Source organism: Streptococcus dysgalactiae subsp. dysgalactiae (genome assembly GCF_900459225.1).
GTDB lineage: Bacteria > Bacillota > Bacilli > Lactobacillales > Streptococcaceae > Streptococcus > Streptococcus dysgalactiae.
Map to the genome: position 1 here is coordinate 2005832 of NZ_UHFH01000003.1, position 115343 is coordinate 2121174.

Annotated in this window: 103 protein-coding genes, 1 tRNA gene and 2 pseudogenes (2 of these 106 running past the window's edge); 42 read left to right on the top strand and 64 right to left on the bottom strand. The window is 39.8% G+C overall.

The features are described from left to right. The 4 genes in view from secE to DYD17_RS10235 are tightly spaced (at most 48 nt apart) and all read right to left on the bottom strand, a layout consistent with a single transcriptional unit that may run on beyond the window. Positions 1-94, bottom strand: partial view of a preprotein translocase subunit SecE gene (gene secE, locus DYD17_RS10220; protein WP_003052994.1) — the 5' portion only. The gene continues 83 nt to the left of window position 1, outside the view; only the first 94 of its 177 coding nucleotides appear in the window; it begins with the start codon at positions 92-94; its stop codon lies off the left edge, out of view. 12 nt (positions 95-106) lie between these two features. Beyond that, positions 107-259: a 50S ribosomal protein L33 gene (rpmG, locus tag DYD17_RS10225; protein ID WP_003052996.1), complete on the bottom strand. Its 153-nt coding sequence runs from the start codon at positions 257-259 to the stop codon at positions 107-109. A 48-nt stretch (positions 260-307) separates the two neighbouring features. Then, on the bottom strand, positions 308-2656 hold the full coding sequence (pbp2a, locus tag DYD17_RS10230) for a penicillin-binding protein PBP2A (protein ID WP_115253162.1): 2349 nt from the start codon (positions 2654-2656) through the stop codon (positions 308-310). A 38-nt stretch (positions 2657-2694) separates the two neighbouring features. Continuing rightward, complete coding sequence (locus tag DYD17_RS10235) at positions 2695-3075, bottom strand: RidA family protein (protein WP_003053000.1); 381 nt, start codon at positions 3073-3075, stop codon at positions 2695-2697. Positions 3076-3416: 341 nt separating this feature from the next. Between DYD17_RS10235 and DYD17_RS10240 the strand changes: the two genes are divergently transcribed. Beyond that, the gene (locus tag DYD17_RS10240; protein WP_003053001.1) at positions 3417-3608 is read left to right on the top strand and encodes a hypothetical protein; all 192 of its coding nucleotides are present in this window, start codon (positions 3417-3419) and stop codon (positions 3606-3608) included. After that, on the top strand, positions 3592-4503 hold the full coding sequence (locus DYD17_RS10245) for an RluA family pseudouridine synthase (RefSeq protein ID WP_115253163.1): 912 nt from the start codon (positions 3592-3594) through the stop codon (positions 4501-4503). The genes DYD17_RS10240 and DYD17_RS10245 overlap by 17 nt, the downstream gene beginning before the upstream one ends. A gap of 101 nt (positions 4504-4604) precedes the next feature. Here the strand turns inward: DYD17_RS10245 and DYD17_RS10250 are convergent, their stop codons facing one another. After that, positions 4605-6245 (bottom strand): zinc ribbon domain-containing protein, encoded by a 1641-nt coding sequence (locus DYD17_RS10250; protein WP_115253164.1) that lies wholly within the window; start codon positions 6243-6245, stop codon positions 4605-4607. Positions 6246-6524: 279 nt separating this feature from the next. Here DYD17_RS10250 and DYD17_RS10255 point away from each other — a divergent pair, with 279 nt between their 5' ends. After that, a complete protein-coding gene (locus DYD17_RS10255) occupies positions 6525-8021 on the top strand; it encodes a C69 family dipeptidase (protein WP_003053008.1) in 1497 nt (498 codons plus the stop codon). 333 nt (positions 8022-8354) lie between these two features. Then, entirely contained in the window at positions 8355-8822 is a 468-nt protein-coding gene (locus DYD17_RS10260) for an 8-oxo-dGTP diphosphatase (protein ID WP_003053009.1), read from the top strand. 218 nt (positions 8823-9040) lie between these two features. Here the strand turns inward: DYD17_RS10260 and groL are convergent, their stop codons facing one another. The 5 genes from groL to DYD17_RS10285 form a co-directional block, all read right to left on the bottom strand. Continuing rightward, entirely contained in the window at positions 9041-10666 is a 1626-nt protein-coding gene (gene groL / locus DYD17_RS10265; protein WP_003053011.1) for a chaperonin GroEL, read from the bottom strand. A 35-nt stretch (positions 10667-10701) separates the two neighbouring features. Then, on the bottom strand, positions 10702-10992 hold the full coding sequence (gene groES, locus DYD17_RS10270; protein WP_115253165.1) for a co-chaperone GroES: 291 nt from the start codon (positions 10990-10992) through the stop codon (positions 10702-10704). A gap of 177 nt (positions 10993-11169) precedes the next feature. Continuing rightward, positions 11170-13614 (bottom strand): ATP-dependent Clp protease ATP-binding subunit, encoded by a 2445-nt coding sequence (locus DYD17_RS10275; protein WP_115253166.1) that lies wholly within the window; start codon positions 13612-13614, stop codon positions 11170-11172. After that, entirely contained in the window at positions 13614-14075 is a 462-nt protein-coding gene (locus DYD17_RS10280) for a CtsR family transcriptional regulator (protein WP_115245552.1), read from the bottom strand. Before DYD17_RS10280 ends, DYD17_RS10275 begins: the two co-directional genes overlap by 1 nt. A gap of 196 nt (positions 14076-14271) precedes the next feature. Beyond that, on the bottom strand, positions 14272-14475 hold the full coding sequence (locus DYD17_RS10285) for a cold-shock protein (RefSeq protein WP_115253271.1): 204 nt from the start codon (positions 14473-14475) through the stop codon (positions 14272-14274). A gap of 406 nt (positions 14476-14881) precedes the next feature. Between DYD17_RS10285 and DYD17_RS11305 the strand changes: the two genes are divergently transcribed. The 11 genes and pseudogenes from DYD17_RS11305 (at position 14882) to DYD17_RS10335 (ending at position 24773) form a co-directional block, all read left to right on the top strand. Continuing rightward, positions 14882-15058, top strand: coding sequence for a hypothetical protein (locus tag DYD17_RS11305; RefSeq protein WP_003053022.1), 177 nt, complete (start codon positions 14882-14884; stop codon positions 15056-15058). A 389-nt stretch (positions 15059-15447) separates the two neighbouring features. Then, positions 15448-15759 (top strand): amidohydrolase family protein, encoded by a 312-nt coding sequence (locus DYD17_RS11310; protein WP_003053026.1) that lies wholly within the window; start codon positions 15448-15450, stop codon positions 15757-15759. A gap of 130 nt (positions 15760-15889) precedes the next feature. Beyond that, a complete protein-coding gene (locus DYD17_RS10295; RefSeq protein WP_003053027.1) occupies positions 15890-16345 on the top strand; it encodes a MarR family winged helix-turn-helix transcriptional regulator in 456 nt (151 codons plus the stop codon). After that, positions 16332-17723, top strand: a complete 1392-nt coding sequence (locus DYD17_RS10300) for a GNAT family N-acetyltransferase (RefSeq protein WP_115253167.1) — start codon at positions 16332-16334, stop codon at positions 17721-17723. Before DYD17_RS10295 ends, DYD17_RS10300 begins: the two co-directional genes overlap by 14 nt. A 115-nt stretch (positions 17724-17838) precedes the next feature. Further along, entirely contained in the window at positions 17839-18117 is a 279-nt protein-coding gene (locus DYD17_RS10305) for a GNAT family N-acetyltransferase (RefSeq protein WP_003053031.1), read from the top strand. Positions 18118-18417: 300 nt separating this feature from the next. After that, a complete protein-coding gene (locus DYD17_RS10310; RefSeq protein ID WP_003053034.1) occupies positions 18418-19002 on the top strand; it encodes a GNAT family N-acetyltransferase in 585 nt (194 codons plus the stop codon). Then, positions 18990-19250: a hypothetical protein gene (locus DYD17_RS10315; RefSeq protein WP_003053036.1), complete on the top strand. Its 261-nt coding sequence runs from the start codon at positions 18990-18992 to the stop codon at positions 19248-19250. Before DYD17_RS10310 ends, DYD17_RS10315 begins: the two co-directional genes overlap by 13 nt. Positions 19251-19261: 11 nt before the next feature. After that, the gene (locus DYD17_RS10320; RefSeq protein ID WP_003053038.1) at positions 19262-21319 is read left to right on the top strand and encodes a cation:proton antiporter; all 2058 of its coding nucleotides are present in this window, start codon (positions 19262-19264) and stop codon (positions 21317-21319) included. A gap of 387 nt (positions 21320-21706) precedes the next feature. After that, a pseudogene (locus DYD17_RS10325) lies at positions 21707-23161 on the top strand (IS1182 family transposase). 239 nt (positions 23162-23400) lie between these two features. Beyond that, positions 23401-23709, top strand: coding sequence for a hypothetical protein (locus tag DYD17_RS10330; protein WP_003053040.1), 309 nt, complete (start codon positions 23401-23403; stop codon positions 23707-23709). A gap of 200 nt (positions 23710-23909) precedes the next feature. Then, positions 23910-24773, top strand: a complete 864-nt coding sequence (locus DYD17_RS10335) for an IS982 family transposase (RefSeq protein ID WP_115253168.1) — start codon at positions 23910-23912, stop codon at positions 24771-24773. Positions 24774-24798: 25 nt separating this feature from the next. Here the strand turns inward: DYD17_RS10335 and DYD17_RS10340 are convergent. The 4 genes and pseudogenes from DYD17_RS10340 to DYD17_RS10360 all read right to left on the bottom strand — a co-directional run bounded on the left by DYD17_RS10340 (position 24799) and on the right by DYD17_RS10360 (position 26796). Continuing rightward, positions 24799-24973 (bottom strand): annotated as a pseudogene (locus tag DYD17_RS10340) (competence regulator inhibitor paratox). A gap of 216 nt (positions 24974-25189) precedes the next feature. Continuing rightward, positions 25190-25624, bottom strand: a complete 435-nt coding sequence (locus DYD17_RS10345) for a hypothetical protein (protein WP_115253169.1) — start codon at positions 25622-25624, stop codon at positions 25190-25192. A 566-nt stretch (positions 25625-26190) separates the two neighbouring features. Further along, positions 26191-26391: a CsbD family protein gene (locus DYD17_RS10350; RefSeq protein WP_003053046.1), complete on the bottom strand. Its 201-nt coding sequence runs from the start codon at positions 26389-26391 to the stop codon at positions 26191-26193. 334 nt (positions 26392-26725) lie between these two features. Beyond that, positions 26726-26796 (bottom strand) — tRNA-Cys (locus DYD17_RS10360). Positions 26797-27196: 400 nt separating this feature from the next. Between DYD17_RS10360 and ahpC the strand changes: the two genes are divergently transcribed. Both ahpC and ahpF read left to right on the top strand, forming a co-directional pair. After that, a complete protein-coding gene (ahpC, locus tag DYD17_RS10365) occupies positions 27197-27757 on the top strand; it encodes an alkyl hydroperoxide reductase subunit C (protein WP_003053048.1) in 561 nt (186 codons plus the stop codon). 20 nt (positions 27758-27777) lie between these two features. Continuing rightward, entirely contained in the window at positions 27778-29310 is a 1533-nt protein-coding gene (ahpF, locus tag DYD17_RS10370) for an alkyl hydroperoxide reductase subunit F (RefSeq protein ID WP_003053051.1), read from the top strand. A gap of 57 nt (positions 29311-29367) precedes the next feature. Here the strand turns inward: ahpF and hutI are convergent, their stop codons facing one another. After that, positions 29368-30633: an imidazolonepropionase gene (gene hutI, locus DYD17_RS10375; RefSeq protein WP_115253170.1), complete on the bottom strand. Its 1266-nt coding sequence runs from the start codon at positions 30631-30633 to the stop codon at positions 29368-29370. A 304-nt stretch (positions 30634-30937) separates the two neighbouring features. Here hutI and DYD17_RS10380 point away from each other — a divergent pair, with 304 nt between their 5' ends. The 8 genes from DYD17_RS10380 (at position 30938) to DYD17_RS10415 (ending at position 41205) form a co-directional block, all read left to right on the top strand. Beyond that, a complete protein-coding gene (locus tag DYD17_RS10380) occupies positions 30938-32968 on the top strand; it encodes a urocanate hydratase (protein WP_115253171.1) in 2031 nt (676 codons plus the stop codon). A gap of 95 nt (positions 32969-33063) precedes the next feature. Then, the gene (gene ftcD / locus DYD17_RS10385; protein ID WP_003053057.1) at positions 33064-33963 is read left to right on the top strand and encodes a glutamate formimidoyltransferase; all 900 of its coding nucleotides are present in this window, start codon (positions 33064-33066) and stop codon (positions 33961-33963) included. A gap of 10 nt (positions 33964-33973) precedes the next feature. Beyond that, positions 33974-34600: a cyclodeaminase/cyclohydrolase family protein gene (locus DYD17_RS10390; RefSeq protein ID WP_115253172.1), complete on the top strand. Its 627-nt coding sequence runs from the start codon at positions 33974-33976 to the stop codon at positions 34598-34600. A gap of 17 nt (positions 34601-34617) precedes the next feature. Next, entirely contained in the window at positions 34618-36291 is a 1674-nt protein-coding gene (locus tag DYD17_RS10395; RefSeq protein ID WP_115253173.1) for a formate--tetrahydrofolate ligase, read from the top strand. 21 nt (positions 36292-36312) lie between these two features. Next, positions 36313-36909: a HutD/Ves family protein gene (locus DYD17_RS10400; RefSeq protein WP_115253174.1), complete on the top strand. Its 597-nt coding sequence runs from the start codon at positions 36313-36315 to the stop codon at positions 36907-36909. Between the two features lie 226 nt (positions 36910-37135). Beyond that, positions 37136-38479, top strand: a complete 1344-nt coding sequence (locus tag DYD17_RS10405; protein ID WP_115253175.1) for an APC family permease — start codon at positions 37136-37138, stop codon at positions 38477-38479. Between the two features lie 11 nt (positions 38480-38490). Further along, positions 38491-40032, top strand: coding sequence for a histidine ammonia-lyase (hutH, locus tag DYD17_RS10410; RefSeq protein WP_115253176.1), 1542 nt, complete (start codon positions 38491-38493; stop codon positions 40030-40032). Between the two features lie 186 nt (positions 40033-40218). Beyond that, positions 40219-41205 (top strand): arginase family protein, encoded by a 987-nt coding sequence (locus DYD17_RS10415; RefSeq protein ID WP_003053069.1) that lies wholly within the window; start codon positions 40219-40221, stop codon positions 41203-41205. Between the two features lie 30 nt (positions 41206-41235). On the opposite strand, the gene DYD17_RS10420 is transcribed toward DYD17_RS10415, so the two are convergent. Next, positions 41236-44310 carry an AAA family ATPase gene (locus DYD17_RS10420; RefSeq protein WP_115276472.1) on the bottom strand — a complete coding sequence of 1025 codons (3075 nt, stop codon included), beginning with the start codon at positions 44308-44310 and terminating at the stop codon, positions 41236-41238. A 258-nt stretch (positions 44311-44568) separates the two neighbouring features. Between DYD17_RS10420 and rpsB the strand changes: the two genes are divergently transcribed. Together rpsB and tsf are read left to right on the top strand one after the other, a co-directional pair. Continuing rightward, the gene (rpsB, locus tag DYD17_RS10425) at positions 44569-45336 is read left to right on the top strand and encodes a 30S ribosomal protein S2 (protein WP_115253178.1); all 768 of its coding nucleotides are present in this window, start codon (positions 44569-44571) and stop codon (positions 45334-45336) included. A 133-nt stretch (positions 45337-45469) separates the two neighbouring features. After that, entirely contained in the window at positions 45470-46510 is a 1041-nt protein-coding gene (gene tsf, locus DYD17_RS10430) for a translation elongation factor Ts (protein ID WP_003053075.1), read from the top strand. A gap of 173 nt (positions 46511-46683) precedes the next feature. On the opposite strand, the gene DYD17_RS10435 is transcribed toward tsf, so the two are convergent. From DYD17_RS10435 to treP, 3 genes are all read right to left on the bottom strand, one after another. Beyond that, positions 46684-48579, bottom strand: coding sequence for a M13 family metallopeptidase (locus tag DYD17_RS10435; RefSeq protein WP_115253179.1), 1896 nt, complete (start codon positions 48577-48579; stop codon positions 46684-46686). A gap of 208 nt (positions 48580-48787) precedes the next feature. Beyond that, on the bottom strand, positions 48788-50416 hold the full coding sequence (treC, locus tag DYD17_RS10440) for an alpha,alpha-phosphotrehalase (RefSeq protein WP_115253180.1): 1629 nt from the start codon (positions 50414-50416) through the stop codon (positions 48788-48790). Positions 50417-50482: 66 nt separating this feature from the next. Then, positions 50483-52507, bottom strand: a complete 2025-nt coding sequence (gene treP, locus DYD17_RS10445) for a PTS system trehalose-specific EIIBC component (RefSeq protein WP_115253181.1) — start codon at positions 52505-52507, stop codon at positions 50483-50485. 210 nt (positions 52508-52717) lie between these two features. On the opposite strand from treP, the gene treR reads away from it, so the two are divergent. Beyond that, complete coding sequence (treR, locus tag DYD17_RS10450) at positions 52718-53431, top strand: trehalose operon repressor (protein ID WP_115253182.1); 714 nt, start codon at positions 52718-52720, stop codon at positions 53429-53431. A gap of 281 nt (positions 53432-53712) precedes the next feature. Here the strand turns inward: treR and DYD17_RS10460 are convergent, their stop codons facing one another. Next, positions 53713-54051 carry a winged helix-turn-helix transcriptional regulator gene (locus DYD17_RS10460; RefSeq protein ID WP_115253183.1) on the bottom strand — a complete coding sequence of 113 codons (339 nt, stop codon included), beginning with the start codon at positions 54049-54051 and terminating at the stop codon, positions 53713-53715. A gap of 185 nt (positions 54052-54236) precedes the next feature. Between DYD17_RS10460 and DYD17_RS10465 the strand changes: the two genes are divergently transcribed. Beyond that, positions 54237-55094, top strand: a complete 858-nt coding sequence (locus DYD17_RS10465) for a VOC family protein (protein WP_115253184.1) — start codon at positions 54237-54239, stop codon at positions 55092-55094. Between the two features lie 41 nt (positions 55095-55135). Further along, positions 55136-55867: a peroxide stress protein YaaA gene (gene yaaA, locus DYD17_RS10470; RefSeq protein ID WP_115253185.1), complete on the top strand. Its 732-nt coding sequence runs from the start codon at positions 55136-55138 to the stop codon at positions 55865-55867. A gap of 170 nt (positions 55868-56037) precedes the next feature. Here the strand turns inward: yaaA and nrdG are convergent, their stop codons facing one another. The 17 genes from nrdG to mutL all read right to left on the bottom strand — a co-directional run bounded on the left by nrdG (position 56038) and on the right by mutL (position 71810). Next, on the bottom strand, positions 56038-56652 hold the full coding sequence (gene nrdG / locus DYD17_RS10475; RefSeq protein ID WP_115253186.1) for an anaerobic ribonucleoside-triphosphate reductase activating protein: 615 nt from the start codon (positions 56650-56652) through the stop codon (positions 56038-56040). 3 nt (positions 56653-56655) lie between these two features. Next, a complete protein-coding gene (locus DYD17_RS10480) occupies positions 56656-57159 on the bottom strand; it encodes a GNAT family N-acetyltransferase (protein WP_115276473.1) in 504 nt (167 codons plus the stop codon). Positions 57160-57167: 8 nt separating this feature from the next. Then, positions 57168-58103 (bottom strand): Gfo/Idh/MocA family protein, encoded by a 936-nt coding sequence (locus DYD17_RS10485; RefSeq protein ID WP_115253188.1) that lies wholly within the window; start codon positions 58101-58103, stop codon positions 57168-57170. A gap of 28 nt (positions 58104-58131) precedes the next feature. After that, positions 58132-58278, bottom strand: a complete 147-nt coding sequence (locus DYD17_RS10955; protein ID WP_174221702.1) for a hypothetical protein — start codon at positions 58276-58278, stop codon at positions 58132-58134. Positions 58279-58462: 184 nt separating this feature from the next. Continuing rightward, complete coding sequence (gene nrdD / locus DYD17_RS10490) at positions 58463-60661, bottom strand: anaerobic ribonucleoside-triphosphate reductase (RefSeq protein WP_003053096.1); 2199 nt, start codon at positions 60659-60661, stop codon at positions 58463-58465. Positions 60662-60757: 96 nt separating this feature from the next. Continuing rightward, a complete protein-coding gene (locus DYD17_RS10495; RefSeq protein ID WP_115253189.1) occupies positions 60758-62320 on the bottom strand; it encodes a glycosyltransferase family protein in 1563 nt (520 codons plus the stop codon). Between the two features lie 345 nt (positions 62321-62665). Next, positions 62666-62971, bottom strand: coding sequence for a DUF1292 domain-containing protein (locus tag DYD17_RS10500; protein WP_003053101.1), 306 nt, complete (start codon positions 62969-62971; stop codon positions 62666-62668). A gap of 10 nt (positions 62972-62981) precedes the next feature. Next, positions 62982-63401 carry a Holliday junction resolvase RuvX gene (ruvX, locus tag DYD17_RS10505; protein ID WP_003053103.1) on the bottom strand — a complete coding sequence of 140 codons (420 nt, stop codon included), beginning with the start codon at positions 63399-63401 and terminating at the stop codon, positions 62982-62984. Beyond that, a complete protein-coding gene (locus DYD17_RS10510; RefSeq protein WP_003045720.1) occupies positions 63398-63667 on the bottom strand; it encodes an IreB family regulatory phosphoprotein in 270 nt (89 codons plus the stop codon). Before DYD17_RS10510 ends, ruvX begins: the two co-directional genes overlap by 4 nt. 111 nt (positions 63668-63778) lie before the next feature. Next, the gene (gene spx, locus DYD17_RS10515) at positions 63779-64177 is read right to left on the bottom strand and encodes a transcriptional regulator Spx (RefSeq protein WP_003053105.1); all 399 of its coding nucleotides are present in this window, start codon (positions 64175-64177) and stop codon (positions 63779-63781) included. Between the two features lie 297 nt (positions 64178-64474). Beyond that, positions 64475-65611, bottom strand: coding sequence for a recombinase RecA (recA, locus tag DYD17_RS10520; protein ID WP_115245519.1), 1137 nt, complete (start codon positions 65609-65611; stop codon positions 64475-64477). A 57-nt stretch (positions 65612-65668) separates the two neighbouring features. Next, positions 65669-66940, bottom strand: coding sequence for a competence/damage-inducible protein A (locus tag DYD17_RS10525; protein WP_115253190.1), 1272 nt, complete (start codon positions 66938-66940; stop codon positions 65669-65671). Positions 66941-67063: 123 nt separating this feature from the next. Continuing rightward, positions 67064-67417 (bottom strand): VOC family protein, encoded by a 354-nt coding sequence (locus tag DYD17_RS10530; protein WP_115253191.1) that lies wholly within the window; start codon positions 67415-67417, stop codon positions 67064-67066. A gap of 2 nt (positions 67418-67419) precedes the next feature. Next, positions 67420-67992, bottom strand: a complete 573-nt coding sequence (locus DYD17_RS10535; RefSeq protein WP_115253192.1) for a DNA-3-methyladenine glycosylase I — start codon at positions 67990-67992, stop codon at positions 67420-67422. 9 nt (positions 67993-68001) lie between these two features. Continuing rightward, on the bottom strand, positions 68002-68595 hold the full coding sequence (ruvA, locus tag DYD17_RS10540) for a Holliday junction branch migration protein RuvA (RefSeq protein ID WP_115253193.1): 594 nt from the start codon (positions 68593-68595) through the stop codon (positions 68002-68004). Between the two features lies 1 nt (position 68596). Beyond that, on the bottom strand, positions 68597-69817 hold the full coding sequence (locus tag DYD17_RS10545) for an MDR family MFS transporter (protein ID WP_115253194.1): 1221 nt from the start codon (positions 69815-69817) through the stop codon (positions 68597-68599). A gap of 10 nt (positions 69818-69827) precedes the next feature. After that, positions 69828-71810 carry a DNA mismatch repair endonuclease MutL gene (mutL, locus tag DYD17_RS10550; RefSeq protein WP_115253272.1) on the bottom strand — a complete coding sequence of 661 codons (1983 nt, stop codon included), beginning with the start codon at positions 71808-71810 and terminating at the stop codon, positions 69828-69830. A gap of 1283 nt (positions 71811-73093) precedes the next feature. On the opposite strand from mutL, the gene DYD17_RS10560 reads away from it, so the two are divergent. Beyond that, complete coding sequence (locus tag DYD17_RS10560; RefSeq protein ID WP_115276474.1) at positions 73094-76321, top strand: serum opacification factor; 3228 nt, start codon at positions 73094-73096, stop codon at positions 76319-76321. 691 nt (positions 76322-77012) lie between these two features. Here the strand turns inward: DYD17_RS10560 and mutS are convergent. Genes mutS through argR form a run of 3 tightly spaced genes read right to left on the bottom strand, consistent with a single transcriptional unit; the run spans position 77013 to position 80342 of the window. Continuing rightward, positions 77013-79568: a DNA mismatch repair protein MutS gene (mutS, locus tag DYD17_RS10565; RefSeq protein ID WP_115253197.1), complete on the bottom strand. Its 2556-nt coding sequence runs from the start codon at positions 79566-79568 to the stop codon at positions 77013-77015. After that, positions 79555-79908 (bottom strand): YlbF family regulator, encoded by a 354-nt coding sequence (locus DYD17_RS10570; RefSeq protein WP_003053122.1) that lies wholly within the window; start codon positions 79906-79908, stop codon positions 79555-79557. Before DYD17_RS10570 ends, mutS begins: the two co-directional genes overlap by 14 nt. Then, positions 79905-80342 (bottom strand): arginine repressor, encoded by a 438-nt coding sequence (gene argR, locus DYD17_RS10575; RefSeq protein ID WP_115253198.1) that lies wholly within the window; start codon positions 80340-80342, stop codon positions 79905-79907. The genes DYD17_RS10570 and argR overlap by 4 nt, the downstream gene beginning before the upstream one ends. A 287-nt stretch (positions 80343-80629) precedes the next feature. On the opposite strand from argR, the gene argS reads away from it, so the two are divergent. Continuing rightward, entirely contained in the window at positions 80630-82321 is a 1692-nt protein-coding gene (gene argS / locus DYD17_RS10580; RefSeq protein ID WP_115253199.1) for an arginine--tRNA ligase, read from the top strand. A gap of 69 nt (positions 82322-82390) precedes the next feature. Here argS and DYD17_RS10585 read toward each other — a convergent pair whose 3' ends face one another. The 6 genes from DYD17_RS10585 to hisS all read right to left on the bottom strand — a co-directional run bounded on the left by DYD17_RS10585 (position 82391) and on the right by hisS (position 90129). After that, positions 82391-83788, bottom strand: a complete 1398-nt coding sequence (locus DYD17_RS10585; protein WP_115253200.1) for an ATP-binding cassette domain-containing protein — start codon at positions 83786-83788, stop codon at positions 82391-82393. 176 nt (positions 83789-83964) lie between these two features. After that, entirely contained in the window at positions 83965-84879 is a 915-nt protein-coding gene (locus DYD17_RS10590; protein ID WP_115253201.1) for a YitT family protein, read from the bottom strand. Between the two features lie 29 nt (positions 84880-84908). Continuing rightward, positions 84909-85808, bottom strand: coding sequence for a YitT family protein (locus DYD17_RS10595; RefSeq protein ID WP_115276475.1), 900 nt, complete (start codon positions 85806-85808; stop codon positions 84909-84911). 20 nt (positions 85809-85828) lie between these two features. Next, complete coding sequence (locus DYD17_RS10600) at positions 85829-86770, bottom strand: YitT family protein (protein WP_003053129.1); 942 nt, start codon at positions 86768-86770, stop codon at positions 85829-85831. Next, entirely contained in the window at positions 86763-88511 is a 1749-nt protein-coding gene (gene aspS, locus DYD17_RS10605; protein ID WP_115253203.1) for an aspartate--tRNA ligase, read from the bottom strand. The genes DYD17_RS10600 and aspS overlap by 8 nt, the downstream gene beginning before the upstream one ends. A 337-nt stretch (positions 88512-88848) precedes the next feature. Next, positions 88849-90129 carry a histidine--tRNA ligase gene (gene hisS, locus DYD17_RS10610; protein WP_115276485.1) on the bottom strand — a complete coding sequence of 427 codons (1281 nt, stop codon included), beginning with the start codon at positions 90127-90129 and terminating at the stop codon, positions 88849-88851. Positions 90130-90518: 389 nt separating this feature from the next. On the opposite strand from hisS, the gene rpmF reads away from it, so the two are divergent. From rpmF to DYD17_RS10625, 3 genes are all read left to right on the top strand, one after another. Then, entirely contained in the window at positions 90519-90701 is a 183-nt protein-coding gene (rpmF, locus tag DYD17_RS10615) for a 50S ribosomal protein L32 (RefSeq protein WP_000290414.1), read from the top strand. Positions 90702-90716: 15 nt separating this feature from the next. Further along, the gene (rpmG, locus tag DYD17_RS10620; protein ID WP_002982147.1) at positions 90717-90866 is read left to right on the top strand and encodes a 50S ribosomal protein L33; all 150 of its coding nucleotides are present in this window, start codon (positions 90717-90719) and stop codon (positions 90864-90866) included. 186 nt (positions 90867-91052) lie between these two features. Continuing rightward, complete coding sequence (locus tag DYD17_RS10625) at positions 91053-91895, top strand: DUF368 domain-containing protein (RefSeq protein WP_115253204.1); 843 nt, start codon at positions 91053-91055, stop codon at positions 91893-91895. Between the two features lie 81 nt (positions 91896-91976). Here the strand turns inward: DYD17_RS10625 and DYD17_RS10630 are convergent, their stop codons facing one another. Continuing rightward, positions 91977-92228: a thioredoxin family protein gene (locus DYD17_RS10630; RefSeq protein WP_309543650.1), complete on the bottom strand. Its 252-nt coding sequence runs from the start codon at positions 92226-92228 to the stop codon at positions 91977-91979. 168 nt (positions 92229-92396) lie between these two features. Continuing rightward, positions 92397-92993: an NUDIX hydrolase gene (locus DYD17_RS10635; RefSeq protein WP_115253274.1), complete on the bottom strand. Its 597-nt coding sequence runs from the start codon at positions 92991-92993 to the stop codon at positions 92397-92399. A 204-nt stretch (positions 92994-93197) separates the two neighbouring features. Here DYD17_RS10635 and DYD17_RS10640 point away from each other — a divergent pair, with 204 nt between their 5' ends. The 3 genes from DYD17_RS10640 to DYD17_RS10650 are packed head-to-tail and all read left to right on the top strand — an operon-like array spanning position 93198 to position 95168. Beyond that, positions 93198-93524 carry a PadR family transcriptional regulator gene (locus DYD17_RS10640; protein WP_003053142.1) on the top strand — a complete coding sequence of 109 codons (327 nt, stop codon included), beginning with the start codon at positions 93198-93200 and terminating at the stop codon, positions 93522-93524. Beyond that, positions 93511-94098, top strand: coding sequence for a DUF1700 domain-containing protein (locus tag DYD17_RS10645; protein WP_115253205.1), 588 nt, complete (start codon positions 93511-93513; stop codon positions 94096-94098). The genes DYD17_RS10640 and DYD17_RS10645 overlap by 14 nt, the downstream gene beginning before the upstream one ends. Then, the gene (locus DYD17_RS10650) at positions 94095-95168 is read left to right on the top strand and encodes a DUF4097 family beta strand repeat-containing protein (protein ID WP_115253206.1); all 1074 of its coding nucleotides are present in this window, start codon (positions 94095-94097) and stop codon (positions 95166-95168) included. Before DYD17_RS10645 ends, DYD17_RS10650 begins: the two co-directional genes overlap by 4 nt. Positions 95169-95291: 123 nt before the next feature. On the opposite strand, the gene DYD17_RS10655 is transcribed toward DYD17_RS10650, so the two are convergent. Beyond that, the gene (locus DYD17_RS10655) at positions 95292-97565 is read right to left on the bottom strand and encodes a YhgE/Pip domain-containing protein (protein ID WP_115253207.1); all 2274 of its coding nucleotides are present in this window, start codon (positions 97563-97565) and stop codon (positions 95292-95294) included. A 134-nt stretch (positions 97566-97699) separates the two neighbouring features. On the opposite strand from DYD17_RS10655, the gene DYD17_RS10660 reads away from it, so the two are divergent. Next, positions 97700-98233 carry a TetR/AcrR family transcriptional regulator gene (locus tag DYD17_RS10660; protein ID WP_115253208.1) on the top strand — a complete coding sequence of 178 codons (534 nt, stop codon included), beginning with the start codon at positions 97700-97702 and terminating at the stop codon, positions 98231-98233. A 143-nt stretch (positions 98234-98376) separates the two neighbouring features. On the opposite strand, the gene rpsD is transcribed toward DYD17_RS10660, so the two are convergent. From rpsD to mnmA, 9 genes are all read right to left on the bottom strand, one after another. Beyond that, positions 98377-98988: a 30S ribosomal protein S4 gene (rpsD, locus tag DYD17_RS10665; RefSeq protein ID WP_003053152.1), complete on the bottom strand. Its 612-nt coding sequence runs from the start codon at positions 98986-98988 to the stop codon at positions 98377-98379. Positions 98989-99681: 693 nt separating this feature from the next. Continuing rightward, positions 99682-99954: a Veg family protein gene (locus DYD17_RS10670; RefSeq protein WP_003053156.1), complete on the bottom strand. Its 273-nt coding sequence runs from the start codon at positions 99952-99954 to the stop codon at positions 99682-99684. A 15-nt stretch (positions 99955-99969) separates the two neighbouring features. Continuing rightward, entirely contained in the window at positions 99970-101331 is a 1362-nt protein-coding gene (gene dnaB, locus DYD17_RS10675; RefSeq protein WP_003053157.1) for a replicative DNA helicase, read from the bottom strand. Between the two features lie 35 nt (positions 101332-101366). Further along, entirely contained in the window at positions 101367-101819 is a 453-nt protein-coding gene (rplI, locus tag DYD17_RS10680) for a 50S ribosomal protein L9 (protein ID WP_003053159.1), read from the bottom strand. Next, positions 101816-103792 carry a DHH family phosphoesterase gene (locus tag DYD17_RS10685; protein ID WP_003053161.1) on the bottom strand — a complete coding sequence of 659 codons (1977 nt, stop codon included), beginning with the start codon at positions 103790-103792 and terminating at the stop codon, positions 101816-101818. Before DYD17_RS10685 ends, rplI begins: the two co-directional genes overlap by 4 nt. Before the next feature lie 90 nt (positions 103793-103882). Next, positions 103883-105781: a tRNA uridine-5-carboxymethylaminomethyl(34) synthesis enzyme MnmG gene (gene mnmG, locus DYD17_RS10690; protein WP_115276476.1), complete on the bottom strand. Its 1899-nt coding sequence runs from the start codon at positions 105779-105781 to the stop codon at positions 103883-103885. 51 nt (positions 105782-105832) lie between these two features. Then, positions 105833-106282 (bottom strand): NUDIX hydrolase, encoded by a 450-nt coding sequence (locus DYD17_RS10695; protein ID WP_037585046.1) that lies wholly within the window; start codon positions 106280-106282, stop codon positions 105833-105835. A gap of 213 nt (positions 106283-106495) precedes the next feature. Continuing rightward, a complete protein-coding gene (locus DYD17_RS10700; RefSeq protein ID WP_003053167.1) occupies positions 106496-107104 on the bottom strand; it encodes a MarC family protein in 609 nt (202 codons plus the stop codon). A 31-nt stretch (positions 107105-107135) separates the two neighbouring features. Then, complete coding sequence (gene mnmA / locus DYD17_RS10705; protein WP_115276477.1) at positions 107136-108257, bottom strand: tRNA 2-thiouridine(34) synthase MnmA; 1122 nt, start codon at positions 108255-108257, stop codon at positions 107136-107138. 272 nt (positions 108258-108529) lie between these two features. Between mnmA and sdaAB the strand changes: the two genes are divergently transcribed. From sdaAB to DYD17_RS11315, 3 genes are read left to right on the top strand one after another with little or no spacing between them, the layout of a single operon-like run. Further along, positions 108530-109201 carry an L-serine ammonia-lyase, iron-sulfur-dependent subunit beta gene (sdaAB, locus tag DYD17_RS10710; protein WP_003053171.1) on the top strand — a complete coding sequence of 224 codons (672 nt, stop codon included), beginning with the start codon at positions 108530-108532 and terminating at the stop codon, positions 109199-109201. 11 nt (positions 109202-109212) lie between these two features. Next, entirely contained in the window at positions 109213-110085 is an 873-nt protein-coding gene (gene sdaAA, locus DYD17_RS10715) for an L-serine ammonia-lyase, iron-sulfur-dependent, subunit alpha (protein WP_115253221.1), read from the top strand. Positions 110086-110110: 25 nt separating this feature from the next. Next, on the top strand, positions 110111-110404 hold the full coding sequence (locus DYD17_RS11315) for an HAD hydrolase-like protein (RefSeq protein ID WP_003053175.1): 294 nt from the start codon (positions 110111-110113) through the stop codon (positions 110402-110404). A gap of 268 nt (positions 110405-110672) precedes the next feature. Here the strand turns inward: DYD17_RS11315 and DYD17_RS10725 are convergent, their stop codons facing one another. The 6 genes from DYD17_RS10725 to DYD17_RS10750 form a co-directional block, all read right to left on the bottom strand. After that, a complete protein-coding gene (locus tag DYD17_RS10725) occupies positions 110673-111200 on the bottom strand; it encodes a transglycosylase SLT domain-containing protein (RefSeq protein ID WP_115276478.1) in 528 nt (175 codons plus the stop codon). Positions 111201-111385: 185 nt separating this feature from the next. Then, a complete protein-coding gene (locus DYD17_RS10730) occupies positions 111386-112186 on the bottom strand; it encodes an energy-coupling factor transporter transmembrane component T family protein (protein WP_003053178.1) in 801 nt (266 codons plus the stop codon). Beyond that, positions 112179-113021, bottom strand: coding sequence for an energy-coupling factor ABC transporter ATP-binding protein (locus DYD17_RS10735; RefSeq protein WP_003053181.1), 843 nt, complete (start codon positions 113019-113021; stop codon positions 112179-112181). The genes DYD17_RS10730 and DYD17_RS10735 overlap by 8 nt, the downstream gene beginning before the upstream one ends. Then, a complete protein-coding gene (locus DYD17_RS10740) occupies positions 112997-113836 on the bottom strand; it encodes an energy-coupling factor ABC transporter ATP-binding protein (protein ID WP_003053185.1) in 840 nt (279 codons plus the stop codon). Before DYD17_RS10740 ends, DYD17_RS10735 begins: the two co-directional genes overlap by 25 nt. Before the next feature lie 2 nt (positions 113837-113838). Then, positions 113839-114381, bottom strand: coding sequence for a CDP-diacylglycerol--glycerol-3-phosphate 3-phosphatidyltransferase (gene pgsA / locus DYD17_RS10745; RefSeq protein ID WP_003053186.1), 543 nt, complete (start codon positions 114379-114381; stop codon positions 113839-113841). Positions 114382-114394: 13 nt separating this feature from the next. Then, positions 114395-115343, bottom strand: partial view of a helix-turn-helix domain-containing protein gene (locus DYD17_RS10750; RefSeq protein WP_115253222.1) — the 3' portion only. It continues 86 nt past the right edge of the window; only the last 949 of its 1035 coding nucleotides appear in the window; its start codon lies beyond the right edge, outside the window; the stop codon is at positions 114395-114397.

Sequence of the window (115343 nt, forward strand, 5' to 3'; positions counted from 1 at the left end):
ACTCAAGAACTGAGATAAAATCTTTCCAACGTTGTTTACGGTCTGGCCATGTTGTGTCTTTTAAGACTTTAAAAATCCCACTAATGAATCCCATCAGGCTCTCCTCTTAACGTGTTTCCTTATGTAAGGTATATTTTTTACAATACTTGCAAAATTTGTTGACTTCTAGACGTGTTGGTTTTGGGGTGCTGCTTACTCCGATAGAGTAGTTGCGGCTGCCGCATTCGACACACGCTAGGCTTGCTTTTTTCTGTGCCATAACGCCTCCGTAGTCCATATTCTACCATGATTTTTAGAATTCCGCAAGCTATCTGAAATAGTCCACAATACCGTTCCAGATGGATTGGACTTTATCACGCAAGCCGGATTGATCAACGGCATCAGATAAGGATTTTGAGGCTTCCTCAGCTGATTTTCTCAAGCCATCAATGATGGACTGGGAATCAATCCCTCTCTGGTTACCCGTTTCATTGATCCCATAGACAGCTGCAATGCCATTTTGAGCGTAAGCATTATCCACATGGAATTGGCTACCTTTTGTGTAAGGGAGGATATAAGAGGCTTGGGTACTAAAAATCGTTGAGGCTGTTCCTGCACTGGAGTCGGTCAGGTAATGGTTTTCATCGGTCTGATTAAAGCCTACCCACTGGCTGATGACCACATCTGGGGTATAACCAATGACCCACTGGTCTCCTGCAACATCTGGGTTAAAGCTCGTTTCGGTGGTTCCTGTTTTTCCAGCTAAGGTATAACCATAGACGTTAGCGTTAACGGCTGTTCCGTTTGAGAAAGTCCCTAACATCATGCTTGTCATCTTGTCGGCAACAGATTGGCTAATCACGCGCTTAGCCTTATCGGTAAAGGCTTTGACCACCTCACCTCTAGCATTTTCAATGCGGGTGATGAGATGGGCAGGGTGAATGACCCCATTATTAGCAAAGGCAGCGTATGCCTGAGCCATTTCCAATGGATTGGTGGTCACACTACCGCCGAGAGCTACGCCCAACTCTTTTTGGGCAGAGGTCATGTCTAGACCAAACTTCTTCCCATATGCAAAGGCCTTATCAATACCAATGTCATTTAAAGTCGAAACAGCTGGAATATTGTATGAATTGGCTAGCGCTTGATACATGGGCACGTCTTCTGATTCGTAGTTGCCATAATTGTGAGGCTGATAGCCATCAAAATCTTGAATCGTGTTCGGCAGTTCTTTTTCGATTGACCAGCCAGAAGCAACAGCTGGTGCATAGACCACAAGAGGTTTTATGGCCGACGCTGGGCTTCGCTGCGCTTGGGTCGCGTAGTTGAAACTTCTAAAGGTTGGGTTCTCACTACTGTTTACTCGACCAATCAGTCCACGAACCGCTCCTGTTTTAGGATCTAGGGCAACACTGGCAGCCTGCGCAGAACTGCCATCATAGGCTGAGACAGGGAATAGATTATCATTATTAAAGGTCGTCTGCATACCTGTCTGGTAGTTTTGATCCAATTCTGTATAGACCTTGTAACCATTATTAACAATATCTTTTTCGGAAATACCGTAGGTTGAAATGGCCTCATTGATCACCGCATCAAAGTAAGATGGGTATTGGTAGTCATCTGACTTGCCAACGTAAGTATCGGCCAAGCGATTACCCATGCCAACTGTTTTAGCCTCAGCAGCTTGATTTTGGTTGATTTTCCCTGCATCAACCATAGCTCCTAAGACTGTATCTCTTCGGTTGGTTGCATTTTCGAGGGAATAATAAGGGTTGTAAATTTCAGGTCCCTTGAGCATTCCAGCTAAGGTAGCAGCTTCATCTAAGGTCAGGTTGGCAGCTGTTGTTCCAAAATACTTTTGACTAGCATCTTCGACACCCCAGACCCCATTTCCAAAATAAGAATTATTGAGATACATGGTCAGGATGTCTTTTTTACTGTATTTTTTGGTTAATTCTAGGGCTAAGAAAAATTCACGCGCCTTTCGCTTAATGGTCTGATCTTGCGACAGGTAGGCATTTTTAGCCAACTGTTGGGTAATGGTAGAGCCACCTCCAAATCGGCCAGCTGTTACCACTGCCAGCAAAAAACGTTTGAGGTTAATCCCATTATTGCTATAGAAAGTCCTGTCTTCTGTGGCAATCACTGCATTTTCGAGGTCATCTGAAATGGCATCCAATTCCACATATGTCCCTTTTTGTCCAGACAAACTCCCCGCGTATTCACCCGTATGATCGTAAATGACAGTTGTCGCTTTCAAGGCATCTTGTAAGTCAGAAACCTTGGCTGTTTTTGAGAGGTAAAACAGATAGGAACCTAGGAGCAAAACAAGAGTTCCTATTAAAATGATGAGAATCTTGCCAATATGGTAGCGACGCCAGAATCGGCGAATAGGATTCTGCGGCGACGGCAAAATAGCCTCTAGTTTTTGTAACCAGACGGGCTGTTTTTTAGGGGCCGTTTCTCGAAATTTGCTGCGCTGAAAGGAAGCTGAAGCGCTTTGGTTTGCTGCTGAATCTGCTACTCCCACCTCTTGATAGGGCTCTTGCCCTTGTGATGAGAAGTCGTTACCGTCATCAAATCGTTGCGCTTTCAAGGCTTCTTCTTTTTTTAAGGCTTGTTTTTCCTGATAGTGTTTCGGAAAAAATTTTTTTTGTAAAAGTTCTAGAAATGTCATAGAGTCATTATACCACTAAGACCTTAAACAAGTCTTGACTAGCTAACAGGGATGTGTTTAGAATAAGCCACACCATCCACCTGGAACAGCAAGCCTTCTGGTCCACCATGGTATACAAATTCTGTCTGGATGGATTTACGGGCTGGGTAGCGACCGTTAAATCGTTCTTTAATAATCTTTTCCATCACAGGCACATTCCAAATATCTCTGAAGAGGCAGTCCATTTGAACCACTGCTTCCAAGGTCAAGCCAACAAGCCCCAAGCGGCGTTCCATTTCATCAAAGGCGCCATTAATCTGGCTTTCAATATCTTGACCAATATTACCCACGCAATAATTCAAATAGTAAAAGTCTCCTGCCTCTACAAGGCCTGTATGAGCCCACTCTTCGTTAACGTCATAGCGTCTAATTGTTTTCATTATTCTTCCTCTAATTATCGTTAAGCTTTTTATCATATTATAACAATTTCTGTTCAAATCTTATATTAAAAACCGTTACAAAAGCATTTTTGACCATTAAAAAGACAGGTTCAAAATAGTCATTACTGAAATTCCTATTTAAATTAAAAACCTTGTTAACAGCTGCTTTACCACCCTGGAAATAGTTCTAGTGGTTAGGCAACAAGTCAATCACTCTGGAAAATTTTCCTTTCCTTGTGGTTCATCAGCTAATTTTGACCTAAAACATGCTATAATAGCACTAGATTCTTTCCCTATGAACAGGAAACCTAAAGACTAAAATAGAAAGATAGGACCCATGAATGAATAAATTCCAAGCCTTTAAAGAAACCTTATCTGCTGACAGTTTAAAAGCCATCTACGATGAAACCCGCCTTGAAGTGGCTAACGACGAACGTGAAGGAACGGAAGCATTCTCTGCTGCGCTTGCCACACAAATGGCTGTCAACCTCGTTGAAAAATACCACGAGTGGCTCAATGAAGACCGTCACTAAGTCATCTCAGGGCTTTACCGTTAGGTTTCAAAATCCTTATCAGACATTGACCGTTAAGGAGCTTTTGGAGGACAAACTCTTGATTCCTCGCAAAATTAGGCATTTTCTACGAACCAAAAAGAACGTCTTGGTTAATGGCAGTGCCATTACTTGGCAAAGTGCTGTCAATAGCGGAGATCAGGTTGAACTTTTCTTTGATGAAGAAGATTACCCTGATAAACCTATTATGATGGGGCAAGCCAATAAGGTAGACTGTCTTTATGAAGATGACCATCTTATCATCGTCAATAAGCCTGAAGGGATGAAGACCCATGGCAATGAGCCCAACGAGTTAGCCCTTCTCAATCATGTGTCTGCTTACACCGGACGAACCTGTTATGTGGTTCATCGGTTGGACATGGAAACAAGTGGTGTCATAGTCTTTGCCAAAACCCCATTTATCCTCCCTATTCTCAACCGTCTTTTGGAAAAACGAGAGATTAGCCGAGATTATTGGGCATTGGTATACGGAACTCTCTCTAGCAAAGAAGTGAGCTACCGTGAGCCTATTGGTCGCCACCGTCACGACCGACGAAAACGCGTGGTTGATGTGAAACAAGGTCAAAAGGCTGTGACAGACGTCAAGCTTCTCAAATCTTTCAAGCAAAACGTCAGCCTAATCAATTGTCGGTTACAGACGGGTCGGACCCATCAAATTCGAGTTCATTTGTCTTACCACGGTCATGCTCTATTGGGTGATCCCTTGTATTCAAAAGGAAAAGCTGAATGCCCTCGTCTTATGCTGCATGCCCATCAACTCTGGCTAAGACACCCCTTAACCCAAGAGATGATTTGCGTGCAGGCCAAATCCACAACTTTCGAGACAGTCTTACAACAAGTAAAGGCCAAGGGATAACCCCTTAGCCTTTTTTAGTTATTCCACCAACTTAGCATAGGTGTGCCAAGTCCTTTGGTGAGATTTGTTTTTTCTCAGGATCTTTAAGGTGATCAGGTGACTTACTGTTTGGTCAAACTTAATCCCGGTAGTGGTTTGCTATAATCAAAATCACTGGTAGTTCCTGCTTGCCAAACGATAGGATTGGCTGTGTTACCAGATACTTTAAAACCGTAAGCGTATTTGACGTTAACGCCACCTAAGCCTCCGCCTGGCGCTAGAGCACCGACATCACTACCCACTTCTGGGGTGTAAAGATAAATGCCATTTCCTTTATCCTCAACTTTGATAATTTTAGCGGTTTTGGTTTGGCTAGGGCGATTTCCTGCTTTATAGTCAACCTTAGTGGTAATGGTACCGTCCTCAGCTATGGTCACGCTGACAGAAGCATCCTCTCGTTGCCCTGTCCAAGTCCCTAACATATTTTCAGGGAAGATTGATGGAGCCTTGACTTGATTGTTTTCATTGGCAACGGTGATGTTTTTAGGCCCTGACTGACTAACAAGGTAAACCTCTCCCACTTTTTTCAAAGTCATTTTACCCGTCAGCTCTTGACTTATCCGTCCTGAAGTTTGTTTGGCAGGGTCGGTTGCTTTGTCATAAATGAACTCATAGGTAGCTGTAAAATCAAGCAGATAGGATTCCTTACCGACCTGAGTCATTTTGGTAAGGAGGATTGAGGGGATGCTAAGGCTACTTGCTCTGCGGCTATCTGTCTGGAATTTGGCCTTAATGGATTCTTTCAATCCTCGATAAAAGTCATTGCTGGCACCTGCTTCAAAGACACTTCCTAAGGTTGTAGCATCTTGACCAGTGCTGAGGTACTGAATCAGCTGATCAAAGGCTGACACCAAAATCTGCCCTGCTTTTTCTTCATCTAAGAGGTTATCCACAAGAATCTCCAGATGCCCGCCGTCTTCGATACCTGCTAGAGGGTGTTTGCTAGAAGTGAGGTCTCCATCTGGGAAAGTCTTTGTGATATAGACTTGGGCCCCTTCTGTTACCGGGTAATCTTGTACCTGAAATTCTCCTTCTTTTAAGGTCCCTACGTGGTTATCATCAAAATAAAGTTCCCCTTCTTTGACATTGCTTGTCACCGTAAAGGTTTTGAACGTCACACTCAAATCAATGACAGGATTCCGTCCATCATAGGTCTTTCTGACCTTGATCTTACGACCATTATGCTGACCGTTGATACTAGCCGTGTAGTCAGCCATTGGGAGACGGTCTAGCTTGACTGAGAAGGCTTCTGAATCCGACATAGCCACTTTCTTCTGGTTTAAGAGGATATCCACTTGAGGCACATTAGTCTGTATGGTCAAATCCATGGGTTTTAGGGCTATCCGATAATCTGGGAAAATCAGAAAACGACGCCCCACAGACACAACCTGAATAGGACTATCTGGTCCAGCTTCTTTCAGCTCTTTAGCTTTTTGAGCTAATTCTTTTTGGTTATAGCGTCTAAAATGAGTAAACCTAGCTTCGTCGTTAGTAATTTGTTCTTTAGTATCTTCCCATACCAAATACTCTTTGATGTTTTCAAACACAGGCCCAGAGGTTGCCGAGCGAGCTTTTAGATAGGTATTAATACGGTTACCTTTAGAATAATGAAAAGCCCCAAAAAGCAGCAACAAGAGGAAGAAACTTCCTACAATGATAGCTAAGGTTTTAAAGCGTTGTTTATTACGAAATAACTTGGTCATATCAATAAGGTCAACTTTCTGTGAGTTTTCTCTATTATATCATAAAATAGCTAGTGCTTTTTAAAGAGTCCTTGACGGAAGAAGACCTGAATATAACGATTTCCCAAAGTCGAAAGGCATTGCCGGGATAGAGAAAATAAGGCATCCTTCTTATTTCTATAATTCTCGCAATATTTAGATAACTAACAATTTCAAAACGCTTGCGAAAAAACTTGAATTTTAAAAAGGGCAGTCTTATAATAATTTTCGAAAGCGTTATCATTTTCGAGGAGGTTTCGCATGACAAACAAAAAAATAGCTCTTGGGCTTCTATCTGTACTAACAACATTATCGTTCCAAAATGTTAGTTACGCTTGTACTGGTTTTATTATTGGTAAGGACTTAACAACAGATGGGTCCATTATTTATGGCCGAACAGAAGACCTAGAACCAAACCACAACAAGAATTTCGTGGTTCGTCCTGCCAAGGACAACAAGGCTAGAGACTTATGGAAAGATCAAGCCAACGGCTTTGAGTACCCTTTACCCGAGCATTCTTACCGTTATACCGCTGTTCCTGATGTGACACCAAAAGACGGGGTCTATGATGAAGCTGGTTTTAATGAATTTGGGGTATCAATGTCTGCAACGGTATCAGCTTCAGCCAATGATGCCATTCAAAAAATCGATCCTTACGTTAAAGACGGCTTAGCCGAATCATCAATGACCAGTGTTATTTTGCCGAGTGTCAAAACAGCCCGTGAAGGCATTGAACGTATTGCTAAGATAGTTACCGAAAAAGGGTCTGCCGAAGGAAACATAGTTACCCTCGCTGACAAAGACGGCATTTGGTACATGGAGATACTTTCTGGCCACCAATACGTCGCCATTAAATTCCCAGATGACAAATTTGCTGTTTTCCCAAATACCTTCTATCTCGGCCACGTTGATTTTAATGATAAGACCAATACCATTGCCTCAGCTGATGTGGAAAAGGTAGCTAAAAAAGCCAAATCTTACAAGGAAGTGGACGGTAAATTTCACATTGCTCAATCTTACAATCCGCCGCTAAACGATGCCAACCGATCCCGCTCTTTCTCAGGCATCAAATCCCTTGACCCTGACTCAAAAGTCACCTACAAAGACAAAAACTACGAATTACTTCAAAGCACAGATAAAACCTTCAGTCTAGAAGATGCAATGAAGCTCCAACGTAACCGTTTTGAGGGACTGGACCTTAAACCACTTGACCAAATGGCATTAGATGGTAAAGGCAAACCAAAATCCAAAGATGCTGTTAAGGGCTATGCGTATCCTATTTCCAATCCAAATGTTATGGAAGCCCACATTTTCCAATTGAAAAAGGATATTCCTGCTGAATTGGGTGGTGGTGTGATGTGGCTATCTATTGGCAGTCCTCGTAACGCCCCTTACTTGCCATACCTCGGCAATATTAGTAAGACCTATGAAGCCTATCAAGAAAAGAGTACCAAGTATAATGATAAGTCATGGTACTGGACGGTGTCACATATTAATGACCTCGTGGCTGCCCATCCAAAACAATTTGGAACTAAGGTTATTGACGAGATAAAAGAGCTCGAAAAAACGTGGATAACTGAACAAGACCAAACCAACAAAGAACTTAGCCAACTCTTGCAAACAGATCCTACAGCTGCCCAAGAAAAAGCTGACGCGGTCTCCATGGCTCGAGCAGAAAAAACCTTCAAGCGCTTAAAAGCTATTGAAGCCAAACTAGTGAAAGAAAGCCCTAAAAATCAAAAAACAACTCAGAAATAAGAAGCATAGGGTTATATTTCTATCGTTAAGCCTACAAAAACCTCCAAAAGCAAGGGAAACCTTGAGTTTTTGGAGGTTTTTTGATTGGGAGATTCTTTTTGGGCCAGATACAACAATAAGGCCTCGCTCATGCGAGACCTTATCAAGTAGGAGGGGATGAATAAGATGAGTTTTGGTATGAGAGAAAGGAGTTAATAATTCCCCTCTCTGTCGTCCAAACACTTATTCGATTAAGGATTGTCCTTAGTATAAGGGAAGAGGCTTAAAAAAACCTTAATTCGCTCTCAAAAAAATAAACCCCTTATGCTATACTAGTGACAAGAGGTATAAACTATGGAAGTCATCAAAAACTGGGTTAATATTTGTGTCAAACAAGGAGAGCACGTTCTTTTGCTCAACCGACAGCACGATAACTTTCCAGGCTGGATTCAGCCAGGTGGTAAGGTCAAGGAATCCGAATCATTCTTTGAAGCGGCGCTTAGGGAGCTAAAAGAGGAGACTGGTCTAACTGCTCTTAATCTGCAATTAAAGGGAATTTCTGGTTTTATCAACCCTGATAAGCCAGAACGCTATGTCTATTACGATTTTCTCTGCGAGACTTTTGAGGGAGAATTGCTGACTGAGTCCCGCGAAGGACTGCCAAAATGGCACGCCATTAGTGAGTTGAACACTCTTGATATGCAAGAGGATATTCGGCAACGCCTACCACTTTATTGGCGACAAGGGTCGTTTGAGCGCATTCACTACTGGTCGGAAAGCCAAAAAAAGGTTGTTAAAACGATTACTCATTTGTCTGATTAAGGTTTATTTAAGGCAGGCACCCTATACTATTCTTATCCTAAACTTTTTCTTTTTCAGAAATCTCATATTCTCTAAAGACAATTTCTTATTCCATTGCTTTAGGAGAGTATTAAAAAAAAAGTAGCCTTGACCAGTGTCAGAGCTACTTTTTTTAATGCAGTGAGTAAATCTAGGTCACATCAAGCAGCCTAGATTTATTCATTATTAGTTGTTTTTATTTAGAAGCCACCCATCATGCCTGGATCCATTCCTGCTGGCATTGCTGGCGCAGCTGGTTCTGGTTTGTTGGCAACAACTGCTTCAGTTGTTAAGATGAGGCTAGCCACAGAAGCAGCATTTTGAAGGGCTGAACGCGTTACTTTAACAGGATCGATAATACCTGCCGCAATCATGTCTACCCACTCACCTGTTGCCGCATTAAAGCCTGTTCCAACAGGGCTATTTTTCAATTTGTCGATGACAACGGAACCTTCGTAACCAGCGTTGAATGCAATTTGACGAACAGGTTCTTCCAACGCACGAAGAACGATATTGCGGCCAGTAGCATCATCGCCATCAAGCTCAAGAGCAGCTACTTTTTCGATTGCCGTAATAAGTGCTGTTCCACCACCAGCAACGATCCCTTCTTCAACGGCTGCACGTGTGGCATTCAAAGCGTCTTCTATACGAAGTTTCATTTCTTTAAGGGCTGTTTCTGTTGCAGCACCTACCTTGATGACAGCCACACCACCAGCTAATTTCGCCAAGCGTTCTTGTAATTTTTCACGGTCAAAGTCAGACGTTGTGGTTTCCAGTTGTGACTTAATCAAGCCAACACGGTTGGCTATGGCTTCGGAACTTCCTGCACCTTCCACAATAACTGTGCTGTCTTTATCCACAGTCACTTTAGCGGCTTGACCAAGAGCTGGCATCGTAGCGTCTTTCAACTCAAGACCTAAGTCTTCTGTAATGACTGTACCACCTGTCAAGATAGCGATGTCCTCAAGCATGGCTTTACGGCGATCACCAAATCCTGGAGCTTTGACAGCAACCACATTGAAAGTACCACGAATTTTATTCAAAACAAGGGTTGGAAGAGCTTCGCCATCAACGTCATCGGCGATAATCAACAATGGACGGTTGGTTTTGAGAACTTCCTCAAGCAATGGAAGAATGTCTTGGATGTTTGACACTTTTTTGTCAGTAATCAAGATAAATGGGTTCTCAAGGTCGGCAACCATTTTTTCATTGTCTGTGACCATGTATTGAGACAGGTAACCACGGTCAAACTGCATGCCTTCTACCACTTCAAGCTCTGTCTCCATACCACGTGATTCTTCGATAGTAATGACACCGTCATTACCCACACGTTCCATGGCTTCTGAAATGTATTCTCCAACTTTTTCAGAACGAGATGACACAGCAGCAACTTGAGCAATGGCTTCTTTACCAGAAACAGGCTGAGCAATCGCTTTCAAGGCTTCAACGGCTGTTGCTGTTGCTGTTTCAATCCCACGACGAATGCCAATTGGGTTGGCACCAGCAGTTACATTTTTAAGCCCTTCACGGACGATAGCTTGTGTCAATACTGTTGCAGTTGTGGTTCCGTCACCTGCGATATCGTTAGTTTTAGAAGCAACTTCAGAAACCAATTTAGCTCCCATATTCTCAAAATGGTCTTCTAATTCAATCTCTTTAGCAATGGTAACCCCGTCATTGGTAATCAAAGGAGACCCAAAAGCTTTTTCAAGAACCACATTACGACCTTTAGGACCAAGCGTTACTTTTACCGTGTCCGCTAACATATCAACCCCACGCACCATAGCAGCACGCGCATCTGCTGAAAATTTAATATCTTTTGACATATTCAATCCTTCTTTCTATACAGAGATTTCTCGTCTTATTCTGCGACAATCGCGATGATATCAGATTCACGAATGATAGACACCTTTTCACCATCAACAGTTACTTCCAAGTCATGTCCGTTTTCAACCAACACTTCCTGCCCAACGGCTACTGACGGAAGAACAGCATCACCAGTAATGCTACGGATGCCATTTTCGCTGACAGCAACAACTGTCGCTCTACGTGTTGACTCTTTATGAGTTCCTGCCAGAACAAAACCACCGACGGTCTGTTCTTTGTCTTCGTCAAATCTTACGACCACACGGTCACCTAATGGTTTTAACATGTATATTTCCTCCAATAAAAGAATTTTTAGTCATTTAGCACTCTTATTGCATGAGTGCTAAATCTCTCCTCTATTTTATCACTTGGTCAAAAATAGTCAAGAAAAAAGAGTCTGTTTTCATAAGAACAGACTCTCTATTGTTCAGTGGCTCTTAGCAACTCCGTTAGTGATAGGGAATCACTCAATGTTAAAGCTGAGTTTTCCATGAGAAAGACCAATTTTCAGGGTATGACCACTTGCCAATTCACCAGCAAGAATCAATTCAGACAATTTATCTTCCACCTGAGTTTGCAAAGTACGGCGCAATGGACGAGCACCCATTTCTACATCGTACCCTTCTTCTGATAAATACTTGAGGGCCATTGGCTGGAATTTAAGGGTAATGCCTTTTTCTGCCAAAGTAGTCATCAACGGCTGCACCATAATCTTGACCACTTCTCTCATATTATCCTGAGTGAGGCTGTGGAAGACAACCTTTTCATCAATTCGGTTGATAAATTCTGGTCGGTAAGTTTTCTTCAACTCTTCCAAAATCCGTTTTTCCATGGCTTGGTGGTCATGGCTAATGCCTTTTGCCCCAAAGCCAACTGTTTTATCATCACGCAGAGCTGTTGCCCCTAGATTACTTGTCATGATAATAATGGTGTTTGAGAAGTCCACTTTACGCCCACGACTATCTGTCAACATGCCGTCATCAAGCACTTGTAAGAGTATGTTGAAAATATCAGGGTGAGCTTTTTCCACCTCGTCAAAGAGGAGCACGGAGTAAGGCTTGTTTCTGACCTTCTCTGTTAATTCACCACCTTCATCGTAACCGACATAGCCTGGAGGTGCGCCATTAAGACGAGAAGCCGCAAATTTTTCCATATACTCTGACATATCAAAGCGGATAAGGGCAGACGCGTCGTCAAAGAGAACTTCTGCCAAGGCTTTAGCCAACTCAGTCTTACCAACCCCTGTTGGACCAAGGAACATGAAGGAACCAATCGGACGTTTACCTGTACGGATGCCTGACTGATTACGACGAATCGCTCGAGAAATAGCTGAGACAGCATCTTTTTGCCCAATCACGCGCTTATGCAGTTCTTTTTCCAAATTAAGGTATTTTTTGCTATCAGCTTGGCTGAGTTTTTCCAGTGGAATACCTGATAGCTTGCTCAAGGTTGTCAGGATATCCTCTTCTGTCACAGCTGTTGGCTTACGATGTTGTCCTTTAACGTCTTTTGCCAACAAACGAGAGGCCTTCTTCATATCGCCATCAATCAAAGCTTGATCTAATGGCGTGATGATTTCTGGACTGGTTTTTTTAACCATACCTTGGACAGTAGCACTAGCTTCATCTAGCAAATCAATGGCAGAATCTGGAAGGTTTTTGCTGGTCAGATAGCGATGTGCCATTTTCACAGCAGTTCTAACAGCCTGATCAGCAATGGTCACATTATGGTAAGTCTCGTAAGAGCCTTTTAACCCGATCAGAATCTGATAAGCATCTTCTACATTAGGCTCTTCAATTAAAATCTTAGCAAAGCGACGCGAAAGAGCGGCATCTTTTTCAATGTGTTTTTGGTATTCTTCCTGCGTTGTTGCACCCACCATATGGAGGGTTCCGCGAGATAAGGCTGGTTTTAAAATATTGGCAGCATCAAGTGTGCTATCAATACCACTTCCTGATCCCATAATGGTGTGCAATTCATCTACGAAGAGAATAATCTTGCCATCTGACTCAATATCGTCAATGATTTGATTCATGCGCTCTTCAAAATCCCCACGAAAACGGGTCCCCGCAACAACACTCATCATATCTAATTCTAGAACACGCATGTCTTGCAGTTCATAAGGAATAGCACCATTAGCAATACGTTGGGCAAGACCATAGGCAAGGGCCGTTTTACCCACACCTGCATCACCCACAAGAACAGGGTTATTCTTGGTTTTACGACTCAGTACTTGGATCATCCGTGATACTTCAGCATCACGGCCAATAACTGGCTCTAAGAGACCTTGGCTTGCCATCTCGGTCAAATCACGTGTAAAGTCCGCCAAATCCCCAGCCGTGCTTGGTGGCTTCATCATGTCTGAAAAAGAACCTTGATTCTTGGTTTTCTTTGGTTTACGCAACTCGTGGATAGCCTTAATCATTTCCTTACTATAGCCTGCATGAATCTCGATAGCTTTTCGTAAATCAGCTAAGCGAGGTTCTCCGTTTCCTTTATCCTTGATAGCATAACCAGCCATCTCTAATAAGCGAGTCGCCATAATATCTGGATTAAGCAAAACGGCAAAGAGAACATGCTCTGAACCTACCTCTTGGTCTTTGGTGACTTGACTGATAGCTTGGGCAAATTGCAAAAGGTTCGTTAAGGTTTTTGACTGAGGCCTAAAGTCAATGTGAGACACTTGGTCTTTAGGGCTTTTGCCCATAGCTAAAATAGCTGCAGCCTCATATTCTTCCACTGCAACCTTAGCATCAAATTCGCTTAGCACCAAACCCGCTAGGGAGTGATCAACCCTCGCCATAGCTAGCAATATATGCCAAGTTTCTAGGTATTGGCTATCAAAGCGGGCTGCTTGAAATTGCGCCTGCCTGAAAATTTCTTGCATCTTCAATGAATACATGATCATTAATTGCTTCCCTTTCTATCTATACGCTGTAATAAACGGTAGAGCATTCGAGCACGGATTGCTGCCCCCTCCACACCTAGAACCTCATCAGAAGCCATGGCTAAAATGAGATTTCCCTCACGTTCTGTGATGAGGTGTTCGTCAAAGAGGAGTTGAATCGAGTCGGTAAAAACCTGTTCACTAAGGTGATCCTCAATAGAAGCCATTAGATTGCCAATCAGATGGTGTTTGTCTGAAAAATGAACCTTAGCAATACGAATATAGCCCCCGCCACCGCGCTTGCTTTCAACTTCGTACCCACGACTTTCTGTAAAGCGGGTTTTAATAACATAGTTAATCTGGCTTGGAACAACTTGAAAGGAATCCGCTAGCATGGAACGTTTGATTTCTGCAATTCCCGATTGGGCTAATAACTCTTTGATATATTCTTCAATACTGTCTGAAGTATTTTTTGTCGGCATGCTGTCACTCCTTTACTCATGAACCATCTCAGTCGCTTAAAGGCACGACAGACGTGCGATTTGACTAAAACTGACTATTATTATAACAAATAGAAGACCTGAAAGGCAACTCTTTGCCATTGACAAGAGAGGTAAGAGAGACAAAAAGCAGGCGCTAGCAATAGCACCTGCTTTTTTCTCTTGTTTGTTAACCTGACTAAGCTAATTTAGTGATATTAACTGCTTGAGGGCCACGTTGACCTTCTTCAACGTCAAATTCCACTTTTTGTCCTTCTTCTAATGTTTTGAAACCATTAGTTTGGATTGCTGAAAAATGCGCGAAGACATCTTGAGCGTTCTCAGTTGAAATAAAACCGAAACCTTTTTCAGCGTTAAACCATTTAACTGTACCTTGTGCCATATACATCCACTTCCTTTCTATAAAGCATTTGTAAAAATAGAGAGAAATAAAGATGTTGAAACACAAATACTAACTCAAAACCTAATTTACTTGCCAAGTGTAACACGTTTTGAAACCCCTGTCAATCTAAAACCTTAAAAAAGATGATTATTTTTTTACTTTTTCTAAATTTTTTAAGATTATACTTCTATTCGATTGGTCTCCAAGGCATCATAAGCTCATTTTATCTCAAGTTAGTGATTTTTTGTTACAATAAAGGAGAAGCCTTGATGCTAACACCCCCCATCCAAAGTGATATGAGAAGGGAATTTTCCTTATTAAACGAAGGATAGAAGGCAAGGCACCACAGGACAAGAAAGGTCACAATAACCTTTCCTATCATTGATAATAAAAAGAAGGTCAACTGATGACACAAACAGCTATTGACAAACATGCCCATCTCTGGTCAGATGAGTGCCTGGATTTATTAGAAAGCTTAGATGGTAAAGGAATTGCCATCGCTAAAAAATTCAATGTCAGCGAGGAGCCACAAGATTTAGCCAAACGCCTTGACATGATAGACAAGGCTGGTGTTGATTATTAAGTGTTCTCGGCAACGCCACAAGTTCTTCAATTTGGCAAACCACAAGAAGCTCTTGCAGCCACTGAAATAATTAATAATTTTTACCATACTATATATTATCAACCAGCAGTCCGACCGCTTTCAGCGCCTATTGCGTCGTTCCTTTGTTACATATTAAAGAGGCTATCCAAGAAGAGAAACGCAACATTGAAAAAATTAGGTTTTTTAGGAGTCGCAGTCAATACCGTTCTTGAGACAGACTAATCCATTGCCGATGACGCTTTTTTACCTTTCTTTGAAGCGATGGATGCTTTGGGAGCAATTATCTACATTCATCCCACAGGTTGTGGAGCTTTAAGCCCTATGGTCAATGATTATGATCAAGAGTAGGTGGTGGTATTTCCTCTCAAATGCAACGCATTCTCGCTAATGATGAGGACTGTCATAGCTTTTCATACCATCCGCTTGAAACCTTGCAGAGGCACTTCTGGTTTGATACAGCAAACTTCCTTGAAGCCTCCCTTCTCCATAATAATGAGATTTTAGGAAATCAACGCTTATTGGCAGGAAGTGATTTTCCTTATTTCCAAAATCAAAAATATACTCGGGCATTTTCTTACATCCGAGAAGCAAACTTGACTGACAATCAGAAAACAGCTATTTTAGAGACTAATGCTAAAGCCCTTTACGGTAAGCGTTGGCCACTTTCTAAACCTCATTAACGAAAGCAATTGAGACAATAGCCTTAGCAGGTTTTGTCTCTTTTTTAATCACTTGACTTGAAAAAATATAGCAAGCTCTGTTATTATGTTACTATTGTTTTATATAGCAAGCTATATACAAGGAGGCAACATGCGCGAGAAAAACACTGTTTACCTGATTAAACGTGCTAATTTAAGTTTTGATAAAATTGCCAATCATACGCTGGCATCCTATGGCATTACCCATAGCCAATTTAAGTGCCTCAAATACCTTTATCTCTTTGAGAATGGTAGCCTTAACCAGAGGGATTTGGAGCATTATTTTAACATGAGCAATCCAACTGTCACGAGGATTCTGCAAAATTTGGAGAAAGAAGGGTGGATTAGACGGCTAGCTAATGGCAAGGATAAGCGTCAAAAGCAGTTGTACCTCACTGACAAAGCCTTGAGTATGCAAGAAACCTTTAAGGAGATTGCCACCCAACTGGAAAATCAGTTGACCCAACGCCTTACTGATGACGAATTGAATGACCTCCAAACCTTATTACGTAAAATGTTAGCCATTTCGCTAACTGCCGAGAAAGGAGCAGACCGTGATCACATTTAGAAAATTAACCACATTTAAAGGAAGTAACTTCCTTATTCCTATGTTTTTGACCTCTATCATCTACACTTTTTACCCTCATCTCCTAAAACTAGGGACTCCTTTTAGTGGTCTCTTCAGTCAAGACGCCACCTTTTTTATAATTGCGGTTTTACTAATGGTTTCTGGTATTCAGACTGATCTTGGTAAATATCCCAAAGTCATCAAGGCTATTGGACCTGTTTTGCTCTTCAAGATAGGAATCGCTCTACTGCTGACCTTAGCTTGGAAAGCATTCTTCCCCACAACAGGTTTTCTAGGCATCACTGCCGTCACCATTACTGCCGTTTTAATGTCTCTTAACCCTGGCATGTATCTGGTACTCCTGGGAAAAGACATCAGCGAAATGGAAGAAAGTGCCTTTTCCGTCATTAACTTACTGATGTTACCGGCCATTCCTTTGCTTATTTTGAGTGTTGGTGAATCCAACATTAACCTCATGACACCCTTATTAGCCAACATTCTTCCTTTTGCCATTGGAATCTTGATTGGTTACTTATACCCTTCTAGTCGAAGTATGTTTAGGCCGCTCTCTCTGCTTTTGATTCCCTTTTTGGCAGTGACCTTTGGGGCTCGTATCAATATTATCATGGCTCTACAATCCAGCTTAACTGGACTGTTGTTGATCATCTTGTATTACGCTTTAGGCGTCTTACCAGTGGCCCTCTTTGACAAAGCCTGGAACAAAAAAGAAGGCCGTATGACTTTATCCATGAGTTCAATTGCTGCCTTTTCCATGTCTATCCCTCCCTTTGTTAGCCAATATCTCCCTCTCTCCCAAGAGGTCATGGCTCAAAGTATTAGTCAGATTGCCTTTGCCGTTATTATTTCTAGCTTTGCAACTCCTTACCTTTACAAAAGAATCGTTAAAATCACTCCTAAAGAGGAAAAGATGGAAAAAATTTACCCATTATCACGGGATAGCCACAAGCCAGAATTCTTGTTAGAAGCTATGGCAGCTGTCGAGTGGAAAGCGGGTGCTTACTTGGCTAAACGATTAGAAACCGGCCAACTCGATGCCTTGGATCAAGTGATTATCATTACAGACAGCCAAGACAACCTGATGGGATTTGCAGCATTGGTACAAGAAGATATTGTTGAAAAACCAAGTTATGGTCCTTTCCTCTCAACAGTCTATGTAGCGCCTGATTATCGTGGACAAGGCCTAAGCTTGGAGCTGGTTGATCGCATCACCGAACTCGCCAGAGAAAAAGGCATTAAGAACCTTTACACCATTACCGCTCATAGGGGGCTCTATGAGAGGAAACAGTTTATTTTTGAAGGCCCTGTCCAAGATAAATTTGGTCGTGACATGCGTCTTTTGGTCAAACATCTCAATTAGCGTCTACACGACGTCCTAAATGATTAAAATGTCTTTCTATTTGTCATAACTAACATCTTTTGTTACAATGTAACCATCATTATCATCAGGGTTATAGTTAAAAGGAGGTTCTCTCATGGTCACTATTACGTTTGAAGCAAACAAAAATCGCTCAATAGCCCTCGATGAGGCCACAGAAATCGGAGAATGCACTTTCCAAAGCACGGATGACCTTTGGACGATTAACCACACGTTCGTTGACGAAGCTTATCAAGGTCAAGGAATCGCTAGACAACTAGTGGAGAAAATTGCTGATGAAGCCCGCAAAGCGGGCGTAAGGTTGGCTGCGACTTGCCCCTATGCTGTAAGGTTATTTGAGCAGACTCACGATTTTGATGATTTGCTTGCTAAATAAGGTTACGTCAAACCATTTTGCCTATTAGTCACTGTTGGGGCTTATTTTCCGATCAGCGTAACGGACAAATTCCTCTAATTTGTTAGCGTTATGAGCATGAACCCTTTTAAAGGGTATAACGGACAATCGTTTTATCATTACCGAGACAATCCTCGTTATCCTGAAAAGGGTAGGAAAATTCCTCAAATATCTTGTGATTTTGAGCTTTTCCTGCCCTTATTTTGCAAGTTAACGGAGAAAAAGTGCTTAGGCGGATGGTTCCTTATCGATTGAATCAAAGGCTGGAAAGGAGACGACAACATGCTACCACCCACGTCTAAAAAAAGTTATCCTTGTCATTTAAAGGCTCTCATGCCACCCACTTTTAGTTACCGTTCGTGGTACCAAGATGGAGACCAGCTCTATCACCTCAAAGCGGTCGATGCTAAACCACAGATGATTCTCAATCTGATGGAAAACAGTGATTGGGAAGCGTGTAGCGTCTTGGCTGATAAGATTAAAGATGACGCCCTTAACATTAAAGATATTATTATCGTACTCGTAGACAAGTACGGACACATGAAAGGAATAGCTGCTCTTCTATCAGAAGATATCACGACTTATTCCAACGATGGTCCCTTTCTTAGTGCTCTCTATGTCAGCCCAGCGTTTCGGGGACAAGGCTTGTGCCTTGATTTAGTGACAATGATTGAAAAGGAAGCCATGAAGCGCAATTACCATCATTTATATGCTTTGGCCTACCATAGCCAGCTCTATGAGCGGTTAGATTATCACTATGTTGGCCATACCAGTGATGACTCGGGACATTCCCTAAAGGTATTTGAAAAAGAATTAGGAACGGCCTCATCTCATGTAATAACCAAGGAGAAAAAATGTCTCATTTAACAGTAACCGAACGCCTGGACGAAATGCGTCAAAAGTATATTGATGAAAGAACAGGTAATCATCCCGAGTCTTTAGGGTCTTGTAATGACCTCCGACAACTAAAGAAAGTCAAGAAAAAATTGTTAGCCCTTGAAAAGGAGCGCTGTCAATTACTGATTGAGAAGAAAGACATTACAGCTATTACTCAAAAAATCGCTCATTTAAAAACGTTATATATGGCTAAAAATAACTCAAAAGGACCGTCATAGGAGGATTTGCTATGCCCTTGTCAATGCTGCTCATCCTCTTTCTCATGTCACTTATTCTCTCCAACGTGCTTAACCGAATATTTCCTCAGCTGCCTCTTCCTGCCATTCAGCTTCTTTTTGGATTAGGCTATGGCATTTGGCATAAAGGAACAAGCATCCCGCTGGATCCTGAATTATTTTTAGCATTTGTGATAGCCCCCCTAAATTTCCGCGAGGGGCAAGAAAGTGATATTAAAAATATCTTGACTTTTCGCTCAATCACTCTCTACCTCATTCTGCCTACTGTCTTACTTACCACAGTATTTCTGGGCTTAACCACTTACCATTTGTTACCAATACAAGTTCCCTTAGCTGTTGCTTTTGCTATGGGAGCTGCGCTTGCTCCAACTGATGCCGTTGCTTTGCTGTCTATTGCCAAGCGCTTTAACTTTCCCCAACACATCAAACATATCCTAACTTCTGAAGGTCTGCTCAATGATGCCAGTGGTTTAGTTGCCTTTCAATTTGCTTTAACGGCCTTAACCACCGGTTATTTTTCTCTGACAAAGGCTGGGTTACATTTGTTTTTAGCCATTGTGGGAGGCTTTCTAACAGGATTAGGATTCGCTTTAATACACAGACTCTTGCTATCTATTCTCGAAAAGTTTGATGCTAAGGATGTTACTGGAGCTTTGCTTTTGGAGCTAACCCTTCCGATTGTCTCTTATTTTATTGCTCACCTACTAGGGTTTTCAGCCATTATATCAGTTGTTACTGCTGGTTTGATGCAAACCAATCGTCTCAAAAAAGTGACCTTATTTGATGCTCAAGCAGACCGTGTCACCCATATTATTTGGGGCACCATTAAGGTGATGCTAAACGGTTTTGTCTTTTTAGTTTTTGGAATTGAACTGGCTGAGATTTTAGGGCCTGTTTTAAGCAATCCTCATTATAGTAACTCTTATCTATTTGGACTAGTGATTGCCTTGACAGTCGCTCTCTTTCTCATTCGTTTTGGTCTAATTAGTCTTTTCTATCTGTACCATAGTATTCGACATCAAAAATCTTTCAAAGACTTTTTAGTTGATATTGTGTTGCTAACCTTTTCTGGAGCTAAGGGAAGTGTCTCAATCGCTACGATTTTATTGTTGCCTCGTATGGAGTCTTTCCAACACAGCCTTGTCCTTTTTATCGTGGGAGCGGTCACCCTGGTAAGTTTCTCAACAGGACTTATTGTTCTTCCGAGATTACTCCCGCCCTTAGCTGAACCGCCGAATCATTTTGATGAGATTAAGATTTTAACCACTGTATTACAACGACTGGAAATTGAAAGTAAACAAGCACCTGATAATCAAGCTGCCTTATATCAGGTGATGGATATTTACAATCAACGCATCGAACACCTTATTTTGGAACAAGAACCCAATTCGGTCAAAGAAGATCTGGCGGAATTACAACTGTTGATTATCGGTATTGAAACTAAAGGTTTAGAACATGCTTTTTCCACAAAAGCTATTACTATCAAAGATTATCGTCTCTATCAAGCCTATCTTAAATCCCTTGAGAGACAAATTAATAGAAGCTTTATTTCAAGCTTTAGGTATGGTTTGGTCATCTTTCTTCGAATTATCCGTCGTTGGATGCGCGAGCTACTGTCTTTTCGCCATTTCTCTCCTAAGTTATTGACTGAGAACTCCTCTCAAGATCAACTCTTAGATGACCAAACACGAAATCGTTTAACAGATCTTTATCTTGGGAACTCTGAACTGATTTTGGAAGCACTTGAGGATTTAGAAGGGTATTATAATGCCTCCCTGGTTGATTTTTTACAAGGAAAACGTATCCAGGATGCCGAATTAATCAAATCTGGACTTTTTGTTGAACGGGTTATCACTCATTTCATTCCCGATAATAGTGGCGAATTATTACACGCCTTTTATTTAGAAAGGCGGGCTATCTATGAAGCTGAACAAGCACAAGAAATAACACCGACTCAAGCTCATGACCTCCGCCATGCTGTTAATGAGCTCGAGACTTACTCACTTCGCCAACATGCTAATCCATTAATGATTGATGTCGTGGATGGCTAACCTTTTTAGCAGATAATCATGTAAGCAAAGAAATATCTTTGCTCAGGTTGTAGATAAAGCCCCTCTATGAGAATTTGTTTACAATGTCATCAAAAAATAGTATCACTTTTTGCCTTGTATTAGTAATAGGCGAGAAAAGCGAGCCCAAACTCGATACTTTACGCCGTCTCAAAAACGCCAGAAACATGATATTTCTGGCGTTCGGAGATTTTGAAATCTAGGCTCAACTTCTAGGTATAAAATCCCGTAAGAAGTTGCTACCATCCGTGCTACCTAAGTAAGGTATCATAAAAATATTAACTTTGAAGACAAAGTCTCTAGAAATTTAATTTTCTAAGGGCTTTTTAAGTATTTTGAAGTTATAATAAAGTTAGAAGGCGGTCCTCTATGTTCCACAAAGAAAATCCTGACTATAATCGAAATCAAGTTGGTTTCTATAGTTTAGATGAGTTGGTTCCCAAAGACCATCTCTTGCGTCAAATTGATGAAGCGATAGATTTTTCATTTATTTATGACTTAGTGAAAGACAGTTATTGTACAGATAACGGTCGTCCTAGTTTGGATCCGGTCATGTTAGTAAAAATCCCCATGATTCAATGTCTCTTTGGCATTCGTTCCATGCGTCAAACCATCAAGGACATTGAGGTTAATGTGGCTTACCGCTGGTTTCTTGGGTTGACTTTAGAAGATAAGGTGCCTCATTTCACAACTTATGGTAAGAACTATAATCGTCGTTTCCAGGATAAACAAGTCATTGAAGCAATTTTTGCTTATATCTTGGGGCTCTGCCTCAATGCTGGTTTGATTGACCCAACTGACATCTTTGTGGATGGGACTCATATCAAGGCAGCCGCTAACAATCACAAATACATCAATCAAGAAGTCGATGCACAAGCTAAATTTATGAGTGATCAGTTGGAGAAGGAAATTGCTAAAGATAGGGAAAAACATGGAAAAAAGTCGCTAGGAATCGCCAAAGAAAAAGAGCCCATAAGTAAGAAAATCTCTACAACCGACCCTGATAGTGGTTGGTTTCATAAGGGAGAACACAAGCAAGTTTTTGCTTATAATGCCCAGGTAGCTTGTGATAAGTATGGTTAGGCACTAGGCTATAGTATCCACGCAGGGAATGTCCATGATAGTCAGGCATTTCCTGCACTCTTTGACAAAATCAAAGCATTGACTCCTCACTATCTCATCGCTGATTCTGGTTATAAAACTCCAAGCATCGCGCATTACCTATTAACTATAGGTATCATACCAGTTTTTTCTTATACTAGACCTCGTAATAAAAAGGATATGCTTCGGCTAAAAGAATTTATTTATGATGAGTATTATGATGTTTACCTCTATCCAGAAAATCACCCTTTATCCTATTCAACGACTACTCGAGATGGCTATCGTGAGTACAAAAGTAATCCAGCTGTATGCCAGTCTTGTCCCTTATTATCAGTTTGTACCCAATCAAAAAACCATCAAAAAGTAATCACTCGTCATCTCTGGAAAGATGATTTAGAGGTCTGTGAAGACATCCGACACCAAAGAGGGATGAAGGAACGCTATCAAAAGCGCAAAGAAACCATTGAGCGTTTGTTTGGAACAGCTAAAGAATATCACAACTTACGTTACACGAGATTAAGAGGAAAGTCCAAATTGGAGGCAACCCTTGGGCTGACTTTAGCGTGATTAAATATGAAAAAATATAGTAAGATAATGGCTGGAATAGTCTTTTTAGTTTGCCTAAAAGTGATCATATCAAGACCAATTGTGATAACAATAGTAAAAGAAAAGACAAGCTGGATTAACATTCCAGTTTGTCTTCAATCTGAAAGTTCGTTATAACGAGCTTTTTCTTTCTTGTGAGATTCTCCTGATAAATCAGGTTATCTGAAGGCTGTAGACGGATTTTAGATGCATTGATATCAGTGCTTTAGAGTAACTTTGACCGATTTTTGACCGATTTTATTTTTTATCACTCCAATTCTATCGGCACTTTTCCTATTCTCACGCTCCTAAACCTTGACAAATAAAAATTAGCGTTGTATAATGAATTTGTTATAAAAATGACAGGAGTATTAGATATGAGATTATCGTTGAAAAAACTTTGTGTGACAGGTTTGTTAGCTTGCTCTATGGCTGTAGCGACATCGACAACTACATTTGCCTCAGAAAAACCAACTCCCAATGAAATAGAAATTGCTCAATTTGGTGGTTTTTATAGTGGCTTTACTGGCCAAGAGCATAATAATCCGTACCATATAGAAGTTGAGCCGGACTTATACTATTTTTATGAAGAAGCTTATCGTGTAGGAACACACGTCAAGGATAGCCCTAAGCACAACAAAGAAAGTATTATATCTTTATTTGAAAAAGTAAAAAAACGCAGTTAATCACTCAACAATAAAGAAGTCTGAGAAGACAAAGTCTTTAGAATTTAGATTCTAAGGACTTTTTTGATTCTTACAAAAAGCCCTGTAAGATATTATAAGGTTTTATTAGTCATACTCGTGGTGCTAGTTGATTTTCAACGGCAATAAAAAGCCCAAAAGGACTATACTGTAAGTGACAAAACCAACAGGAGGTAGTCCCAATGAGCCACTTACATTATACCGCTAAATCCCATCATTTACAATGGAATATCAAACAATTATCCCAAATCTGTTCCCAATTTTATCGTACCTACTGCCCCGATTCGTTGAAGCATCGTCGCAACATCGGTTTAGCCAAAGTTTCAGATGAGTCACTTCTTGTTTTATTGCTACTTCAAGCTGAGTTAGGGATAACATCTCAACGCCGTTTTTACAGGATTTGTCACCTTTTCTTTGGTCATAACTTACTAGAAAGAAGCCGCTTTAATAGACGAACAAAACAATTGATTTGGTTGGTTCAACTCATTCGACAAGCCTTGAGTGGGGCAATCTCGCCAGATACTATTGTGATTATGGACAGTTTTCCATTGCCACTTTGCCAGCCTATTCGCAATCATAGCGCCAAGATTTTCAATGATTACGCTGATATTGGGTATAATGCCGCTAAAAACTTTTGGTTCTATGGTTTTAAAGTCCATATGTTGGTCACTTTGTCGGGGTTTATTCTCAACTATGTTGTGACACCAGCCTCTGTTCACGACATTAAAGTCGTTGATGAACTCCTAGAAGACTGTAGGCAATCTGTTGTTCTTGCCGATTTAGGCTACCTCAGTCAAGAACTAAAAGAGACCTTACAACAGGAAGGCTATCACTTATGGACACCATTACGTCAAAATATGGTTGGTGCAAAACAGCATAATCACTGGCAGTTACTTGTCATGAGAAGAACGATCGAAACTCGCTTTTCTGAACTTTATTCGCTATTTAATATTGAGCATACCTTGACTAGAAGTATTAGGGGACTACAATTGAGAATCGAACAAATCATACTGACTCATAATTTGAGATATTTTGAAATTAACTAGCACCACGGGTTAGTCATATAAACGACTAAATCAAGAACTCCCTCAACACTTCTTCCACTTTTTCCTCTGTTACAATTTCTCCATTCCTCACTAGACAACACATAATCAAAAATCTGTCCGTTCTTGCGCACGATTGCGACTGTGTCTCCTGTGATATAGCCGTCATTAATAGCTTGCTTAAATTCGTCGTATGTTAGCATCTTTACCCTCCTGTCGACTTTATATTACAACAAAAACAAGAATTGGCCTATAAAACTCTGAATGTTAAAATAAGATGTTTAAAGATATAAGACAGCTATCTAAATCTTATGAAACAAAGTTTACCAGCATTTATATATCCATATAAAAAAAGAGAAAGCTAACCTAGCTCTCTCTTTTTTTATAGTATATTTTAAAAGTTTATAAAAATATATTATTTAATAAAGACCTTTAAACTTTTCTTTATGTTCCTCATAATACTTCATAGCAGCATGCTCAACTTTATTGCTTATATGATCATAATATTGTGGAATAAATACTTTGACAGGTTCTACCCATTTTGATCCACGATTTCCTTTAGGATATAAAGTAACAAATTTTCCTATTCCATTAACACTTTCATATTTCGGAATTAAAACCGGCCAATGAGATCCAGATTCATATCCACGTCCTCCTAACGGCGGTAACCATATTAATTCCATTTCGATATCAAGAGTTAAAGGGTCAGAAGTTTTATATCCTGTACCATCATATTTCTCTATTTTAATAATACCGTTTCCATCAGTATTTATTTCATTAGCATTTGCTGTACTTGTATTAGCAAATGTTAGAAGTAATAAAGTAGAAAATAAAATTTTCTTTGCAGTTAACATTACATCCTCCTAATATTTTATACTCATAATTTTATCACTTTTTTAAAAAAAGTCAAAAATCGATGGAGTAAACTTTTGGATGTATAGATGTATATTATAGAAGTAGACAGAACTTTGTGTGTTATAATCTTTTTTATCAATAATTAAGCTAGTTTTCCCTAAATTTGATTTATCGCAAGTAACCGCTCACTGCTGCAAAAATACTTCTAAATCCTTTTCTCGCTCACACTTAAAAGCATTAAAAGAAGGTAGCAAACTTTCCTCAATTATGCCACCTTCAAGCAGTTCGCCTAGTGAGAATACGATATAGTCTCTCGCTTTTTAAATACCTTTCTTAGTTTTTCTAAATATGCATTAGGGGGTTTATACTTTGACTCAAATTATTTTGACAGTATTATTGGTGCATTCTAGTTTAACAAAGCTATCGGATTGAGCTCTAGAAAGATTAAAATTCTTTGTAAAACTAGTAGTTGCCATTATAACATGCCTTGAACTTTTTACCAATAAAAAGTGCGAAATTTTTTTGCGAAAAAACCGCCCTCAATTAAGAGAGAGCGGTTGGTTTTTTATTTCAGTTTTTCTTTGACAGCATCTACTGTCCCTTCGACTGCTTCTTTAGCATCATCTACTAGTTCTTTACCTTTGGCAATTGTTTTTTCGACAAAACCTTTTGCTTCTAACTCTTTATCACCAGTTAGCTTCCCAGCACCTTCTTTAAGGCTGCCTGATGCTTGTTCAACTTTTGCTTTTAGTTTTTCTTCTGACATAATGTGCCTCCTTTGATTTTTACTTTATAATAACATTTTGATTATTTCTAGGCAAATAAAAAAGTAAGAACCGCTAGTGTTAGGCGATTCTTGCTAAAAATTTCTACTTATTTGACATTAGTCCAGTGCACTTTATTCCATTAATCATTGCCTTAACAGAATCATAATCTTTAAAACCTAAAAGCTTTGCCCTACTGTCATCTTCTTTACAAAGAACCTTCAAACTAGACTGTATTTTTCTCCATTTTTCTCTTTTTTATCCTGTCAAAAAAAATAAAAGCCTTGATTTAAAAACGTTTTTACGAGGTTAATCAAGGCTTCATTTGTATTATTAAGGCGGTAGACGGATTTGAACCGACGATCAAGCTTTTGCAGAGCCGTGCCTTACCACTTGGCTATACCGCCACAACACAAATTATTTTACCTTAATTCCCTATATCCGTCAAGTATTATTTCTAGTTCACAGGTGACACTATTTCTCCCTCTCCTAACAAACTAGCGCTTAATATTTTGGAAAAAGTCCTTTTTTAGATTAAGTTAGCTTAATTCATTGAAAAAAATTTAAATGAAAGCGCTTTAATTTGGTTAAATTTTCTGTTTAAACTAATTTTATTAACCCTTTGATTTCACAGGCTTAGTGGCTTATTTAGAATGATTTTAATGTATGTGATGCTATTCACATCTAAATTGTCAGAAAACAATAGGCACTAATCTAGGAAAATCAAGGGTTTTTGATTGGACATACGCTTGTCGTTCTTTTATAATACAAGTATAAAAATTTAATAAATAAGAGGAGGACAGCTATATGTCTCTAATTGGAAAAGAAATTACTGAATTTTCAGCCGATGCTTACCATAATGGTAAATTTATCAAGGTAACAAGCGATGATGTTAAGGGCAAATGGTCTATCTTCTGCTTCTATCCAGCAGATTTCTCATTTGTTTGTCCAACAGAGCTAGGTGACCTTCAAGAACAATATGAAGCACTAAAAGCATTAGATGTTGAAGTTTACTCTGTTTCAACAGATACTCACTTTGTCCACAAAGCTTGGCATGATGATTCAGATGTTGTTGGTACAATCACTTATCCAATGATTGGTGACCCATCTCATCTTATTTCTCAAGCCTTTGAGGTTTTAGGCGAAGATGGTCTCGCTCAACGTGGAACATTTATCGTGGACCCAGATGGCATTATCCAAATGATGGAAATCAATGCTGATGGTATCGGACGTGATGCTAGCACATTGCTGGACAAAATCCGTGCTGCTCAGTACGTTCGTAAACATCCAGGTGAAGTTTGTCCAGCTAAATGGAAAGAAGGCGCAGAAACATTGACACCAAGTCTTGACCTAGTTGGTAAGATTTAACACCCCTAAGGAGGAAGATTATGGCATTAAGTCCTGATATTAAAGAACAACTTGCCCAATACCTCACCTTGTTAGAATCTGATTTGGTTTTGCAAGCTTATCTTGGTGATGATGAACAGTCTCAAAAGGTTAAAGACTTCGTGGAAGAAATTGCTGCGATGTCTGATCGTATTTCGGTTGAAGAAACTGTCTTAGATCGTAAACCAAGCTTTAAAGTTGCGAAAAAAGGACAAGATAGTGGGGTTGCCTTTGCTGGTCTACCTTTAGGCCACGAATTTACGTCTTTCATCCTTGCCCTCTTGCAAGTATCTGGACGTGCCCCAAAAGTAGATCAAGATGTTATTGACCGCATCAAGGCTATTGATCGCCCACTCCATTTTGAAACTTACGTCAGCTTAACCTGCCATAACTGTCCAGACGTTGTTCAAGCTCTCAACATTATGTCTGTTTTGAATGACAAGATTTCACATACTATGGTGGAAGGTGGCATGTTCCAAGATGAAGTGAAAGCCAAAGGCATTATGTCTGTGCCAACTGTCTTCTTAGATGGTGAAGAATTCACTTCAGGCCGTGCTACTATCGAACAACTCTTAGAACAAGTCGCTGGTCCCCTTTCAGAAGAAGCCTTTGCGGATAAAGGGGTCTATGATGTCCTTGTTGTTGGTGGTGGACCTGCGGGCAATAGCGCTGCTATCTATGCAGCTCGTAAAGGGTTGAAAACAGGCTTATTGGCTGAAACCTTTGGTGGTCAGGTCATGGAAACTGTTGGTATTGAAAATATGATTGGTACCCTCTACACAGAAGGGCCAAAATTAATGGCCGAAGTAGAGGCTCATACCAAGTCTTATGATGTTGACATTATCAAAGCACAACTAGCTACCTCAATTGAGAAAAAAGAAAACATCGAGGTTACTCTGGCTAACGGTGCTATTTTACAAGCCAAAACAGCTATTTTAGCCCTTGGTGCTAAATGGCGTAACATCAATGTTCCTGGGGAAGACGAATTCCGCAACAAAGGGGTCACTTACTGTCCTCATTGTGATGGTCCTCTCTTTGAAGGCAAGGACGTTGCTGTTATCGGTGGTGGAAACTCTGGATTAGAAGCTGCCCTTGATTTGGCTGGTCTTGCTAAACACGTGTATGTGTTAGAATTCTTGCCTGAGCTCAAAGCTGACAAAGTGCTTCAAGACCGCGCAGCTGATACTGCTAACATGACTATTATCAAAAATGTTGCAACCAAAGACATTGTTGGTGACGATCATGTTACTGGTCTCAACTACACTGTACGTGATAGCGGTGAGGAGAAACACATTGACCTTGAAGGGGTCTTTGTCCAAATTGGTCTTGTTCCAAATACAGCTTGGCTCAAGGATAGCGGTGTGAACCTAACCGACCGCGGTGAAGTTATCGTGGATAAACATGGGTCAACCAATATTCCTGGTATCTTTGCTGCTGGGGACTGTACTGATTCAGCTTATAAGCAAATCATTATTTCAATGGGATCTGGGGCTACTGCTGCCATCGGTGCCTTTGACTACTTGATTCGTCAATAATGACACCCTATTAAAAGAAGCTTTGAGCTAATGCTCAAAGCTTCTTTTTGGGACTTTTTAAAGGATGCGACCTTGGTCAACGACAAGTTGACCTTTTTTGTAAACTTGATGGATCAAGTTAGTGGCAAAGAAATAAAGAGGGTAATCAATATTTGGAGCGTCAAAAATGGCAATATCTGCTTCTTTACCAACTGTCAAACTGCCAACTCTCTCCTGACGATTGACAGAGTATGCCGCATTAATAGTAACAGCATTTAACACTTCAATGGGTGTTAAGCGTAACATGAAACATCCTAACTGCATAACAAATTGCATATTAGCTGTTGGACAACTACCAGGATTACTATCTGTTGAGAGAGTAATCGCCATGCCAGCATCAATCATCTTGCGCGCTGGTGCATAGGTATCTTCCATTAAACTAAAGGTAGTCGCTGGGAGAAGATTTCCAATCACGCCTGCTTGACTCATTTTGGCAATGCCCTCATCAGTTGCCATCATTAAGTGTTCTGCACTTATGGCGCCCAGTTCTGCTGCTACATCAACCCCACCGATAGACGCAATCTCGTCAGCGTGAATACGAAGCTTGAACCCTAATTCTTTAGCCTTACTTAAAAGATAACGTGATTCCTCCGCAGTAAAGACATTCTTCTCACAAAAAATATCACAAAATTCTGCCAGATTCTCTTTCTTCACCTCTGGTAACATCTGCTCAACAATCTCATCGAGGTAAGCCTTAGCATTCCCTTGGTATTCTTCAGGAATCGCATGAGCTGCCATAAAAGTGGAGACTAAATCAATAGGATGATCTTTTTCCAAGGCAGCAACAACATCCAATTGACGTTTTTCTGTTTCCCAATCAAGGCCGTAACCACTTTTAGCTTCGACGGTAGTTACCCCGTGAAGCAACATATAGTCCAGTAATCTCTTGGACTTTTGGTAAAGATTGTCAAAGCTAGCTGTCCGAGTGGCCCTTACCGTGCTTAAAATGCCTCCACCTTGAGCAAGAATGTCTAAATAAGGAACGCCTGCTAGTTTCTGTGCAAATTCATGTTCCCGACTACCGCCATAAACCAAATGGGTATGACAGTCAATAATACCAGGTGTCGCAATTTTACCTTCATATGAACGCACAACAGTTTCTGGCCCAATTAAACTAGCATCTGGCTGTCCGGAACCAAGGGCCATGATGAGACCATTTTTGAGAGCCAAGTAACCATCTTCGATAATGGTAGCTTCTTTCATTTCTTGCCCGGTCAAAGGATGACCAGGATCATTGGGGCAAACGATTTGATTGAAATGTGTTAATAAGACATCAGCAACCATAAAAACCTCCTTTGTTAATATGACTTGTTACCTAATGACGACTCACTGTTAATAGTCAAAAACAAACCTCCTAAACTCATAAAGCGTGAGTTTACTAAAGCACCGCTTAACAAAAGTCGTCTTTTCCTACTTCTATAGTGTCATAAACTCATCTTACTGTCAAAGCGTCAAATTTTAGTCAAAAAATAGGTTATAGCGATATTTTTAGACTTTTTTAGCATTTCTATCTCTGATTGACTTTTTATAGACTAGGCTAAGTTAAACTAATCTCGACAATAAAAAATGATTTAAGGAGGAATTTTCTATGTCATTTTACAGTGAAACTGAAATAGCTGCTGCTATGACCGTTAAGTTAGACGATGTTTTACCTGAAAAGACTGTGTTCGAAGAAGGTATCCGCAGAGCACCAGACAGAGGTTTTCGCTTGAGCCAATCTCAAACCGAAATTGCCTTAAAAAATGCCCTACGTTATGTGCCTACGAAGTTCCACGAAGAAGTCATTCCAGAATTTTTGGAAGAACTCAAAACCCGTGGCCGCATTTATGGCTACCGCTGGAGACCAAAAGATCGCATTTATGGAAAACCAATTAACGAGTACAAAGGCACTTGTACAGCCACCAAGGCTATGCAAGTCATGATTGACAATAACTTGAGTTTTGAGATTGCCTTGTACCCTTACGAATTAGTCACTTATGGAGAAACTGGTTCTGTTTGTGCTAACTGGATGCAATACCAATTAATCAAAAAATACCTAGAGGTCATGACTGATGAACAAACCTTAGTGGTTGAGTCTGGTCATCCAGTTGGTCTCTTCAAGTCCAAATCTGAGGCGCCTCGTGTAATCATTACCAACGGCCTTTTGGTGGGTGAATACGACAACATGAGAGACTGGGAAATCGCTGAAGAAATGGGTGTCACCAACTATGGTCAAATGACCGCAGGTGGTTGGATGTATATTGGCCCACAAGGGATTGTCCATGGAACATTTAATACTCTCTTAAATGCTGGTCGTCTCAAACTTGGAGTGGCTGATGACGGTGATTTGACCGGTAAGCTGTTCATCTCATCTGGTTTAGGAGGCATGAGTGGGGCACAAGGTAAGGCTGCAGAAATTGCTAAAGCCGTTGCCATTGTTGCTGAAGTTGACCAATCTCGGATTGAAACCCGTCATTCTCAAGGCTGGATCAGTCAAATTGCCGAAAGCCCTGAAGAAGCTCTGCAATTAGCCCAAAAAGCCATAGATGCTAAAGAATCCACTTCCATTGCTTACCATGGTAATATCGTTGACCTTTTAGAGTACGTCAATGACAACCATATTCATGTTGACCTTTTGTCTGACCAAACCTCTTGTCACAATGTTTACGATGGTGGTTACTGCCCAGTAGGTATTAGCTTTGACGAAAGAACTCGTCTCTTAGCAGAAGACAAGGATACCTTCCACCAAATGGTTGATGATACCTTGGCACGGCATTTTGAAGCTATTAAGACGTTAACTGAAAACGGCACTTATTTCTTTGACTATGGCAATGCCTTTATGAAGTCTGTTTACGATTCTGGTATTAAAGAAATTTCTAAGAATGGTCTTGACGACAAAGACGGCTTTATCTGGCCATCCTATGTGGAAGACATCATGGGTCCTATGCTTTTTGACTACGGCTATGGACCATTCCGTTGGGTCTGCTTGAGTGGTAACCACGATGACTTGGTTGCAACTGACCATGCAGCTATGGAAGCCATCAATCCTGACCGCCGTTACCAAGACCGTGATAATTATAACTGGATTCGTGATGCTGAGAAAAATCAATTAGTCGTCGGCACACAAGCTCGAATCCTTTACCAAGACTGTATTGGCCGTGTGAATATCGCCCTCAAATTTAACAAATTGGTCCGCGAAGGTAAGATTGGACCTGTCATGATTGGACGTGACCACCATGACGTGTCTGGTACTGACTCACCATTCCGTGAAACCTCAAACATTAAAGACGGTTCCAATGTGACCTGTGATATGGCAGTTCAATGTTACGCTGGTAACGCTGCGCGTGGTATGAGTTTGGTAGCTCTTCATAACGGTGGCGGAACTGGTATCGGTAAAGCCATCAACGGCGGCTTTGGACTTGTTCTAGATGGTAGCGAACGCATTGATGAGATTATTAAATCTGCCATTGCTTGGGATACTATGGGCGGTGTAGCTCGCCGTAACTGGGCGCGCAATGAACACGCTATTGAGACCGCTATTGAGTATAATCGTCTCCATGCAGGTACTGATCACATCACTATCCCATACTTGGCTGATGATGACCTTGTGACTTCAGCGGTGAATCAATTATTTCAGTAAAAGCAGCTAGATAACTAGATAAAAATGTAAGCGTTATCTATAATAGATAACCCATTCCCTTAATGAATAACTCAATGACATAAAAGGAGATTAACATGGCGAAAATTGTTGAATGTATTCCCAACTTCTCAGAAGGCCAAAATCAGGCTGTTATCGACGGCTTGGTAGCGACGGCCAAAAGTATTCCTGGAGTGACCCTCCTCGACTACTCTTCTGATGCGAGCCACAACCGGAGCGTGTTTACCTTGGTTGGAGACGATCAGTCTATCCAGGAAGCAGCTTTCCAACTGATTAAATACGCTTCTGAAAACATTGACATGACCAAACATCATGGCGAACACCCTCGTATGGGTGCCACCGATGTCTGCCCGTTCGTCCCAATCAAAGACATCACCACAGCAGAATGTGTTGAGATTTCCAAACAAGTCGCAGAACGGATTAACCGTGAACTTGGAATCCCAATCTTCCTTTATGAAGATTCTGCCACACGCCCAGAACGTCAAAACCTTGCTAAAATCCGTAAAGGTCAGTTTGAAGGCATGCCAGAAAAACTGTTGGAAGAGGACTGGGCACCTGATTACGGAGATCGTAAGATTCACCCAACTGCTGGAGTAACTGCCGTCGGTGCTCGCATGCCATTGGTTGCCTTCAATGTTAATTTGGATACGGACAATATCGACATTGCTAATAAAATTGCTAAAATTATCCGCGGTTCAGGTGGTGGCTACAAATATTGTAAAGCCATCGGTGTTATGTTAGAAGACCGCCATATTGCCCAAGTCTCCATGAACATGGTTAACTTTGAAAAATGTTCTCTTTACCGTACTTTTGAAACCATTCGCTTTGAAGCTAAACGCTATGGGGTTAACATTATCGGTTCGGAAGTCATCGGACTTGCGCCAGCCAAAGCCTTAATCGATGTGGCTGAATACTACTTGCAAGTTGAGGACTTTGACTACAATAAACAGATTCTTGAAAACCATTTGCTAGGTTAGGAGGTTCTCTATGGGTTTAGTTGATTTAAGCTTAACAGATTTCGCTAAAGTCCTTGGCTCAGATGCCCCTGCTCCAGGTGGTGGTTCTGCTGCTGCTCTCTCTGGCGCTAATGGCATTTCCTTGACCAAGATGGTCTGTGAATTGACCCTCGGTAAGAAACAATATGCTGACTACCAAGCTATTATTACAGAGGTCCATGCTAAAAGCACCGCTCTACAAGTTAGCTTGCTTGCAGCCATTGACAAAGACACCGAAGCTTTTAACCGAGTTTCTGCCGTTTTCGACATGCCAAAAGAGACTGACGAAGACAAGGCTGCCAGACGAACTGCCATGCAAAAGGCTTTAAAAACAGCAGCACAATCACCATTTGAGATGATGACCCTCATGGTCGAAGCACTCGAAACCACTGAAACAGCTGTCGGCAAGTCTAATACAAATGCTGCTAGTGATCTCGGAGTAGCTGCCTTAAACTTAAAAGCAGGTTTACAAGGCGCTTGGTTGAATGTCTTGATTAATCTGTCTGGCATCAAAGATGAAGACTTTGTTACCGACTATCGCCAAAAAGGGCAAGCCTTATTAGACAAGGGCTGTCACTTGGCCGATGACATCTACACGAAAATTCTCGATATTGTTTAACAAGTAAAGGAGCAACTATGGTTTTATCAGATATTGAAATAGCCAACTCTGTCACTATGGAACCTATCAGTAAGGTTGCCGATCAATTAGGGATTATCGAGGAAGCCCTCTGTCTCTATGGCAAGTACAAGGCAAAAATTGATGCCCATCAACTGGTTGCCCTAAAAGATAAGCCTGATGGTAAATTGATTCTTGTCACTGCTATATCACCAACACCAGCTGGTGAAGGCAAAACCACCACTTCCGTTGGGTTGGTAGATGCTCTCGCTGCCATTGGAAAAAAAGCAGTTATTGCCCTTCGTGAACCTTCTCTTGGTCCTGTTTTTGGGGTTAAAGGAGGAGCTGCTGGCGGTGGCCACGCGCAAGTTGTCCCAATGGAAGACATCAACCTCCACTTTACAGGGGACTTTCATGCCATCGGTGTCGCCAACAACTTATTAGCTGCCTTGATTGATAACCACATTCACCATGGCAATAGCCTAGGCATTGATTCTAGACGTATCACTTGGAAACGTGTGGTGGACATGAATGACCGCCAGCTTCGTCATATTGTTGACGGCTTGCAAGGCAAGGTAAACGGGGTACCTCGTGAAGATGGTTATGACATTACCGTCGCCTCTGAAATCATGGCAATCCTGTGCCTATCCGAAAACATTTCTGACCTCAAAGCCCGCCTTGAAAAAATCATTATTGGTTACAATTACCAAGGTGAACCTGTAACAGCTAAAGACTTGAAAGCTGGTGGTGCCCTAGCAGCACTGCTCAAGGATGCGATTCATCCTAATCTCGTGCAAACCCTAGAACACACACCAGCCCTCATTCACGGCGGACCATTTGCTAATATCGCCCATGGCTGTAACAGTGTCCTCGCAACCAAACTAGCCTTGAAATATGGTGATTATGCCGTTACCGAAGCTGGATTTGGTGCTGACCTTGGAGCTGAAAAATTCATTGACATCAAATGCCGTATGTCCGGCCTTCGTCCAGCAGCCGTTGTCCTAGTAGCTACTATTCGTGCCCTTAAAATGCACGGTGGCGTTCAAAAAACTAACTTGGCTACTGAAAATGTTCAGGCCGTTGTGGATGGTTTGCCTAACCTTGACAAACATTTGGCTAATATCCAAGACGTCTATGGCCTTCCAGTTGTCGTAGCGATCAATAAATTCCCACTCGATACCGATGCCGAATTACAAGCTGTCTATGATGCCTGCGACAAACGTGGCGTTGACGTTGTGATTTCTGATGTTTGGGCAAATGGTGGAGCTGGTGGCCGTGAATTAGCTGAAAAAGTCGTGGCATTGGCAGAACAAGATAATCAATTCCGCTTTGTTTACGATGAAGACGATAGCATTGAAACCAAACTCACTAAAATCGTTACCAAGGTTTACGGTGGTAAAGGCATCAACTTGAGCCCGGCAGCCAAACGTGAACTGGCAGAATTAGAACGCCTCGGCTTTGGCAACTACCCAATTTGCATGGCCAAAACCCAATATTCCTTCTCAGACGATGCTAAGAAACTTGGCGCACCAACAGACTTTACAGTAACTATTAGCAACCTTAAAGTGTCCGCGGGAGCAGGATTTATCGTTGCCCTGACGGGTGCTATCATGACCATGCCTGGCCTTCCAAAAGTACCTGCCAGCGAAAAAATTGATATTGACGAGGAGGGCAACATCACAGGATTATTCTAATCGGAAATAAGGAGAGAACAAATGACAAAGGTAACAATCAAAACGCCCTCTGATTACCTCCAGACAGACTGGTCTGGTGGCAAAACGAAACAATTGTTCCTTTATCCTGAAAAGGGAGACTACGGAGAGAGAAAATTCTCCTGCCGTCTCTCAATTGCAACCGTGGCCCTACGACAGACAACTTTTACCTTACTTGATGGCTATCATAGGATCCTAATGAGCCTAGACAAGCCCATCACATTAAGTGATTTGAGTCATGCTAAAGAGATTTCCCTAACTCCTTTTGAACCCTATGCGTTTGAAGGCGATACCAGAATCGTCAGTCGTGGAACCTGCCAAGACATGAATTTAATGTATGATGATCATTACCGAGGGCAACTATTACCCGTCTGGTCTGACACACCATTTGCGGCACCCAAAGCGGACTGCCAACTGCTTTATGCCCTAAGCAAGCTGACTTATTCTGTGACCAATCAGGTGAATCAAGAACTTGAAGCCAATCACTTGTTGGTGATTGACCAGGAGGCCAGCCTATCAGACCTAAAAGTTTGCTCCAATCAAACAAGCCATGCCCAAACCCCAGTAGCTGTTTGGGCAGGCTTATGGCACAACTCCTAATGAAACAAGACCGACGATGTCAGTAGTAAATTATTGACTCAAGTCTCATCTTTTTAGGCTGTCATTCATCATCACAACAGCTACTTATTTTCTCATCGCTAATCAATGTCTCATCACCGTCGTTAGACCTAAGAGGCAACCTCCTAACGCGAGGTGTTCTTCATTTCCTAGCGACCCTTCCCATTACATTTGAACGCAACTTGCATACAAAAAGGAGAGCATTATTATGGCGTCAAATCACATGAACGAACAAGAAAGAGAACAGGCTAAGTTTAGCTTGAGCGGTGCCACTCTTTACGGTATCAATGCCGTTATCGGCTCTGGTATCTTCCTTTTACCTAGGGCCATTTATAAGGGCCTTGGCCCTGCATCAATCGCTGTTATGTTTGGGACAGCTATTTTGACCATCATGCTGGCAGTTTGTTTTGCGGAAGTCTCTGGCTATTTTGGCAAAAATGGCGGAGCTTTCCAATATTCTAAACGAGCTTTTGGTGATTTTATCGGCTTTAACGTTGGTTTCCTTGGTTGGGCCGTTACCATCTTCGCTTGGGCAGCCATGGCAGCTGGATTTGCCAGAATGTTTATTATTACCTTCCCAGCCTTCGAAGGTTGGCACATTCCTATTAGTGTTGGACTGATTATCTTACTATCCTTGATGAATATTGCTGGCTTGAAAACCTCTAAAATTTTCACCATCACAGCCACCATTGCTAAGTTAATCCCAATCGTTGCCTTCTCTGCTTGTACCCTTTTCTTCATCAAAAATGGGCTTCCTAACTTTACCCCTTTTGTTCAATTGGAACCAGGTACTGACCTCTTAGGGGCTATTTCCAATACTGCTGTTTATATCTTCTATGGCTTTATCGGTTTTGAAACCCTCTCTATTGTCGCTGGGGAGATGCGTGACCCTGAAAAAAATGTGCCACGTGCTATTTTAGGATCAATCAGTATCGTCTCTGTCTTATACATGCTGATTATCGGTGGAACTATTGCCATGCTTGGCTCTCAAATCATGATGACCAATGCACCTGTTCAAGATGCCTTTGTTAAAATGATAGGCCCTGCTGGCGCTTGGATGGTGTCAATCGGTGCTTTAATTTCTATTACAGGTCTTAACATGGGAGAATCCATCATGGTGCCACGTTACGGTGCTGCCATTGCTGATGAAGGACTTTTACCAGCAGCTATTGCCAAGCAAAATAAAAATGGCGCACCACTCGTTGCTATCTTGGTTTCAGGAGCAATTGCCATTGTACTCCTACTTACTGGCTCATTTGAAAACTTAGCAAAACTCAGTGTTGTTTTCCGCTTCTTCCAATACATTCCAACTGCACTAGCCGTTATGAAATTACGGAAAGATGCTCCTGATGCTAACGTGATTTTCCGAGTACCATTTGGTCCTGTTATCCCAACTCTTTCCGTCATTATCAGTTTGATTATGATTTGGGGTGACAACCCAATGAACTTTATCTATGGTGCTGTCGGAGTCATCATTGCAAGTAGTGTTTATTACCTTATGCACGGACGCAAGCGCCAAATGGATCAAATGCCCCCTGAAGAACAAATCTAGGAGAAAAAACTATGACAAGAGTGATTAATTTAGATGGCAAAAGCCTTACCCTCGAAGATGTGATTGCGATTGCTCGCCAAGGTGTAGCCTGTCGCATTGATGACAGTGCTGTTAAAGCTGTGAATGCCTCTCGTAAAATTGTTGATGACATTGTCAACGAAAAACGGGTCGTTTACGGGGTGACCACTGGTTTTGGATCCCTTTGTAACGTGAGCATTTCACCAGAAGATACGATTCAACTCCAAGAAAATCTGATTCGTACCCATGCCAGTGGTTTTGGTGACCCATTGCCAGAAGATGCCGTGAGAGCCATTATGCTTATCCGTATCAATTCACTAGTCAAAGGCTATTCTGGTATTCGCTTGTCCACCATCAAAAAATTAGTGGAGTTACTCAACAAAGGGGTTCACCCTTACATTCCTGAAAAAGGTTCCCTAGGAGCTTCAGGAGATTTGGCACCGCTTGCTCACATGGTGCTTCCTATGCTTGGTCTAGGGAAAGCTTACTACAAGGGAGAACTTCTTTCTGGTCAAGAGGCCCTTGATAAAGCTGGTATCGACAAGATTTCTTTAGCCGCCAAAGAAGGACTCGCCCTTATCAACGGAACAACCGTTCTAACTGGTATCGGTGCCCTTGCAACCTATGATGCCATTCAATTATTGAAACTGTCAGACCTAGCGGGTGCCCTATCCCTTGAAGTGCATAACGGGATTACTAGCCCATTTGAAGAAAACCTTCACACCATTCGCCCACAAAGTGGGCAGTTGGCAACAGCTCGCAATATCCGAAACCTCCTAGAAGGCAGCCAAAACACAACCGTAGCTACTCAATCTCGTGTGCAAGACCCTTACACCTTGCGCTGCATCCCTCAAATTCATGGGGCTAGCAAAGACAGTATTGCCTATGTCAAATCCAAAGTTGACATTGAAATCAATTCTGTCACAGATAATCCAATTATCTGTAAAGATAGCCACGTTATTTCAGGAGGTAACTTCCACGGAGAACCAATGGCACAGCCATTTGACTTCTTAGGCATTGCCATTTCTGAAATCGGAAATGTTTCTGAACGCCGTGTGGAACGTTTGGTCAATAGCCAACTCAGCAAATTACCATCCTTCCTTGTCAAATACCCAGGTCTCAATTCAGGCTTTATGATTACTCAGTACGCCTGTGCCTCTCTTGCTTCTGAAAACAAGGTTTTGGCACATCCAGCCAGCGTGGATTCTATCCCATCTTGTGAAAACCAAGAAGATTTTGTCAGCATGGGCACCACCGCTGCTCGCAAGGCCGGTGAAATCCTTAAAAATTCTCGCCGCATCGTGGCTACTGAAATCATGGCAGCCTGCCAAGCTCTTGATCTCAAATCTGAAAATCATGAACTAGGTAAAGGGACTAAGGTTGCCTACGATCTCTTCCGCAAAGAAGTTAACTTTATCGAACACGATAAAGACATCGAAATCTACGATGAATTAAACAAGGCATCAGCAGTCATTGAAGACCCAAGCTTCCTCGAAGCAGTCGAACAGGCAGTTGAGTTGAGTATCCAATTTTAGTGAATAAGGGACTTCTTTAACCAAAAGGGGCTGTGGCAAAAGTCATGGCCTCTTTGGGCTAACTGACTGGGACCAAAAGCAGACGATTTTATTGCTCTGCTATTCCTAAAAAGCAGTCACAACGGCCACGAAAGTGTTGACTCTAAGCTTTATTTTGCTATCATAATCCTAAAGGAGATGACGCGCATGCTAGAAGATTACTACCCATCCACAACCAGTTACTACCACGGTGCGATTGATGACGACTTATACGCTGCCAAATGGGGCATGGTTATGACCTTCCTTGACCTTAACGACAGCTCACTAACCCCATTTGAAGGGACACATTTTGCCTTGATTGGCTTTAAAAGTGATAAGGGAGTTTATATCAATAATGGTCGTGTCGGAGCAGTCGAAAGTCCAGCCGCCATACGAACCCAGCTCGCCAAACTCCCTTGGCATTTAGGAAACCAGGTCATGGTCTACGATGTAGGGAATATTGACGGCCCCAACCGCTCTTTGGAACAACTGCAAAACAGTTTAAGCAAGGCCATCAAACGGATGCGTGACCTTAATCTCAGACCCATCGTCTTAGGAGGTGGCCACGAGACAGCCTACGGGCATTACTTAGGCCTTCGTCAAAGCCTAGCCCCAAGTGACGACCTAGCCGTCATTAACATGGATGCTCACTTTGATTTAAGACCCTACGACCAAACAGGTCCCAATTCTGGCACCGGATTCCGCCAGATGTTTAATGATGCCGTTGCGGAAAATCGTCTTTTTAACTATCTTGTTTTAGGCATTCAAGAACATAACAATAACCTATTCTTATTTGACTTTGTAGCAAAATCCAAGGGCATTCAATTTTTGACTGGGCAAGACATTTATCGCATGGGCTATCAAAAGGTCTGCCAAACCATCGACCGTTTCTTAGCGGGGCAAGAAAGGGTCTATCTGACCATTGACATGGACTGCTTCTCAGTTGGTGCTGCCCCTGGGGTTAGTGCTATCCAGTCCCTCGGTGTTGACCCAAATCTTGCCGTCTTGGTTTTGCAACACATTGCAGCTAGCGGAAAATTAGTTGGCTTTGATGTGGTTGAGGTTTCACCACCACACGATATTGATAACCACACCGCCAATTTAGCAGCCACCTTTATCTTTTACCTCGTACAGATTATGGCACAACATAGCTAAAACCCTCTGATTCGCATCAGAGGGTTTTCCTTAGCTTTTAGCAGATAATTGCTGACGCAAATCATTCATCTCACTCACCAAATGACAATCTCGGTAAGGGTTTAGGTTAGTACTAGCAATTTCATAATAATACTCAAAGGATTCTGTCAACAGGAGGGCTACCTTTTCTTTTTCCTGCTGACTTAAGGTATCTCCTTGACGTATCAATTGGTACTTGACTGCAGCCATCAAATAGAAAATCAATCCCTTGTCACGCGGATTGCGATACCTAGACATCAAAGTTTCCCTGTGACCAAGTAGGGACAAGGCTGGCTGATAATTGCCTTTTTTCCACTGAATCATGGCTAAGTATATCTCGAGCTGGGTTTCTTTCCACGGGTAAATATGATTGGCCAAGGCTTCTTTAGCCAAACTCAAGATTTGCTCAGCCTGATCAAAATGACCCAAATAGAAATAAGAAATCCCTAATCCAATGTAAAAAATACTCACCGATAACTCAGCTGGCTTGTTGTCTGTTAAGGAAATAGCTTCTTTTTGGTAAGCAACAGCCTTTTCAAACTGATAACGAATCTGGGCAATCTCTCCCAAATAATCCAAGGCAGCAGCAATCTGAATCGCATAGTTAGCCTGCAATCCTGGTGTCACCTTAAAGAAATCAATTGACTGTTGAAGCAAATGTTCTGCCTCATCCAACTCCCCAACAATCAAATGATAGAGACCTTTTAACCGCAAACTAATCGCTATAGCCTCAAAATGATTAGCAGCGACCGCTGCCTCTAGTGAAAGGCTAGTGTAATAACGCATTTCTGGCTTGTTTTCAACTTGGATACAGTAATGAATTAGCTGACGATAACCTTCTAACAAGAAGGAGGTCTGCTTTAGCTCAGTTGCCAAATCGATAACCTTTTGAATGTTTTTAATCCCTTCTTGATACCTCCCTGTTCGGATATCGTAACGGCCTTCAAGGTAAGCAAAACGAATCAATAACTGTTGAAAATCGCGATTATTATCATAGGTCAGTTCCAAATCCGCAATGTTTTGCCGAATCTTATCAAACTGCCTTTCCATCAAACGATGATTATCACGATCAGATTTTTCCACTAACCCAACACTCTTGGAGTAAATAGGAAAAAGTTCATGCTGAAATTGCAAGGTAGCATCAAGGTAATTGAGGTTATATTCTAAAGCCTTAATCACCTGTCGTGATTCTTTATAATGGTAAGCAATAGCCTCAAGCAAAGTTGGACTTGGAGGTAAAAGAGGTAGTAATTCCTCCAACCGTTTGGCAATTTGCCCGTGCAATAAACGCCTCTTCGATAAAGACAGACGGTCATAACAATAGAGTTGAATAATCCGCTGACGAAAAGAAATCAGCACCTCTTCTCCCTTATTCTCTTCCACTAAAATATAATAGTGGCATAGACTATCCACCATCTCAATGACTTCCTCAAGCGGCAGAAGCATCAGCTGAGCCAAGGTGTTTAAAGGCACGGCTCCTCGGCAACAAGATAGGTAGTGCAACAGTTCATCATCACGGCTATTGAGATTAGCTAATTTTAGTCCCAATTTAGCCTTAATAGCAGGGGTTAGAGGCACAAACTTTTCTTTTCGCAACAAGGTTTGGGTGTATTCTGATAAGAAAAAGGGGATTCCTTGACTAGCTTGATAGAGGTGATCGATTTCTTGCTCCGTCACACTCTGGTTCCCCAATTGACTGCGGATATAAGCTGAACTTTCTTGTCGGGTGAACGGTTCCAGTCGAATACTTTCTAAGCGTCCCTGACTGATTAAAGCATTTAGACAAGTTCCCAGTTGAGGGGTGGTTCCTAAATGTTTGGTCAAAACAAAAGCTATGGGATAATGGGACAGCTGATTCATGACCCGTTGCAGTAAGGTCAAACTGTCCTCATCCATCCAGTGACAATCTTCAATCAATACTACTAAAGCCTTGATGTCTGCTAGATTTTGTAAAATATCAACCACAAAGGAAACCAACAAACTAGTATGATCTTTAACAAAAGGATGCGCCACATGCTCTTGAAAAACGGTCGCCGTTGGAAAACATTGCTTGAGCGCTGCCCGCCACGCTTTGGTCGACAACAAGCGATGCTGAATCACCAAGTCCCCTAAGCCATCTAAAATATTACGCCAAGGCAACAAAGAGTCCATAGCCTCTTCTCGAAAACAATTAGCCGTCACAATTTGGTAATCCTGCGTTTGATTAGCCAGCACTTGTCTCGCCAGCGTCCGCTTACCAATCCCAGTATCTCCAATTAAAAGTAAAGCACCTACTTCTCGATAGGTTAAACAATTAGCAAAATAAGCTTCTAGTTGCTTAATTTCATCAATCCGACCCAAAAAATGATTACTATTACGTAAAAAATGTTTGATTTTACGTTCATTACGATCTTTAGCGACTACTTCCTGATAAATCTGTTGGCTTTGCGGACTAGGTTGAATCCCTAATTCTTTATCCAAAACATTCACTAATTGATAATAGGTCTCGATGACCTTACTAGGACGATTATCTTGCTGATAAAGTCGCATCAAGAGCTGGTAATTTTTCTCTTCAAATTCATCACGTTCAATAAGTTGTTTTAAATGCTCTTCAGTATCTTCAATGGCATCCAGAGATAGTCCCTCTTCGATTTTTTGATAACAAGTTTTAAGGTAGACCTGCTCACACTGCATTCGAATTTTTGAGACCCACAAGTCAAATTCCTCACCGCTTTTAAGGTAAAACCCTTGTAAAAATTCTCCCTGATACAGTGCCAAATGTGCAAGGGGTGCCTCCAAAAAGGGGGCAATATCGGTTTGAATATCAAGAGCTGGATTTAGGCGAAGCATATTACGATTAGGACAGATAATGACATCACTCTGCAAGACCTTATTAGCCTGATAGATGGTGTTGCGCAAATTCTTCTTGGCGGTCTGCGTGTTTTTGTTTTCCCATAACAAACTGGCAGCCATCTCACGACTCACAGATCCATTAACAGCTAAATAATAGAGGAGTGCATTCACTTTGGCAAAAGCAAAAAATTGTTCTTCGTTATTGAGCAAAATACGTGGAATGCCAAGCAACTGGAAAGTGATAACGTTATTCATGTAAGCGCCTCCAATAGTAATACAAGTTCACTATAACTTAATTCCAAGTATTTCGCAAGTTTTCTCCTGTACCCTTTCAGAGGTTCATTGTTTTTATAGGGTTTGGACTTGCTTTTAAGCTTTTTTTTTGATAATATAGTAGGGTCGTGTAGACGGCAAATACTCATTCTAGACCAATTGTGGGCTTGTTGCCGCTAGGTTAGCCTGCAAGTCGAAGTTTAGAAGAGGGAAAAACATTTTATAAAGGAGAAACTACTCATGGCAGTAATTTCAATGAAACAACTTCTTGAGGCTGGTGTTCACTTTGGTCACCAAACTCGTCGCTGGAACCCTAAGATGGCTAAATACATCTTCACAGAGCGTAACGGTATCCACGTTATCGACTTGCAACAAACTGTAAAATTAGCTGACCAAGCTTACGAATTCGTTCGTGACGCAGCAGCTAACGACGCTGTTATCTTGTTCGTTGGTACTAAAAAACAAGCTGCTGAAGCAGTTGCTGACGAAGCAACTCGTGCAGGTCAATACTTCATCAACCACCGTTGGTTGGGTGGAACACTTACTAACTGGGGAACAATCCAAAAACGTATCGCTCGTTTGAAAGAAATCAAACGCATGGAAGAAGAAGGAACTTTCGACGTTCTTCCTAAGAAAGAAGTTGCACTTCTTAACAAACAACGCGCTCGTCTTGAAAAATTCTTGGGCGGTATCGAAGATATGCCTCGTATCCCAGACGTAATGTACGTTGTTGACCCACATAAAGAACAAATCGCTGTTAAAGAAGCTAAAAAACTTGGTATCCCAGTTGTAGCTATGGTTGATACAAACGCTGATCCAGATGATATCGATGTTATCATCCCAGCTAACGATGACGCTATCCGCGCCGTTAAATTGATCACTGCTAAATTGGCTGACGCTGTTATCGAAGGCCGTCAAGGTGAAGATGCAGACGTTGCTTTTGAAGCTGACACTCAAGCTGAGTCAATCGAAAAAATCGTTGAAGTTGTAGAAGGCGACAACGCTTAATTAGCACAGAGTTTCTAACTCTCGTGACAAACTTCGTTTGTCTTTAACAATCGAAAACCAAACGGGGCAGAAAGCAAACCGCTCTGTCTCGTTTTTTTAAACGAAAACAAACATAATTTGGAGGATACTACACATGGCAGAAATTACAGCTAAGCTTGTAAAAGAATTACGTGAAAAATCTGGTGCCGGCGTTATGGACGCTAAAAAAGCACTTGTTGAAACAGATGGTGACATGGACAAGGCCGTTGAACTTCTTCGTGAAAAAGGAATGGCTAAAGCAGCTAAAAAAGCTGACCGTGTTGCTGCTGAAGGTTTAACTGGCGTTTACGTTCATGGCAACGTTGCTGCTGTTGTTGAAGTTAACGCTGAAACTGACTTCGTTGCTAAAAACGCACAATTCGTTGAATTGGTAAACGCAACTGCTAAAGTAATCGCAGAAGGCAAACCAGCTAACAACGAAGAAGCTCTTGCACTTGTAATGCCTTCTGGTGAAACACTTGCTGACGCTTACGTTAACGCAACTGCTACTATCGGTGAAAAAATCTCATTCCGTCGTTTTGCTTTGATTGAAAAAACTGACGAGCAACACTTCGGTGCTTACCAACACAACGGTGGCCGTATCGGGGTTATCTCAGTTGTCGAAGGTGGCGATGATGCTCTTGCTAAACAAGTATCAATGCATATCGCTGCAATGAAACCAACTGTTCTTTCATACACTGAACTTGATGCACAATTCATCAAAGACGAACTTGCTCAATTGAATCACGCTATCGAACTTGACAACGAATCTCGTGCAATGGTTGACAAACCAGCTCTTCCATTCTTGAAATACGGTTCAAAAGCTCAATTATCAGACGACGTGATTACTGCTGCTGAAGCAGACATCAAAGCTGAACTTGCTGCTGAAGGAAAACCAGAAAAAATCTGGGACAAAATCATCCCAGGTAAAATGGACCGCTTCATGCTTGACAACACTAAAGTTGACCAAGCTTACACTCTTCTTGCACAAGTTTACATCATGGACGACAGCAAAACTGTTGAAGCTTACCTTGACTCAGTAAACGCTAAAGCGATTGCTTTTGCACGTTTTGAAGTTGGTGAAGGTATCGAGAAAAAAGCTAACGACTTCGAATCAGAAGTTGCTGCTACAATGGCTGCTGCCCTTAACAACTAATCACTTTTTTCTAATAAGTATCAGAAAAAGACAACCTTCCGGTAGGAAAGTTGTCTTTTTTTACCTCATCTTTTCTAAAACAAGCATCTCACTAAGTAAAAAACTGATCCTGTGTTTCACAGAATCAGTCATTTTTACAATCACAGGCATTTGAAGGTTTATCAACTACCTACTTACCAAATAATCACACGGTCTTTCGGAGCTCTCCACATAGCGTCGCCTTCTTTAATATCAAAGGTCTCATGGAAAGCATCAAAGTTGGTTAAGGTGACATTTGTTCGCAGTTCACCCGGAGCATGAACATCAATGCTAGCTAACATTTGCATGTATTCCTCACGGGCTTTCATACGCCAAATCGTCGCAAAGTTAATAAAGAAGTCACGCGCTGAGAAGTCCTCTTCCGATTGTGCCGCTTCTAAAGCACAGGCAACTCCACCTAAATCAGCGACGTTTTCTGAAACTGTCAATTTACCGTTGACCTTAGCACCATGTGACTCTAAGCCGTCAAACTGCGCTACAATCTTATCTGTACGCTCTTTAAAGGCAGTATAGTCCTCTTGTGTCCACCAATCATTTAGGCTACCGTGTTCATCAAAGGAAGCACCATTGGTGTCAAAGGCATGTGAAATCTCATGGGCAATGACTGCACCAATACCACCATAATTAGCTGAGGAACTCTGTTCTAAAGAATAAAACGGTTCTTGTAAAATTGCCGCCGGGAAGACAATCTGATTTTGCTGAGGATCATAATAAGCATTGACCAAGTGAGCTGGCATATGCCATTCACTACGATCAACTGGCTTGTTCCATTTACTCCAAGTGTGAGCAATCGTGATTTTTGCCAAGTTTTGAGCATTTTCAACCAAGGACAAAGTCTCATCAATCACTTTTTTGGCATAGGTTTCTGGTAATTTTTCTGGATAACCAATATGTGGCGTGATGACATTTAATTTAGTAATGGCTTTTTCACGTGTAGCTGGTGCTAACCAATCAGCCATTTCTAGACGAGACTTATAAACCTCAATCATGCGTGCCACCTTGCTTTCCACATCAGCCTTAGCTTCTGGGGAGAATTTTTGACCAGCATACCACAAGCCAAGCGCTTGGTTAAACGGTCCTTGCGCCAAATAAAAGGCTGCTTTTTGTTTATCCATGGCTTGAGGCGTTCCAGACAAAGCACGCGCATAGGTACCAGACTGTACACGAATCTCATCGGTCAAGTAAGCATTATAAGCATTCGCCGCATCCACAATCAAATTAGCTTTTAGCAAATCCCAGTTAGCTTCAGAGTAGTAAGTGGCTGCAAATTCTGTCCAAAAACGTTCTTCAGGGACAATAACCTTGTCAGGTACTTGGCCTAAAATCTTTTCAAAAATGCTATCCAAAGGAAGCTCTGGAGCTAGTTTGGTAAAGTCAGCCCAAGCATAAGGATGGTATAGTTTGACATATTCAGAGCCTTCCTCACGAGACAAGACATAGTTAGCCAATTGCTTATCTAACTCAATCACCTTATCTAAAAGGTCCTTGATTTCTGCTGTTGAAAAACCAAATTGAGGAAGCAACGTTTCCTGAGATCGACGCCAAATGCCACGCAATTCCTCTGCCTTTTCGTTACCTTCTTCATAATAAGTCGTGTCAGGCAAAAGAATGCTTGGCGCTTCTGCCCAAAGCACATTCAGCTGAGCATTCATAAAATCTGGTGCCACACCAAACGGAAATTCATTAGGCTGACCTGATAATTCGTACTCCGCTACCTTTGCAGCAAACTCTGCAAAAGAGGTCAAAGCCTTGTAGTCTTCAATCATGGGAAGAACAGGCGCCACACCAATCTCATCACGTTTGTCATAATCCGCTACCAAACGGTGAAATTTAACAAAGTTTGCTAAAATTGCATCATCAGGGACATGATCCCCTGCTAACCAAGCATCTGTAGTGGCCAGCATTAATACTTCAATCTCATCTGCTAAATCTGAAAAACCACCTGTACGAGGTTTGTCGTCTGGGATAACCGCTGTCTCTGCCCACTTCCCATTGACCGCTTGGTAAAAATCATCTTGATAAGTTGTCATTTCTATCTCCTTTTGTCATTTTAGAATCGCAGAGCTGATAGCTCATCGCTCTGACTATAATCTTTTCCATTGTACCAAAATTTAGCTGAAATAACCCACCTTAATTGTTTTTAAATTGAAAAAATAAGAGTTTAAAAATAAATATATGAGAAAACTGCTTTTTTCGTGACAATCACCAAAAGCCTGAGGCCTAACCCCAGGCTTTTAGTTAGTTATCAGCTAAAATAGCAAGTGTCTGATAAGGTTTCAGTATCACTTTTTCGCCAATAGAGACTTTCTCATAGTTGCTGATTAAGACCTGTCCATGTTGATAACGTGGAGGTAATTCCAGTTCGACCTCATCAGCATAAAAATGATTGAGAACAAGTAAGCACTGGTCACCTAAATGGCGTTCAAAGGCGTAGACAGCCTGACTATCTTTAAAAGCAGCCCGATAATCCCCTTCAGCAATAATAGGGAGTTCCTTCCGCAAAGCAATCAAGCGTTGGTAGAAAGGAAAAATACGTCCCTCTTTTTCTGTTTCGACATTGATGTCTCGATAAGATTTGCCAACCCCTAACCAAGGCTTACCAGTCGTAAAGCCAGCATGTTCACTAGCATCCCATTGCATTGGGGTTCTGGCATTGTCCCTTGACTTAGCCTTGATAATGGCAAAGGCTTCTTCTGCACTTTTACCTGAGACTAGTAAGCTTGAGTAAGCATTGAGACTTTCCACATCCACATAATCATCCATACTATCAAAATCTGGATCAAGCATGCCAATCTCCTCACCCATATAAATGTAAGGCGTTCCTCGTGACAAATGGATGGAAGCCGCTAACATCGTAGCCCCTTCGTTTCGGAAATGTGTTACATCAACAAAACGATTCAGGGCACGTGGTTGATCATGGTTATTGTAGAACAAGGCACTCCACCCATTGCCTTGACTCATGCCTTCACCCCAGGCATGGAATAAGTCTCGCAGCGCTGCAAAATCAAAAGCCATAATAGTCCATTTCTGACCATTCTCATAATCAACTTTTAGATGGTGGAAATTAAAAGCCATGGACAACTCTTCCCGTTCGGGAGCCGTGTATAAAAGACAGTTGTCAATAGTCGTGGCAGACATTTCCCCTACTGTCATAAACGAATCATCCTGACCAAAACTGGCTTGATTGAGATCATGAAGATAAGTGTGAGTAATAGGACGATCCGTATAAGCTGGCTTACCATCATTGACCGGACAATCCACCAGCTCTTCATCTTTCCCAATCAGGTTAATCACATCAAACCGGAACCCCTTCACTCCTTTATCTCGCCAAAAATTAACCACTTTAGCCAGTTCCTCACGAACGTGTGAGTTCCGCCAATTCAAGTCAGCCTGTGTCACATCAAACAAGTGTAAGTAGTACTTGCCTGTATCTCCAAAAGGCGCCCAAGCATTCCCACCAAATTTGGAAACCCAATCAGTCGGCTGATCTCTCAAGATAAAGAAATCCTGATAATAAGGGTCTCCTGCTAAAGCTTTTTGGAACCACTCGTGGTCTGTGGAACAGTGATTCAAAACCATATCCAACATTAACTCAATCTGATGCTCCTTAGCAGCTTTCACCAAATCTTCAAAATCAGCCATAGTCCCAAAATCAGGATTGACCGCCGTATAATCTGAAACATCATAGCCATTATCTCGTTGTGGACTAGGGTAGAAAGGGTTCAACCAAATCATATCTATCCCTAGTTCTTGTAAGTAAGGCAATTTGTCAATGATTCCTCGCAAGTCTCCCACACCATTTCCAGTAGTGTCCTTATAAGATTTTGGGTAAATTTGATAGACGACTTTCTTTTTATCAATTGTCATGAGTTTTCCTCCCTAAAATAGTTTCAGGAACTGATCTCAGTTCCTGAACGCTTTCTCTTAGTAAAACTAATTTTTCACCGCTACTGCTAACTTATCATTAACCTTAATCTGACGCGGTAAGCTAACTTCAACAGTTACCGTAAAGTCATCTTGATTAGTCACCACAAGAGGTGTTTCAGTGGCGTATCCAGCTTCAGAAATAGCTGCTATGTCAAATCGAATCAAGGTTTGTCCAGTCTTAACCTGATCACCTTGCCTCACCAAAGCTTCAAATCCTTGACCATCTAAGTTAACCGTATCCATGCCAATATGCATCAATAATTCCAAACCTTCAGCCGTCACCAAACCAATAGCGTGTTTGGTTGGGAACAAGACCGATACTTCAGCATCACAAGGCGCTACTAAAACCCCTTCTGTCGGTTGAAGAAGAACACCTTGGCCCATAGCTCCCTGTGCAAAGACAGGATCAACAGCTTCAGACAACGCTTTAACTTCACCAGTTAAAGGGCTGGTTAAAGTGATAACTGTCCCTTGCATAGTCTTATGTGGAGCAGTTGCTACAGGAGCCTCCGAAACGGGTCTCTCAAGTAGTTTAGCTTCATCTTCTGTCTTAGTCATGATATGTGATTTACGGAAAAAGAAGGTTAAAAACATCGGTACCACAATGGCTACTGCCATACAGATGAAGAATGGAATCATATACTTCACATTGATAGCCATGAAACCTGGTAAGCCACCAACACCAATAGAATTTGCCTGAACATTAAAGGTTGTTGATAAGAGCCCCGCAATACCTGAGCCAATCATTCCGGCTACAAAGGGATAAACATATTTAACATTAACCCCAAATAAGGCAGGCTCAGTTACCCCAAGGTAAGCAGAAATTGCTGCAGGAAGCGATATTTCAGTCTCACGTTCTTCATGACGATTCATTAAATAGTAAGCAAAAACGGCTGACCCTTGAGCGATATTTGAAAGAGCAATCATTGGCCACAAACCAGTTGTACGAGTTGCAGTATCAGCAATTAATTGGGTATCAATGGCATTTGTCATGTGATGTAAACCAGTAATAACTAGCGGAGCATACAAGGCACCAAAGATGGCACCGAATAGCCATTTAACAGGACCAGTCAATCCAGCTAACACAACAAAGGAAATCCCTTTACCAATAGTCCAACCGATTGGCCCCAATACCGTATGTGCTAAAATCAAAGCTGGAATCAAAGAAAGGAATGGCACAAAAATCATTGAAACCACTTCTGGAATCCGTTTACGCCAGAAAATTTCAAGATAAGCAAGGGACAGACCAGCTAAAAGGGCTGGAATAACCTGTGCCTGATACCCAATACGATTAATGGTAAAGAAACCAAAATCCCAAACCCAGTTTTTGGCAATCTCAGCAGCAGGCGTTCCTGCCACCGCATAGGCATTCAATAATTGTGGTGACACCAAACAGATACCAAGGACAATCCCTAAAATTTGAGTGGTTCCCATCTTACGCGTCACAGACCAAGTAATCCCAACTGGTAAGAAGTGGAAAATAGCTTCCCCTGGTAACCACAAGAAATGGTTAACCCCTGACCAGAAAGGAGATACCCTCACAATCGTATTCCAAACAGGATCCCCAGCTGCATCAAAAACTAATTTCCCTTTTTCGACCTGCTGCCCAAGAAATTCAAAAGGCACACTCTCCAAAATATTACGGAAACCTAAAATAAGCCCCCCAACGATAATCGCCGGAATAATAGGTGTGAAAATCTCAGCCAACATGGTCATCACCCGTTGTAAGGCATTTTGATTACTTTTAGCTGCTGATTTGGCAGCTTCTTTAGACACCCCTTCAATACCAGAAACAGCTGTAAAGTCATTATAAAAGACTGGAACCTCATTACCAATGATTACCTGAAACTGTCCAGCATTGGTAAATGTCCCTTTCACTGCAGAAATTTTTTCAATCTCTTTGACATTTGCCTTATTATTATCATTCAAAACAAAACGCATACGCGTTGCACAGTGTGTGACAGCCTTGATGTTTTCTTTACCGCCAATAGCAGTTAGAAGACTCTTAGCATCCTGTTCAAATTTTCCCATGTGACATCCCCTAGTCCTTTGTTCTAGTTGCTTTTAACAAGCAACGTCAAAATGAAATATTCAAATTCTTAGATAGAATCTGATTGACACCTTTATTGTAATCGATTGCAAATTTGTCTGCAAGTTGTTTGTGCCAAAAAAGCCATTATTTTGGTAAAATAAAAGGTGTTGTCTGTAAAAAAATAGACAAGTGGAAAGGTAATTTACCCTATGACAAAGTATGAACGTATTTATAAAGACCTCGAAACAAAAATCAACAAAGACTTTTACAAAGAAGGGGATTTTTTACCTACTGAAATAGAATTGAGTCAACAGTACCAAGCTAGCCGAGATACCGTCCGCAAGGCTCTCTCGCTTCTCACCAAGGCAGGCCTTATCCTCAAAAAACAAGGACGTGGCACCCAAGTGATTAAGCATCATCAGATCATGTTCCCCATCTCAGAACTAACTAGTTATCAGGAACTCGTCTCTTACTCAAATCTAGATTCTAAGACCAACGTCATTGCCATTGATAAACTGATTGTGGATGAGACACTTTCAAAATTGACCGGTTTTAGCAAAAACAGTTTGGTCTGGCGTGTTACGCGCCAACGCGTTGTTGAGGGTGTGGCTTCCGTCTTAGACATTGATTACCTTAGTAAAACTTTGGTGCCAATAATGACAAGGGAAATCGCAGAGCATTCTATTTATCAATACCTGGAAAAGGAACTCCATCTCACCATTGACTTTGCCCTCAAAGAGGTTACCATTGACCAAATAACCGATCATGATAAAATTTTACTTGACCTTGGATCAGACCAACATGTTGTTTCCGTCAAATCCAAAGTCTACCTTTCCAATAATAACCAATTCCAATTCACCGAGAGTCGCCATAAACTGGAAAAATTTAAATTTTTAGATTTTGCTCGGCGCAGACCAAAATAAAGACAGAAAAAAGCCTTGCAAAATGCAAGGCTTGCTTTTCTTTTTCTTGACTCTGAGTTTCCCCATCATCAACTGTGTTATTGTAAGTGTGTACTTACTTGACCTGAGCTTCTGTTTTCTCAAACAGACTTGAGACTATATTATCATATTTGAGAGGAGGCGGCAAGCTTTTTCAGGTAAAAAAATAGTTTTTTATCAAATTGTAAAGAATGTGATAATAGATATTTTTCTCATCAAATGAGAACATCGGAGATATAGCTGCTCCTTACACCCTAAAATAGCTATGCTTCCTCAAATAAAGCCACGTGCTTTTCTTGATAGCTTTGTCCCCAATCTGACATCACTTCAATAACAGGCGATAAACTCAACCCAGTTTCAGTTAAGGAATACTCGACACGAGGTGGCACTTCTGCATACACTTCCCGATGAACCAAACCGTCTGCTTCCATAGCCCTCAATTGGGCAGTGAGTACCTTTTTGCTAACAGTCCCAATAGAAGCCTTTAATTGCCCAAACCTCAAAGTCCCCTTCAACAAATCCCTTAATATTAATAATTTCCATTTATTCCCGATTACCGATAAGGTTGTTTCTACGGGACAAGCTGGTCTTTTTTTCAGCATAGACAGCAGCTCCTTTTAGTATCTTTTTGTAACTTATAAGTTATTATAAACTATTACGAGAACAGAAACACGATAGGGCTGACAAATGAGTTACTTTTTAGTGCCTATACCACTTATTTGTGCTTACTTTTCCTTTTGAAACTAATTGGTTATGATAGGTTTAATTAGTTTTTGGAGGTAATAGGATGACATACCCTTACAACTCAACTATCTCTCTAGGAACGGTTTCTCTAAATGTTACCGATCTAGCAAAGATGACAACCTTTTACACAAGTATTATCGGTTTACAGATTCTCTCACAAGACACGACATCTCGTCAATTCACTACAGACGGTAAAACCGTTATCTTAGAGTTACGACAAACACCTTTATCAGGCGATAAAGCTTATGGCCTTTATCATACAGCCTTTCTAGTTCCTGATCGTCATAGCTTAGGAATTGTTCTCAATCATTTCTTAGTCAGAGGTGTCTCTTTAGAAGGCGCAGCAGATCACGGTTATAGCGAAGCTATCTACCTCAGCGATCCTGAGAGTAATGGGATTGAAATCTATCATGATAAACCCGTTGAGCAGTGGGATACCCGTGACAATGGGCAAATTATTGGTGTAACTGAGCCAATGGATGCTCAAAGTATGTTGGATCAACTGACAGATATTTCAGAACACTTTTTACTAGCTACAGGCACACGCATTGGTCATGTCCATCTGAGTGTCAAAAATGCTCTGGCTTCTTCACTTCTCTATCAAAAGGTTTTTGATTTAGGCGATAAAATGACCATTCCTAGCGCTAGCTGGATTGCTTCAGGCAACTACCATCATCACCTTGCCTTCAATCAATGGTCTGGCCCTTACCTCAAAAAACACCAAGAAGGCACTCCAGGTCTAGGTTTCCTAACCATTCACATTGAGACGCCCCTGCTTTTTTTAGCCACTCTGAAAAAAGCTAGATTACACGGCCTAGCTATTTTACAAGAAGAGGCTTCTTCTTTCACGACAGAAGACGAGGACGGCATCCGTGTAAAAGTTATCCTTGGACAAAACTAGTTCTCTTGACAGGAAGCAACTAACTTTACTACAATAACACTATGCTAACCTTTTTAATTCCAACTGCAAAAGAAATGGTGATTCCTAAAGAATCTTATCCACACCTACTGCCTCAACCAAGCCAGGCCATTTTAAAGGCAATGGCAGCTATGACCACAGAGGACTTGGCCAAAGCCTATCGTATCAAAGAAGAGGCAGCTAAACAAGAGTATCAGCGCTGGCAAAACATAGACTCTCAACAAAGCCTCGCTTACCCTGCCTACCAGCTATTCAACGGTCTAATGTACCGCAACATCAAGCGTGATAACCTTACTGCTAGAGAACAGGCTTACCTAAATCAACAAGTCTATATCACCTCATCCTTTTACGGTATCATTCCTACTCATCATTCTATCTCAGAGCACCGCCATGATTTTCACACCAGAATAAAGATTGAAGGACAAAGCCTCAAGACTTACTGGCGTCCTTTCTATAACCAGTTTGCCCAAGAGCATTCACAAGTGATTTCACTGTTATCCAGCGAATTTGACGATGTTTTTTCAAAAAATTATAAACAATTGTGGTTAAGTCCTAAATTTATGGAAGAGAAAGAGGGGCAACTCAAGACCCATTCGACCATTTCAAAAAAAGCTCGCGGAGCCTTCCTTACAGCTTGTATGGAAAACAACTGCCAAACCATCGATAGCCTGAAAACCCTTGTCTTTTCTGGCTTTCGTTACCATTCAGAACTATCAACAGATCACGAATTTGTCTATATTAAAAAAGAGGCCTAGCCTCTTTTTTTCTTCTTATTCACAAAATGTCAACTTGTCAACAACCTGTTGATAACTATGAGGATAATGTGGGGAAAACCATCTCTAAAAGCTACTTTTCCACTAAATTAAGGTCAAAAGACCTGTTTTCATTCTTTCTTTTCAAAAATTAGTGTGGATAAGTCTTTCTATTAAAGTAAATCTTCCCGGCTAACTTGCTCAAAGGATTGCTTACCATCATTTAACTTATCCCAAATAACCACTTTTTTGACGGCTAAAGACTTTTGAACATCTATAATTCGCTGGTTAGAAGAGCCTCTAAATTGCAACATGAAGTTCTTTTTTGTGATATCAAAACGTCCATCCACCAGAATATCAATCAGTGACAGCATTTCTAGTTTATCTGGTGTCTCAAGCATTAATTCTTCCCAAGTATAACCTGTCCAAGACCAAATGTCTTTTTCTGGCAATTCACACCGAATACGCTGAATCAAAGGGATCAGAAAACTCGTATTCAAGAAAGGCTCCCCCCCTAAAAGTGTCAACCCCTGGACATAGGGCTGAGCCAAATCTGCCATGATTTGTTCTTCTAGCTCTTGGGTATACGGTACTCCAGCTTTAAACGACCAAGTTGCCGCATTGTAGCAGCCCTTACAGTGAAAGAGACAGCCAGAAACATACAGAGAGTTGCGAACCCCTTCCCCATCAACAAAATTAAACGCCTTGTAATCAATGATTCGCCCTTGACTTAATTCTTCAGCTTTCCATTCGGTAGGTTTGGGATTATTCCAACATTTTTCTTTCATGACCTATCCTTCTTGTCTTTCAATCCAATAGCGTTCTGTTCCCTCACAACTGTCTTCCAAAACCCCACCGTTAGCCATAATAACTGCTCGACTAGCAGTATTGGTTTGATGACATGTTACCAAGATTCTTTCGATATTTTTAGAAATCGCAAAGCTGATAGCTTGTTTAAGCATTTCTTTAGCATAACCTTTCCCACGTTGACTAGGACGAACAGAATAACCGATATGACCGCCTTTTTCAAGTAATATCTCATTTAAACGTAAGCGAAGATTTAAGAACCCTATAGCCTGACTTCTCTCATCAAATGCGACGTATTGAATAGCAGGCACTCCTTGACTGGCCAAACCCATTTCCTGTCGTAAGGAATCTTCCAACCATGTTTCATAGTTAAAGTCGGCGACGTTAAAATGCCATAACCCATCTGTAGCACTTTTCTGCTCTAAAAATTCGTTAATCATTGACAATACAGCATCTTTATCTTCCAAAGTCGGTCGTCTTATTTCCATATTAATTCCTACTCTTTAGGCAAATCTACCGTTAACTCTCCATAAGGAAGCTGAGAGTCAGCAATCTGTTGGCAAATCCAGTGGCTTAAAAGACTAGACTCAGGGCTGACAGGATTGACACCTGTGCTAATAGCTTCTAAAAAGGCATCGATCATTGTTTCAAAACCTCTTTTGTGCAGAGTGGTGTCCCAAGAATCAAAGCCAAGCACCCTTTTTTCAGTACCTTTATAAATAGATAACTCGTCTAAGTTCTCTAAGTGATAAGTTTCTTCAGCCCGTTGAACTTCAATTACCTCACGGCGACTCCCTGATTGTAAATTCATAGAAGCTGTAGTCGTCATGCTTTCGGTCATCAAGGTTACCATAACTTGACTCAGTAACCCTGCTTCCAGATGGTATTGAAAATGCCCTTTTAGTAAGGTGCCTTCTGTCAAGAATAATGCTGTATCTAAAGGATGGATAAAGAAATCAAAGAGTTTAAAAGTCATGTCTCCTGGGCGGTTCAAGTCATTTTTTTCAACAGTAAATTTACACTTACTTGACAATATTGACAACTCCTTGACACGAGGTGTAAAGCGCCTATTAAATCCTGCCATCAGAAAAGTCTGGTTTTCTTTGGCTAAGTTATAGAGGTTCTTTGTCAGCAGGTAATTGTCAGCTATAGGTTTATCCATAAAGACTGGAATCCCTTGATTTAAAAATAAACTAGCCAATTCCGCGTGGGCCAATGTAGCCGCATGTATAAAGACGCCATCTAAACTTGCCTTTGATAACTCCTTGACATCACTGTAAAGAATAGACTGTCCAAATAATTGGCCAACTTGCTCCCTAACGTTTCTATTTCGAGTGGACAGGTGCCAAATCACACCATCCAGTTGTCGCATATAAGGTAAATAGGCTTTCTGAGAAATAGCACCTAATCCCACAATACCAATATTAAGCATGGTTGACCTTCTTTCTTCACCATATTTCTTATTTAGTTTGTTTTTTGACTTTCTCTAAGAATTGAGCCTTGAGTTCTTGAACTCGGGATTTTTTATCTGCCTTTTTTGTAGAGTTCTTCTCATGGAAACGTTCCACTTGTTGCATTCCTTTATAATCTAATTGATATTTTCCCATTATCTCTTCCTTTCTCTTTCTTCCTCATAAGCTGTTTCTCACCTGAACTCTGGACTTATCAATCTTCGTCCAAAGGTCAGGCTCACCAGCACAGCTTATTCAACAATAAAAGATTGCTTGCATGAAGCAACCTTTTAAGCATATCATATTTCTATCAAAAGAGCTCTTACCCAGCTTAAACCTACTACAATCCTGGGTATTTGATGGTTGACCCATTCATGTGCTTCACACGCGCAGAAATTTCCTTATGACGACCATTAACCATTGGACGCGCTTGAGGATTTCCCAAATAGCCACAGGTTCGTTTGACCACGTCAACTGTTTTAGGATCATTATTACCGCAGTTTGGACAAGTAAACCCACGTTCTGTTGGTGTAAAATCACCTTCGAATTGGCACTTGTAACATTTATCAATAGGGGTATTAGTCCCCAAATAGCCCACACGATCATAAGCATAATCCCATACCGCTTCCAAGGCCTTTGGATTTTGTTGTAAAACAGGGTACTCACAGTAATGAATGAAACCACCTGAAGCGCCTGCTTCTGGGTAAGCTTTCTCAAAGTCAAGCTTTTCAAAAGGTGTAGGATTCTTACGCACGTCGTAGTGGAATGAATTGGTGTAATACTCTTTGTCTGTAATATCTGTTACAAGTCCAAATTTTTCAGTATCCAGACGGCAGAAACGATCTGTCAAACTTTCAGATGGTGTTGAATAAACCGAAAAATGATAGCCGTATTCATCTGACCACTCTTCACAAGCCTGTTTCATAGCTTTCACAATAGACAAGGTAAAGTCCTTAGCTTCTGAATCACCTTCCCACTTGCCACCATAAAAAACAGAGGCAACTTCATACAAACCAATATAACCGAGCGAAACAGTCGCACGACGGTTTTTAAAGAGGTCATCTACATTCCCTGTCTTCTCTAACCGTTTCCCAAAAGCACCATACTGATAAAGAATAGGAGCGTTGGCTGGTGTTGCTTCTTTGACACGTTCCACACGATAGACTAAAGCGTCTTTACTAATGTGCATTCTCTCATTAAAAAGCTCCCAGAACTTGTCCATATCCCCATTTGATTCCATAGCAATACGTGGTAAATTAAGGGTTACCACCCCAAGATTCATACGACCAGAAGTCACATCTTGGCCATGCTCATCCTTCCAACCTTGGAGAAAAGAACGGCACCCCATTGGTGACTTAAAAGATCCCGTCAAATCAATGATTTTATCATAGGATAGCATATCTGGATACATTCGCTTAGTGGCACATTCCAAGGCTAAGGTTTTAATATCATAGTTTGGTGAGTCAGGCTCTAAATTCAAGCCACGTTTCACCGTAAAAATTAATTTGGGGAAGATGGCTGTGCGATGCTCACTCCCAAGGCCATTAATTCGAATGGTCAAAATAGCTTTCTGAATTTCACGTTCAAACCATGATTTTCCTAGACCAAATCCTAATGATGTAAAAGGGGTCTGACCGTTAGAAGTAAAGAGCGTATTAATCTCATACTCCAAGGACTGCATAGCATCGTAAATATCTTTTTGCGTCTTCTCGAAGGCATAATTTTCACGTTTATCTTCGATAACCCATTTTTCTGCATCTGCTAAATGTTTTTTGAAATTAAGCTCCGCATATGGCGCTAAAAACTCATCAATTCGGTCTGCCGTACAGCCACCATACTGGCTAGATGCTACATTAGCGATAATCTGTGAGATTTGAGCTGTCGCCGTCTGAATGGATTTAGGACTTTCAACCTCAGCATTCCCGATTTTAAAACCATTGGCTAACATGCCCTTAAAGTCGATCAAACAACAGTTTGTCATTGGAGTGTAAGGACTATAATCCAAGTCATGGTAGTGAATATCACCTTTTTGATGGGCATTTGCAACATGAGGAGGCAACATTTTTAACCCGATGGATTTACCAACAATTCCAGCAGTCAAATCCCGTTGCGTATTAAAGACATCACTGTCTTTGTTAGCGTTTTCGTTAACAACCGTTTGATCTTTATTGATTAGTTTATCAATCGAAAAATTAATATCCGTTGCTTGAGAACGCGCAAAATCACGCTGTGTCCGGTAATTAATATACTCCTTGGCAATGGCATACTCATTAGCAGCTAGGAGTTCATGCTCTACAATATTTTGAATTTCATAAATCTTAATATTGGTCGGAAAGCGCTCATTGATTTCAGCAATTACCCGTTCAGAGATAGCTTCCAACTTAGCTTCAATAAGTGGTGACATTCGAGTGACCTTCATACTAGCCTTTAGCAAGGCACTATATATTTTAGTCGTATCAAAATTAACAAGGCGGCCATCTCGTTTAATCACTTTAATCTCAGGTTGGATAAGAACCTTATCTTCTTCTAGTGTTATCATGTCGAATCTCCTTATGGATTATTATATCATGACCAACAAAAAAATCAATATATTGTGTCAAGTTTTTTGCTTAAACACAAGATATTGATTTTAATCTTATTTTTTACGATAGAGGGTAAAGCCTTTCACATCAATCTTTTGATCGATTTTATAATTAGAAGATAACATGTTACGAATGATTGTTGGCAATTTCATTTTTTGATTAACCACAATATAAACTGCTTTATTTTCCAGCAATTCATCTTCTAGAATTTTTTGATGACTGATCTTCTTCGTGTTGACGTTTGGTGAACTAAATTGTGACACTGATTTAGCCTTACTCTCTAGATAGATTTTAGAGGTATTATCCCAGACATAGATAGGTTGATGACCATCTAATTGTTTTTGCAAGTAGCTAGCGATATGAGAACGTTCCTGGTTAGTAGCCATACTAGTAATGGTATGGTAAGAAGGATAAGCTATCGCCGCTAGCATCAACACAAACGGCAAATAGAAGTGTTTCTTAAGGTATAGTGAAAGAACACGTCCCATCCCAGTTCTATTACCACGACGTCGACGATGACTGCGTTGACCTAAATCTAACTCATACCATTGCCCAATTGGTATAGCTGTTAGTATCAAACCAAATGGTAAAACCGCTAAAAGATGGTAAGGCTGGTAATCCTGAGACAAGGCTGCCACAATAAGATTTCCCAAAATAACGAAAGTAAATAGCCATTTAATCACCACGTCCGAAGATGTTTTAAGTTGTTTGATAAAACTAAAGACGCCAGTTAATAAACCTAGCCCTAGAGCAAGAAGAATCTGAATGCCTACACCAAGTGGCAGAGAGAGATCGCCTACTCTAAAAAAAGTAAATTGATAAGCCACAGCTTGAGCTAAGTAGGGATTTAATATTTGCAAGTTCAAAATAAAATAACCTGCCGTGTAAAAAACCAAAATCATTCCCCAGATAGAAGCTAATAATTGGTAAAATCCTCTTGCAAGATGTTTTTGATGGATATTGTAAACAAGCACTGTGACACAAGCGAGAACCCAAAAAATCAATGTTCTAGGTTCAATTAGCATGGAAAGAGCTCCCATAAACCCAAACAGAATAAAGGCCTCATCCTTTATCAAGTCCGCAAAGTACTTGGTTAAAAACCAGGCAGAAACCAAAACAAAGGGCATCGCTAACTGAATAGGGTAGAGTCCCCCAAAGCCAAGACCTAACGATAAGAAGTAATAACCGATTGAAAAAGCCAAGGCAACCTTTTGAAAACTAGTAAAATAATTAATAAGCTTGTAAAGATAGAGTCCCGACAAATAGAAACAAAAAGCCTGAACAAAAACCAACCAAAGGGTTGTCCCTAGATAATAGCTGAGCGCAATAACTACAAAGTATAACAAACCACCAGTTGTAAAGACGTCACTATATGGGATTTGCCCTTTTGTCAACATCATCCCAATGTATAAATTTTGAGACTGAAGACTGTCAGCAGCATCAGTGAAAAACGGAACTGCAATTGTCAGTGCACTAAGGATAAGACTAAAAAATAGCAAATAAGATTTATGAAGCGTTGGAACCTTAGTCTCATATTTTGTTGTATGAATAGTTGGACCATCATTGGCCAATTGTATCGTTTCTTTTCGAATTAATTCGTCGTTTAACTGAGTCACTGTTTTTCTCCTTGAACTGTCATATTCTCCAACGGTTAACTAGAAGTCTGTCCGGGTAAAACAAGTCTATCCATTTCTCTCACTATTCTTCATCATCGTTAAAAAATATCATAAATATCATAAAACAAGTATAACAGAATCTCTTATTTAGTCAATTTCTGACAAAGCATGGCATAGTGCTGTAACTCCCTAAACCTGTGTAATGATTTGGCTTGATAAGCTTTCAAAAACGCAGCATCTCTCTGGTTAAGTTTCTTACCCATGCTCACCTCCTCATCTACCTATTCGAAAAAAAGCAAAAAAAAATAGCCCTATGGCTACTTTTTCGTTATTGTTTAATAAGTTTTAGTCTTCATCTAAAAAACTATTGAACACTTCTTCAATCATGTCCCATTCAGCATCTGAATCTTCAGGAATTGGTTGTAAATCACCTTCTGTCCCGTCTTCATTTTCTGTGAATGAGTAGGCTTGAATTTCAACTTCACCAGATTCATCTTCTTCAGAACCAGCTGGCACCAAAAGAACATAGTTTTTACCAAATTCTTCGCGGCCATCAATGGTTAACAAAATTTCAAATAACGTTTCATTCCCTTGTTCATCCACAAGTGTGATGAGTTCGTGCTCGTTATCATGTTCATGATTATGTGCCATTTTTATCTCCTTAATAATTGCGATCTAGATAATTTTGTAGGATTAGCTGAGCTGCTAATTTATCAATAACTTTCTTACGTTTTCCACGGCTAACATCAGCCTGTTCAATCAGCATACGTTCAGCTTCAACAGTTGTCAATCGCTCATCTTGATAATGAACGGGAAGGCTAAAGAGACTTTCTATTTTTTCTCCGTAAGCTTTACTGGCTTCCACACGTGGGCCGCTAGTATTGTTCATATTTTTTGGCAAACCCACAACAAACTGATCAACTTGGTATTGCTTGACAAGCTCACCTAGACGTTCAAAGCCAAATTCTTCTTTTTCTTCATCAATTTTGATAATTTCAAGGCCTTGAGCCGTAAAACCAAGAGGGTCACTAATGGCTACACCAACAGTCTTCGAGCCGACATCGAGTCCCATTATTCTCATTTAACGTCAATCCCATTTCCTTGCAAATAATAGCGGACAAGCTCTTCTACAATCTCATCACGCTCATATTTACGAATTTGATTTCGAGCATCATTGTAACGAGGAACATAAGCTGGGTCCCCACTTAAGACATAACCTACAATTTGATTAATTGGATTATAGCCTTTTTCATCCAGTGAATGATAGACGGCAGTCAATGTTTCACTAATCTCCTTTTTGTCGCCATCATCCAATTTAAAGCGGACGGTTTCATCTGTAAATCCCATACTTACACCTTCTTTCTAAAATTAAGTGCTATGCTTTATTATAACTCATTTTTTAATAATAAACAAGAATTTCAAGTCAAGAAGGTACGAAAAAAAGCTCCAGAAGAGCTTTTAAAGTGCTGCACGTAAACGTGCTTCAGTATTTTCAATATTACGAATAGAGCGTGGAAGGAAAGCGCGAATATCATCTTCCTTATAACCCACTTGAAGGCGTTTGTCATCAATTAGAATCGGACTTTTAAGAATACGAGGGTTATCCTGAATCAAATCAATCACTTCACTAACACTTAGCTCTTCAATATCACAATTAAGTGCCTTGGCATATCGATTCTTAGATGAAACGATACTTTCCACACCATTCTCAGTTTTTGATAAGATGGCTAAAATTTCTTCTTTTGTTAGTGGTTCTTTTCCCAAATTCTGTTCTTTATAAGGGAGCTTGTGGGCATTTAACCAAGTTTTTGCCTTTTTACAGCTCGTACAACTTGAAATCGTATAAATTTTAATCATGTTGTTAACTCACTTTCTATTTCGTGATAACCATATTGTAGCACAGTTTTTAGTTCATCAATATAGGTCTTCGGACCTATTTTTTAATTTTAAAGATATTATTTGGGTAAAATAAGGTTTTTGACCTGCCTTTCTTGAATTGTCAGTTATTTTAATCTTTTGTTTGTTATCGTTATCCTAAGTCCTGCTCTTTCCACATTGTTTTGAAATGATGATTTCCATTCACTCATACACCTATCAACAATAGTTCTACTATTCGTTAACAATGCATTTTAAAAAGCCCCAAGGGGCTCTTGTTTAATCTTCAATTTCAATCCCGTTATCTAAATCTAAAACAAGATCATCGGTTTCTTCTGTCGCCATTACCATAGCAGATTCTTCTTCGCTTTCTTCAAGCAAACCAAATTTAACACGTACTTTACGATCAATCTCATCAAATAATTCTGGATGATCCGCCAAATAACGCTTAGCATTTTCAGAACCTTGACCAATTTTCTCACCATTATAAGAGAACCAAGCACCTGCTTTTTGGATAATGTCCAAATCAGAAGCAATTTTCACAAGCTCTCCAGTACGGGAAATGCCTTCTCCATACATGATTTCAACCTCTGCCACTTTAAACGGAGGAGCTACCTTGTTTTTAACAACTTTGATTTTTGTTTCTTTACCAATACTACTGTCTTTTTGGTCACCAGTTCCTTTAATTTGAGTGGTTCCACGCACATCTAAACGAACAGAAGCATAGAATTTCAAGGCACGACCACCCGGTGTTGTTTCAGGATTTCCAAACATCACACCAACTTTTTCACGCAATTGGTTAATAAAGATAGCGATAGTTTTTGTTTTGTTAATAGAAGCCGATAGCTTACGCATCGCCTGACTCATCATACGTGCTTGCAATCCGACATGGCTATCGCCAATATCACCATCAATTTCAGCACGTGGCACTAAAGCTGCTACTGAATCGACAACAACCAAGTCAACCGCACCAGAATCAATCAACTTACCTGCAATTTCAAGTCCTTGTTCTCCAGAATCTGGTTGAGACAAAAGGAGTTCATCAATATTAACCCCAAGCGCAGCAGCGTAAGCTGGATCAAGCGCATGCTCGGCATCGATAAAGGCTGCGATTCCACCTTCTTTTTGAGCTTGTGCCACAGCATGTAAAGCCACAGTTGTTTTACCGGAAGATTCTGGACCATAGATCTCAATGATACGTCCTTTAGGATAACCACCCGCTCCAAGCGCAATATCAAGAGCTAGGCTTCCTGAACTCATAACCTGAACTTTTTGCTCTGCACGTTCTCCCAAGCGCATCACTGCACCCTTACCAAAATCTTTTTCAATATTTTTTAGGGCATCATCAAGTGCCTTACGACGCTCGTCACCAAATTTTTTAGTGATTTCTTCGTTTTTTTTCAATTTTTTTGCCAATATCTTCTCCTCTATGATTAGGGTTAACTGCTCAATCCCTAAAATAAACTGCTATTATTATAGCAAATTTTCAGGTTTTAATAAAGTTTTACGGACCATATTAAAAGCATGTAAAGTCGCAATATGACGCACATCTGAACGGCTCCGTCTCCCGATTAAAACCTTCATTGATTCTACCTTATTTTGAGTGGCAAGACCAATGAAAACTGTACCTGCAGGCTGGTCCTCCAACATATCTGGTCCGGCAACACCTGTTAAACTTACCCCAATATCAGCACCAGTCAATAATCTTGCTTGCTCCGCCATCTTCTCAGCCGTATAAGCACTAACAACTCCATACGATGTCAAATCCTCTAGAGGAATGCCTAGCATTTTCGCTTTTTCTTCCATGCTATAAGTCACAAAGCCTCCATTGAATACTTGAGAAGCTCCTGGAAAACTCGCCAAAGTTGACTGAAATAATCCCGCGGTTAGACTTTCTGCTGCTGTAATTGTCTTATCATATTTTACTAAGAGCTCAAATACCTCACGCGCTAAGGAATTATCCTCTCTATAGCCATAAAGAAAATCTGATAACGACTGGTTGTCAGGAGTTTTTCGCGACAATAGCTGCGCTTCTAGTTGATCTAATTTCGTATCTGCTAATGTTTGATTTTCAGCTTTCGTTGATAAACGAAGGGTCACTTCACCAGTTTTGGCATAAGGTGCAATGGTAGGGTCAGTTTGATTCTCAATAAGGTCTGATAAGACCGTCACCAGCTGACTCTCACCAATCCCAAAAAATCGTAAGACTCTCGAGTAAAGTTTGCGAGATTGTGTGGACAAAAGAGGAAGCAGTTCCTCATTAACCATAGGTTTTAATTCACTTGGCGGCCCTGGTAAAACAACATAAGTCACCTTATTAACAGTGATTAAGCCCCCCACTGCGAGTCCTGTTCTATTTTGCAGAGGGCTTGAACCAGCAATGATTTGAGCCTGCTTAGCATTATTTGCCGTTCGAGACGACTCTTTACGACTGGCATAAAAATCGTCTAATTTTTGACTAGCTTGTTCTTCAAAGACCAAATCTCTATTAAGGTATTTTGCTAAAGTCTGCTTGGTTAAATCATCTTCCGTGGGGCCAAGACCACCACATAAAATGACCAAATCACTCCGCTGACTAGCAGTTGCAATCACTGAAAGTAAACGCTCCTCGTTGTCCCCAACAGCCGTTTGAAAATAGACATCAATACCTAGCTCTGCCATTTTTTCCGACAGAAATTGAGCATTAGTATTCACAATTTGACCAGTCAAAATTTCGGTACCTACTGCAATCAGTTCAGCTTTCATTTCCCCACCTACTTATCTATTCGTAATCTAATTTCATTTTATCAAAAAATCTCCCAATTCACGACGAATTAGGAGATGGTATCGTTACTTGTTTTCTATTCTGTTGAGAGTGATGTAGAAAATCTAGTCTTCACTAAATTGGTAGAAATCAAGCATCACACCCTCTGGTCCTTCCACCCAGACCGAGTAGGTTCCCCATGCCGTCTTGACTGGACCATTATTAATAGTAAAACCTGAGGATTTTAAGCGTTCAACTTCCTTGTCAACACAGTCAACTTCAATATGAAGAATGATACCTCCGTGAAGTGACGTAATGGGTTTGAGGGGGTTATCTGATACCATTAAACAATGACTACCTAAAGTGAACTGTGCAAAATGCTCATCTGCACAATCCACAGCTAAGTTAAGCAGTGATGCCAAAGCTTGGGTAGCCTTTGGAACATCTGAAACAATAAGATCCGTTTGGTTAAGATTCATCACTATCTCCTTTTAGTTGTTATTAACTTAAAAGCACACGTTTCTTCATGGTCATTTACCAGACCCGATGCTTGCATAAAAGAATAAACCGTTGTAGGTCCTAAAAATCTAAATCCTCTTTTCTTTAAATCCTTAGCTAAGCGAACAGATAAATCTGTCTGAGCAGGAACAGGGTGCTCTTGATTGACAAGGTTGTCAATTGGCTTTCCCCCAACAAAATCCCAGAGATAAGTGGTAAAACTACCAAATTCTTCTTGAATTTTCTGTACTGCGATAGCATTGTTGACAGTTGCTGCTAACTTTAGCTTGTGGCGGATAATGGATGGATTCTGTAATGCATCAGCCATCTCCTCATCGGTAAAGGCTGCCACAGCCGAAATGTCATAATCATGAAAAACAGTTCTGAAAGTTTGGCGTTTTTTCAAAACCGTCAGCCAGGATAACCCGGACTGGTAACTTTCAAGGCACAGCAATTCAAAAAAATCTCTATCATCATCCAGGGGTTGACCCCATTCTAAATCGTGGTAATCACAGTAAAGCTGGTTATCCTTAGGAACCCATGAGCAACGTTTCATGTGAAACACCTACCCTTTCATTAACAGTTTCAATGCTGATTTGATGTATTGCTCTGCCGTCTCAGAGGTCCCCTCAAAGAAGGCACGAATTTTTTTCAGTTCTGTTGCTTTATAACCTAGGGCAAGAAGGGCTTCAATAGCCTCATCCAACTCGTCATTGTTTGAGGAGGTAGGTGGTTGTGCTTTACTAGTCTCTTGTGGAACCTCCACAAATTTTCCGGCTAAGTCAAGAACCATCTGTTGTGCCGTTTTTTTTCCGATTTTAGGAAATTTAGTCAGGTATTTGATGTCACTGGTATCAATGGCGTTAACAAGACCCCGATTATCATCAACTGCCACAATAGCGAGAGCTGTTGTCGGACCAATGCCTGATACAGAAATTAATTTCAGAAAAACATCTTTTTCGTCTTCCGTATGGAACCCAAACAACAAGTGAGCGTCCTCACGAATCACTTGATGCAGGTAAATAGTTACCAGTTGGTTGACACTATCTGTAAAGCTATAAGGATTGGCTACATTGATAATATAGCCCAGTCCATTGGTTTCAACGACAATGTATTTTGCCGTAATTTTGGTCAATTGACCTTTAATATAATCGTACATATTACACCTTTTTCATTTTTGCAGAAACAACCGTAAAATAAACTCCTAGCAAAGCAATGACTACAAATAAACATTGCACGCCTAAAGGACCTGTAAAATGGCTGACAGATACTAGTAGGCTAGCTAAAATAGCTCCTAGGGGGTGTGCCATTGACACAAAGCCTGTGTAAGAGCCTATTTTGGAATGATCCATCATATTAGCGCGTAAGACTTGACTAGCAGGGACGTTTATCATTTCCCCAAAAGTTAGCAAAACAACTGATAGCCAGATAGCATAGAGCTGCGTAAAGGTAAATGCCAAGAGCATACCTAGAGTAAATACTAAAGAACCAATCACAAGTTGAGGCAATAGTTTCCATTTTTCAGTTAATTTATTCACTATTGTCATGAAAAGAACAATCAACAATGTATTGGTAAAAACCATTAATGACAACATTTTAGAACTAGTTACCTGGAAACCTAACACGGTAGTTGGCTGAAAATACAGTTTCAAATGTACTGGCACATAGTTATCCATTTGCATCCAGATACTACCAGAAAAGATGGCACCTAAGGTAAACAAGACAAAGGCACGATCATGAAACACCTGACGATAGTTCTGAAAACTATCCAGCAAGCCTTTACCATGGTCAAAAGCGTGTGTCTCTGGTCTGGTCTCATCAAAATAATAATAAGCAACGCCAAAACAAAGTACATTGACGAGTAATAAGGCAACTAACAAGGCTAAAAAATGGTGGTCATAAAAAAGCCCAGATAGCCCTGCACCAAACATGACGGCAATATTGATAAACCAATAATTGATGGTGTAAACAAATCGACGATTACTCTCATCAGTCAAATCAATCAACATGGCTTCATAGGCAGGACCATAAAAACTAGAAGCAATCTCTACCAATAAAATACCAGCAAATGTTAACCAAGGAATAGCTGCATTAGGCAAATTAGCTAAAATAGTCAGAAACCAGCCTAGTGTTGTTCCTACTGATCCAATCATAATGACTTTTTTGCGACCAAGAGCATCTGACAGATGCCCACCATATAAAGTTCCAACAAATCCCATCAAACTGGTAATCATCATTAAAAGGCCTGTCCAAAAAGTACCAAAGTAAGTCGTATAATACATGGCCATAAAGGGAAAGATACTACTGCCTAAGGTAATGGTCACAAAGCGTACCAGTTGCCTCAGCTGAATCTGCTTGGGAAGGTTTAAAAACTCTTGCATCTCATCCTCTCTAATATTTTCCTAGTTCTCGCAGGCTAGTATGATTTTCTTGGATACGACGGAACATTTTTTCCATATCTGCTTTACTGAAATTAATCAACACGGGTCTACCATGAGGGCAGTTATAAGGATTTTGACATTGCGCCAATTGCAGCAGCAGATTTCTTGCTGAATAATCATCCAAGCTATGATTTGCCTTGATAGATCGTTTACAACTCATCATAATAGCTAACTCTGCTCGGTAAGTTTTGATAGATACCTCATTGGTTAGAAGTAACATGTCACACATTTCATAGACACCAGATGCAATCTCTTCTTCTTTCATCCAGATAGGATGCTCCCTCAAGATGAAAGTATTGTGCCCATACACTTCCAGAAAGATGCCAACTTCATTTAAGAGTGCCATTTTCTCCTGTAAATTAATGAAATCCGAGCCGGAAAACTCAAACAAATAGGGCACCAACAATTGCTGTAAACTACTGTCAACTTCACCTATCTTATCACGATAATATTCGTATTTAACCCGCTCTTGGGCAGCGTGTTGGTCAATGATAAATAAACCATCTTTTCCCTGAGCAAAGAGATAAGTGCCGTGCATCTGACCAAAATAATCCAATTCAGGAAATACCGATCGCTCTTCATTTTCCAAACGGGTTAGCATTTGAGATAATTTCTGTTTGTTTTTCAAATCAAATCCAGGGTGATCAGCATCAGTTACCTCATCCTGTGATCGACTAGCACGTTTTACTGAGGAAAATCTTGTATTCTCTCCTAAATCAGGAAACTGCTCCGTTCTTTGATCCTTTACAGTCTTGTCAATCTCTGTATCATGAAAATTACTCTCAGGCAGTTTTTCAGAAACGTCTGATTCTTTGACAAAAAAATCATTCTTTTGAGGATCATAATAAAGCCCTTTAGATTGTAATGGAAGTTGTGTTTGCTCTGGTTTAGAAAAGTGTCGTGTGCTTGATTTAGCTAAGTTCTCCAGAGCATCTGGAATCAAATCTTGCTCCTTAAGACTTTCAGAAATCGCCGTACTAATTAAAGCCATCAACTCACGCTCTTTTGAAATACGGACCTCTTGCTTAGTAGGGTGAACATTGACATCGGCCAAATAGGGGTCAATCTGAATATCAATCACAACAATTGGGAAACGTCCAACCATCAACTTAGAGCCATAACCATCTAAAATAGCCCGATTGAGCAAGAAATTTTTAATGTAGCGTCCATTGATTAAAATGGTCATATAATTGCGGTTAGCGCGTGTCAACTCTGGTAAACTGACATAGCCAGACACTTCAAAGTCCAAATCAGCACTGGAAATAGGAATCATTTTCTTCGCAGTATTCAAGCCATAAATGCCCGCAATAGCCTGCCGAAGATCTCCCGTCCCTGACGTCTGAGTTAATTGACGGCCATCACTAATCAGGGTGAAAGCAATTTCTGGATGAGCCAAACTCAAACGATTAACCACATCAACAATATGAGCTAACTCTGCCTGTAAACTTTTCATGTATTTGAGGCGAGCAGGTGTATTATAAAAAAGGTTTTCAACCTTAATCTTGGTACCTACAGGCGTCGAGGTTTCCTCAAGCGTTTCAATCTCTCCACCAGTTGCAATTAGTAGAGAGCCATAAGCAGCTTCCTTAGTAGCTGTTTTTATCGTAATTTTGCTGATAGAAGCAACCGATGGTAAAGCTTCTCCCCTAAAACCAAGCGTTCTAATTCGAAAGAGATCACTCTGATTTTTGATTTTACTGGTCGCATGTCGCCGCAAGCTCAAAGGGAGATCTTCAGATGACATCCCTTCACCATTGTCCGTAATCTGTATCTTTTTGAGACCAGACTCTTCAATATCAATGGTGACTTGGCTACTCTTAGCATCGATAGCATTCTCAACCAATTCCTTGACAACACTCGCTGGCCTTTCTACAACTTCACCAGCTGCAATTTGGTTGGCGAGAACTTCTGGTAATTCAATAATTTTTGATATCATTATTTTTAACTCTTTCTAATGTTGATATAACAACTCTTATGGTCAATCGACTTCTGATCAAATGCTCATTCATTAACTCACAAGTTATACATGGTATTTTCATAGTAGGAAACATTCTCTTTTTCTTTGACCCCGGCACATCCTAAAGTAATACTGGAGTTTTTTGCAGCGAAACACCAGTTTTCACAAAGAAACTAGTGTAGGTATAGGCAAAATCTTTAAGAGTAACATGTAGACTACTTAGCTCTTTCCTATACTCTCTTATTTAGAGGGTTTCTCTAACAGAAATCTCAAAAGAGTTTCTGGTAAGCATCCTAAGCACTACTTTTGGCACACCTATCAGTCTCAGTGAATACTTGTCACTATCTTTTTGTGATAGGTTTAGTTTTTATTAACCATTGATTGCTTCTGACCGATTTATTTCCTTCCTCTATCTTAGCGGTAATCAAAACCGTCAACCTTTTATAATAAATTTTACTAATAACTATTGTACCATTTTTTAAGTTAATATCTCCCCATTCTAACGTATAGAGTTCTCTTATCGTTATATCCATAGATAGTAAACACTGATAAAAAACCATCGCAAAACATAAGCGATCTCACTTAGCTTACATCTTTTTTCTATATTCTGAAATAAGTCAAGAATGTCAGTTGGCAATTAAAAGACAATTATCAGTCACTACGGGTCTAAAATCGCTTGAATTTAAGATTTAACGACCTTTATCAATATGGTGTAGATGTTTCTTCCTAATCAACAAACAACTTGACGTAAAGCATAGCTACCTTCTAAAAGAGCCGTTCATCATCAAATATATGAACAAGAAGCACTCTAAAAATACTATTAGATCCTTAAGAAAAAGCCTTAATAAGCGCCTATAGAAGCACTTACTAGAAACTAAAATTGATGTTACATTACCTCAAAAAGACTTTAGTTAAATGGGTAAAACTGTCCAGGTTCTTAGAAAAATAGAACTCTCGGAGTGTAGTCATATAAAAATCCAAGAATTTAAACTTTTGAATGTTTATGATTACTTTCATGAATCAAACTAAATTATTGCAAGAATATTAATTCACAGAAACTAAGGATTTTATGTGAAAATTACGTTTTCTAAACAGTTTTCTCTTAATATAATGCAAATAAAAACTAATATTCTCAACGCTTATTTCATATTAGGTCATAAAACGAACAACTCTCTAAATAATGAACTTAGAGATAAATTAGATTTATAGTATAGTATTTATTGCTAAATTAACTATAATGATGTGAAGGAATTGTGAAAATGACTAACTGTAAGTATAAACTACGAAAATTATCTATTGGTCTTGTTTCGGTTGGAACCATGTTTATGGCAGCACCTGTTATGGGAGAGGACGCTTCTCAATCAACTGCTTCCCGTGAGACCCCCTCGGCCTCGTCAACTACCACTTCGTCGACAACACAAAGTGAAGAGAGTCAAGATTCTAAAGAGACGGAAGTTCCTGTTACTAAAGCTCTTGAAGTAGCCGAGCCAACAACAGCCCCTAAAGAGGCTAGCCCCGCTCCACTAAAGGCTGAAGCAGCTAACCCCTCTGGTCAAGCTGCAGCTCCTACTAACACTGGTCAAACGGGCTCTCCAGAGCAAGCTCTTTCACGCACCAAACGTTCAGCGGAAGAAGCTCAAAAAACCATGGAAGTAGAAAAAATCCAGGTTGATAAAGAAAAGTCAGAGGTTACAGTCTCTGATGGAACTGGCAAAGAGAAGCTTATTAAAAATCGTGACGATAAACAACGTGATATTTTTGATGTCAAGAGAGATGTAGTCGTCGATCCGGATGGAAAAACCCTCAATGTTACTTTAACAGTTACCCCTAAAGAGATTGACAAGGGTGCAGAAGTTATTGTTCTCTTAGATACTTCTCAAAAAATGACTGATACCGATTTCAATACTGCAAAAGAAAAAATCACAAAGCTAGTGACGACGCTAACAGCTAAGAATCTCAGCCAGGATGATAGCACTCCAAACTATAATGGGCGAAATTCCGTGCGGTTGATTGACTTTTATAGGAAGGTAGGAGAGTCTACTGATTTATCTGGCTGGGATGAAAAAAAAATCGAGGAAAAACTTGATGAAGTCCGTAAAAAAGCTCAAAAAGACTATAATGGATGGGGCGTAGATCTACAAGGAGCTATCCATAAGGCTCGAGAGATTTTTAATTTAGATAAAGAAAAGAACTCTGGTAAGCGCCAGCATATCGTGCTCTTCTCTCAAGGAGAGTCCACCTTTAGTTATGCTCTAAAAAAAGGAGAGAAAGAAAAATTACGAAAAGTAGCAGTTGAAGGACCAGTCACTTACAGTAATCCTCTTCTATTTTGGCCTTTTTACTTTGATACCACAACTAAAACGCATAATGTGGTTGAAGATGCAAAAGCAATGATCGCATTTTTAAATAAATTCGGTATTACTCAATTTGACAATGCTGTTGATGATTTTGCCAATAATGGAAATAGTCTACTTTCGTTTTTTAATGATACTTTTGGTATAAAAAATCCACTAGATTATATTACGACGGCAGATTTAGATACTAGTGAGTTGAAATCAGAAAAGTTTGACTATTTGAATCAATTGGGTGAAGGTTATAATTTCAGAACATATGCCAATAGAGAGGTTGATAGCGTAGGTTTTAAAGAGGTTTTAGCAAAAAAAATTAAGGAAAACCTAAAGAAGTTCCAACCTAAACAAGCAGATACCTGGTTAAGTTCTTTGGGATTGAATAGTATCAAAGAAAACATCCAAGATTGGATGATTGATCAAGCGCTTGATAATCTCTTTTATCGTCGCCAGTACCAATTTTATAACCACAATCTCTCTGCCCAAGCAGAAGCTAAAATGGCTAGAGAAGAAGGGATTACTTTTTATGCATTTGATGTCACAAAGCCAGAGCTTTTTTCAAAGAGGGAAAAAGAATTTAAGGATAAAGGAAATAGTAAAGAATATAAAGATTATTTAGAGAAAAGATATGAAAAAGAAAGTAAAGATTATGAAAAAAGAAATAATGAATTTGACAAATATCTGAAAGAAATGTCTGAAGGACAGAAATTCTTTGAAGAAGTTGAGAATGCTGATAAATTTAAAGATATCCTAACAGAGGTGAAATTGACTGAAACCTTTACTGATAAGGTAACCGTTGAAAAAAAATCATGGGAAGATAAAAGCAATAAAGGGAAAGTTCAGCATCAGGAAGCAGGTACTACAAGCTGGTTCTTCTTGTTATCATCTTCTACTCCAGAAAGTCTAACTTGGACAATCGATAAAGATGCACTTAAAGAAGCCTTCGAGAAAAGGTTACCATTGACCTTAACTTATAAGTTAAATGTTAATAAAGAAAAGTTCAAGTCAACGCCTCAAACAAGAGCAAAACGTTCTCTAGAAACACTGGAGAGCAGTAAAGCAACTGAAAAGGCGATATCTGGCAAGGTCACTTACAAGATTAATGATAAAGAAGCTAATGGCAATAATAAGTTAGAAGATGTGACATTGACTTATAGCAAAGTAACAGTTCCTATTCCAGATATTGATGAGGAAATAGTGATTCCGCCAACACCGGAAAAACCTCTTGTAGAACCCATGTTGCCTTCACAACCATCTCTTCCAGAAATACCAATGCCAGAAGATCCAAGAGAGAGCGATCCTCAAATTATTAGTAACGATGGACTTATTGAGTTTACAGAAGATACTCAATCAGGTATGTCTGGTCAAAATCCTGGTTCTGGAAATGAAACAGTTGTTGAAGACACTCAAACAAGTCAAGAGGATATTGTACTTGGTGGTCAAGGTCAGGTGATTGACTTTACAGAAGATAGTCACCCAGGTATGTCTGGGGATAATAGCCATACAGATGGGACAGTGCTTGAAGAAGACTCTAAACCAAGTCAAGAGGATGAGGTGATAATCGGCGGTCAAGATCAAGTGATTGATTTTATAGAAGATACTCAATCTGGTATGTCTGGGGATAATAGCCATACAGATGGGACAGTGCTTGAAGAAGACTCTAAACCAAGTCAAGGGGATGAGGTGATAATCGGCGGTCAAGGTCAAGTGATTGACTTTACAGAAGATACCCAAACCGGTATGTCTGGGGCTGGACAAGTAGAAAATCCAACAATCACCGAAGAAACCCATAAACCAGAAATTATCATGGGTGGTCAAAGTGACCCTATTGATATGGTTGAGGACACTCTTCCTGGTATGTCTGGCTCTAATGAAGCTACTGTTGTGGAAGAAGACACACGTCCTAAACTTCAATTCCATTTTGATAATGAAGAGCCCGTTCCTGCAACGGTTCCAACCGTTTCTCAAGCTCCTATTGCTCAGGTAGAAAGTAAAGTGCCTCATGCCAAAGCAGAGAGTGCGTTACCTCAAACTGGAGATACAAATAAACTAGAAACATTCTTTACCATTACAGCACTAACTGTTATTGGAGCGGCAGGATTACTAGGCAAAAAACGTCGTGATAATCAAACTGATTAATCAGCAGATTTCATCAAACGCTATAAACAAGGCTAACATTTTAGCCTTGTTTTATATTGTTTCACTGACCTCCAAAAGTTATGACTGTTTTAAAGGAGGTAGGCTAATCCTCAAAAGTAGTTAAGTTGAGAAACACCACATCACTTTAGTCTTACTGCGCATACTAAAAGCAAAAGATAATTAGGAGCACTTGCTAACTGGAAAAAATCAAATGCAAAGCTAGTTGCCAAAGAACTCTAGAAATCATAAATAGCACAATAGAACCCTCTATCAACGCTTTTTCAAAACAATAACTTTTCTAAATTATTGTCTAAAAATGAAACTTTAATACGTTATATTAGTTTGGTGATGTCATGAAATACAGTAATAGAACAGCCATGCCAGTAAAGCTAAAAAAAACATCGTTGAAACACTAGTTTTTAACTATTGGACTTTTAAACGTAAAGGACCTGCAAAGGTTCTTTTTATTCACTACTTTTAAACCTTTGAGAAGAACATATAAAATGTTAAAACTCATATCTCCTAATAGCTAATAATGTCAACACTTAAAATTGCCCAAGATAGTAAACAAGATATACTTTTAGCATCATTGACTGGCATTATGATGCCCATTACATTATATGATAGATAAAAGGACAATTGTACAAACAAGAAAAAGAGCCTCCTTAAATAGAAGTACTCTTTTAATAACCTATAATAAGTTTTTCAATTCATATAACGCCGTCATAGCTTGCATTGGAGTCATGTTCATGACATCAATAGCTTCTAAAGTTCGTATAATTTCTTGAAACCTGTCCTCATCAGCAAAAAGTGATAATTGTTCCTTATGAGCTATATTAGTTTGCTCAACTCTTAGAGAATCCGATATGAGGTCAGTTGATGGTGACTGTGCTTCAAATCGTGTAAGAACTGTGTCTGCTCTATTTAATAGAGACTCTGGCAGACCTGCTATTTTAGCTACATGAATACCATAAGATTTATCCGCAGGTCCTTGGGCAATCTTATGAAGAAAGGTAACATCACCACCTTTTTCAAGTGTTTCCACATGGACATTGATCAATCTTGTCAACTTCGTTGACAACTCTGTCAATTCGTGGTAATGCGTTGCAAACATGGTTTTTGCACCGATCCTATCATGAATGTGTTCGATAATTGCCTGAGCCAATGCCATACCATCATACGTCGCTGTACCTCGTCCCAATTCATCAAATAAAATGAGAGAATTTTCACTAGCACGTTTGATCGCTTGATTAGCTTCCATCATCTCTACCATGAAAGTGGATTGACCGGAAATCAAATCATCAGCAGCACCAATTCGCGTGAAAATAGCATCAAATAAAGGCAAATTCACATAATCAGCAGCCACAAACGAGCCCATCTGGGCCATGATAACCGTTAAGGCTAGTTGTCTCATATAAGTCGACTTACCACTCATATTTGGACCTGTAATCAATTGAATGCTTGTCTCTTGGTCAAAAGAGATACTATTTGGAATGTATTCCTTCACTCCCATAACCTTTTCAACAACCGCGTGACGACCTTCTTGAATTGTAATCACATGATCATCATTGAAACTAGGCCGACTGTAATGGTTTGTCTCAGCAACAACTGCTAAACTTTGCAAGACATCAATCGTTGCCAAGGTTTTGGCAAGCTTCTGCAAACGATTAATATAGGTTTCAACTTGAGTTCGAATACGCATAAAAATATCGTATTCTAAACTAGCTGATTCTTCCCTAGCCTCTAACATCTGACCTTCAATCTTAGCCAATTCTGCCGTACCATAACGTTCGGAATTTTTTAAAGTTGCCTTTCTGAAAAAATGCTCAGGTACTAAGCTAAGATTTGAATTCGTAACGTGAAAATAATAACCATCTTTTTTATTGTAATCAATTTTTAGGTTATTAATGCCGCTGGCTTGACGCTCTTTGGCCTCAATATCCGCAATCCAGCCTGTCCCCTCTCGCATTACTTTACGATAATGGTCCAAGCGCTCATCAAAACCATTGCGGATAATACTTCCCTCACTAATAGTTGCTGGTGCATCTGGATCAATGGCTGTTCTAATCAAGTATTCCAACTCAGGTAAACTGTCAATATCATTGACAAGTTTGTCAATATAAGGGCTGCTAAAAGACTCTAAAATAGCTTTGATATAGGGTACTTGGGCTAAAGTATGCCCCAATTGAAGTAAATCTTTCGGATTTGCCTTTCCAAAAGACACGCGACTAGATAAGCGTTCGATATCGTAAACACCTTTTAAGCTATTGCTTAAATCTGTTCGCTCAATAAAAGCATTCAGAAAAACTTGAATAATTTCTTGACGCTCTAAAATCGCTTCTTTAGAGACCAAAGGTCGATCAATCCATGAGCGCAAAAGCCTCATCCCCATAGCTGTCTTGGTTTCATCTAAAAGCCAATAGAGACTCCCATGTTTTTTATTCGTTCTAGCATTCTCTACCAAATCTAAACTTGACTTAGTGGCATACGACATCTGCAAATAATCCTTGATTTCATAGTGAACCAAGGCTTGCAAGTGACTAAGTTCTCGCATTTGTGTTTTGTGAACATATTGCAAGAGTTTTCCTGCCGCTGTTAATTCTACCGTTGTCAATTGGCCGTCAATTAAAGATTTATCTTCATAGACCGTTTCCTCATAAGAAAGCAGCAAATTCATCTGCTTGACCAAAATCATCTGTTCTTCTTCAGATAAATCAAAACCTAGTAAGACTTCTTTTGCCTTGAGGTTTTGGATTTCGCTACGAACACTCGTAAAGTCCGCTAAATCTGTCACGCAAAATTCACCTGTGGACACATCCATATAAGCCAATCCATAACGAAAACCATCAAAGTCAACAGCTACCAAAAAGTTATTGGCGCTATCTGGCTTAGCTGAATCCACAACCGTTCCAGGAGTTATGACTTGAACAACTTCACGCTTCACCACTCCAACAGCTTGTTTGGGGTCCTCCATCTGTTCTGCGATAGCTACCTTGTAACCCAACTCAATTAACACATCAATGTATTGCTGGGCAGAATGATGTGGCACTCCTGCCATTGGAATTGGATTTTCCGCATTCTTGTTGCGACTGGTCAAACCAATCTCTAAAAGTTGCGCTGCCTTGACAGCATCATCATAAAATAATTCATAAAAGTCACCCATCCTGAAAAGCAAAAAAGCATCTGGATAATCTTTTTTGATGTCCAGATACTGTTGCATCCCAGGAGAAATGTTAGCTTTTGCCATTCGTTAGCTCCTCGTTTAACTGTTCTTCTATACGTTTGGTAATGTATTGAATCAAATCACTTGCATCTTGCATTTTCTCACGATAATCATCAATTACTGGTTGGTGGTTGAGATGATGTTCTAATTCTTTGGCCTTGTTTGAAGACACAGCGGCAGCTTGATTTTTCGCTATCTTTTGGAATAGCTCCGCCTCTTGCTGATAACGTTTCATCTGGTAAGCTTGGTCTTCAAACTGATCAAGCTGAGATAACTGTTGTTTGGCTTCTTTATAGGCAATGATGCTAGGGTGGGCATTGATAGCCACGATTAAATCCTTCAAGGCATTTTGATAGCTTGTCATAGGCCAGCTGCCAACTCTTTTTCAAAACGCTTGGCAATCTCTTCATCACGACAAATCACCAATAAAGTATCTGCTCCTGCAATAGTTCCTAAGATATCTTCAATGTCGTCATTGTCAATCAGATTAGCCAACACATCAGCCTCTCCTAAGTTAGTGTGGAGAACAAGCATAAAACCAGCGCGATCAACTGATAACACATAAAAACGCACCTCAGGGCTAAAGGGGGTCGCAACAGGTTCAGACAAACTATAATAGAGTTTGCCTTGCTCATCCCTTAATTTCAAGAGACCAATTTCCCTCAAATCACGCGATAAGGTGGCTTGAGTGACGACAATACCTTCTTTTTGAAGGGCTTTCTTAATATCTTCTTGTGTACCAATATGCTCCGCTTGAATGATTTGTTTAATTTGATGTTGTCGCTCTATTTTATTCATAATAGATTACCCCAATTGTATAATTATCCTCTCAAATTATAACAAAAAAACTATGTTTTTTCATCTTTCCCCTGTTATTTACTCCATTTTTTAAGAATACTAAAAAGAAACTTTACTAAAAACTATTGACGGTTATCGGCGTTTATCTTTTGACAACTTTTCTTAAAGTAATTTTGTAAATTAAGAAGCACCTTTGAATTTGACAGTATAAATTATCAATCCTCTCCTCGTTTATTTTAAAGAAATATGTTAGAATAGGGTGACAAACAATTTTTAGGAGACGCTGTATGGATACTAAAACTCTAATCGCAAGTGAAATAGCCAAAGTTGTTCCAGAGTTAGAACAAGATGCTATTTTTAACTTGCTTGAAACCCCAAAAAATTCTGACATGGGAGACCTTGCCTTTCCAGCCTTTAGTTTAGCAAAAGTCCTTCGCAAAGCCCCTCAAATGATCGCAGGCGAATTAGCTGAACAAATCGATGCAAGCCAATTTGAAAAAGTCGTAGCTGTCGGCCCTTACATCAACTTTTTCCTTGATAAAGCTAAGATTTCCTCACAGGTTCTTGAACAAGTGATTACAGCAGGTTCAGACTATGCTCAGCAAGACGAGGGTCAAGGCCGAAATGTTGCTATTGACATGTCAAGCCCAAACATTGCTAAACCATTTTCAATCGGTCACCTCCGCTCAACTGTTATTGGTGATAGCCTTGCTAATATCTTTGCTAAAATGGGTTATCAACCTGTAAAAATCAATCACCTTGGTGACTGGGGTAAACAATTTGGTATGCTAATTGTTGCCTACAAAAAATGGGGAGATGAAGCTGCTGTCCAAGCACATCCAATCGATGAACTCTTAAAACTTTACATTCGTATCAATGCTGAAGCTGAAACTGATCCCACCGTTGATGGAGAAGCTCGTGAATGGTTCCGTAAGTTGGAAGATAGCGACAAAGAAGCTACTGAATTATGGCAATGGTTCCGTGACGAGAGTTTGCTTGAGTTTAACCGTCTCTATGACCAGCTTAATGTAACCTTCGATAGTTACAATGGTGAAGCCTTCTATAATGATAAAATGGATGAGGTTCTTGAGCTATTAGAAACGAAAAACCTTCTTGTAGAATCTAAAGGTGCCCAAGTTGTTAATCTTGAAAAATATGGCATTGAACATCCTGCCTTGATTAAAAAATCAGATGGCGCTACTCTTTACATTACCCGTGACCTAGCTGCCGCACTTTACCGTAAACGCACTTATGACTTTGCTAAATCCGTTTATGTTGTTGGTAATGAGCAAGCTGCTCACTTCAAACAATTAAAAGCAGTGCTAAAAGAAATGGGTTACGATTGGTCAGATGATATGACACACGTTGCTTTTGGACTTGTCACAAAAGGCGGTGCTAAATTATCAACACGTAAAGGTAATGTTATCCTTCTTGAACCTACGGTTGCTGAAGCCATTAACCGTGCAGCTTCTCAAATTGAAGCGAAAAATCCAAACCTTGCTGACAAAGAAGCCGTTGCCCATGCCGTTGGTGTTGGTGCCATCAAGTTTTACGATCTCAAAACAGATCGTATGAATGGGTATGACTTTGACCTTGAAGCCATGGTTTCCTTTGAAGGAGAAACTGGACCTTACGTTCAATATGCTCATGCTCGTATCCAATCTATTCTACGTAAAGCTGACTTTACGCCATCTGCAACCACCACTTACAGTTTAGCTGATGCTGAAAGCTGGGAAATTATCAAACTTATCCAAGATTTCCCACGCATTATCAAGCGAACATCAGATAACTTTGAGCCTTCTATTATGGCTAAATTTGCTATTAACTTAGCCCAAAGCTTTAACAAATATTATGCTCACACTCGCATCCTCGATGACAACTCAGAACGTGATAGTCGCTTAGCCCTCTGCTATGCTACTGCCACTGTGCTTAAAGAAGCACTTCGTTTACTCGGTGTAGAAGCACCAAATGAAATGTAAACGAAACAGCATATTATTAGCCCTCTCCACAATAACATGGAGAGGGTTTTTAGTTTTGTCAAAAAATCTTCAAAAGTGGTCTTTATCAATCTGCTCTAACTGCCCGTCCCTAATAACATAACAGCGATTGACCACAGATGATATAAACTGCTGATCATGTGACACTAGAACAAAAGGATAAGGGTACTGTTTTAAACACCTTTCCAGCGCCTCCATGGCAACAAGGTCCAAATAGTTCGTTGGTTCATCCAGAATCAGCAACTGGTGATCACCAAGCATAGCACCTACTAAAGCCAACCGAACCCTTTCACCTCCAGATAGACTAGCTATCTTTTGGTGTGCTTTTTGATAAGGAATCCCCATCATAGCTAGATAATTGAGAATAAGTCTGCTGTCTTGATTAGACTGTCCTTGTACAAACTCAAAAGCAGTTAATTGACTATCTAATTGCACCTGATCTTGCTTAAAAAAAGTTAGTTTAAGGTGGTCACTATAAAATCCCGGTAAGTCCTGATTGGCCAGAGACTCTAAAAACGTTGACTTCCCAGCCTTATTTCTACCAATAATAGCTAATTTACTGTCAGCTCTAATAGCGATGTCTGGATACGTAAACAAAATCTGCTTATTCCGAGATAAGTTCCCCTCCCTTAGATGGATAAGGGTGTGAGGGATTTTCTTCTCCTGAGGATTGAATTTCAATTTAGCCCAAATCTCTTTGCTTTCCTGTCTATTAGGTGTAAGTTTGGCTAAACGATTTTCCATCGCCTTTGCTGACTTGGCTATCCGCTTAGCCTGAGAATCATAACTACCTGCAAAAGCATTCACTTTCCAATCTGAACGTGAGATGTTTTTTTTAGGCTTTACCATTTGGTTGGCACGTTCTTTTTTCGCTTGAATTTGCTTTGTTAGCTTAGTCACCTGACGCTGATAGTCAGCCTTTTCAATAGCTTGTTTTTGCATTTCTAGTTCTTTGGCTTGTCTATAGGCATCATAATTTCCTTGATAAACCTTTATATTCTGTTTTTCAATGGCCCATATTTGTTGAGCTATCTGGTTCATCAAATAGCGGTCATGGCTTACCACTAAAAGAGTGCCACGATACCGTTTGAGTTGATGAATCAACCACTTCTGATTAGCCTTATCTAAGTGTGAACTAGGTTCATCCAAAATGAGTAAAGAAGCATTCTTTTGAAAAAGTGCCTTTAATGAAGCCATCACCTTCTCTCCACCAGATTGGTTTTGAGCTGCTTGTAGTTGAGGTAAGTAAGCAACGTCACTATGTAAACTAAGTTGACCCTGATAAGATCGCCTTTCTCCTATAAGGGTTTGCAAAAAGCTCGTTTTCCCAGAACCATTGTCACCTATTAGAAAAACCTTATCCCCTTGATGAAGGTGTAATTGGTTAATCGATAAGAGAAGATTTCCTCCCACTTCTAATTGGTAATGAGACAATGTTAGTATTTCCATCGTGTTATCCTTTCTCTGACAAGAAAGGTTTGAAAAAGTGCACACAAAAAGCCCTGATTTTCAAACCTCAAAGTACACACTATTTCCTTGATTCACAATCGTTCAAAGATTAGTGTATGACGATGAGTTAGTTGTTAATCATGGCTTTTTTCAACCTCTTATTTCATTTATTACTTTTATTTTAGCAGCTTAGGTTTCTTCTGTAAAGCCTTTTCAATAGGCTTATCAAAATTTTTACGACGAATTTTAAAATCTGAACTAATCACTTCATCCACATCAAGAATGGAGATGAAAGCATCTGGGTCTAATTCTGCTAGTATCCGTTTCACTTCTCTGACTTCTGTTGGATTAAGGGTCACATACATGATATTGTAATCATTCCCTGAATAAGCCCCCTGACCCTTCAAGTAAGTCACCCCACGGTTAATTTCATTTAAAATAGCCTGAGCGGCAGCTTCAGAATGCTTGGTAATGATGATCATACCACGGATAGTATACCCACCATTTTGGACAACACTAATCATTTGGCTAAAGACAAAACTAGCCACTAAGGTGTAAAGCATATGTTTTAAGTCCACATAGGTCAAGGAAGCCGTCAAAACAAGGGCATCAACTAGCAGTAAGGTCTGACCTAATTTAGCGCCAAATTTTTCTTCAGCAATCCGTCCGATAATATCTGTTCCTCCCGTCGTTGCACCATAGCGGAAAACCAGGCCACTGCCAATCCCCGAAAAGAGTCCTGCCACGACAGCTACTAACATCATATCATTTTCTAGCCCCAATTCCATGGGAAACTTTTGCCACATCCAGATAAACACAGACATCAGAACTGTTCCGTAAATAGTCAATGCTAAGGAACGCTTCCCAAAAATTTTTGCTCCTAAAATGAAAAGCGGGAGGTTAAACAAAAGAGAAGAGTAAGCGGGGTTAATCCCAAAATGTGCATGTAAAATTAGGGTTATTCCTGCCACACCACCCTCAGCTAAGGCATTGGCCATATTAAAATTAACAAATCCAAAAGTGTAGATGGCCACTCCTAGGGCTATTAACAACAGTTCTATTAGTTTAGTCAGTTTATCGTGACGTATCATTCATTATCCTCACTATTCGTTAAAATGGGTTACCGTTTGGAAACATTGCTTCGACTTTTCTTTTTATGGTATTTGCTCTTAGTGGCAACAAACTCTGGGCTATTCACTTCATCCACATCAAAATAAGAAACAAATGCATTCGGATCGATTTGAGCTAGAAAGGCTTTTAACTCCCTAATATCTGTTCGCCCCAAAGCCACATAAATGACTTTTTTACCACGACCAGAATAGGCCCCTTCACCATGTAAGTAAGTGACTCCCCTCCCTAACTCCTCCATAATGAACCGAGCAATTGTCTCCGATTGATCTGAAATAATAAGGGTGCCACGTGCAGTATAACCGCCTTGTTGTACCAGACGAACAATCTGACCATACATAAAACTAGCAATTAAAGCATACATCATTTGAGGCAATGAAATATAGGTTAAAGAAACAATCATGACAAAAATATCAATCCCCAAAAGGGCTTGATTCAGTTGTAAACCTAATTTGTCTTCAAATAATTTGGCAATAATATCTGCTCCACCGATGGTTCCACCATTTCGAAAGACAAGTCCTCCACCAAGTCCTCCTATAATCCCAGCCATCAACGAAACCACTAAATTATCATGATCCAAATCAACTACCAAAGGAAGTTGCTGAAAGACCCAAACAAAAAAGTAAAGCGAAAAAATGCCTGTCACTGTGTAAGCCATGGCTCTTTTCCCAAAAAGTTTGGCGCCTAGTAGCACTAGAGGCAAATTTATCAGATATCCTGTCAAAGAGGGGTCGACATCAAACAGGGCCTTCCCAACTAACGTTAAACCAGCTAGTCCATTAGCCGCAATCCGATTAGCCATGTAAAAATAAACAAAGGCAAATGCATAGATAGCTGCTCCTAAAATAATAAAGCAAAAATTCTTTAGCTGTAACCGTTGATTAACTGTCATAGCACCTCCTGTGTTTTTTATTAATCTTCTTCAACAAATCGACCGATAATCCTCACGTTTTCAGCAACTGAAACAAAGGCTTGAGGGTCTGCTTTTAACATCAACCATTTAAATTCTGTATATTCTTCTCGTGTCAAAATGGTAATTAAGACGGCTTTTTGTTCATGCTTATAGGTACCCTCTGCATCATTAATACTCGTCACGCCACGATGTAATCGTTTGTGAATCATTTGAATCACACGCTCTGGATGACTTGTGATGATGGTTGCCTGCATTTTCTTTTGCTTGGTAAAAATGGCATCCGTAACACGGCTCGATACAAAGATAGAGACCATAGAATAGAGGGCGTACTGCCAACCAAACAAGATGCCCGCAAAGGTCAAAATGGCACCATTTACCATCAGTGACAAACTTCCCACATCTTTTCCAGTTCGCTTTCTAAGAGTCAAACTAATAATATCAGTTCCACCACTTGAAATCCGTGATTTAAAACCTGTACCAATTCCCATACCCATGACCAAACCACCAAAAATAGAATTGATAAGAGGATCAGTCGTCAGCGTCACTTGAGGCATGATTTGAATAAAGAAAGAGCTCATGCTAACCGTAATAAAGGTAAAAATAGTAAATTGATGTCCAATTTTATACCAAGCTAGAATAAGCAAAGGAATATTTATCAAGTAAAACGCAAGGGCAATCGGGAAGTCATAGCCTAAAAGTCGATGACTAAGAGCTGAAAAAACCTGTGCTAGACCAGTTGCTCCACTTGAATAAACATGCCCTGGTTGGAAGAAAAAATTCACAGCAATACTTGAGAGAATGCCATAAAGCAGAGAAGCGGAAATCTTCTCTGCATACTTTTCTCTTGAAATACTTCTTAGAGCGTGGAGTAGCCCAACTTTCTTGGCTCCCCTACTAATGACATATTTTACTTTTTTCTTATAAGTTGTTTTCTTAATCATGACTTTCTATTTGAAGAGTGAGTTCTTCTAATTGTTTTTCAGAAACAAGACTAGGTGCTTGCGTCATTGGATCAGAGGCTTTGTTATTTTTAGGGAAGGCAATAACTTCTCGAATATTGTCTTTTCCAGCAAGCAACATGACAAAACGGTCAAGACCAATAGCCAAGCCACCATGTGGTGGGAAGCCGTAGTCCATCGCTTCTAGTAAGAAACCAAATTGGTCATTAGCTTCTTCTGCAGTAAACCCAAGAGCTTTGAACATAAGCTCTTGCATCTCTTTTTGATTGATACGAAGGCTACCACCACCAAGCTCGTAGCCATTTAATACGATGTCATAAGCAATGGCCTGTACCTTAGCCAAATCACCCTCTAACTCATGAGCTGATTCTGGCGTTGGAAGAGTAAATGGGTGATGAGCTGACATGTAACGCCCTTCTTCTTCTGACCACTCAAACATTGGCCAATCAACCACCCAAAGGAAATTAAACTGCGACTGATCAATCATGTCAAGGTCCTTGGCAATACGATTGCGAAGGGCCCCCAACGTATTATTAGCAACCTCAAGAGTATCCGCCACAAATAAAACCAAATCATTCTCAGCAAGTTTTAATTGGCTTGACAACTCTGTCTCAATAGCTGTCAAGAATTTAGCTACTGGGCCTGCCAATTGACCATCTGTCACCTTAACCCAGGCAAGGCCTTTAGCGCCAAATTGTTTGGCAAACTCAGTTAGTTTGTCAATATCTTTACGAGAGTATCGATCTGCATTTCCCTTAACCACAATCGCCTTGACAGCTGTTGCTTCTGAGAAAACCTTGAAGTCAATTCCCTTGACAGTTGCTGTCAAGTCTTGTAAAAGCATTTCAAAACGTGTGTCTGGTTTATCAGAACCGTAGCTATTCATTGCTACATCGTAACTCATGCGTGGGAATGGTAAGGTTACATCTATTCCTTTTGTCTCTTTCATCACTTTAGCAATCATGCCTTCAACGATGTCTTGAATTTCTTGTTCAGAAAGGAATGACGTTTCCAAGTCAACTTGTGTAAACTCAGGTTGACGATCACCACGTAGATCTTCATCACGGAAACATTTCACAATTTGATAATAGCGATCAAAGCCAGCATTCATCAATAATTGTTTGGTAATTTGCGGACTTTGTGGCAAAGCATAGAAATGCCCTTGGCTAACACGACTTGGAACCAGATAGTCACGCGCACCTTCTGGAGTTGATTTTGTCAACATAGGTGTTTCGACATCAATAAACTCAAGGTCATCAAGGTAATTACGGATAGAATGAGTCACTTTTGCACGTAGCTTGAAGTTTTCTAACATTTCTGGACGACGTAAATCTAAGTAACGGTAACGTAAACGTGTGTCGTCACTTACCTCAACGTCATCTTTAATTTCAAAAGGGGTCGTTTTAGCTGTGTTTAAAATGGTCAAAGCAAATACTTTTAGCTCAACCATCCCTGTCGCCAACTTATCATTAGCTTGTTGTCGAGCTTCAACAAGACCTTCCACTTCAATCACATATTCACTACGTAGACGTTCAGCAGTTGCCATCACATCACTAGACACATCCTCAGGATTAATGACTAATTGCATCACACCCTCACGGTCACGCAAATCAATAAAGATGAGACCACCCAAGTCACGTCGGCGTCCTACCCATCCTTTCAATGTGATTGTCGTTCCAATGTGTTCTTCGCGAACACGCCCTGCATACATGCTACGTTTCATAAATAAATTCCCTAAAACAAACAGAATCCTGTGAAACCTGCTCGTTTCCAATTCCTTTCACAATATAAATCAATTAATTCATTCCCTACTATTATAGCAAAAAGCCCTTAAAAACCCCACCCATTTAAAAAGAGTTTTTCTAAAGATAGAACAAGAATACTGAGTCGTCAGCATTTTGACATATCAGGTGTCCTCACAGAATACTAAGAAAGCTAATCAATCCCCTTACCGAAAACAAACAGGTGCTACTTCCTTCTAAAAAGAGAAGTTACACCTGTTTTAGTGATTATATTCTAAACAATCATATCAACAAAAGTTTATGACGACAATAAAGCCATTAAGACAATAATTGCTCTGAGACGTTCGCAAAGTTGGTCATAATATCTTCAAAACTGACTTCCAATTCTTGGCGGCTATGATTATTCTTAATCACAGCTTTGCCTGCTTCAACTTCACTTTCTCCTAAAGTAATTACCAATTTTGCTTTAAAAGTATCGGCTGATTTAAACTGAGCTTTAATCTTACGCCCAAGGTAATCCCGTTCAGCTGTAAACCCTTGATGGCGAATGGCTTGAACCAATTCTAAGGCTTTGCTATTAGCACCGTCACCTAGCACAGCGAGGTAAACATCCATCTCTGTCTCAATTGGCAAGGTAAGGCCCTGCTTTTCAATAATCATCAAGAGACGTTCTAAACCAAGACCAAATCCAAATCCTGGAGTCTCAGGCCCACCAAAATAACCTACCAAACTATCATAACGTCCACCCGCACAGATGGTTAAGTCAGAGCCTTCCACAGACGTGATGAATTCAAAAATAGTGTGGTTATAGTAATCAAGGCCACGTACCATATTGGTGTCAATCACATAAGGAATGTCAAGTGCTTCAAGCATAGCTTTGACTGTCTCAAAATGCGCCTGACTTTCCTCATCTAAATAATCCAAAATAGAAGGCGCCTTTTCAACGGCTAGTTTATCTTCTTTTTCTTTAGAATCAAGCACGCGCAGTGGGTTTTCATCCAAGCGACGTTGACTATCTTTAGATAATTGATCACGCATTGGTGTCAAATAATGAATCAAGGCTTGACGATAGGCAGCACGACTTTCGGGACTTCCTAAACTATTTAAGTGAAGGGTGACATCCTTAATGCCCAATTTTTCAAAGAGGTGATAGGCCATTGCAATGGTTTCAACATCTGTTGCTGGATTAGCAGCACCGAAACATTCTACCCCAATCTGGTGAAATTCCCGTAAACGACCAGCTTGAGGGCGTTCGTAGCGGAACATGGAACCGATATAATAAAGTTTGACAGGTTTTTGGACCTCTGGCGCAAACAATTTATTTTCAACATAAGAACGCACCACTGGAGCTGTACCCTCTGGTCGCAAGGTAATGTGACGATCTCCTTTATCGTAAAAATCGTACATTTCCTTCGTCACAATATCAGTCGCATCACCTACAGACCGCGAGATTACCTCGTAGTGTTCAAACATAGGGGTACGAATTTCTCCATAATTATATTGGCTAAACGTATCACGCGCAACAGATTCCACATACTGCCATTTCGCAGCATCCCCAGGCAGAATATCCTGAGTTCCTTTTGGTTTTTGAAATGCCATGGTTAACATACTAAGAGAGTGCTACTTCAAGACATAAACGCCTTTAGCTATCAATTACCTTAGGCAAATAGTTTGTCTTGCAAGTTTTTAGCTTATACCAACAATCGTCATAAGCTCACAACCCTCTTCCTTTCTATTACTCAATAATTGCTTCTATTCTAACATTTTTCCGCTTCTTTTTGTAGAATAGCAGAGCTTTTTCTAAAATTTTTGTCAAGTAACTTTACTTTACAAAAAAGTTGTGTTACTATATTAAAGTTGGCGAAAGCCATAACACAACAAAACAAATAAGTTGGGTCAAAAACGTAAGCATATAGGGAAAAGTTTCTTTTAACCCTTGACTTAGTTACTACAAGACCCTCAAAAGTTTAAATCGGAGGATAGAAAAAATGGCAGTTCCTGCACGTCACACGTCAAAAGCTAAAAAGAACAAACGTCGTACACACTACAAATTGACAGCTCCATCTGTACAATTCGACGAAACTACTGGAGATTACTCACGTTCTCACCGTGTATCCCTTAAAGGATACTACAAAGGACGTAAAATCGCTAAAGCTAACGAAGCTAAATAATAGAAGGGAGATACCATGCGCGTAAATATTACACTTGAACACAAAGAATCTGGTGAACGCTTGTACCTTACTTCAAAAAACAAACGTAACACTCCAGACCGTCTTCAATTGAAAAAATACTCACCAAAATTACGTAAACACGTAACATTCACAGAAGTGAAATAATTGAGTTAAGAAAAGTCCTTGAAATCAACATTTCAGAGGCTTTTTTCTTTTGGTTTTAGCAAAATAACTAAAAGTAAGAGAACCTAACTTCTATTTTTAAAATCCCTTTTTATAAGCTTACAGTTTTCACTCCGCTGCTCTGTTAAAAATATGATACAATAAGATAACTATTTTTAGGAGGCAGTTATGGTTTCGTTTATTTCTCGCGTCTTTAAGGGGATGATTATTGCGCTTGGGTTTATTTTACCTGGGGTATCAGGGGGAGTCTTAGCAGCAATTCTTGGTATCTACGAACGTATGATTTCGTTCTTAGCTCATATTCGCGATCATTTTATGGAAAATGTCCTTTTTTTCCTACCAGTTGGTATTGGGGGTATTCTAGGAATTGCTCTTTTTTCCTATCCTGTTGAATTTCTATTAAAACACTATCAAGTTGTGGTACTTTGGGGCTTTGCCGGTGCCATTGTTGGGACAATTCCAAGCCTTGTTTCTGAATCAACCAAACACTCAAAGCGTGATCAGGTCGATATCATCTGGTTAGTGGCTACTTTTGTCGTGTCTGGGCTTGGACTCTATTTTCTAAATGACCTTGTTGGCACTCTACCAGCTAATTTTCTAACGTTCATCTTAGCAGGAGTCTTGATTGCCTTGGGCGTTTTAGTTCCTGGGCTTAGCCCATCCAACCTGCTATTAATTTTAGGTTTGTATTCTCCTATGCTAACTGGCTTCAAATCGCTTGATTTAATAGGAACATTCTTACCTATTACTATCGGCGGCATTTTGGCCATCCTCGCCTTTTCAAAAGCTATGGATTTCGCCTTGACACACCAGCATTCACGGGTCTATCACTTTATTATCGGCATTGTTTTATCAAGTACGATTTTGATTTTAATTCCAAATAGTAATAGTAGTGAATCTATTTCATATGTAGGCGCTGGTTTAGGAACTTGGGTGATGGCTATTATTCTCTTTGTTTTAGGGATATGGCTAGGCCTTTGGATGAGTCAACTCGAAGAAAAATACAAATGAGTTGAATTGACAATTACTTGACAATCAAAAAAACAAATAGAATGCTTATTCTATCTGTTTTTTTGTTGTCTTTTAGTAATCTTAAACATTCACTAAGATGATTTCTTTTATCTCTTCAACTGAAAGAACCTGTCCTGAGGAAACCAATTCATCATCCAGTAAAAGAGCTGGGGAAGCTGGATTTCCATATAAAACAATGGTTTCAGCCTCTCTAACATAAGCAATAGACACTAACAGCTGAAGTGCTTTACAAGCTTCAAGCAAATTAGTTCCCAAAGCTTTACACTCAGCATCACCTGTTCCTAAAATTTTAAAACAGTGTTCTGAAATAATCGTTACCTGTTTTTTGCTTTTAGAACAACAATTCCCCTTGCATCGACAGCTCTTCTTTTATGAAATCATTTATTTTCCTCAATCTATCATCATTTTTCTTAGTTTACACTATCATCCCCAAACAAGCAAGTTATCCTGAATGACCTTATTTTACTTTTTGGTAATTGCCTACGTTGATTTTTTTAAAATCTCAATAAAACAGTGGGTAAACTGAGCAGTCATTCCCCAAATGGTTTCTTCCAAATTTTCATAAAATGGAATACTACCGTACTGCTGGCTAAATTGGTAATCTTTCCCATGACGAATACGATCAAAAGGGAAATCTGAAGTTTTGAGAGGACTAGCTTCAAGATGATAAAAAACTGGCTCGGTAGCAAGTAATTGTTGTAAAGGAACCGTAAACAACCTGTCAACCTCTTCATTAGCCTGTACACTCTTCCAGTCATCAGTTAATAGTTGTCCAACGAAACAGTGAATGGTTCTAGATGACTGCACTAAATAATCAATTTCTCCCCAAATCTGAATCTGAGAGGAATCAACATTTAATTCTTCCATTGTTTCTCTAATAGCAGCTTCTTGGAGACTTTCATGACCTTCGACTCTACCTCCCGGGAAGGCTACTTCACCGGGTTGAGAAATATGTTGACTTCGCACTTCATATAAGACATGCCATTCATCATTAACGGCAATAAGAGGTAAAAATACAGCGTACCGCTTTTCTTCCCCTAGTGGTTTTGCTTGATAGTGTTTTAATAACTCTTCCATAGCGTCATCCTCATTATCCTTTCCGATAGCTTTATCTTCATCATAACTAATCTTCACTTTTTGGTCAAACTATTACTTCTAATTAGTGATATTTTATATATAAATTTTTTTATATATAAAATATTGACATATCAAAAAAGTAAGCTTATACTAAATGTGTAAAATAATTATATATAAAAATTTTATACATCAGAGGAGCCCAAAATGTATTTTCCAGTATCGGCTACCTTGATTGAATTTTTGATTTTAGCCATTGTCGAAAAAAATGATTCTTACGGCTATGACATTAGTCAAACCATTAAATTGGTCGCCAATATCAAAGAATCAACTCTCTATCCTATTCTTAAAAAATTGGAAAAGGCAGGTTTTTTGACAACTTACAGTCAAGAGCATCAAGGACGTAAACGCAAATATTATGCTATTACTTCTTCTGGAGAAGTACAGCTACTATTTCTAAAAAAAGAATGGCAAAAGTATAAACTTGCCATAGATGGGATTATTGAAGGGAGTTTGAGACATGACAAGGACTGAATATCTAGCTGAACTAGATAAATACTTGCGAAAATTACCTAGGGAAGACTACCATGAAGCTATGGATTATTACATTGAATATTTTGATGAAGCTGGTCCTGATAAAGAAAATCAAGTTATCGAGGATTTAGGAAGCCCCAAAGAGGCCGCTAGTGAAATCATCGCAAATGTTTTAGGAAAACACATGGCAAGTCCTGAAAAAACACCTGAAAAGCGAGCAACTATCGTCGGGCTAACTATTTTAGCACTCTTTGCTGCGCCTATCGCTTTACCAGTTTTATTGGCTTTAATTCTCTTTATTATTGCTTGCCTCATGGCTGGAATAACAGTCATCGTTGCTGCCTATGTTTTTGGCCTTGTTGGGGTACTTGTTGCAGGAATCACCCTCTTTGAAAGTTTGACTTTACTTGGTTCATCTCTTCCTGCTCAGGCTATGGGAATTGGTGGCGCCTTGCTGAGCTTTGGTGGTAGTATTCTCATTTGGATTATTGCCACTGCACTCCTGCGTTTTTCAGGACGTGCCTTCGTTGCCTTTATTAAATGGATTAGTCACAAGAAAGGAGCTCAAGCATGAAAAATATCTCACGCAAATGTTTTATGACCAGTGTCGTGTGTATTGTTTTAGGAGCCATTCTTTTAGGAGCTGGTTATGCAACTTGCGGGCTTCAAGACATTAAACACCAAACAGCCCCTAAAAAGGTTATCCAAACATTTGATCACGTAATAGCTCTTGATATTGATACCAATTTTTCAACTATTACAGTAGAAACAGGGCCTGTCAAAAAACCAACAGTAACCTATTACACACATCCTAAATTTATTGATCCTTTAGAAATTAAAATAGAGAACGAGACACTTCATATTTCTGAAAAACCCAGAGATGTCATCATCACCGGAGGTATTGAACTGATTGGGTTTGGATTAAATAAAAGTGACCGAAACCACAACTATCGTACCACTACCATAACGCTTCCAAAAGGTACCAATCTTAAAGAGTTCAAAGGCTCAAGCATGCCCCAAGCCACTATATCGGATTTAACGATTCAAGACCTTGAATTCAGTGGTGGTCTGACACTTCTAAATACTAGAATAAAGAAAGGGAAGGTTTTTGGAACATTTGATGCTACTGATAGCTTATTAGCCAATCTTGAGTTGAAAGCCGACTATTCGTTGTCAAGCCTTACGAATTCTAGTTTAGAAAATGGGACGATTAGCTTAGGGCATGGACAATTAACCACAAAAAATACTAATCTTAGATCTGTCACCATCCAATATCTATCTCCTGGTGGGGTTGAAGCCGAAGAAACAAGCCTTGAAAATGTGATTTTCACTGTTACTAGTGAGCAAGAAAACGAGGAAACCAATGATAATGGTGCTATATTCACTGCTCATGCTCTTACCCTTAAAGGCAATAATACTATTAGTGGTGGTAATGTTGCTGTTGACATAACTTTGACCGATCCAAAGACGACCACCTATAAGACAAAAACCGAAGATGGTAAAATCTCACTTGGATCACTGCTTATTCCTGCGAAAATTGATAAAGGAACAACTTCAGATAGCATTACTTACACTGCTAATACTGAGAAAGCTACTGGAAGCTTGACAGTTGAACTCAACAAGGGAGATATTATTCTAAAATAGCCCCTAACTTGTAAAATAACCATTGACTTTAAAAAGTACTGTCAACCACTTGTAACAATAAGACAAAAAACAGCATCTAACATAATGACTTGAGATGCTGTTTTTTGTCTTATTTACTCAACCTTAAACAGTTTTCTTAGGTCGATAAATGAGCAGTGCTAACACCGTAAATGCTAATAGAAAGCCTGTTAACACTTTGATTTCAAGTCCAATATTGCCATCCAAAGAAATAGTTTGTCGCAAACCAGACACCACATAAGTCATTGGCAAGAAAGGGTGTAACGTTTGAAAAAATGCCCCACTTAACTCAATGGGATAGGATCCACCCGAAGAACCAACTTGAAGTAATAGCATAACTAAAGAAGCAAAGGAACCATAGCGATCATCCCACCCAACTAAGGCTGTGACAAGTGCCATCAACGTCCAACCGCTTAATATGATAAAACCTAAGGTTTTCATGCCATAATGTGCTTCAAATCCCAATAGCTGAATAGCTAAGTAAAGAATAATAGAACCCACAGTTGAAATGAACCCATTAATCACAAATTTTTGTTTGGCCCAATCCCACTTATTCTTAACTGGACGACCAGATAAAGAATTAGCAAAGATAACATTAGTTGACAAGGCCACAACCATTAGAGAAACGGCAATCATATAAGGTGCCATACCAATCCCATTTGTCTTGACATCATCCCTGTCTTTTTCGTTTAATAAAACTGGTTTTGAAACTGCTCTAGCGTTTCTATCTTGTACGGAAACAAGTGATAACTGTTGAGAAGCTTTGGCCAAAGAACCGTTTAACGTTGACAAGCCTGTTGACAAGTCTGTCAATCCACTTGTTAATTGATTGCCACCTTGACTCAATTGGAAACTACCATTGGCTAGTTTACCTGCATCTTCTGATAATTGTTGACTGCCTTTCAATAATTCCCTTGATTTTGTTGATAGAGCTGTCGCTCCTTCTGAGAGTTTTGTTACCCCAGAACCAATGGCAGTATTATACCCGTTTAAGTGTGCTAATCCTGTTGTCAATTGATTACTTCCTGGTAGAACCTGTTGATTTAAACTACCATTTACCTTTGATAATCCCATTGACAACTCAGATAATACAGAACTCGCTCCAGGTAAAGCGTGGTTAGACTGACTCGCAATCTGGGAAACAGCTGCTTTAAGCTGGTCTAATTGAGCTAAGCTATTTCCTTGGGACAGAGTTTGTAAACCTGTTGACAGTGTTTGAACAGAACTTAAAATAGTTTGAGCTGCAGATACGGTTTGACTTTTATCAGATTGACTGAGGGCCGCAGCTAACTCTCCTTGTTGTTCAGCAGTTAATGATTGGTAAACGCTAGTAGCTTGAAGAGCCGATAGTTGTTCATTCTGAGTGTCAGTCTCTTCCGCAATGACTTGTTTGGCAGCTTGAGCGATAGTTCCTAAGCTATTACCTAGCTCATCAGCATTAAGGTGAGGGGGTTCCATTGTTGATAGCTCTGTATTTAGTTGTTGAATGCCTTGATTTAGGACCGGTAGCCCTACAATTAAGGATTGAATTCCCTTAGCTTTCTCATCAGAAAGTGTTGTTGCTTGTGTCAACTGTGAAAGACCCTGATTAAGCTGAGAAGCTCCCTGGGATAACCTAGAAACCCCGTTCAGATAATTGGGGATATCCGTTGATAATGTTCCTAATCCATTCTTGACTTGGTTGACACCATCTGTATAAGTAGTCAAACCTGATGTCAATCGTCTAGTACCTTGTTGAAACTGTTGGCTAGCACCCGTTAAGGCTGCTAAGTTCGTCGAAAGTGTTTGACTCCCCGCCTGAGCGGTCTTCGCTCCTGAAGCCAGTGCTTGACTTCCAGTTGAGGCTTCTTTTAATCCTGATTGGAGCTCCGTCATACTGCTAAAAACTGCTGAGGTGTAAGTCTTCGTAATGTTTTGCGAAACAGACTCTTTCAGTTTAGTCATCGCTGTTTCCCCCATCTTAGCAGCGACCATTCCACGTCCTTTACTAGTTTGGTAACGGATAGTTAGTTTTTGGGGTTCGGGATTTAATAAGGTTGTTGCTCGCTGAGAAAGATCTTCGGGTAAAGTAATGACCATATAATAATCACCTTTTTTAAGACCTTTTTGAGCGCTTTTTGAAGATACAAAATGATAGTCTAACTCTTTGTTTTTAGACATCTTGTCCACCATATCATCGCCGATTGTTAATGATTCATCAGCCATCTTTGCAGGCTTATCTTGATTAACAACAGCAATGGGAAGGTCATTGACACGACCATAAGGATCCCACATTGATCCTAAAAACGATAAATTATATAAGGCGGGAACCATTGCCACACCAATCATTGTAATGATTAATTTTGGATTTTTAATAAGTGCTTTAAGTTCTTCTAACATTTTTTCTCCTAAAATGGACATACTGTTCAAAAATTATGATAGAATATATTATACAAGTAAAATCAAAATTTACAAGATAAAAGACATCGTTTTTGGACATTATGTCTAAAAGTGTTCAAAAGGAGATTCTGATAATGATCAACCGAAAAGAAAACACAAGACAAGCAATTCTAAAAGCAATGGTTATCCTATTAAAAACCGAAAGTTTTGATGACATTACAACCATTAAACTTGCTAAAACGGCTGGTATTAGCCGATCGAGTTTTTACACTCACTATAAAGATAAATATGAAATGATTGACTATTACCAGCAAACCTTTTTCCATAAGTTAGAATACATTTTTGAAAAAGAATACCAAAATAAAGAACAGGCCTTCCTTGAAGTCTTTGATTTTCTCCAAAGAGAACAGCTTCTCTCTTCTCTTTTATCTGCTAACGGCACCAAAGAAATACAAACCTTCATCATCAATAAAGTTCGCCTTCTGATAACCACTGATTTACAAGATAAATTCAGTACTGAAGAGTTATCTCAAACAGAAAAAGAATACCGAAGCATCTACTTAGCGCATGCCTTTTTTGGTGTCTGTCAAAGTTGGATTGCAAAAGGTAAAAAAGAATCACCTCAAGAAATGACACAATTCGTTCTCAAAATGCTTACGAGTACCTAAATAGTACCCCTTACGCAAGTATTATTGTTACAAGCCATCAGTAAGACTGATGACTTTTTTTATAAACCATAGATTAGAATAAACTTGTTACGAGATACAAAAAAGCCCACTGTTGTAGGCTTTTTGTAAGTTTAATCTTAAAATTAAAGCATTTTGTTGTAGAATTCAACGACAAGTGCTTCGTTGATTTCTGGGTTGATTTCATCGCGCTCTGGAAGGCGAGTTAGTGAACCTTCAAGTTTTTCAGCATCAAAAGATACGAAAGCTGGACGTCCAAGAGTAGCTTCAACAGCTTCAAGGATTGCAGGAACTTTCATTGATTTTTCACGAACTGAGATCACTTGACCAGCTTCAACGCGGTATGAAGGGATATCAACACGTTTACCATCAACAAGGATGTGTCCGTGGTTAACGAATTGACGTGCTTGACGACGAGTAGTTGCAAGACCTAAACGGTATACAACATTGTCAAGACGACGCTCTAAAAGAACCATAAAGTTGAAACCAAGAGTTCCTTCTTTGATTTTTGTAGCTTGTACGAACAAGTTACGGAATTGTTTCTCACCTAAACCATATGAGAAACGAAGTTTTTGTTTCTCAGCAAGTTGCAAACCATACTCTGAAAGTTTGCTACGGTTGTTTGGACCGTGTTGACCTGGAACGTAGTTACGACGTGCCAATTCTTTACCTGTGCCTGTAAGTGACAAACCAAGGCGACGTGATTGTTTCCATGATGGACCAGTATAACGTGACATATTGCATGTCCTCCTCTAAATTTTTTGAGGAAATAACTGTTTGAAAAATCCTGATTCGTGCAGGGGGTTTTCGCCTAAACAGCAAAGGTTACTTGAATAGATAACCACCTGTTGACGAGCTTCATATTTTTCTGCTGTTATTTCGCACAAAGAATAGTATACCATAGTAAAGTTATATTGTAAAGTCAATACATTACGATATAATTATCAGTTTAGCTTTTTAAGGCCAAATATGAGACAAATAACTACTGATGATAGAAAGACGATGTTATGTGATGCTATAGTTATGATAATAAAAGCAATCGCAACAACAGAAAGAAATAATCTAAAAGATAATTTCCATTCCTTAAACCTTGACTATTTTTTCTTGGCTCTCTATCAAACGTGTTTCAATGGAAAAACCTAGTCGTTTTGAAATAGCCAACATGTTCCGTTTACTTGGAAATCGTTTTATCGGATATCTCCAATTGCTCTTGTGTCAAGCCATTCTTATCTCGGTAATCTTTTAATTTTAGGGCTAAAATCGTTTGTTTGTCCATAATGAGACTTCCTTTTTGAACTCAGTTTAACTAAAACGCACTCTCTTTTACAGGACTTTTGCCAAAATAGAGAAGAATAGAGCGACAGTGACAGCAATTCATGTTGACCAAGCTATCAATTTACTGTAAAGAAAAAGCCTCTATGAGGCAAAAATCAATCTAAATAACGAATCAATGTTTTTTCAGTTAAAATATCTGAATAAGTATAAGATTCAACGTAAGAATTATTGATTGCTCCTGGGATATCTGAACTATCATTATACTCGATAATAAATAAGGAACTGTAAACTTCAATCAATCGACCAATCTTATTTTTCTCACGTTTACGACCATTTTCAAGCGTTAACTCTACTAGTTGCCCTTCGTGGGCTTTGATATCTTCTTTGATTTTCTTCATTTTTGCAACATCTGCAAATGCATCACTCATTTTTTTCTCTCTTTCTTATCTTTCCTCAAATTGGGCTATGGTTGAGAATTTATTGTATTCTTTTTGGAACATCAGTTTCACTGTTCCACGCGCCCCAGCCCTGTTTTTCTCAAGAATTACTTCAATGGTATTGTCTTCAATGGCTTCTTCAGCTTCTTCACCCTCTTTCCGATAATAGTCATCACGATATAAGAAGGCCACAATATCCGCATCTTGCTCAATAGATCCCGATTCTCGAATATCTGATAGCACCGGTCGCTTATCCTGTCTTTGTTCAACACCACGGGAAAGCTGACTAAGGGCAATAACTGGGACTTTTAATTCCTTAGCTAGAATTTTAAGCTGTCTTGAAATATCTGACACTTCTTGTTGCCGATTTTCTGGTTTGGTTCCTGTAATCAACTGTAAGTAGTCAATTACAATCAGTCCTAAACCGCCATCAACTTCTTGGGACAATTTTCGTGACCTTGCCCGAATTTCAGTGATTTTAATACCTGGCGTGTCATCAATATAAATTGGTGCTTCTGCCAATGCTCCTTGAGCAATGGTGACGTTATTCCAATCTTGATCTGTCAATTGACCTGTCCGTAAGCTATGCGAATCAACCATTCCCTCAGCTGCCAACATACGGTCAACAAGACTCTCTGCTCCCATCTCCAAAGAAAAAATAGCAACAGCCCTCTTTTGCTTCGTTCCTACATTTTGGGCAATGTTAAGGACAAAAGCTGTTTTACCTACTGCTGGACGAGCGGCTAGAATAATGAGTTGATCAGGGTGTAAACCTGTTGTAATTTTATCAAGATCTCTAAAGCCCGTTGGTAAACCAGTGACATCAGAAGTCTGCTTCGAACGAGCTTCCAAATTTTCATAGTTAACTTTTAGCACATCTGAAATTTTACGAAAACCGCTACGGTTACTGTGCTCATTAATTTCAATTAATGCTCTTTCTGCACCAGCAATAATGTCTTCTGAAGCAGAGGCCCCTTCATACGCCAAGTTGACAGTATCTGTCAATCTAGCAATGATATCACGCAACATCGCCTTTTCAGCAACAATTTTAGCATAATAGTCAGCATTGGCACTTGTTGGAACACTATTGACCAATTCAACAATATAGGACAAACCGCCAATGTTTTGCAAGTCTCCTTGATTATCTAAAATTGTTCTAACAGTTGTTGCATCAATGGCATCGTTACGATCGCTGAGGGTAATCATTGCCCGAAAGATAATTTTATGAGCGTACTTATAAAAATCGTCTGGACTGATAAATTCTCTCACTGTAATCAGCTTATCAGGCGAGATAAAGATTGAGCCTAAGACAGATTGTTCTGCCAATAAATCTTGGGGTTGAACTCGTAATTCAGCTACTTCAGGCAACCTCAACACCTCCAAATCTTATTCCGTTTTGTCTCTTATGCTTCTGTGATAGCCAATTTAATCTCAGCTGTTACTTCCTTATGTAATTTCACAGGAACTTCAACCAAACCAATGGCACGGATAGGATGATCTAAAATAATATGACGTTTATCAACTTTTACCCCAAATTGCTTTTGCAATTCTTCTGAAATCTTTTTAGCTGTGATGGAACCAAATGTACGTCCATCTGGGCCAACTTTTTCTTGAAATTGAACACGTGTCTTGTCTTCATCCAAAATAGCCTTAACTGCTTGAGCTTCTGCTAAAATTTCAGCTTGAGCTTTTTCTTCGGCTTTTTGTTTTCCTTTTAATTCACCGATGCTTTGACGAGTTGCTTCTTTAGCTAAATTTTTCTTAATAAGGAAATTTTGAGCATAGCCTGTTGGGACCTCTTTGATTTCCCCTTTTTTTCCTTTTCCTTTAACATCTGCTAAGAAAATAACTTTCATGATTCCACCTCTCCTGTCTCTTTCATTGTACTATCAATAGTTTCTAATAATAACGCTTTAGCTTGGGGAAGGCTAATGTCTGGCAATTGACAAGCAGCCAAATTAAAGTGACCCCCACCTCCTAATTTTTCCATCACACGCTGAACATTAATTTTACTGCGACTTCTAGCTGAAATGGCAATCTTGTGTGATTCTGTTTCTACTAACACAAAGCTAGCTTCAACATGTGCCATTGACAATATGGTGTCCGCCGCTTTACTAGCAATAACATTACTGTAAAGTTTCCCATTTTCACCTGCTGCCACAATAATACTGTCACCTAGACGCTGGCCTTGGAGGATAATTTCATTGACTTGTTTATACTCATCAAAATCTGTTGCTGAGATAGTTTGAATTTCAACGCTATCACTCCCTTTGCTTCTTAAATAACTAGCGACATCAAAAGTTCGACTTGTGACACGTGTCGAAAAGTTTTTAGTATCAAGCATAATACCAGCCATTAAAACACTGGCTTGAATTTTATTTAACCGTTTTTTGGCATTTTGAAATTGAATGAGTTCTGTCACCAATTCGGCTGCGCTACTTGCCCCACTTTCGATAAAGGTTAGAATAGCATTATCTGGGAAATCATCATCCCTTCTATGGTGGTCGACAACGATAACATCTTCGAAGTGCTCATAAAATTCTTTAGACAGGGTCAGTGAAATTTTAGAGTGATCAACCATTACCAAAAGAGATCTTGGAGTTACCAAGCCCATGGCTTGCGAAATGCTAATGAGACGAGTTTTGCCGTCAGCCTGAAGACGTTCGATAGCTCTCTCAATATCTGAACTCATTTCATCCGGATTATACACCGCGAAACTATTTTCAATAATATTGCTTGCAAAAAACTGCATCCCAACAGCAGAACCTAAGGCATCCATATCGAGTTTTCTATGCCCGACAATAAAGACATTGTCCACCATCTTAATACGATCTGAGATAGCTGTCATCATCGCCCGGGTACGTGTCCTAGAGCGTTTAATCGTTGATACAGAACCGCCACCAAAGTAAATAGGATTGGTGTGATCCGCATTTTCACGAATGACAATCTGATCCCCTCCTCGAACAAGCGCAATATTAAGGTTTTCAAGAGCCACTTGTCCAATTTGGCTATGTTTTTCTTCGCCAAATGAGATACCTATACTAAGGGTCAAGGGGCGCTGTGCTTCCTGAGCTTCTTTGCGAAATTCTTCTAAAACAGAAAATTTATCATCCATTAATTCTTTTAGGGTCTTAAAATCCGTAAAGAAATAATAACGGTCCATATTGACACGACGATAAAAAATCTGTTTTGACTCCATAAATTCGTCAATAAAATTCGCTACAAACGAATTAATCTTGGAGGTGTCCGCATCAGATAAATCATCTGTGAGATCATCGTAATTATCAACAGAGATAATACCGACAACAGGTCTTAACATGCTAGCATCAGCGGACTGTCTATTACCTACAAAACTATCAAAAAAGTAAAAAATTCCCGACGCGACGTCAATATAGGACGTGTACTTATTACCAGAAACTTCAAATGTCTGCGAAATGTCTCCTCGACGCTTTTCAGTGAGTATTTGTTGAATTAAATGATTCTGTAAAAGACCATCTTCTGTCGTAAAAATTAACTCGGCATAAGGATTATACCACTCAACGGCATTAGTTACTTGATCAAACTGAACAACACCAACAGGCATTTTATCTAAAAGTGTTTTGAGATTATCTTCTGTCTGCTCATTTAATAATTCAATGTGATCTAAATCTGATAATTCGTATACCTCTTTTTGGTACCAAAGAAGTGCAACAACAAATAGTAATACAAGAAAAATGGCTGATAGGATCAGCATTTTCGACTGCATAATTCTAACGCAAAGCGCTAGCAATCCAAATAAAATCAAGCCCATCATAATTAAATGAATGGTTTCAAAACGAAATCTTTTCATCCTCTAACCTCTTAAGCCCTTATTATATCATAAAACAGCCCTGAAATACAGAGCTGTCAGTTGGTTTGAGGTTACAATTTCATGTCTGGACTAGGATTTACGACGCGCCTTACCATTTCCTTCTAAATAGATCATTAAAATGCTAATATCAGCAGGGTTAACGCCCGAAATACGGCTAGCTTGACCAATCGTTTCAGGATTAATCTTTTTAAATTTTTGACGCGCTTCCGTTGCAATGGAATCAATAGCATCCCAATCAATATTAGCAGGAATTCTTTTTTCTTCCATCCGCTTCATCTTAGCAACTTGATCTAAAGCCTTACGAATGTAGCCTTCGTACTTGATTTCTGTTTCCAAAAGTTCAATGATTTTAGCATCTAAATCTTCTGCCGCAGACCCAACAAAAGAAACCACCGTAGCGTAATCAATTTCTGGACGACGCATGAATTCTTTAGCAGTCATCGCATCGGTTAACGGTTTGAAGCCTAGATCTTGAACGCGGTCATTGGTTTCTTTAATCGGTTTTAACTTGATACTGTCTAACCGTTTTAATTCGTTATCAAATTGGTTTTTCTTAATTTCAAAAGCATTCCAACGGTCATCATCAACCAACCCAATGTCGCGACCAATTTCTGTCAACCGCATATCAGCGTTATCATGACGTAAAATCAAACGATACTCAGCTCGCGATGTCAACAATCGATAAGGTTCCAAGGTTCCTTTGGTAACCAAATCATCAATCATAACGCCAATATAAGCATCGCTCCGTTTCAAAATAAGCTCTGGCTTACCTTGAACTTTAAGAGCAGCATTGATACCAGCAATAATCCCTTGACCAGCAGCCTCTTCGTACCCAGAAGTTCCATTGGTTTGCCCAGCCGTAAAGAGCCCTGAAATTAATTTAGTTTCAAGCGTGGCACGTAGCTGATGAGGTAAAACAATATCATATTCAATAGCATAACCAGTTCGCATCATTTCAGCCTTTTCAAGTCCCTTGATAGAATGAATCAATTCTTTTTGAACATCTTCTGGAAGACTCGTTGACAGACCTTGAACATACACTTCCTCTGTATCACATCCTTCTGGCTCTAGGAAAAGTTGATGACGTTCTTTATCTGAAAAGCGAACAATCTTATCTTCAATGGATGGGCAATAACGAGGGCCAACACCTTTAACGATACCAGAAAACATCGGTGCTCTGTAAAGGTTCTGATTAATGATATCATGACTGATTTGATTCGTATAAGTCAACCAGCATGGAATTTGATCTTTGAGATAATCAGCATCTTTTGACATAAATGAAAAATGATTAGGTTTGTCATCACCTGGCTGAATTTCCGTTTGATCGTAATCAATAGAAGATGCTTTGACACGAGGAGGAGTACCTGTTTTAAATCTGCCAATTTCTAAGCCGAGTTTTTTTAAATTATCTGCTAAGGTTACTGAGGCCAAACTATTATTAGGACCAGAGGAATATTTGAGCTCTCCTAAAATAATTTCCCCACGGAGGGCTGTTCCTGTTGTCACTACAACAGCTTTAGCCGCAAATTTTTGTCCTGTTGCTGTTAAAACACCTACCACTCGACCATCTTCCACTAGAATATCATCAATCATCGTTTGGCGAAGAGTCAAATTAGCCTGTTTTTCAACGGTATGTTTCATCTCACGCGCATACAGGGATTTATCTGCTTGAGCTCGCAGAGCGCGTACAGCTGGTCCCTTACCTGTATTAAGCATTTTCATCTGGATATAGGTTTTATCAATATTTTTACCCATTTCGCCGCCAAGAGCATCGATTTCTCGTACTACTATCCCTTTAGCAGATCCTCCAATAGAAGGATTACACGGCATAAAAGCCAACATATCAAGGTTGATTGTTGCCAATAAAGTTTTACAACCCATACGACTAGTGGCCAAACTCGCTTCAACACCAGCATGACCTGCACCTATGACAATGACGTCATAGCTTTCTGTAAATTCATGTGTCATTTTTTTAAATCCTTTATTTCAGTCTATTAATTTTAAATCATACGCTTCCGTTTAGCCTTCAATGTGGACAATATGTCCTGGCCATTTAGCCAACTCGGTTTGTAAAAACTCAGGAACGAGATTAATTTGATCCAGCTGACTAATTGGAACCCATTCACACATCTGTTTCTTGGTATTTTCTATCATCTCAAGTTTAGGCTCTTCTAAAGGATGAACAAGATAATGAAATTCAATATTATGCCAAAAAACATCGGCACTATAAAATCGATTCTCAACAACAAAAGCTAATTGATTCACTTCGACAGAGATTCCGACTTCTTCTAAGGTTTCACGTAAAACAGTCTCACGTGTTTTTTCACCTACTAGGCTTGCACCACCAATGGTGTAATATTTGCCAGTTGCATCTCTGGTTAAAAAAATCTTATCCTCTCTAATCATCAAAGCACTAGCTCTTAAACTAAAGGTTGTCTGACCTCTAGTCGTTCTAAAATCCATTCCCATTCGTCACCTCATTTCTCGAACCAAACCATAAAAAGAGCCAAAACCCTAGAAAATTGCAGGACAAAAAACCTACAATATTCATGAGCTTTGACCATCATTGCTATTGTTACTATCTATTTTAAAAAATTCCTTGGGAATTGTCAATTCTACACGTTAGTTACTTATTGACACCTTTGTCAAGTTACTTAACAATTTTGTCAACAATTTGTCAAGTTACTTAAAAGCTCCTTGAATACCCATAATTAACATTTGCATACCTATAGTTGTCAGGATAAGCCCCGTCAACCGGGTGATAATAGCCATAATATTTTGACCTAAAAAACGAGCAATATCTTTGGCGCTTAGCAAAAGTAGGTAAGTCAGTAAACAAAGAAGCAAAAAAGCTGTCAAGGTTATGAGACGATGTTCCCAGCCTCCTTGAGATAAAGTGATAGCTGTAGCTATGGTACCCGGACCTGCAAATAGTGGCATAGCTAGGGGAGACACAGCAACAGCCGTTGGATCTGCTACTAACTCGTTTCCCACATGTTTCGCATCTGGTGAATGAACACCATTAATCATATGGTAGCCTGTTAGAGCCACTAAAATACCACCTGCTATTCTTAAAGCAGCTATCGTGATACCAAATAAAGTAAACAGAGCATGTCCTGTCATCACAATTATAGCTATAATAACAAATACAATCGTTAAACTTTTACGAGCTATCCTTTTAGAAATAATCTGGTCATCATCTGCTACCAAGGCAATGTAAGCTGGTAAATTGGATAAGGGGTTCATAATGGCAAAAAAAGCCATAAAGGTCAATATAAATTTTGAAACCATTTCTAACGCCTCTTAATTTATGACTTCATTTTTAAATGTATTGACAAGGTTGTCTATCTCTATAGGCCATATCAATCATACCACCACCAAGACATTCTTCGCCGTCATAGAAAACAACAGCTTGACCGGGAGTAATAGCACGCTGTGGCTCTGCAAAAACAACTTCTGCCTTGTCTCCTTTAACATGAACAGTAACCTTGGAATCGGGTTGACGATAGCGGAATTTAGCGGTACATTTTAATGTAAACTCTTCTGGCACCTCACGTGTAAAGTGAACAATAGAGGCATCAAGACTAGTTGACATCAGTGACTCATGATAAAAACCTTGGCCAACATATAAAATGTTTTGTGACAAATCTTTACCGACCACAAACCACGGTTGATTGTCTCCTCCATGTTGACCGCCAATTCCAAGACCCCCACGTTGACCAATAGTGTAATACATGAGACCAGCATGTTCTCCCATGTCACGCCCATCAACAGTCATCATCTGTCCTTTTTGAGCAGGTAAATACTGACTTAAAAAGGTTTTAAAATTCTTTTCTCCGATAAAACAAATGCCAGTTGAATCTTTCTTCTTAGCTGTTGCAAGCCCCGCCCGCTCAGCAATTTGCCTCACTTCTGGTTTTTGTAAATGTCCTAAAGGGAACAAAGTTTTTTGCAATTGTTTTTGAGATAATTGACTTAAGAAGTAAGTTTGATCCTTACCATTATCAGCACCACGTAACATGTGAACTACACCATCTTCGTCTCGCTTTACTTGAGCGTAGTGTCCCGTTGCCACATAATCTGCCCCGAGTGTCATCGCGTAGTCAAGAAAGGCTTTAAACTTGATTTCCTTGTTACACATAACATCAGGATTTGGAGTTCTACCTGCTCGGTACTCAGCTAGAAAATACTCAAAGACTCTATCCCAATATTCTTTTTCAAAATTAACTGAGTAGTAAGGAATGCCAATCTGATCGGCAACTGCTGCTACATCTTTGTAATCTTCAGTTGCTGTACATACACCAAATTCATCTGTATCATCCCAGTTTTTCATAAAAACACCGATGACATCGTACCCCTGCTCCTTTAAAAGCAAAGCTGTCACAGATGAATCAACACCACCACTCATACCAACAACAACACGTGTGTTTGAGTTATCTGTCATAAAAATTCTCCCATCAATTTAAAGATATGAAGAAAATCGTTACATTAGAATTAGAAACAATTATTCTTCATTATCAACAGTAGACGATTGAAGGTCGTCGTTTTCAAAAGTCGATTTGAAGGTCGATTTTGAAGCATTTTAGATGCTTAAACTATTATATCAGTAATTAGTTAGAACACCAATCTTTTTATCAATAAAGTATTTTTTACAACTATAAAAGTATTTTTTATTTTCTGTTATAATGAATGTAAAAATAAAAAATGGAGTTGCCTATGAATGCACAAAAATTTCAATCAGTTTTTGATATTATTGGACCAGTAATGATTGGCCCTTCAAGTAGCCACACTGCTGGTGCAGTTAGAATTGGCAAGATTGTCCATTCCATATTTGGAGAACTTCCCGATGAGGTTACTTTCCATCTCTATAATTCATTTGCAAAAACTTATAAAGGACATGGAACTGATAAAGCTCTGGTTGCTGGAATTATGGGAATGGACACTGATAACCCTGACATCAAGTGTTCCCTTGAAATTGCCCACCAAAAAGGCATTAAAATTTATTGGGATATTTTAAAAGATAGTAATGCCCCCCATCCCAATACGGTTAAAATCAGTGTTAAAAAAGCTGATAAAAGCATGAGTGTTACTGGTGTTTCCATTGGAGGAGGAAATATCCAAGTTACAGAATTAAATGGTTTCTCTGTCTCATTATCTATGAATACTCCTACCATTATTACTGTCCACCAAGATATTCCTGGCATGATTGCAAAAGTCACAGATATCTTATCTTCTCATAATATCAATATTGCTACAATGAATGTTACTCGTGAATCAGCTGGAGAAAAAGCAATCATGATTATTGAAGTTGATTGTAGAGAATGTCAGGAAACTATCAAGTCGATTGCTAAAATTCCTAATATCCACAATGTCAACTTCTTTGACTAGAGAGGAAAGTTATGTTTTACACTATTGAAGAACTTGTCAAACAAGCTGATCAAGAATTTGGTGGCAATGTAGCGGAGTTAATGATTACCACAGAAATTGAGATGACCGGACGAAGTCGAGAAGACATCATTACAATCATGTCTCGCAATTTAGAAATTATGAAAGAGTCCGTTCAAAAAGGGTTGACGCCTACCAAATCAATCAGCGGGCTAACAGGTGGTGATGCCCTCAAAATGGAACACTACATCCAAGAAGGGAAGACACTGGCTGATACCACCGTGCTCACTGCTGTTAGAAATGCCATGGCTGTCAATGAACTAAATGCTAAGATGGGGCTTGTTTGTGCAACCCCCACTGCTGGTAGTGCTGGTTGTCTGCCAGCTGTCCTTTCCACAGCCATTGATAAGCTTAACTTATCTGAAAAAGAACAATTAGAGTTCCTCTTTACAGCTGGTGCGTTTGGTCTTGTTATCGGAAACAATGCCTCTATTTCTGGAGCTGAAGGAGGATGTCAAGCAGAGGTGGGATCAGCATCTGCTATGAGTGCTGCTGCACTCGTCAAAGCATCAGGTGGTACCGCTCGTCAAGCCAGTCAAGCGATTGCTTTTGTTATCAAAAACCTATTGGGGCTTATTTGTGATCCTGTTGCTGGCTTAGTAGAGGTTCCTTGTGTGAAGCGAAATGCTTTGGGAGCAAGCTTTGCCCTCGTTGCAGCTGATATGGCTTTAGCTGACATTGAATCCCAAATCCCGGTAGACGAGGTGATTGATGCAATGTATCAGGTAGGTTCTGCTATGCCAACTGCTTTCCGTGAAACGGCTGAAGGAGGACTAGCAGCAACCCCAACAGGTCGTCGTTATAGTAAAGAAATTTTTGGTGAATAACGTCTACTGATTTTGGGAGGGGACTTTGGTTGACTTAAGTCCTGGTATATTAAATGCCTTTCAATATACTTTTAAACAAATGAATCACATCGTCCCAAATGCTAGCTTATTATCAACTTACATTGGCTCTCCTTTAGAAACAACTTTTAGAGCCTGTTTTAAAAATAAGGACCAAGTTGAACAAGCTATTTTATATTTCAGAGCATTCTACAAAGAATCTGGGGGCTATCAAGTATCTGTCTACGATAATATCGAGACACTTTTAAGAACGTTAGTACAGGAAGGCTTTGACCTATATGTAACCACTAGTAAACATTAACCGATGGCTATCCAAATGTTAGCCAACCTCGGTATTGCCGATTACTTTACAGGAGCCTTTGGTCCTACTTCTATCCGTGACCATAAATCGGCGTGACTAGGGGTTTTGGCAGTCAAGAAGAGTTACAATTGAGTAAAGCTAATTACACTGTCAAACAACCTCTCGATATTTACACTCTTCTCCAAAATCTGTCAACCTTAAGCTGAAACAATCAAAAATGACTGTCAAACTTGCTGACAGCCATTTTTGATTGTTATTTTTAATGAGCTTAATATCCCCAAGCTGATAAGCCTTGTGCACGGTAAGCATTCAAAGCGGAATTCACTTGATCTTGAACAGTTGCTGTTGATCCCCAACCTGGCATCGTTTGGAATAAACCTGATGCGCCTGAAGCATTCGCAGCACTTGGATTACCATTAGATTCACGCGCAATAATGTGTTCCCATGTTGATTGTGGGACACCAGTTGCAGCTGCCATCTGAGCTGCTGCTTGACTACCAACCACACCAGCAGTATTTCCGTTAGAAAGAACAACACCACCTGAGCTGTAAGCTGCTGGAGCTGGTTCTGAAGTTGCCTCAGCAGATTCCTCTTTTGGCTCTTCTTTAACAGCTTCTTGACTAGGTTGTTTAGCTTTTTTTACTTTTTTGATAACCTTAGGCTCAGATTTCTTAGCGTAAGAATCTGTATCAACATTTTTGCTTGAAAATGCAAAAATAACTGCTAACATCGCAATAGCAACTGCGATAACCCCAAAACTAAAATAACGTTGTTTTAAATTTTCTTTTTTAAACATTCAATAAATACCTCACTTTTCTCCGTTATCCATAATAGCCTTTAATTATTACCTTGCCATTGAAGATATATTAAAATTATTACAGCAGTATTGATATTACAAGAAGTTATAGGTATGAAAAGGCTCTCCCAATCTTCAAACAGAAATGGAAGAGCTTTCTTATTTATTTGAATGCTTTTGAACACTTATAAAGGATTTTTCAAGAAAAAGAGCAGGATACCTAAGATTAAAACTGAGCTCACTGCTAAACTATCTTTTAGTTGCCAATCTAGCTGACGGTATTTAGTACGACCCTCTCCTCCTTGATAACCTCTGGCCTCCATAGCAATAGCCAGGGCATCTGCTCTTTTAAAACTAGAAGCAAATAAAGGAATTAAAACAGGGATAATGGATTTCACTTTTTGAACCAAGTTTCCTTCACCGAAATCCACACCTCGAGCCTTCTGCGCATTCATAATACGGGTAGTATCATCCATGAGAGTTGGCACAAAACGCAAACTCAAGGACAGCATCAACCCAATTTCATGAGCTGGAACCTTGAACCTAGTTAAAGGTTTTAACAAGGACTCAACGGCATCCGATAAACTCAAGGGGGTTGTTGTTAGGGTAAGTAACGTTGAAAAGAAAATAATTAAAACAAAGCGCATAAAAATTAAAATCGCTTGACTGAGCCCTAAATCAGTGATAGTAATAATACCCAGACGAAAAATAGGTGAGCCACCTTGGGCGAAGAACATCTGAAATAGAGTCGTAAAAAGGATAATTCCAATCATTGGTTTAACCCCATTCAAAAAGAATGATAACTTGATTTTCGATAAGAAAACAACACCTAAGGTAAAACCCAACATCAATAGATTGGTCACCACATTATTCGCCCAAAAAATAATAATAATGTAAATTATCATTGCTAACAATTTACTTCTAGGATCCAGACGATGAATAAGGGAGTTTCCTGGAATATAACGTCCCAGAATCAATTTATCCATGTCTAAGCACCTCCCTAAGCTCTTCTAAGGTAATAGGTAAAGAAGAAAGAGCCATTCCTCGATCAACAAGTCCTTGAGCGAATTTAGTCACTTTAGGAACACCCAGTTGTTTTTCCTCTAAGAAATGAACCCGTTGAAAAACAGACTTTGGTTCTCCTGACAAAATTATTTTTCCCTCTTCCAAAACATACACAAAATCAGCATAGTTTGCCACATCGTCCATCAGATGAGTTACCAAGACAATGGTCATTCCTAGTTGATGGAGCTTTTTAAATAAGGTCATCAATTCCTTTCGACCTTTTGGATCTAGGCCTGCTGTTGGCTCATCCAAAACTAAAACGTCCGGCTGCATAGCTAAAATACCAGCAATAGCCACACGTCGCATTTGACCTCCTGATAATTCAAAAGGATTTTTATCAAAAAGATTTTCTGAAATGCCTACAAGTGCCAGTTTCTCACGCGCTAAAGCTTCTGCCTCTTCCTGAGAAACCCCAAAATTTTGAGGTCCAAAAGCAACATCTTTTAAGACAGTTTCTTCAAATAACTGGCTTTCTGGAAACTGAAACACAAGACCTACTTGCTTACGAACAGATTTGATATCTTTGTTTTTAGACTGATTTGTAATCTCCTGCTTGCCAATCCTAACAATTCCTTTAGTCGGAGTATGTAATCCATTCAACAACTGCATAATCGTTGATTTGCCAGAACCAGTATGGCCAATAAAGGCTGTATAAGATCCGTCTAAAATAGTTAAATCAATGTCAAAAAGGGCACGCCCTTCAAAAGGGGTCCCTACTTGATAAGTATAACTTACACTTTGGAAATTAATTGACATAATTGGTTTTCTAATTCCTTTTCTGTGAAATAAGAAGCTTCAATTGGGTAACCTTCCTCTTTAAGCATCTGTACAACAGAAGCGGTGAAGGGAATATCAAGGCCCAACTGGAGAAGGTCATCGCCTCTTACAAACAATTGTTCTGGCGTTGAGGCTGACTCCACTTGTCCATCTTTCATCACTAAGACGCGATCACTCAGAGCAACTTCATCTAAATCATGGGTAATGGAAATCACTGTTATCTGGTAATCTTCACGAATCGACTGAATAGTCCCAATCAATTCTAAACGTCCTTTTGGATCAAGCATACTAGTAGCTTCATCTAAAATAATGATTTTCGGCCTCATAGCAACAGCTCCTGCAATAGCAACCCGTTGTTTTTGCCCACCAGATAAGCGAGAAGGCTCCCTATCTTTAAAATCTTGCATACCTACGAGTTGTAAAGCCTGGTTGACACGCTCTTTCATCTCTTGATGGGTAATTCCTTTGTTCTCAAGCCCAAAAGCAACATCATCTTCAACTGTAGCTCCTACAAATTGATTGTCAGGATTTTGGAATACCATACCGATTTTATGACGAATATCCCAAACGTTTTCTTCTGTTAGCAATTCACCATCTACAAAAATATCCCCTGAATCAGCTTCTAATAAACCATCAATGAGACGAACAGTCGTCGATTTTCCTGATCCATTATGACCAATAATAGACAACCACTCACCTTGTTTCACATAAAACGAAACCTGATTTAAGGTTGGTTTTTCCTGATTTGGATGGTAATGAAATGTAACCTGTTTGAGTTCAATAATATTTGACATGATTATTTAAAGGTATCCTTGAAGAGAAAACTTGCTCCTTTGAAGTAATCATAACCAGAATAAATGGTAAAGAAAAGAGCAACATAGAGAAAGACATTTCCTAATAATGTCCAGTGACAAAGCAAGAAAATGATAGACAACATTTGAGTTGTTGTTTTTATCTTTCCTGGCATAGCAGCTGCCAAAACTTCTCCACCTGTTTCAACAAGTAATAAACGAAGCCCAGTCACAGCCAATTCTCGACAGATGATAATGGCTGATACCCAAGCAGGCGCCAGACCCAGTCCAACTAACATGATAAAAGCACTCATCACAAGCATTTTATCTGCTAGAGGATCAGCAAATTTCCCAAAATTAGTAACAACATGCCACTTACGTGCAAGATACCCATCTAAATAGTCAGTTAAGCTAGCTGCTGCAAAGATAATAGCTGCAAATACATGCCAGCTGAGTTCATTAGAAAAAGAGGTAACCAGGAGAAAGAGGGGAATCATTACAATTCGAATAAGGGTTAATAAATTGGGAATATTTTCTTTTTTTGTCATTTTCGTACCTTAATTATTGAATTTTAAATGTAATATAACTTAAATCAGTACTTGTTAAAGCAGATAAGTCAAGCGGTTGTCCGTCAACGGTTACAGACACACCCTTTGTGATACCCAGTGTCAATAAAGACTCTGTTACATCAGCAGGTAAAGTTGTCGTATAAGTCGGAGATTCTTGCGTTAGTGTAGTGCCACTCTCTCCAATTTCAGAATTAGTCAAGGAAATCCAACTACTTTCTGCATCTGTTAAAGAAACAGTGATATCAACTGTTTCTTTCGATTTGGTAACTGTTGCTACCAAGTAGTTATCTGCGCCTTCAGTTGTGATTTGAGTTTGAGGTTCACTTGAACTTTCTTTTGAAGCTGCTTTCGATTTTTTAGAAGCCTCAAGTAAAGTCATTTCAGCTTCTTTAGCACGCTGACCTTTTTCAAATTGTTTCCAGACACCAAAAAAGATAACCCCGATAATCGCTAGAGCAACTAAACCTAAGATAAAAGCGGGTACTATTGATTTTTTAGAGCGATCACCATTGTCATAGCGTCTTGAACGTGAGACATTTGCCTTTTTAGGCACCAAACGATCATCATTTTTAAACTGACTAGCAGCTGGTATAGCAGCCTTTACAAGGGTTTTAGAGTCCACACCGACTGTTTTGACAGGAATAACCAACGTCTCCTGAGTTTTTTTAGGTGGCGTCGAGGTGTAATGAGGGTAAGGCATTCCACCAGTTGCCATTTTTTCTCGCAATCGCTTCTGACTTAGTTTTTCTTCGACAATTTCTGTTACTGATTTCGTATCACTCTTTTTTTTAGCATTCACTTGATAATGATAGCGTCGTTTTAAAGTAATGAAATCTAATTCCACAATATCGGCATAGTCTTTTAAATACTGGTCAAATTTCTCTTCTGGAATAATTTTAAATTGATCTAATTCCATTGCCAATAAGTAATGGGAAGAAATC

Coding starts and splice junctions, on each gene's coding strand:
- argS (WP_115253199.1), top strand. CDS start 80,630: ATGGATACTAAAACTCTAATCGCAAGTGAAATAGCCAAAGTTGTTCCA.
- DYD17_RS10535 (WP_115253192.1), bottom strand. CDS start 67,992: ATGAAACGTTGCTCATGGGTTCCTAAGGATAACCAGCTTTACTGTGAT.
- DYD17_RS10285 (WP_115253271.1), bottom strand. CDS start 14,475: ATGGCACAAGGTACAGTTAAATGGTTTAACGCTGAAAAAGGTTTCGGT.
- rpsD (WP_003053152.1), bottom strand. CDS start 98,988: ATGTCACGTTATACTGGTCCATCATGGAAACAATCACGTCGCCTTGGT.
- DYD17_RS10640 (WP_003053142.1), top strand. CDS start 93,198: ATGTATTTTCCAGTATCGGCTACCTTGATTGAATTTTTGATTTTAGCC.
- DYD17_RS10320 (WP_003053038.1), top strand. CDS start 19,262: ATGCCCTTGTCAATGCTGCTCATCCTCTTTCTCATGTCACTTATTCTC.
- sdaAA (WP_115253221.1), top strand. CDS start 109,213: ATGTTTTACACTATTGAAGAACTTGTCAAACAAGCTGATCAAGAATTT.
- spx (WP_003053105.1), bottom strand. CDS start 64,177: ATGATTAAAATTTATACGATTTCAAGTTGTACGAGCTGTAAAAAGGCA.
- DYD17_RS10740 (WP_003053185.1), bottom strand. CDS start 113,836: ATGTCAAATATTATTGAACTCAAACAGGTTACATTTCATTACCATCCA.
- pbp2a (WP_115253162.1), bottom strand. CDS start 2,656: ATGACATTTCTAGAACTTTTACAAAAAAAATTTTTTCCGAAACACTAT.
- DYD17_RS10595 (WP_115276475.1), bottom strand. CDS start 85,808: ATGACAGTTAATCAACGGTTACAGCTAAAGAATTTTTGCTTTATTATT.
- rplI (WP_003053159.1), bottom strand. CDS start 101,819: ATGAAAGTTATTTTCTTAGCAGATGTTAAAGGAAAAGGAAAAAAAGGG.
- DYD17_RS10395 (WP_115253173.1), top strand. CDS start 34,618: ATGGTTTTATCAGATATTGAAATAGCCAACTCTGTCACTATGGAACCT.
- hutH (WP_115253176.1), top strand. CDS start 38,491: ATGACAAGAGTGATTAATTTAGATGGCAAAAGCCTTACCCTCGAAGAT.
- DYD17_RS10420 (WP_115276472.1), bottom strand. CDS start 44,310: ATGAATAACGTTATCACTTTCCAGTTGCTTGGCATTCCACGTATTTTG.
- DYD17_RS10280 (WP_115245552.1), bottom strand. CDS start 14,075: ATGCCGACAAAAAATACTTCAGACAGTATTGAAGAATATATCAAAGAG.
- DYD17_RS10400 (WP_115253174.1), top strand. CDS start 36,313: ATGACAAAGGTAACAATCAAAACGCCCTCTGATTACCTCCAGACAGAC.
- DYD17_RS11305 (WP_003053022.1), top strand. CDS start 14,882: ATGACACAAACAGCTATTGACAAACATGCCCATCTCTGGTCAGATGAG.
- treP (WP_115253181.1), bottom strand. CDS start 52,507: ATGGGAAAATTTGAACAGGATGCTAAGAGTCTTCTAACTGCTATTGGC.
- DYD17_RS10335 (WP_115253168.1), top strand. CDS start 23,910: ATGAGCCACTTACATTATACCGCTAAATCCCATCATTTACAATGGAAT.
- DYD17_RS10240 (WP_003053001.1), top strand. CDS start 3,417: ATGAATAAATTCCAAGCCTTTAAAGAAACCTTATCTGCTGACAGTTTA.
- hisS (WP_115276485.1), bottom strand. CDS start 90,129: ATGGCATTTCAAAAACCAAAAGGAACTCAGGATATTCTGCCTGGGGAT.
- groL (WP_003053011.1), bottom strand. CDS start 10,666: ATGTCAAAAGATATTAAATTTTCAGCAGATGCGCGTGCTGCTATGGTG.
- DYD17_RS10500 (WP_003053101.1), bottom strand. CDS start 62,971: ATGGCACATAATCATGAACATGATAACGAGCACGAACTCATCACACTT.
- DYD17_RS10585 (WP_115253200.1), bottom strand. CDS start 83,788: ATGGAAATACTAACATTGTCTCATTACCAATTAGAAGTGGGAGGAAAT.
- treR (WP_115253182.1), top strand. CDS start 52,718: ATGACAAAGTATGAACGTATTTATAAAGACCTCGAAACAAAAATCAAC.
- nrdG (WP_115253186.1), bottom strand. CDS start 56,652: ATGAAAGAAAAATGTTGGAATAATCCCAAACCTACCGAATGGAAAGCT.
- DYD17_RS10670 (WP_003053156.1), bottom strand. CDS start 99,954: ATGAGTGATGCATTTGCAGATGTTGCAAAAATGAAGAAAATCAAAGAA.
- DYD17_RS10315 (WP_003053036.1), top strand. CDS start 18,990: ATGTCTCATTTAACAGTAACCGAACGCCTGGACGAAATGCGTCAAAAG.
- DYD17_RS10255 (WP_003053008.1), top strand. CDS start 6,525: ATGACAAACAAAAAAATAGCTCTTGGGCTTCTATCTGTACTAACAACA.
- DYD17_RS10415 (WP_003053069.1), top strand. CDS start 40,219: ATGCTAGAAGATTACTACCCATCCACAACCAGTTACTACCACGGTGCG.
- DYD17_RS10275 (WP_115253166.1), bottom strand. CDS start 13,614: ATGATCATGTATTCATTGAAGATGCAAGAAATTTTCAGGCAGGCGCAA.
- DYD17_RS10510 (WP_003045720.1), bottom strand. CDS start 63,667: ATGGGATTTACAGATGAAACCGTCCGCTTTAAATTGGATGATGGCGAC.
- DYD17_RS10660 (WP_115253208.1), top strand. CDS start 97,700: ATGATCAACCGAAAAGAAAACACAAGACAAGCAATTCTAAAAGCAATG.
- DYD17_RS10525 (WP_115253190.1), bottom strand. CDS start 66,940: ATGAAAGCTGAACTGATTGCAGTAGGTACCGAAATTTTGACTGGTCAA.
- DYD17_RS10655 (WP_115253207.1), bottom strand. CDS start 97,565: ATGTTAGAAGAACTTAAAGCACTTATTAAAAATCCAAAATTAATCATT.
- DYD17_RS10530 (WP_115253191.1), bottom strand. CDS start 67,417: ATGAATCTTAACCAAACGGATCTTATTGTTTCAGATGTTCCAAAGGCT.
- rpmF (WP_000290414.1), top strand. CDS start 90,519: ATGGCAGTTCCTGCACGTCACACGTCAAAAGCTAAAAAGAACAAACGT.
- ahpC (WP_003053048.1), top strand. CDS start 27,197: ATGTCTCTAATTGGAAAAGAAATTACTGAATTTTCAGCCGATGCTTAC.
- DYD17_RS10735 (WP_003053181.1), bottom strand. CDS start 113,021: ATGTCAATTAATTTCCAAAGTGTAAGTTATACTTATCAAGTAGGGACC.
- mnmG (WP_115276476.1), bottom strand. CDS start 105,781: ATGACACATGAATTTACAGAAAGCTATGACGTCATTGTCATAGGTGCA.
- aspS (WP_115253203.1), bottom strand. CDS start 88,511: ATGAAACGTAGCATGTATGCAGGGCGTGTTCGCGAAGAACACATTGGA.
- DYD17_RS10600 (WP_003053129.1), bottom strand. CDS start 86,770: ATGATTAAGAAAACAACTTATAAGAAAAAAGTAAAATATGTCATTAGT.
- yaaA (WP_115253185.1), top strand. CDS start 55,136: ATGCTAACCTTTTTAATTCCAACTGCAAAAGAAATGGTGATTCCTAAA.
- DYD17_RS10330 (WP_003053040.1), top strand. CDS start 23,401: ATGAGATTATCGTTGAAAAAACTTTGTGTGACAGGTTTGTTAGCTTGC.
- DYD17_RS10625 (WP_115253204.1), top strand. CDS start 91,053: ATGGTTTCGTTTATTTCTCGCGTCTTTAAGGGGATGATTATTGCGCTT.
- DYD17_RS10245 (WP_115253163.1), top strand. CDS start 3,592: ATGAAGACCGTCACTAAGTCATCTCAGGGCTTTACCGTTAGGTTTCAA.
- DYD17_RS10635 (WP_115253274.1), bottom strand. CDS start 92,993: ATGGAAGAGTTATTAAAACACTATCAAGCAAAACCACTAGGGGAAGAA.
- DYD17_RS10345 (WP_115253169.1), bottom strand. CDS start 25,624: ATGTTAACTGCAAAGAAAATTTTATTTTCTACTTTATTACTTCTAACA.
- pgsA (WP_003053186.1), bottom strand. CDS start 114,381: ATGACAAAAAAAGAAAATATTCCCAATTTATTAACCCTTATTCGAATT.
- DYD17_RS10545 (WP_115253194.1), bottom strand. CDS start 69,817: ATGCAAGAGTTTTTAAACCTTCCCAAGCAGATTCAGCTGAGGCAACTG.
- ftcD (WP_003053057.1), top strand. CDS start 33,064: ATGGCGAAAATTGTTGAATGTATTCCCAACTTCTCAGAAGGCCAAAAT.
- DYD17_RS10650 (WP_115253206.1), top strand. CDS start 94,095: ATGAAAAATATCTCACGCAAATGTTTTATGACCAGTGTCGTGTGTATT.
- mutS (WP_115253197.1), bottom strand. CDS start 79,568: ATGGCAAAAGCTAACATTTCTCCTGGGATGCAACAGTATCTGGACATC.
- DYD17_RS10725 (WP_115276478.1), bottom strand. CDS start 111,200: ATGTTTAAAAAAGAAAATTTAAAACAACGTTATTTTAGTTTTGGGGTT.
- DYD17_RS10955 (WP_174221702.1), bottom strand. CDS start 58,278: ATGGGAAAATATCAATTAGATTATAAAGGAATGCAACAAGTGGAACGT.
- ahpF (WP_003053051.1), top strand. CDS start 27,778: ATGGCATTAAGTCCTGATATTAAAGAACAACTTGCCCAATACCTCACC.
- DYD17_RS10485 (WP_115253188.1), bottom strand. CDS start 58,103: ATGCTTAATATTGGTATTGTGGGATTAGGTGCTATTTCTCAGAAAGCC.
- ruvX (WP_003053103.1), bottom strand. CDS start 63,401: ATGAGAATAATGGGACTCGATGTCGGCTCGAAGACTGTTGGTGTAGCC.
- DYD17_RS10570 (WP_003053122.1), bottom strand. CDS start 79,908: ATGACAAGCTATCAAAATGCCTTGAAGGATTTAATCGTGGCTATCAAT.
- DYD17_RS10700 (WP_003053167.1), bottom strand. CDS start 107,104: ATGGTTTCAAAATTTATATTGACCTTTATGGCTTTTTTTGCCATTATG.
- DYD17_RS10260 (WP_003053009.1), top strand. CDS start 8,355: ATGGAAGTCATCAAAAACTGGGTTAATATTTGTGTCAAACAAGGAGAG.
- DYD17_RS10310 (WP_003053034.1), top strand. CDS start 18,418: ATGCTACCACCCACGTCTAAAAAAAGTTATCCTTGTCATTTAAAGGCT.
- rpmG (WP_003052996.1), bottom strand. CDS start 259: ATGGCACAGAAAAAAGCAAGCCTAGCGTGTGTCGAATGCGGCAGCCGC.
- tsf (WP_003053075.1), top strand. CDS start 45,470: ATGGCAGAAATTACAGCTAAGCTTGTAAAAGAATTACGTGAAAAATCT.
- rpsB (WP_115253178.1), top strand. CDS start 44,569: ATGGCAGTAATTTCAATGAAACAACTTCTTGAGGCTGGTGTTCACTTT.
- sdaAB (WP_003053171.1), top strand. CDS start 108,530: ATGAATGCACAAAAATTTCAATCAGTTTTTGATATTATTGGACCAGTA.
- mnmA (WP_115276477.1), bottom strand. CDS start 108,257: ATGACAGATAACTCAAACACACGTGTTGTTGTTGGTATGAGTGGTGGT.
- DYD17_RS11310 (WP_003053026.1), top strand. CDS start 15,448: ATGCAACGCATTCTCGCTAATGATGAGGACTGTCATAGCTTTTCATAC.
- DYD17_RS10250 (WP_115253164.1), bottom strand. CDS start 6,245: ATGACCAAGTTATTTCGTAATAAACAACGCTTTAAAACCTTAGCTATC.
- DYD17_RS10590 (WP_115253201.1), bottom strand. CDS start 84,879: ATGATACGTCACGATAAACTGACTAAACTAATAGAACTGTTGTTAATA.
- nrdD (WP_003053096.1), bottom strand. CDS start 60,661: ATGATAACACTAGAAGAAGATAAGGTTCTTATCCAACCTGAGATTAAA.
- treC (WP_115253180.1), bottom strand. CDS start 50,416: ATGACAATTGATAAAAAGAAAGTCGTCTATCAAATTTACCCAAAATCT.
- DYD17_RS10405 (WP_115253175.1), top strand. CDS start 37,136: ATGGCGTCAAATCACATGAACGAACAAGAAAGAGAACAGGCTAAGTTT.
- DYD17_RS10435 (WP_115253179.1), bottom strand. CDS start 48,579: ATGACAACTTATCAAGATGATTTTTACCAAGCGGTCAATGGGAAGTGG.
- DYD17_RS10480 (WP_115276473.1), bottom strand. CDS start 57,159: ATGGAAATAAGACGACCGACTTTGGAAGATAAAGATGCTGTATTGTCA.
- DYD17_RS10305 (WP_003053031.1), top strand. CDS start 17,839: ATGGTCACTATTACGTTTGAAGCAAACAAAAATCGCTCAATAGCCCTC.
- DYD17_RS10645 (WP_115253205.1), top strand. CDS start 93,511: ATGACAAGGACTGAATATCTAGCTGAACTAGATAAATACTTGCGAAAA.
- DYD17_RS10460 (WP_115253183.1), bottom strand. CDS start 54,051: ATGCTGAAAAAAAGACCAGCTTGTCCCGTAGAAACAACCTTATCGGTA.
- DYD17_RS10350 (WP_003053046.1), bottom strand. CDS start 26,391: ATGTCAGAAGAAAAACTAAAAGCAAAAGTTGAACAAGCATCAGGCAGC.
- DYD17_RS10560 (WP_115276474.1), top strand. CDS start 73,094: ATGACTAACTGTAAGTATAAACTACGAAAATTATCTATTGGTCTTGTT.
- DYD17_RS10465 (WP_115253184.1), top strand. CDS start 54,237: ATGACATACCCTTACAACTCAACTATCTCTCTAGGAACGGTTTCTCTA.
- hutI (WP_115253170.1), bottom strand. CDS start 30,633: ATGGTTGCTGATGTCTTATTAACACATTTCAATCAAATCGTTTGCCCC.
- DYD17_RS10730 (WP_003053178.1), bottom strand. CDS start 112,186: ATGGATAAATTGATTCTGGGACGTTATATTCCAGGAAACTCCCTTATT.
- DYD17_RS10235 (WP_003053000.1), bottom strand. CDS start 3,075: ATGAAAACAATTAGACGCTATGACGTTAACGAAGAGTGGGCTCATACA.
- rpmG (WP_002982147.1), top strand. CDS start 90,717: ATGCGCGTAAATATTACACTTGAACACAAAGAATCTGGTGAACGCTTG.
- ruvA (WP_115253193.1), bottom strand. CDS start 68,595: ATGTACGATTATATTAAAGGTCAATTGACCAAAATTACGGCAAAATAC.
- DYD17_RS10695 (WP_037585046.1), bottom strand. CDS start 106,282: ATGGGAATGGATTTTAGAACGACTAGAGGTCAGACAACCTTTAGTTTA.
- DYD17_RS10685 (WP_003053161.1), bottom strand. CDS start 103,792: ATGAAAAGATTTCGTTTTGAAACCATTCATTTAATTATGATGGGCTTG.
- DYD17_RS10390 (WP_115253172.1), top strand. CDS start 33,974: ATGGGTTTAGTTGATTTAAGCTTAACAGATTTCGCTAAAGTCCTTGGC.
- argR (WP_115253198.1), bottom strand. CDS start 80,342: ATGAATAAAATAGAGCGACAACATCAAATTAAACAAATCATTCAAGCG.
- groES (WP_115253165.1), bottom strand. CDS start 10,992: ATGTTAAAACCATTAGGTGACCGTGTGGTCGTAAGATTTGACGAAGAC.
- DYD17_RS10380 (WP_115253171.1), top strand. CDS start 30,938: ATGTCATTTTACAGTGAAACTGAAATAGCTGCTGCTATGACCGTTAAG.
- DYD17_RS10295 (WP_003053027.1), top strand. CDS start 15,890: ATGCGCGAGAAAAACACTGTTTACCTGATTAAACGTGCTAATTTAAGT.